This window comes from Geodermatophilus sp. SYSU D00814 (assembly GCF_054050055.1).
On sequence record NZ_JBJGYP010000018.1, the window covers coordinates 1 to 115,343 of the forward strand.

The 115,343-nt window shown below is 74.2% G+C and carries 103 protein-coding genes, 3 tRNA genes and 2 pseudogenes (1 of these 108 running past the window's edge); 63 read left to right on the forward strand and 45 right to left on the reverse strand.

What is annotated here, in order from left to right:
• Positions 1 to 176: 176 nt before the first annotated feature.
• Both ACI780_RS15100 and folP read right to left on the reverse strand, forming a co-directional pair.
• The gene (locus ACI780_RS15100; protein WP_457003872.1) at positions 177 to 1,115 is read right to left on the reverse strand and encodes an acetamidase/formamidase family protein; all 939 of its coding nucleotides are present in this window, start codon (positions 1,113 to 1,115) and stop codon (positions 177 to 179) included.
• Complete coding sequence (folP, locus tag ACI780_RS15105) at positions 1,112 to 1,972, reverse strand: dihydropteroate synthase (protein WP_456873143.1); 861 nt, start codon at positions 1,970 to 1,972, stop codon at positions 1,112 to 1,114. The genes ACI780_RS15100 and folP overlap by 4 nt, the downstream gene beginning before the upstream one ends.
• Before the next feature lie 87 nt (positions 1,973 to 2,059).
• Between folP and ACI780_RS15110 the strand changes: the two genes are divergently transcribed.
• Positions 2,060 to 2,521 carry a MaoC family dehydratase gene (locus ACI780_RS15110; RefSeq protein ID WP_456873144.1) on the forward strand — a complete coding sequence of 154 codons (462 nt, stop codon included), beginning with the start codon at positions 2,060 to 2,062 and terminating at the stop codon, positions 2,519 to 2,521.
• Between the two features lie 51 nt (positions 2,522 to 2,572).
• On the opposite strand, the gene ACI780_RS15115 is transcribed toward ACI780_RS15110, so the two are convergent.
• Complete coding sequence (locus ACI780_RS15115) at positions 2,573 to 3,829, reverse strand: serine hydrolase domain-containing protein (RefSeq protein WP_457003874.1); 1,257 nt, start codon at positions 3,827 to 3,829, stop codon at positions 2,573 to 2,575.
• A gap of 179 nt (positions 3,830 to 4,008) precedes the next feature.
• The gene (locus ACI780_RS15120; RefSeq protein WP_217897485.1) at positions 4,009 to 4,293 is read right to left on the reverse strand and encodes an HU family DNA-binding protein; all 285 of its coding nucleotides are present in this window, start codon (positions 4,291 to 4,293) and stop codon (positions 4,009 to 4,011) included.
• Between the two features lie 260 nt (positions 4,294 to 4,553).
• Between ACI780_RS15120 and ACI780_RS15125 the strand changes: the two genes are divergently transcribed.
• Positions 4,554 to 5,477: an aldo/keto reductase gene (locus ACI780_RS15125; RefSeq protein ID WP_457003876.1), complete on the forward strand. Its 924-nt coding sequence runs from the start codon at positions 4,554 to 4,556 to the stop codon at positions 5,475 to 5,477.
• 67 nt (positions 5,478 to 5,544) lie between these two features.
• Here the strand turns inward: ACI780_RS15125 and ACI780_RS15130 are convergent, their stop codons facing one another.
• The gene (locus ACI780_RS15130) at positions 5,545 to 6,639 is read right to left on the reverse strand and encodes an EAL domain-containing protein (protein ID WP_457003878.1); all 1,095 of its coding nucleotides are present in this window, start codon (positions 6,637 to 6,639) and stop codon (positions 5,545 to 5,547) included.
• Between the two features lie 173 nt (positions 6,640 to 6,812).
• On the opposite strand from ACI780_RS15130, the gene ACI780_RS15135 reads away from it, so the two are divergent.
• On the forward strand, positions 6,813 to 9,542 hold the full coding sequence (locus ACI780_RS15135; protein WP_457003880.1) for a SpoIIE family protein phosphatase: 2,730 nt from the start codon (positions 6,813 to 6,815) through the stop codon (positions 9,540 to 9,542).
• Between the two features lie 76 nt (positions 9,543 to 9,618).
• On the opposite strand, the gene ACI780_RS15140 is transcribed toward ACI780_RS15135, so the two are convergent.
• Positions 9,619 to 10,848, reverse strand: coding sequence for a saccharopine dehydrogenase family protein (locus ACI780_RS15140; protein ID WP_457003882.1), 1,230 nt, complete (start codon positions 10,846 to 10,848; stop codon positions 9,619 to 9,621).
• A gap of 37 nt (positions 10,849 to 10,885) precedes the next feature.
• Positions 10,886 to 11,593, reverse strand: coding sequence for a trimeric intracellular cation channel family protein (locus ACI780_RS15145; RefSeq protein ID WP_457003884.1), 708 nt, complete (start codon positions 11,591 to 11,593; stop codon positions 10,886 to 10,888).
• A 103-nt stretch (positions 11,594 to 11,696) separates the two neighbouring features.
• Here ACI780_RS15145 and ACI780_RS15150 point away from each other — a divergent pair, with 103 nt between their 5' ends.
• Both ACI780_RS15150 and ACI780_RS15155 read left to right on the forward strand, forming a co-directional pair.
• A complete protein-coding gene (locus ACI780_RS15150) occupies positions 11,697 to 13,694 on the forward strand; it encodes a putative bifunctional diguanylate cyclase/phosphodiesterase (RefSeq protein WP_457003886.1) in 1,998 nt (665 codons plus the stop codon).
• Entirely contained in the window at positions 13,691 to 14,602 is a 912-nt protein-coding gene (locus ACI780_RS15155; RefSeq protein WP_456873005.1) for an ABC transporter substrate-binding protein, read from the forward strand. The genes ACI780_RS15150 and ACI780_RS15155 overlap by 4 nt, the downstream gene beginning before the upstream one ends.
• Positions 14,603 to 14,617: 15 nt before the next feature.
• On the opposite strand, the gene nagA is transcribed toward ACI780_RS15155, so the two are convergent.
• The gene (nagA, locus tag ACI780_RS15160) at positions 14,618 to 15,748 is read right to left on the reverse strand and encodes an N-acetylglucosamine-6-phosphate deacetylase (RefSeq protein ID WP_457003889.1); all 1,131 of its coding nucleotides are present in this window, start codon (positions 15,746 to 15,748) and stop codon (positions 14,618 to 14,620) included.
• Positions 15,749 to 15,872: 124 nt separating this feature from the next.
• Between nagA and ACI780_RS15165 the strand changes: the two genes are divergently transcribed.
• The 6 genes from ACI780_RS15165 to ACI780_RS15190 all read left to right on the forward strand — a co-directional run bounded on the left by ACI780_RS15165 (position 15,873) and on the right by ACI780_RS15190 (position 22,196).
• The gene (locus ACI780_RS15165) at positions 15,873 to 17,393 is read left to right on the forward strand and encodes an ABC transporter substrate-binding protein (RefSeq protein ID WP_456873008.1); all 1,521 of its coding nucleotides are present in this window, start codon (positions 15,873 to 15,875) and stop codon (positions 17,391 to 17,393) included.
• 8 nt (positions 17,394 to 17,401) lie between these two features.
• Entirely contained in the window at positions 17,402 to 18,334 is a 933-nt protein-coding gene (locus ACI780_RS15170) for an ABC transporter permease (RefSeq protein WP_456873015.1), read from the forward strand.
• Positions 18,331 to 19,269, forward strand: coding sequence for an ABC transporter permease (locus ACI780_RS15175; protein ID WP_456873009.1), 939 nt, complete (start codon positions 18,331 to 18,333; stop codon positions 19,267 to 19,269). The genes ACI780_RS15170 and ACI780_RS15175 overlap by 4 nt, the downstream gene beginning before the upstream one ends.
• Positions 19,266 to 20,285 (forward strand): ABC transporter ATP-binding protein, encoded by a 1,020-nt coding sequence (locus ACI780_RS15180; protein WP_456873010.1) that lies wholly within the window; start codon positions 19,266 to 19,268, stop codon positions 20,283 to 20,285. Before ACI780_RS15175 ends, ACI780_RS15180 begins: the two co-directional genes overlap by 4 nt.
• Complete coding sequence (locus ACI780_RS15185) at positions 20,282 to 21,346, forward strand: ABC transporter ATP-binding protein (protein ID WP_456873011.1); 1,065 nt, start codon at positions 20,282 to 20,284, stop codon at positions 21,344 to 21,346. Before ACI780_RS15180 ends, ACI780_RS15185 begins: the two co-directional genes overlap by 4 nt.
• Positions 21,347 to 21,512: 166 nt before the next feature.
• Positions 21,513 to 22,196, forward strand: coding sequence for an MIP/aquaporin family protein (locus ACI780_RS15190; protein WP_456873012.1), 684 nt, complete (start codon positions 21,513 to 21,515; stop codon positions 22,194 to 22,196).
• Between the two features lie 39 nt (positions 22,197 to 22,235).
• Here ACI780_RS15190 and ACI780_RS15195 read toward each other — a convergent pair whose 3' ends face one another.
• The 6 genes from ACI780_RS15195 to ACI780_RS15220 form a co-directional block, all read right to left on the reverse strand.
• Entirely contained in the window at positions 22,236 to 24,134 is a 1,899-nt protein-coding gene (locus tag ACI780_RS15195) for a helicase-related protein (RefSeq protein ID WP_457003893.1), read from the reverse strand.
• Positions 24,135 to 24,186: 52 nt separating this feature from the next.
• Complete coding sequence (locus ACI780_RS15200) at positions 24,187 to 25,674, reverse strand: protein kinase domain-containing protein (RefSeq protein ID WP_457003895.1); 1,488 nt, start codon at positions 25,672 to 25,674, stop codon at positions 24,187 to 24,189.
• A gap of 209 nt (positions 25,675 to 25,883) precedes the next feature.
• Positions 25,884 to 26,723, reverse strand: coding sequence for a TSUP family transporter (locus tag ACI780_RS15205; RefSeq protein WP_456869154.1), 840 nt, complete (start codon positions 26,721 to 26,723; stop codon positions 25,884 to 25,886).
• A 56-nt stretch (positions 26,724 to 26,779) separates the two neighbouring features.
• Positions 26,780 to 27,190 carry an arsenate-mycothiol transferase ArsC gene (locus ACI780_RS15210; RefSeq protein ID WP_456869153.1) on the reverse strand — a complete coding sequence of 137 codons (411 nt, stop codon included), beginning with the start codon at positions 27,188 to 27,190 and terminating at the stop codon, positions 26,780 to 26,782.
• Positions 27,187 to 27,921, reverse strand: a complete 735-nt coding sequence (locus ACI780_RS15215; RefSeq protein WP_457003898.1) for an aquaporin — start codon at positions 27,919 to 27,921, stop codon at positions 27,187 to 27,189. The genes ACI780_RS15210 and ACI780_RS15215 overlap by 4 nt, the downstream gene beginning before the upstream one ends.
• A gap of 5 nt (positions 27,922 to 27,926) precedes the next feature.
• A complete protein-coding gene (locus tag ACI780_RS15220) occupies positions 27,927 to 28,280 on the reverse strand; it encodes a metalloregulator ArsR/SmtB family transcription factor (protein WP_457003900.1) in 354 nt (117 codons plus the stop codon).
• A gap of 131 nt (positions 28,281 to 28,411) precedes the next feature.
• On the opposite strand from ACI780_RS15220, the gene ACI780_RS15225 reads away from it, so the two are divergent.
• The 3 genes from ACI780_RS15225 to ACI780_RS15235 all read left to right on the forward strand — a co-directional run bounded on the left by ACI780_RS15225 (position 28,412) and on the right by ACI780_RS15235 (position 30,278).
• A complete protein-coding gene (locus ACI780_RS15225) occupies positions 28,412 to 28,903 on the forward strand; it encodes an ArsI/CadI family heavy metal resistance metalloenzyme (RefSeq protein WP_457003902.1) in 492 nt (163 codons plus the stop codon).
• Between the two features lie 137 nt (positions 28,904 to 29,040).
• Positions 29,041 to 29,127, forward strand: a tRNA-Ser gene (locus tag ACI780_RS15230).
• A gap of 176 nt (positions 29,128 to 29,303) precedes the next feature.
• Entirely contained in the window at positions 29,304 to 30,278 is a 975-nt protein-coding gene (locus ACI780_RS15235; RefSeq protein WP_456869149.1) for a GGDEF domain-containing protein, read from the forward strand.
• Positions 30,279 to 30,284: 6 nt separating this feature from the next.
• Here the strand turns inward: ACI780_RS15235 and ACI780_RS15240 are convergent, their stop codons facing one another.
• Complete coding sequence (locus tag ACI780_RS15240; protein ID WP_457003905.1) at positions 30,285 to 31,394, reverse strand: NAD(P)/FAD-dependent oxidoreductase; 1,110 nt, start codon at positions 31,392 to 31,394, stop codon at positions 30,285 to 30,287.
• A 117-nt stretch (positions 31,395 to 31,511) separates the two neighbouring features.
• On the opposite strand from ACI780_RS15240, the gene ACI780_RS15245 reads away from it, so the two are divergent.
• Both ACI780_RS15245 and ACI780_RS15250 read left to right on the forward strand, forming a co-directional pair.
• A complete protein-coding gene (locus ACI780_RS15245; RefSeq protein ID WP_457003907.1) occupies positions 31,512 to 32,060 on the forward strand; it encodes a mycothiol transferase in 549 nt (182 codons plus the stop codon).
• 39 nt (positions 32,061 to 32,099) lie between these two features.
• The gene (locus ACI780_RS15250) at positions 32,100 to 32,591 is read left to right on the forward strand and encodes an NUDIX domain-containing protein (RefSeq protein WP_456869146.1); all 492 of its coding nucleotides are present in this window, start codon (positions 32,100 to 32,102) and stop codon (positions 32,589 to 32,591) included.
• Here the strand turns inward: ACI780_RS15250 and ACI780_RS15255 are convergent.
• Positions 32,588 to 33,400 (reverse strand): endonuclease/exonuclease/phosphatase family protein, encoded by an 813-nt coding sequence (locus ACI780_RS15255; protein WP_456869145.1) that lies wholly within the window; start codon positions 33,398 to 33,400, stop codon positions 32,588 to 32,590. The two genes, ACI780_RS15250 and ACI780_RS15255, sit on opposite strands and share 4 nt — an antisense overlap.
• Positions 33,401 to 33,465: 65 nt before the next feature.
• Between ACI780_RS15255 and ACI780_RS15260 the strand changes: the two genes are divergently transcribed.
• The 3 genes from ACI780_RS15260 (at position 33,466) to ACI780_RS15270 (ending at position 35,485) form a co-directional block, all read left to right on the forward strand.
• Entirely contained in the window at positions 33,466 to 34,356 is an 891-nt protein-coding gene (locus tag ACI780_RS15260) for a 1,4-dihydroxy-2-naphthoyl-CoA synthase (protein WP_457003910.1), read from the forward strand.
• Between the two features lie 85 nt (positions 34,357 to 34,441).
• A complete protein-coding gene (locus ACI780_RS15265) occupies positions 34,442 to 34,774 on the forward strand; it encodes a hypothetical protein (RefSeq protein WP_456869143.1) in 333 nt (110 codons plus the stop codon).
• 114 nt (positions 34,775 to 34,888) lie between these two features.
• Entirely contained in the window at positions 34,889 to 35,485 is a 597-nt protein-coding gene (locus tag ACI780_RS15270; RefSeq protein WP_456869142.1) for a TetR-like C-terminal domain-containing protein, read from the forward strand.
• 12 nt (positions 35,486 to 35,497) lie between these two features.
• On the opposite strand, the gene ACI780_RS15275 is transcribed toward ACI780_RS15270, so the two are convergent.
• Positions 35,498 to 36,199, reverse strand: coding sequence for a TetR/AcrR family transcriptional regulator (locus tag ACI780_RS15275; RefSeq protein WP_457003913.1), 702 nt, complete (start codon positions 36,197 to 36,199; stop codon positions 35,498 to 35,500).
• Between the two features lie 241 nt (positions 36,200 to 36,440).
• Between ACI780_RS15275 and ACI780_RS15280 the strand changes: the two genes are divergently transcribed.
• A complete protein-coding gene (locus ACI780_RS15280) occupies positions 36,441 to 37,397 on the forward strand; it encodes a Gfo/Idh/MocA family protein (RefSeq protein ID WP_457003915.1) in 957 nt (318 codons plus the stop codon).
• Here ACI780_RS15280 and ACI780_RS15285 read toward each other — a convergent pair.
• From ACI780_RS15285 to ACI780_RS15310, 6 genes are all read right to left on the reverse strand, one after another.
• Entirely contained in the window at positions 37,310 to 38,524 is a 1,215-nt protein-coding gene (locus tag ACI780_RS15285; protein WP_457003917.1) for a glycosyltransferase, read from the reverse strand. The two genes, ACI780_RS15280 and ACI780_RS15285, sit on opposite strands and share 88 nt — an antisense overlap.
• Positions 38,525 to 38,532: 8 nt before the next feature.
• A complete protein-coding gene (locus tag ACI780_RS15290; RefSeq protein ID WP_457003919.1) occupies positions 38,533 to 39,489 on the reverse strand; it encodes a glucosyl-3-phosphoglycerate synthase in 957 nt (318 codons plus the stop codon).
• 170 nt (positions 39,490 to 39,659) lie between these two features.
• Positions 39,660 to 40,634 (reverse strand): glucosyl-3-phosphoglycerate synthase, encoded by a 975-nt coding sequence (locus ACI780_RS15295; protein ID WP_457003921.1) that lies wholly within the window; start codon positions 40,632 to 40,634, stop codon positions 39,660 to 39,662.
• An 81-nt stretch (positions 40,635 to 40,715) separates the two neighbouring features.
• Positions 40,716 to 42,875 carry a phage holin family protein gene (locus tag ACI780_RS15300; protein WP_457003923.1) on the reverse strand — a complete coding sequence of 720 codons (2,160 nt, stop codon included), beginning with the start codon at positions 42,873 to 42,875 and terminating at the stop codon, positions 40,716 to 40,718.
• Positions 42,872 to 43,537 (reverse strand): DedA family protein, encoded by a 666-nt coding sequence (locus tag ACI780_RS15305; protein WP_456869135.1) that lies wholly within the window; start codon positions 43,535 to 43,537, stop codon positions 42,872 to 42,874. Before ACI780_RS15305 ends, ACI780_RS15300 begins: the two co-directional genes overlap by 4 nt.
• On the reverse strand, positions 43,534 to 44,343 hold the full coding sequence (locus ACI780_RS15310) for an MBL fold metallo-hydrolase (protein WP_456869134.1): 810 nt from the start codon (positions 44,341 to 44,343) through the stop codon (positions 43,534 to 43,536). The genes ACI780_RS15305 and ACI780_RS15310 overlap by 4 nt, the downstream gene beginning before the upstream one ends.
• A gap of 118 nt (positions 44,344 to 44,461) precedes the next feature.
• Here ACI780_RS15310 and ACI780_RS15315 point away from each other — a divergent pair, with 118 nt between their 5' ends.
• The 5 genes and pseudogenes from ACI780_RS15315 (at position 44,462) to nrfD (ending at position 50,667) form a co-directional block, all read left to right on the forward strand.
• On the forward strand, positions 44,462 to 44,725 hold the full coding sequence (locus ACI780_RS15315) for a hypothetical protein (RefSeq protein ID WP_456869133.1): 264 nt from the start codon (positions 44,462 to 44,464) through the stop codon (positions 44,723 to 44,725).
• Positions 44,726 to 44,736: 11 nt separating this feature from the next.
• Positions 44,737 to 45,135: an MmcQ/YjbR family DNA-binding protein gene (locus tag ACI780_RS15320; protein ID WP_457003926.1), complete on the forward strand. Its 399-nt coding sequence runs from the start codon at positions 44,737 to 44,739 to the stop codon at positions 45,133 to 45,135.
• A 120-nt stretch (positions 45,136 to 45,255) separates the two neighbouring features.
• Positions 45,256 to 48,546: pseudogene (gene fdh, locus ACI780_RS15325) on the forward strand (formate dehydrogenase).
• A gap of 10 nt (positions 48,547 to 48,556) precedes the next feature.
• Positions 48,557 to 49,624, forward strand: coding sequence for a 4Fe-4S dicluster domain-containing protein (locus ACI780_RS15330; protein ID WP_457003928.1), 1,068 nt, complete (start codon positions 48,557 to 48,559; stop codon positions 49,622 to 49,624).
• Entirely contained in the window at positions 49,621 to 50,667 is a 1,047-nt protein-coding gene (nrfD, locus tag ACI780_RS15335; RefSeq protein ID WP_457003929.1) for an NrfD/PsrC family molybdoenzyme membrane anchor subunit, read from the forward strand. Before ACI780_RS15330 ends, nrfD begins: the two co-directional genes overlap by 4 nt.
• A gap of 37 nt (positions 50,668 to 50,704) precedes the next feature.
• On the opposite strand, the gene ACI780_RS15340 is transcribed toward nrfD, so the two are convergent.
• The gene (locus ACI780_RS15340) at positions 50,705 to 51,271 is read right to left on the reverse strand and encodes an IclR family transcriptional regulator domain-containing protein (protein WP_457003931.1); all 567 of its coding nucleotides are present in this window, start codon (positions 51,269 to 51,271) and stop codon (positions 50,705 to 50,707) included.
• A 479-nt stretch (positions 51,272 to 51,750) separates the two neighbouring features.
• Between ACI780_RS15340 and ACI780_RS15345 the strand changes: the two genes are divergently transcribed.
• The 4 genes and pseudogenes from ACI780_RS15345 to ACI780_RS15360 all read left to right on the forward strand — a co-directional run bounded on the left by ACI780_RS15345 (position 51,751) and on the right by ACI780_RS15360 (position 55,876).
• Positions 51,751 to 52,434, forward strand: a complete 684-nt coding sequence (locus tag ACI780_RS15345; protein WP_456869128.1) for a glycoside hydrolase family 16 protein — start codon at positions 51,751 to 51,753, stop codon at positions 52,432 to 52,434.
• A 153-nt stretch (positions 52,435 to 52,587) separates the two neighbouring features.
• Positions 52,588 to 54,333 (forward strand): glycosyltransferase, encoded by a 1,746-nt coding sequence (locus tag ACI780_RS15350; protein WP_457003934.1) that lies wholly within the window; start codon positions 52,588 to 52,590, stop codon positions 54,331 to 54,333.
• 485 nt (positions 54,334 to 54,818) lie between these two features.
• Positions 54,819 to 54,914 (forward strand): annotated as a pseudogene (locus tag ACI780_RS15355) (acetyltransferase); the annotation flags it as partial.
• Between the two features lie 17 nt (positions 54,915 to 54,931).
• Positions 54,932 to 55,876, forward strand: coding sequence for a glycosyltransferase family 2 protein (locus ACI780_RS15360; RefSeq protein ID WP_456869126.1), 945 nt, complete (start codon positions 54,932 to 54,934; stop codon positions 55,874 to 55,876).
• 18 nt (positions 55,877 to 55,894) lie between these two features.
• Here ACI780_RS15360 and ACI780_RS15365 read toward each other — a convergent pair whose 3' ends face one another.
• The gene (locus ACI780_RS15365) at positions 55,895 to 57,214 is read right to left on the reverse strand and encodes a glycosyltransferase (protein ID WP_456869125.1); all 1,320 of its coding nucleotides are present in this window, start codon (positions 57,212 to 57,214) and stop codon (positions 55,895 to 55,897) included.
• A 41-nt stretch (positions 57,215 to 57,255) separates the two neighbouring features.
• Positions 57,256 to 59,511, reverse strand: coding sequence for a hypothetical protein (locus ACI780_RS15370; RefSeq protein ID WP_457003936.1), 2,256 nt, complete (start codon positions 59,509 to 59,511; stop codon positions 57,256 to 57,258).
• Between the two features lie 312 nt (positions 59,512 to 59,823).
• Between ACI780_RS15370 and ACI780_RS15375 the strand changes: the two genes are divergently transcribed.
• Both ACI780_RS15375 and ACI780_RS15380 read left to right on the forward strand, forming a co-directional pair.
• Entirely contained in the window at positions 59,824 to 60,672 is an 849-nt protein-coding gene (locus tag ACI780_RS15375) for a beta-1,6-N-acetylglucosaminyltransferase (RefSeq protein ID WP_456869123.1), read from the forward strand.
• 98 nt (positions 60,673 to 60,770) lie between these two features.
• On the forward strand, positions 60,771 to 62,336 hold the full coding sequence (locus ACI780_RS15380; RefSeq protein ID WP_457003938.1) for a lipopolysaccharide biosynthesis protein: 1,566 nt from the start codon (positions 60,771 to 60,773) through the stop codon (positions 62,334 to 62,336).
• Between the two features lie 274 nt (positions 62,337 to 62,610).
• Here the strand turns inward: ACI780_RS15380 and ACI780_RS15385 are convergent, their stop codons facing one another.
• The 3 genes from ACI780_RS15385 to ACI780_RS15395 form a co-directional block, all read right to left on the reverse strand.
• The gene (locus ACI780_RS15385) at positions 62,611 to 63,567 is read right to left on the reverse strand and encodes a glycosyltransferase family 2 protein (protein ID WP_457003940.1); all 957 of its coding nucleotides are present in this window, start codon (positions 63,565 to 63,567) and stop codon (positions 62,611 to 62,613) included.
• Positions 63,568 to 63,677: 110 nt separating this feature from the next.
• The gene (locus tag ACI780_RS15390) at positions 63,678 to 64,238 is read right to left on the reverse strand and encodes a metal-dependent hydrolase (RefSeq protein ID WP_456869120.1); all 561 of its coding nucleotides are present in this window, start codon (positions 64,236 to 64,238) and stop codon (positions 63,678 to 63,680) included.
• Positions 64,239 to 64,262: 24 nt separating this feature from the next.
• Positions 64,263 to 65,120, reverse strand: a complete 858-nt coding sequence (locus ACI780_RS15395) for a glycosyltransferase family 2 protein (RefSeq protein WP_457003943.1) — start codon at positions 65,118 to 65,120, stop codon at positions 64,263 to 64,265.
• Positions 65,121 to 65,597: 477 nt separating this feature from the next.
• On the opposite strand from ACI780_RS15395, the gene ACI780_RS15400 reads away from it, so the two are divergent.
• The gene (locus ACI780_RS15400; RefSeq protein WP_457003945.1) at positions 65,598 to 66,431 is read left to right on the forward strand and encodes a glycosyltransferase family 2 protein; all 834 of its coding nucleotides are present in this window, start codon (positions 65,598 to 65,600) and stop codon (positions 66,429 to 66,431) included.
• An 11-nt stretch (positions 66,432 to 66,442) separates the two neighbouring features.
• Here ACI780_RS15400 and ACI780_RS15405 read toward each other — a convergent pair whose 3' ends face one another.
• On the reverse strand, positions 66,443 to 67,267 hold the full coding sequence (locus ACI780_RS15405; protein WP_457003947.1) for an SDR family oxidoreductase: 825 nt from the start codon (positions 67,265 to 67,267) through the stop codon (positions 66,443 to 66,445).
• 343 nt (positions 67,268 to 67,610) lie between these two features.
• Between ACI780_RS15405 and ACI780_RS15410 the strand changes: the two genes are divergently transcribed.
• The 3 genes from ACI780_RS15410 to ACI780_RS15420 all read left to right on the forward strand — a co-directional run bounded on the left by ACI780_RS15410 (position 67,611) and on the right by ACI780_RS15420 (position 69,462).
• Positions 67,611 to 67,859, forward strand: coding sequence for a hypothetical protein (locus ACI780_RS15410; protein ID WP_457003949.1), 249 nt, complete (start codon positions 67,611 to 67,613; stop codon positions 67,857 to 67,859).
• Positions 67,860 to 67,935: 76 nt separating this feature from the next.
• The gene (locus tag ACI780_RS15415) at positions 67,936 to 68,604 is read left to right on the forward strand and encodes a TVP38/TMEM64 family protein (RefSeq protein WP_457003951.1); all 669 of its coding nucleotides are present in this window, start codon (positions 67,936 to 67,938) and stop codon (positions 68,602 to 68,604) included.
• A 54-nt stretch (positions 68,605 to 68,658) separates the two neighbouring features.
• Entirely contained in the window at positions 68,659 to 69,462 is an 804-nt protein-coding gene (locus tag ACI780_RS15420) for an SGNH/GDSL hydrolase family protein (RefSeq protein ID WP_457003953.1), read from the forward strand.
• Positions 69,463 to 69,484: 22 nt separating this feature from the next.
• Here ACI780_RS15420 and ACI780_RS15425 read toward each other — a convergent pair whose 3' ends face one another.
• Positions 69,485 to 70,213: an arsenate reductase/protein-tyrosine-phosphatase family protein gene (locus tag ACI780_RS15425; protein WP_457003955.1), complete on the reverse strand. Its 729-nt coding sequence runs from the start codon at positions 70,211 to 70,213 to the stop codon at positions 69,485 to 69,487.
• Positions 70,214 to 70,445: 232 nt separating this feature from the next.
• Here ACI780_RS15425 and ACI780_RS15430 point away from each other — a divergent pair, with 232 nt between their 5' ends.
• From ACI780_RS15430 to ACI780_RS15485, 12 genes are all read left to right on the forward strand, one after another.
• Positions 70,446 to 71,921: a polysaccharide biosynthesis tyrosine autokinase gene (locus ACI780_RS15430; RefSeq protein ID WP_457003957.1), complete on the forward strand. Its 1,476-nt coding sequence runs from the start codon at positions 70,446 to 70,448 to the stop codon at positions 71,919 to 71,921.
• A 115-nt stretch (positions 71,922 to 72,036) separates the two neighbouring features.
• Complete coding sequence (locus ACI780_RS15435; protein WP_457003959.1) at positions 72,037 to 73,857, forward strand: polysaccharide biosynthesis protein; 1,821 nt, start codon at positions 72,037 to 72,039, stop codon at positions 73,855 to 73,857.
• The gene (locus tag ACI780_RS15440) at positions 73,854 to 75,011 is read left to right on the forward strand and encodes a DegT/DnrJ/EryC1/StrS family aminotransferase (protein WP_457003961.1); all 1,158 of its coding nucleotides are present in this window, start codon (positions 73,854 to 73,856) and stop codon (positions 75,009 to 75,011) included. The genes ACI780_RS15435 and ACI780_RS15440 overlap by 4 nt, the downstream gene beginning before the upstream one ends.
• 11 nt (positions 75,012 to 75,022) lie before the next feature.
• Positions 75,023 to 75,610 carry a sugar transferase gene (locus ACI780_RS15445; protein ID WP_457003963.1) on the forward strand — a complete coding sequence of 196 codons (588 nt, stop codon included), beginning with the start codon at positions 75,023 to 75,025 and terminating at the stop codon, positions 75,608 to 75,610.
• Entirely contained in the window at positions 75,607 to 76,254 is a 648-nt protein-coding gene (locus ACI780_RS15450; protein ID WP_457003965.1) for a PglD-related sugar-binding protein, read from the forward strand. Before ACI780_RS15445 ends, ACI780_RS15450 begins: the two co-directional genes overlap by 4 nt.
• Positions 76,251 to 77,480, forward strand: a complete 1,230-nt coding sequence (locus tag ACI780_RS15455; RefSeq protein ID WP_457003967.1) for a glycosyltransferase family 4 protein — start codon at positions 76,251 to 76,253, stop codon at positions 77,478 to 77,480. Before ACI780_RS15450 ends, ACI780_RS15455 begins: the two co-directional genes overlap by 4 nt.
• A gap of 85 nt (positions 77,481 to 77,565) precedes the next feature.
• A complete protein-coding gene (locus tag ACI780_RS15460; RefSeq protein WP_457003969.1) occupies positions 77,566 to 78,885 on the forward strand; it encodes a lipopolysaccharide biosynthesis protein in 1,320 nt (439 codons plus the stop codon).
• A gap of 260 nt (positions 78,886 to 79,145) precedes the next feature.
• On the forward strand, positions 79,146 to 80,288 hold the full coding sequence (locus tag ACI780_RS15465; RefSeq protein ID WP_457003971.1) for an O-antigen ligase family protein: 1,143 nt from the start codon (positions 79,146 to 79,148) through the stop codon (positions 80,286 to 80,288).
• A 217-nt stretch (positions 80,289 to 80,505) separates the two neighbouring features.
• Positions 80,506 to 81,306, forward strand: a complete 801-nt coding sequence (locus ACI780_RS15470) for a glycosyltransferase (RefSeq protein WP_457004033.1) — start codon at positions 80,506 to 80,508, stop codon at positions 81,304 to 81,306.
• A 506-nt stretch (positions 81,307 to 81,812) separates the two neighbouring features.
• The gene (locus ACI780_RS15475; RefSeq protein WP_457003973.1) at positions 81,813 to 82,475 is read left to right on the forward strand and encodes an acetyltransferase; all 663 of its coding nucleotides are present in this window, start codon (positions 81,813 to 81,815) and stop codon (positions 82,473 to 82,475) included.
• A 558-nt stretch (positions 82,476 to 83,033) separates the two neighbouring features.
• A complete protein-coding gene (locus ACI780_RS15480) occupies positions 83,034 to 83,396 on the forward strand; it encodes a UDP binding domain-containing protein (protein WP_457003975.1) in 363 nt (120 codons plus the stop codon).
• A gap of 205 nt (positions 83,397 to 83,601) precedes the next feature.
• Entirely contained in the window at positions 83,602 to 84,609 is a 1,008-nt protein-coding gene (locus ACI780_RS15485) for an LCP family protein (protein WP_457003977.1), read from the forward strand.
• Here ACI780_RS15485 and ACI780_RS15490 read toward each other — a convergent pair.
• Complete coding sequence (locus ACI780_RS15490; RefSeq protein WP_457003979.1) at positions 84,606 to 85,217, reverse strand: arsenate reductase/protein-tyrosine-phosphatase family protein; 612 nt, start codon at positions 85,215 to 85,217, stop codon at positions 84,606 to 84,608. The two genes, ACI780_RS15485 and ACI780_RS15490, sit on opposite strands and share 4 nt — an antisense overlap.
• 86 nt (positions 85,218 to 85,303) lie before the next feature.
• Here ACI780_RS15490 and ACI780_RS15495 point away from each other — a divergent pair, with 86 nt between their 5' ends.
• Complete coding sequence (locus ACI780_RS15495) at positions 85,304 to 85,927, forward strand: arsenate reductase/protein-tyrosine-phosphatase family protein (RefSeq protein ID WP_457003981.1); 624 nt, start codon at positions 85,304 to 85,306, stop codon at positions 85,925 to 85,927.
• A gap of 30 nt (positions 85,928 to 85,957) precedes the next feature.
• Here the strand turns inward: ACI780_RS15495 and ACI780_RS15500 are convergent, their stop codons facing one another.
• A complete protein-coding gene (locus tag ACI780_RS15500) occupies positions 85,958 to 87,058 on the reverse strand; it encodes an LCP family protein (protein ID WP_457003983.1) in 1,101 nt (366 codons plus the stop codon).
• A 126-nt stretch (positions 87,059 to 87,184) separates the two neighbouring features.
• Here ACI780_RS15500 and rfbB point away from each other — a divergent pair, with 126 nt between their 5' ends.
• From rfbB to galE, 6 genes are all read left to right on the forward strand, one after another.
• Complete coding sequence (gene rfbB, locus ACI780_RS15505; protein ID WP_457003985.1) at positions 87,185 to 88,192, forward strand: dTDP-glucose 4,6-dehydratase; 1,008 nt, start codon at positions 87,185 to 87,187, stop codon at positions 88,190 to 88,192.
• A complete protein-coding gene (locus ACI780_RS15510) occupies positions 88,189 to 89,034 on the forward strand; it encodes an SDR family oxidoreductase (protein WP_457003987.1) in 846 nt (281 codons plus the stop codon). Before rfbB ends, ACI780_RS15510 begins: the two co-directional genes overlap by 4 nt.
• Before the next feature lie 42 nt (positions 89,035 to 89,076).
• Positions 89,077 to 89,223, forward strand: a complete 147-nt coding sequence (locus ACI780_RS15515) for a hypothetical protein (protein ID WP_176450111.1) — start codon at positions 89,077 to 89,079, stop codon at positions 89,221 to 89,223.
• 89 nt (positions 89,224 to 89,312) lie between these two features.
• Positions 89,313 to 90,635, forward strand: coding sequence for a UDP-glucose dehydrogenase family protein (locus tag ACI780_RS15520; protein WP_457003990.1), 1,323 nt, complete (start codon positions 89,313 to 89,315; stop codon positions 90,633 to 90,635).
• A gap of 160 nt (positions 90,636 to 90,795) precedes the next feature.
• Complete coding sequence (locus tag ACI780_RS15525; protein ID WP_457003992.1) at positions 90,796 to 90,975, forward strand: hypothetical protein; 180 nt, start codon at positions 90,796 to 90,798, stop codon at positions 90,973 to 90,975.
• Positions 90,976 to 91,090: 115 nt separating this feature from the next.
• Complete coding sequence (galE, locus tag ACI780_RS15530) at positions 91,091 to 92,074, forward strand: UDP-glucose 4-epimerase GalE (protein WP_457003994.1); 984 nt, start codon at positions 91,091 to 91,093, stop codon at positions 92,072 to 92,074.
• 7 nt (positions 92,075 to 92,081) lie between these two features.
• Here the strand turns inward: galE and ACI780_RS15535 are convergent, their stop codons facing one another.
• The 5 genes from ACI780_RS15535 to ACI780_RS15555 all read right to left on the reverse strand — a co-directional run bounded on the left by ACI780_RS15535 (position 92,082) and on the right by ACI780_RS15555 (position 98,672).
• Positions 92,082 to 93,158 (reverse strand): putative glycoside hydrolase, encoded by a 1,077-nt coding sequence (locus tag ACI780_RS15535; RefSeq protein WP_457003996.1) that lies wholly within the window; start codon positions 93,156 to 93,158, stop codon positions 92,082 to 92,084.
• Between the two features lie 41 nt (positions 93,159 to 93,199).
• Complete coding sequence (locus ACI780_RS15540; RefSeq protein ID WP_457003998.1) at positions 93,200 to 94,924, reverse strand: DUF4832 domain-containing protein; 1,725 nt, start codon at positions 94,922 to 94,924, stop codon at positions 93,200 to 93,202.
• A 187-nt stretch (positions 94,925 to 95,111) separates the two neighbouring features.
• The gene (locus ACI780_RS15545; protein WP_457004000.1) at positions 95,112 to 95,345 is read right to left on the reverse strand and encodes a hypothetical protein; all 234 of its coding nucleotides are present in this window, start codon (positions 95,343 to 95,345) and stop codon (positions 95,112 to 95,114) included.
• A gap of 70 nt (positions 95,346 to 95,415) precedes the next feature.
• Positions 95,416 to 97,152, reverse strand: coding sequence for a GT4 family glycosyltransferase PelF (pelF, locus tag ACI780_RS15550; protein ID WP_457004002.1), 1,737 nt, complete (start codon positions 97,150 to 97,152; stop codon positions 95,416 to 95,418).
• Between the two features lie 77 nt (positions 97,153 to 97,229).
• Positions 97,230 to 98,672 carry a hypothetical protein gene (locus tag ACI780_RS15555; RefSeq protein WP_457004003.1) on the reverse strand — a complete coding sequence of 481 codons (1,443 nt, stop codon included), beginning with the start codon at positions 98,670 to 98,672 and terminating at the stop codon, positions 97,230 to 97,232.
• A 390-nt stretch (positions 98,673 to 99,062) separates the two neighbouring features.
• Here ACI780_RS15555 and ACI780_RS15560 point away from each other — a divergent pair, with 390 nt between their 5' ends.
• Both ACI780_RS15560 and ACI780_RS15565 read left to right on the forward strand, forming a co-directional pair.
• Positions 99,063 to 99,911, forward strand: a complete 849-nt coding sequence (locus ACI780_RS15560) for a hypothetical protein (protein ID WP_457004004.1) — start codon at positions 99,063 to 99,065, stop codon at positions 99,909 to 99,911.
• A 9-nt stretch (positions 99,912 to 99,920) separates the two neighbouring features.
• A complete protein-coding gene (locus ACI780_RS15565) occupies positions 99,921 to 100,967 on the forward strand; it encodes an alpha-hydroxy acid oxidase (protein ID WP_457004005.1) in 1,047 nt (348 codons plus the stop codon).
• Here the strand turns inward: ACI780_RS15565 and ACI780_RS15570 are convergent.
• The 4 genes from ACI780_RS15570 to ACI780_RS15585 form a co-directional block, all read right to left on the reverse strand.
• A complete protein-coding gene (locus ACI780_RS15570; protein ID WP_457004035.1) occupies positions 100,964 to 102,013 on the reverse strand; it encodes a PHP domain-containing protein in 1,050 nt (349 codons plus the stop codon). The genes ACI780_RS15565 and ACI780_RS15570 overlap by 4 nt on opposite strands.
• Positions 102,010 to 102,558 carry a DoxX family protein gene (locus ACI780_RS15575; protein WP_089405904.1) on the reverse strand — a complete coding sequence of 183 codons (549 nt, stop codon included), beginning with the start codon at positions 102,556 to 102,558 and terminating at the stop codon, positions 102,010 to 102,012. The genes ACI780_RS15570 and ACI780_RS15575 overlap by 4 nt, the downstream gene beginning before the upstream one ends.
• 127 nt (positions 102,559 to 102,685) lie before the next feature.
• Positions 102,686 to 104,128 (reverse strand): phosphatase PAP2 family protein, encoded by a 1,443-nt coding sequence (locus ACI780_RS15580; protein ID WP_457004007.1) that lies wholly within the window; start codon positions 104,126 to 104,128, stop codon positions 102,686 to 102,688.
• A gap of 36 nt (positions 104,129 to 104,164) precedes the next feature.
• Positions 104,165 to 104,698, reverse strand: a complete 534-nt coding sequence (locus tag ACI780_RS15585; RefSeq protein ID WP_089405906.1) for a CGNR zinc finger domain-containing protein — start codon at positions 104,696 to 104,698, stop codon at positions 104,165 to 104,167.
• Between the two features lie 118 nt (positions 104,699 to 104,816).
• Here ACI780_RS15585 and ACI780_RS15590 point away from each other — a divergent pair, with 118 nt between their 5' ends.
• The 6 genes from ACI780_RS15590 (at position 104,817) to ACI780_RS15615 (ending at position 110,279) form a co-directional block, all read left to right on the forward strand.
• Complete coding sequence (locus ACI780_RS15590; protein WP_457004009.1) at positions 104,817 to 106,019, forward strand: MFS transporter; 1,203 nt, start codon at positions 104,817 to 104,819, stop codon at positions 106,017 to 106,019.
• Between the two features lie 95 nt (positions 106,020 to 106,114).
• Positions 106,115 to 106,203: transfer RNA gene (locus ACI780_RS15595), tRNA-Ser, on the forward strand.
• Between the two features lie 21 nt (positions 106,204 to 106,224).
• A tRNA-Arg gene (locus ACI780_RS15600) sits at positions 106,225 to 106,297 on the forward strand.
• Positions 106,298 to 106,540: 243 nt separating this feature from the next.
• Positions 106,541 to 106,930 carry an SMR family transporter gene (locus tag ACI780_RS15605; protein ID WP_089405908.1) on the forward strand — a complete coding sequence of 130 codons (390 nt, stop codon included), beginning with the start codon at positions 106,541 to 106,543 and terminating at the stop codon, positions 106,928 to 106,930.
• Complete coding sequence (locus tag ACI780_RS15610) at positions 106,927 to 107,862, forward strand: NAD-dependent epimerase/dehydratase family protein (protein WP_456869080.1); 936 nt, start codon at positions 106,927 to 106,929, stop codon at positions 107,860 to 107,862. Before ACI780_RS15605 ends, ACI780_RS15610 begins: the two co-directional genes overlap by 4 nt.
• 185 nt (positions 107,863 to 108,047) lie before the next feature.
• Complete coding sequence (locus ACI780_RS15615) at positions 108,048 to 110,279, forward strand: MMPL family transporter (protein WP_457004012.1); 2,232 nt, start codon at positions 108,048 to 108,050, stop codon at positions 110,277 to 110,279.
• A 168-nt stretch (positions 110,280 to 110,447) separates the two neighbouring features.
• Here ACI780_RS15615 and ACI780_RS15620 read toward each other — a convergent pair whose 3' ends face one another.
• From ACI780_RS15620 to ACI780_RS15630, 3 genes are all read right to left on the reverse strand, one after another.
• The gene (locus tag ACI780_RS15620) at positions 110,448 to 111,320 is read right to left on the reverse strand and encodes a universal stress protein (protein WP_457004014.1); all 873 of its coding nucleotides are present in this window, start codon (positions 111,318 to 111,320) and stop codon (positions 110,448 to 110,450) included.
• Positions 111,317 to 112,741 (reverse strand): amino acid permease, encoded by a 1,425-nt coding sequence (locus tag ACI780_RS15625; RefSeq protein WP_456869077.1) that lies wholly within the window; start codon positions 112,739 to 112,741, stop codon positions 111,317 to 111,319. The genes ACI780_RS15620 and ACI780_RS15625 overlap by 4 nt, the downstream gene beginning before the upstream one ends.
• An 85-nt stretch (positions 112,742 to 112,826) precedes the next feature.
• A complete protein-coding gene (locus ACI780_RS15630; protein ID WP_457004016.1) occupies positions 112,827 to 114,143 on the reverse strand; it encodes an alpha-hydroxy-acid oxidizing protein in 1,317 nt (438 codons plus the stop codon).
• Positions 114,144 to 114,405: 262 nt separating this feature from the next.
• Here ACI780_RS15630 and ACI780_RS15635 point away from each other — a divergent pair, with 262 nt between their 5' ends.
• Positions 114,406 to 115,343, forward strand: the 5' portion of a protein-coding gene (locus tag ACI780_RS15635; protein ID WP_457004018.1) for a hypothetical protein. 73 nt of this gene lie beyond the right edge of the window; only the first 938 of its 1,011 coding nucleotides appear in the window; the start codon lies at positions 114,406 to 114,408; the stop codon falls past the right edge of the window.

Here is a 115,343-nt window from a genome sequence, read left to right on the forward strand (position 1 = left end):
CTGTGGTCCTAATGGGTTGTGTTTTTGAGTAGGTGGGCGGGCCCGGGGGGGGGGGGGCCCGGGGGGGGGGGGCCCGGGCCCGCCCCCCCCCCCCGGCGCCGCCCCGCCCCCCGTCGCGGTGAGCTGACCTGATCGTGCGCGGACCCGCCGGGACGCTCGAGCACCCCCGCCGGCGTTCAGCGGACGGCGCCGGACGGCAGGACCGCGTGGACGCCGAAGACCTGGTTGGCCACCTGGGTCACCCGCAGGTCGACCACCACGCCGGCCAGCGCCAGGGCGTCGGACCGGGAGGCCCCGTGCAGCGCGCCGATCAGGTCGAGCACCGCGTCCACCGCCTCCGCCGCGGCCTCGTCGAGGTCGTCGCCGATGCCCAGGCACACCCAGCCGGCCGGGGTGCGGGCCACCGGGGTCGCCAGCGGCCGGCCGAACAGGTCGTCGCGGACGTCGAGGGTGAGGTCGGCGCGCTCGGCCCCGCACTCGATCGCCGCGCCGCTCACCTCGCCGTCGCCCTGGGCCGCGTGCGCGTCGCCGACGCTGAGCAGCGCGCCGTCCACCGGGATCGGCAGGTACAGCGTGCTGCCGGCCACCAGCTCGCGGCAGTCGAGGTTCCCGCCGTGCCGGCGGGGCGGGATCGTCGAGTGTCGTCCCGGCTCGGCCGGCGGCATGCCGATGACGCCGAGGAAGGGCGAGACGGCGACGGCGTGGCCGTGCTGGTTGCGCGCGGTGCCGGCGGCGGCGTCGATGCGCCAGCGGTGCACGGTCGGCTCGAGGCGGCCGAGCCGGGCGTTCCACGCGGTGTCGGCCAGGCCCGCGAAGCCGGTGCCCCACGCCGCCGGGACGACGGCGCCGATGCCGACCTCGAGCACCTGGCCCGCGCGGGCGCCGCGCACCTCGACCGGGCCGGTCAGGGCGTGACCGTCGCCCGGGGTGTACCGCGGGTCCCGCCGGCGGTCGGCGACGTCGCCGCCGGTGTCGGGCTCGACGAACCAGCCGGAGTCGAGGGTCGCGAAGCGGACCGTCGTCCCCGGGTCGACGGTGAGCGCCGGCGGCAGGTCGCGGTCGAACCAGCCGTGCAGCGTGCCGGGGCCGGGCTCCAGGGGGACCACGCCGGTCATGCCAGCCCGCGGGTGGTGCGCGCCGGCGGGCGGTCGCCGCGGATGGCAGCGACCATGTCCACCGTCTGCCGGGTCGCGGCGACGTCGTGGGCGCGGAACACCCGGGCGCCCAGCCACGCGCTGACCGCCGTCGCCGCGAGCGTGCCGGTGAGCCGCTGCTCCAGCGGGACGTCGAGGGTCTCGCCGACGAAGTCCTTGTTCGACAGCGCCACCAGCACCGGCCATCCGGTGGCCACCAGCTCGCCGAGCCGGCGGGTGGCCTCCAGCGAGTGGCGGGTGTTCTTGCCGAAGTCGTGGCCCGGGTCGACCAGCACCCGCTCGGGGTCGACGCCCGCGGCCACCGCGGCGTCGGCGAGCGCCGTCGTCCGCGCGACGACGTCGGCCACGACGTCGTCGTACTGCACCCGGTGCGGCCGGGTGCGCGGCGGCAGCCCGCCGGCGTGCGTGCACACGATCCCGGCGCCCGCCCCGGCCGCCACCACCGCGAGCTCCGGGTCGACGCCGCCCCACGCGTCGTTGACGACGTCGGCCCCGGCGGCGAGCACCTCCCGCGCCACCTCCGCCCGCCAGGTGTCGATGGAGATCGGCAGGTCGGGGTGCGCGGCCCGGATCGCGGCGACCAGGTCGACGGTGCGGCGGATCTCCTCGGCGGCGTCGACCTCCTCGCCGGGCGCGGCCTTCACCCCGCCGACGTCGACCACGTCCGCACCCTCGGCGACCACCCGGTCCACCCGCTCGACGGCGGCGGCGAGCTCGTAGGTGGCGCCGCGGTCGTAGAACGAGTCGGGCGTGCGGTTCACGATGGCCATCACCACCAGAGCGCCGTCGGGCACGTCCAGCCGGCCCAGTCGCAGCACCCGTCGCCTCCGTCCCCGTCGCCGGTGTGGTGGAGTCAGCCAACCAGACCGCGAGCGACACCGATCGAGGACACAGGAGGACAGGCGATGGCGCAGACCACCGTGGAGGGCATCGACGGCGTGCTGGCGAAGGTCGGCCAGCACCTCGGGCACAGCGACTGGCTGGAGATCACCCAGGAGCAGGTCGACCAGTTCGCCGAGGCCACCCACGACCACCAGTGGATCCACGTCGACGTCGAGCGGGCGAAGCGGGAGAGCCCCTTCGGCGGCCCGATCGCGCACGGCTACCTGACGCTGTCGCTGGTGTCGGCCCTGACCGCGCAGATCATCGACGCCAAGGGCTTCGGGATGGGCGTCAACTACGGCGCCGACCGGATCCGGTTCATCTCGCCGGTGCCGGTCGGTGCCCGCATCCGCGCCTCGGCGACCCTCGACGACGCCAAGCAGTTCGACGGCGGCGTCCAGATGAACCTCGGCATCACCATGGAGATCGAGGGGGCGCCGAAGCCGGCGATGGTGGCCTCGATCCTCTTCCGCCGCTACGTCTGAGGCCGTACACTGCCGCGGATGTCCCCCGGGCACATCCGCGGAAGTGCACGGTCAGACGACGATCGCCTGGTTGACCAGGGCGCGCAGGTAGGCGCGGATCGGCAGCGTGCTCGAGGGCAGCAGCTGGGTGAAGAACGTGACGACGACGTCCTCGACCGGGTCGACGTAGAACGCCGTCGACGCCGCACCGCCCCAGCTGTAGTCGCCGGTGCTCGCGACCCCGCCGTAGCGCGCCGGGTCGATCACCATCGAGAAGCCCAGGCCGAAGCCGACCCCCCGCAGCGGCGTCTCGGCGAACAGCGGCCGGCCGAAGGTCTCCAGGTCGGCGTCGCCGGGCAGGTGGTTGCGCACCATGTGCGCCAGCGTGCGCGGGCCCAGCAGCCGCCCGCCGTCGTAGGAGCCGCCGCGGCGCAGCATCTCGCAGAAGCGCAGGTAGTCCGCCGCCGTCGAGACCAGCCCGCCGCCGCCGGAGAGGAACGTGGGCTGGGAGTGCGCCGCCTGGCCCATGGCGTCGATCGGCGCGAACCCGGTGGGCGCTCCGCCGGGCTGCCCGGGGACGGCCGCGTAGAGCCGGGCGAGGGAGTCGGCGTCGTCGCCCTCCCGCAGGCCGAAGGAGGTGTCGGTCATCCCGAGCGGGCCGAACACCCGCTCCTGGAAGAACACGTCGAGCGTCTGGCCGGAGACCACCTCCACCAGCCGGCCCAGCACGTCGGTGGAGACCCCGTAGTTCCACTCCGACCCGGGCTGGAAGACCAGCGGGACCGATGCCCACTGCCGGCAGACCTCGGCGGAGTCGGCGCCGGGCGGGGTGGCCCACTCGTGGCCCATCGCGCGGTACATGGCGTCGACCGGGTGGGCGTGGTGGAAGCCGTAGGTCAGCCCCGAGGTGTGGGTGAGCAGGTGCCGGATGCGGATCGGCTCGATCTGCGGCTGGGTGACCGGCTTCTGCGCCGACCCGGCCACGTAGACCCGCGTCTCGGCGAACTCCGGCAGCCACCGGGCGATCGGGTCGCCGAGCTCGAAGGCGCCCTCCTCGTACAGCATCATCGCCGCGACCGAGGTGACCGGCTTGGTCATCGAGAAGATGCGCCAGCGGGTGTCCTCCTCGACCGGCCGGCCGTTCTCGACGTCCCGCGAGCCGTAGCGGCCCACGTGCGCCAGCCGGCCGTGCCGGGACACCGTGACCAGGAAGCCGGGCAGCTGCCCGTCGTCGACCCAGCGGGCCAGCCGCCGGTCGAGGCGCTCCAGCCGGGTGCCGTCGAGGCCGACCTCGGCGGGGTCGGTGTCGTGGGTCAGTCCGCTCGTCACGCGTGCCTCCGTCCCGGAGCCGTCCCCCTCGGGCGGCGCCTGCCTGCGCATCCTGACCCATGGGTGTGCAGCGGGTCACAGGGAGGCAGGCGCCGCCCCGGCGGGGACCGGCGGATCACACCGGGACGTCGCAGGCGACGCCGCGGATCACACCGGGACGTCGCAGGGGACGCCGCGGATCACACCGGGACGTTGCTGGCGGCCTTCTTCAGGTTCGAGCCGGCGGTGACCTTGACGGTGTTGGCGGCGGGGATGTCGATCGACTCGCCGGTCTGCGGGTTGCGGCCGGTCCGGGCCGACCGCTGGGTCCGCTCGACGGTCAGCAGACCGGAGACGGCGACCTTCTCGCCGCGGGTGATCGCGTCGACGAGCTCCTCCTGCAGACCCGACAGGACGGCGTCCACGGTGGCGCTGGGCACGTCGGCGCGCTTGGCGATGGCGGTGACGAGTTCGGCCTTGTTCACGGGGATCCTCTCGTGGGGGTCGCGGCCCGCCCGGTGCTCGGTGGGCCGCCGGTGACGGTGCCGGCCGCGGCGGCGCGGCCGGTCGCTCCCGGGCGGTCGCCCGGGACGGACCGGTCCCCACGCGGGGGTCCGGCCCGGGGCACCGTGTCACGACGACGGGGGATCTGGCCAGTCCAGGGGCACGAACGCACCCAGCAGGACCGCCGGTACCACCCGTCCCAGCGGGGGCGGGCGCCCGGGGTCCGACATAGCGTGGGCGCATGCCGCAGCTGCCCGGGACCGACCTGATCGTCAGCGACCTGTGCCTGGGCGGCAACGTCTTCGGGTGGACCGCCGACGAGCCGACGTCGCAGGCCGTGCTGGACCGCTTCGTCGACGCCGTCCCCAGCACGCAGCGCCCGTTCGTCGACACCGCCGAGATGTACGGCGACGGCCGCTCCGAGCAGATCCTCGGCGGGTGGATGGCCGAGCGCGGCCTGCGCGACCGCGTGGTGGTGGCGACCAAGGCCTCCCCGCAGCAGAAGGCCCACCCGCTGGCCGCCGCGGAGGTGAAGGCCGCCGCCGAGCGGTCGCTGCGCAACCTGCGGACCGACCGGATCGACCTCTACTACGCGCACTACGACGACGAGACGACGCCGCTGGAGGAGACGCTCACCGCCTTCGACGAGCTGGTGCGCGAGGGCAAGGTGCTGCACGTCGCGGCGTCGAACTACTCCCCGGCCCGGCTGACCGAGGCGCTGGAGACCTCCGAGCGGCTGGGGATCGCGCGGTACGTCGCGCTGCAGCCGCACTACAACCTGGTGGAGCGCGCCGCCTACGAGGACGGCCTGCGCGACGTCGTCGCCGCGCACGGGCTGGGCTGCCTGCCCTACTTCGGCCTGGCCAAGGGGTTCCTGACCGGCAAGTACCGGGCCGGCGAGCGGGTCGACTCGCCGCGGGCCTCGCGCGCGCAGGCCTACGCGGGGGAGCGGGGTGACCGGGTGCTCGCCGCGCTGGCGGAGGTGGCGGCCGCGCACGGGGTCAGCCAGGCCGCGGTGGCACTGCGCTGGCTGGCCGACCGGCCCATGGTCACCGCGCCGATCGCCAGCGCCCGCGACGTCGACCAGGTCGCCGACCTGCTGCCGGTGCTGGACCTGGTCCTCGCCGACGACGAGCGCGCCGCCCTCACCGCCGCCAGCGACTGACGCGGGCGGCCCTCCTGCAGGGGCCCGCCGCGAGCGTGCGAGTGACGGGGGGCAGGAGGGTCCTCCGTCAGCGGGCTGCCGCTGCGGAGGCGAGGTCCTCCACCCGCAGCAGGCCCAGCACCGCGCCGGTCGCGTCGGTGCAGACCACCGGGTCGAAGCGGTGGGCCGGCGGGCGGGTCAGCGCCCGGTGCAGCGTGGCGGGGACGTCGTCGGTCGGCCGGGCGCACAGCGAGACCGGCGCGGTGTGCGCCAGCCCGGTGCGCGGGTCGGTCAGCCGCAGCGCGAGCGGCTCGCCCTGCGGCCCGACGAGCACCACCGGCGGGACGCCGGGGGAGGCCTCGGTGACCTCGCACTGGCGGACCGGCCGCAGCAGGCTCGCCACGGTCGACTCCGCCCGGGCGCGGGCGGCCTGGCCGCGGACCAGCGCGACGACCTCCGGGGTCAGCGGCGCGAACCCGGGCGAGGGCCGGCCGAGCAGCCAGCCCTGCGCCAGCGGCACGCCCAGCCGGGAGAAGGCGGCCAGCTCGCCACGGGTCTCGATCCCCTCGGCGACCAGCCAGGCGTCGATGCGGCCGGCGAACTCGGCGACCACCCCGGCCAGCGCCACCCGCACCGGGTCGGCGTCGGCACCGGCCACCAGCGACCGGTCGAGCTTGACCAGCTGGGGCCGCAGCGCCGCCAGCTGCCGCAGTCCCGACCAGCCCGAGCCGGTGTCGTCGAGGGCCACCAGGGCGCCCCGGGCCCGCAGCGCGGCGACCTCCACCCGCAGCGCGGCGAGGTCGGCCACCGGTGCGGAATCGGTCAGCTGGACGACGACGCGGCGCAGGTCCGGCCGGGTGGCCAGCGCCGCCCGCACCGGGCGGGTGCCGAGCAGGTGGGGGCTGACGTTGACCGAGAGGAAGGTGTCGGCGGGCAGGCCGGGCACCGCGGCGAGGGCCTTGTGCAGCGCCAGCGCCTCGAGCTCGGCGGCGACGCCGGCGTCGGCCGCCGCGGCGAACCACACGTCGGGGCCGGCGGTCCCGGGGAACCGGGCCAGGGCCTCGTAGCCGGCGACGCGGGCCCGCGCGAGGTCGACGACCGGCTGGAAGACCAGGGTCAGGTCGTCCGGGTCGGCGAGCAGGGGCCGGCAGTCCGGCAGTGCCCGCGCCAGCATCCCCGTCATGCGCCGTCCATCGGCCCGGACCGGCGGCCGCTCGACCTGCGGCTGCGCCGGGCTCACCCGGCCGGGTGACGACCCGTCCGGGGAGGGAGGGTGGACGGCCGGTCCCGTTCCGCTACACGCGTGGCAGCATGGTCGGCTGCGGCCGCCCGGGCCGCGCCGGGCCGAGGAGGGCCGTGTCCGTCCCCGCGCCGTCGCCTGCCGCCGACGTGCTGCACGACGCCCAGCGCGTCGCCGCCGCGCGCCGGCTGCTGTTCGAGGTGCCCGGCCCCGCCGCCTACGACCGGCTCTCCGGGCTGGCCGCCCGCCTGCTCGGCGCCGGGCACGCCAAGGTCACCGTGTTCACCGACCAGGACACCGTCGTCGGGGGACACGGCCTGCCGCCCGGGGTCGTCGGTGGCCGGGCCCAGCTCACCGGGGCGTTCTCCGCGTGCGTCGTGCGGGAGGGCCGGGCCCTGGTGGTCCCCGACGCCCGCGTCGACCCGCGGCTGTCCGACCTCCCCGCCGTCACCGCCGGTGAGGTCACCGCCTACCTGGGCATCCCGCTGATCTCCGCCTCCGGCCACGTCATCGGCGTCCTCGCCGTCTACGACGGGCAGGCGCGCACCTGGCAGGACGACGACGTCGCCCTGCTCGAGCACCTGGCCGACTCGGTGGTCGCCGAGCTCGAGCTCGCCGCCGCCCGGTCGGCGATCGGGGCCTCCCGGGTCCGCCTCGAGGTCGCCCTCGAGGCCGGCGCGATCGGCATCTGGGACCACGACCTGCGCACGCGGGTCCTGCACTGGGACGAGCGCTGCGCGGCGGTCCACGGGCTCGACGGCCCGCTGACGATCACCGACGTCGACGGGATGCTCGCCGACCGCATCCACCCCGACGACCACGCCGCCGTCCGCGACGCCATGACCGACGCGCTGCGGGGCACCGGGGAGTACGTCGTCGAGGCGCGGGCGCTGCACACCGACGGCACGGTGCGCTGGACGGTCTCCCGCGGCCGCGTCGTGCGCGACTCCCGCGGCGACGCGGTGCGGGTCCTCGGCACCGTCGTCGACGTCACCGACGCCCGCGAGCAGGCCGCCCGCCGGATGGCCGCCGTCCAGCGCGCCGCCGCCGTCGCCGAGGTCGCCGCCGAGCTGGCCAACGCCACCGCGCTGTCGCAGCTGGCCGACATCACGCTGCGCGGCGCCCGGCTGCTCGGGGCCTCGTCGAGCGCGCTGGCCGCCTTCGACACCGACGAGGTGCTGCGGCTCTACCTCGCCCGGCAGCTCGCCGACACGGTCGCGGCCGCCGCGGCGGAGGCCGAGGTGGAGGCCCCGCCGGAGGGGCTGGAGATCGAGCTCGACGACGAGCTGCCCACCCAGTACGCCGCCCGCCACGGCGAGCGGGTGCTGCTCACCGACCTCGACGACGCCGTCGCCCGGTTCCCGCGCATGGCCGAGGTCGGTCCGGCTCTCGGCCTGCGCGCCCTCGCCGCCCTGCCGCTGCGGGTGGAGGGCCGGCTGCTGGGCAGCTTCGTCGTCGTCTGGGACACCGAGCACGCCTTCGAGGACGTCGACGTCGAGCTGCTCGACGCGCTGACCGCGCAGATCGCCCTGAGCGTGTCCCGGCTGCGGGCCGACGCCGAGCGGGCGGCCGCCGTCGCCGCGATGGCCGAGGCGAACCAGCGGCTGCAGCTGCTGGCCGACGCCGGCCGGGTGCTGTCGGGGAGCCTGGACATCACCGAGCAGCTGGGCCGGCTGGCCGACCTGGTGGTGCCGGCGCTGGCCGACTGGTGCTGGATCGTCGTCACCGACGAGCAGGGCCGGCTGCACGAGATGGCCTGGTCCCACCGCGATCCCGCCCAGCGGGGGGCCGTGGCGGAGTACGTCGGGGCGATGGTCCACGGGATGACCGACGAGCACGCCGCCCGGGTCGTGACCCGCACCGGCCGCCCGCTGGTGGTGCCGGAGGTCGACGTCGAGCGGATCCGGCAGGCGCTGCACGACCCCGCGGCGCAGCAGGCGCTGCTGCGGCTGGCGCCGCACTCGGCGCTGATCGTGCCGCTGGTGGCCCGCGGGGAGGTCATCGGCGCGCTGGGCACCGCCAACGGCGCCGAGCGGGGGCCGCACACGCCGGGGGAGGTCGAGACCGCCGCCGAGGTGGGCCGGCGCGCCGGCCTGGCGCTGCAGACCGCGCGGCTGTACGAGCAGCAGCGCGGGCTGGCGCACGCCCTGCAGCGCAGCATGCTCACCGCGCCGCCGCGGCCCGAGGGCCTCGACATCGTCGTGCGCTACGTCCCGGCGTCGGAGGGCGCCGAGGTGGGCGGCGACTGGTACGACGCCTTCCCCGGGGTGCTCGGCGGCACCGTCCTCGTCATCGGCGACGTCGTCGGCCACGACCGCAACGCCGCCGCGCTGATGGGCCAGTTCCGGGGGCTGCTGCGCGGCATCAGCCACGCCAGCGGCGCCGATCCGGCCGAGGTCCTCGGCCAGCTCGACCGGGCCGCCGACCGCCTGGCGCTGGGCGCGATGGCCACCGCGCTGGTGGCGCGGCTGGACCGCACCGGCCCCGACGATGCCGTGCTGCACTGGTCGAGCGCCGGCCACCCGCCGCCGGTCGTCGTCGACCCCGACGGGAGCGTACGGGTCCTCGCCCCCGGGCCGGCCGACCTGCTGCTGGGCGTGGACCCGGGCCGCCCGCGCACCGACCACAGCGCCGTCCTGCCGGTGGGCAGCACGGTGCTGCTGCACACCGACGGGCTGATCGAGCGGCGCGACCGCGACCTGCAGGCCGGCACCGAGCAGCTCCTCGCCGTCCTGCGCGACGCCGCCGACCTGCCGCTTGAGCGGTTGTGCGACCGGGTGCTGGAGCGGCTGTTCCTCCCCGACGCCGAGGACGACGTCGCGCTGCTCGCCGTCCGCGTGCTCTGACACCTCCCGTGCACTTCCGCGGAAGTGCACGGTCCTACCCGTGCACTTCCGCGGAAGTGCACGGGTTCGGTTCGCGTCAGAGAGCGGTGACCTCGTAGGTGTGCCCGGCCGCGCGCAGCCGCTCGACCAGCACGCCGCCGAGCGCGGTCGAGGGAGTGAGCGACCCGGCCCGGTCGGGCAGCCGGTCGCCGTCGAGGGCCAGGCCGAGTGCGACCTGCCCGAGCATGACCGACGTCGCCGCGTAGCCCGGGTCGCCCTTCCCCGACACGGTGGCGCGGTAGTGCCGGCCGCCCTCGGTGTCGGCGTCGACGACCATGCGGAACCAGCCCTTCTCCCGCACCGACTCCGACGGGCCGGTGCCCGGGGCGGGCAGCAGCCGGTCGACCAGCAGGCGCGTGGGCGGGAAGGCGAGCGCCCCCACGGCGGCGGCCAGGCCGGTGGTGATCCCCGCGGCGGTGACCGCCCCGGTGAGGCCGCGGCCGGCGCTCATCGACTCCCCGTAGCGCAGGCCGCGCCCGTATGCCCACTCCTGCAGCGCGTTGCTGCGCCGCACGATCCGGGTGTTGAACGACGCCATGACGAACGGCGCGGTCCAGCGGCCGTCGGCGGCGAGCGCGGGCGGGGCCGCGTCCGGGGGCTGGCGGGTGGCGGGCTCGGCGGCGCGGTCGGGGGACAGCGAGTAGGGGTCGGCGAGCAGCCGGCGCACCGCCTTGTCGCGGGCGGCGTCCTCGATCATCCCGCGCACCGAGTCGACGGTGCCGCCGCTGAACCCGCCGCGCAGGCTGGCCACGAGACGGACGTCGGTGAGCCCGCCGGCGCCGTCCTCGCGGGCCCGCTCGGCCAGGAGGAACACCGCCAGGTCGGAGGGGATGGAGTCGTAGCCGGCCGCGTGCACCAGGCGGGCGCCGGTCTCCCGGGCGACGGCGTCGCAGCGGTCGATCGCGCGGCGGACGAACGCCACCTCGCCGGTCAGGTCGGCGTAGTGCGTGCCGGCCCGGGCGCAGGCCTCGACCACCGGCAGCCCGTGGCGCTGGTAGGGGCCGACCGTGGTGACCAGCACCCGGGTGCTCTCGGCCAGCCGGGTCATCGAGGCGGGGTCGGCGCTGTCGGCCTCCAGCAGCGGCCAGTCGCGGCCGGCGGCGGGCAGTTCGGCGGCGACCGCGGCCAGCCGCTCGCGGGACCGGCCGGCCAGCGCCACCCGCAGGTCGGGCGGCGCGTTCTCGGCCAGGTAGCCGGCGACCAGCCGGCCGACGTACCCGGTGGCACCGAAGAGGACGACGTCGTGCTCGCGCGAGGGTCCGGTCACCGCCCGATCCTGCCCCGGGAGGGGGCGACCCCGCCCGTCAGCCCCGCCCGCGCCGGCGGCGGGTGCGGCCGCTGCGGGCGAGCCGGGTGCGGGCGCGGCCGGGCAGGTCGACGGCGACCGGCGCCTCCCACCCGCGCCACACCGACAGCACCCGCAGCCCGGAGACCAGGGCGATGACCACCAGCGCGACGGGGATCGGGTCCAGCCCGAGCGGGCCGGCGAGCACGGTCAGCGCCGCGGCGCCGAGGAGCGCGGCGACGGCGTTGTAGGGGCCGGGCTGCACGATGTCGGCGCGCTGGGCGAGCAGCACGTCGCGGATCACCGCCCCGCCGACGGCGGTCAGCGTCCCGATGAAGACCACCGAGGCGCTGGGCAGCCCGGCGAGCTGGGCCTTCTGGGCGCCGATCACGGTGAACAGGCCGAGGGTGAGCGCGTCGAGCACCACCAGCAGCGCGGTGAGCCGGGACAGCCAGCCGGAGAAGTAGAAGGTGACCATCGCGGTGATCGCCACGGCGGGCAGGTAACTGCGGTTCGTCAGCGCCACCGGCGGGCCCTGGGCGAGCAGCACGTCGCGGATGAGGCCGCCGCCCAGGCCGCCGCTGACGGCCAGCAGCAGCACGCCGGAGACGGCGAACCCCTCGCGCGCGGCGAGCAGCCCGCCGGTCAGCGCGCCGACCACGATCGCCGCGAGGTCGACGGCGGCCGGCACGTGCAGGGTCTCGGTGGCCGCGGCGAGGGTGCTCACGACCGACCATCCTCCCGCCCGGGCGAGGCCCGGTCCGGACGCTCCCCACCCCGACGGGTGAGCGGGGGTGGACCCGCGGCGGGTTCCGGCCGATCAGGTCTCCGTGATCCGGTCCCGAGTCGCCCAGGCGGTCGGCACCCGGCTGTTCGCCGCCTACGCCGCGGCCAGCCTGGTGCCCGTCGTCCTGCTGGGTGCCGGGCTCGCGGCGGGCATCCGGCAGGACGCCGTCGACCGCGCGCTCGAGTACGGCCACGCCCAGGCCGCCGTCGTCGAGGAGATGGCCATCGCCCCGGCCCTGCGCGGGCGGGACCTCGCCGCCGGCGTGAGCGGCGCGGAGCTGCTGCGGCTGCAGACGGCCACCGACCTGGCCGTCTTCCGCGGCTCGATCCTGCGGCTGCGGCTGCGCGACTTCTCCGGCGCGGTGGTCTTCGCCGACGACGGCGCCACGGGCCCGGAGACCGCGCTGCCCGACTACCCCGCCGGCGAGGGCGTCGTCCCGGCCGGCAGCACCGCCTTCGCCACGGCCGCGACCGGCGGCACCGACGTCGCCCTGCTCGACGGCGAGGGCATGGCCGTCGGGCGGATGATCCGCGTGCTGCAGCCGATCGTGGCCGACTCCTCCGGCCGCTCGGTCGGCGTCCTGGAGCTGCTGCTGCCCTACGACACCGTCGCCGCGCAGGTCGAGGCGGCCACCACCCGCACCTACTGGCGCCTGGGCGCCGGCCTCGCCGCGCTCTACGTCGTGCTCGCCGGGATCTCCTGGTCGACCACGCGCCGGCTGCGCCGCCAGGCCGCGCAGGCCGAGCACGACGCCCTGCACGACCCACTGACCGGGCTGGCCAACCGCGAGCTGTTCGCCCGCCGGGTCGCCGCCGAGATCGGCCGCGGCACGCCCGGCGCCGTCGTCCTCGTCGACCTCGACCGGTTCAAGGAGGTCAACGACACCCTCGGCCACCACGCCGGGGACCAGCTGCTGGTCGAGGTCGGCCGCCGGCTGACCGCCACCGTGCGCTCGGGGGACACCGTGGCCCGCCTCGGCGGCGACGAGTTCGGCCTGTTGCTGCCCGGCATGGACTGCGCCGCCGACGCCCGCGAGCTGGTGCAGCGGGTGAGCGACGCGCTGTCGGTCGAGACCGTCGTCGAGGACGTGCCGCTCACCGTCGAGGCCAGCTGCGGCATCGCCATGCACCCGGCCGACGCCACCGACGTCGAGACGCTGCTGACCTGCGCCGACGCCGCCATGTACCAGGGCAAGCGCGGCGCGACCGGGGTCGTCGTCTTCGACCCCCGTGCCACCGCCCCCTCGCCGCACTCGCCGGCCCTGCAGCACGACGTCCGCCGCGCCCTGGCCGACGGCGACCTGCGGCTGCACTACCAGCCGCAGGTGGACCTGACCTCCGGGCGCACCGTCGGCGTCGAGGCGCTGCTGCGCTGGCAGCACCCGGTCCGCGGGCTGCTCGGTCCCGGTGACTTCCTGCCGGCCCTGGAGCAGTCCGGCGTCATGGGCGCGCTCACCGAGTGGGTGCTGCGGCAGGCGCTGGCCGACTGCGCCGCCTGGAGCGCCGTGGGCGAGGAGTGGACGGTGTCGGTCAACGTCTCGGTGCGCAACCTCGAGACGCCCGGGTTCGCCGCCACCGTCGCCCGGCTCGCCGCCGAGGCAGGGGTGCCGCCGGCGCGGCTGCACCTCGAGGTGACCGAGACCGCGCTGCCGGCCGACCTCGCCACCGCCTCGGCGTGCCTGGCCGAGCTGGCCGCGCACGGCTTCGGCGCCGCGCTCGACGACTTCGGCGTCGGCTTCGCCAGCCTGTCGCACCTGCGCTCGCTGGCGCTGACCGAGGTGAAGGTCGACCGCGTCTTCGTCACCGGCGTGGACGTCTCGGCCGAGGACGCCGCCGTCGTGCGGTCCCTCGTCGAGCTCGCGCACGGCCTGGGCCTGTCGGTCTGCGCGGAGGGCGTGGAGACGCCCGCCGTCGCGGCCTGGCTGCGGGCGGTCGGCTGCGACCGCGCCCAGGGCTGGTTGTTCTCCCGGCCGCGCCCGTGGCCGGAGCTCTCCCGCGCGGCCGCAGCGGTGTCCGCGCCCTCCGTGGAGGTCCTCGCGTGACCCGCACCCACCGTGCCCTCACCGGCACCGCCGTCCTCGCCGCCGTCCTGCTCGCCGCCGGCTGCGGCGCCGCGGCGGACCCGGCCGCACCCGACCCCGACGCCGCACCGGCGGTGAGCGTGGACCAGCGGCTGCACGCCGCGCTGCCCGAGGAGGTCCGCGACAGCGGCGTCCTCACCGTGGCCAACGACCCGTCCTACCCGCCGGCGTCGTCGTTCGGCCCCGACGGGCGCACGATCGTCGGCTTCGAGCCCGACCTCGGCGCCGCGCTCGGCGACCTGCTCGGCGTGGAGGTGCGGTTCGAGGCCTCCTCGTTCGACACCCTGCTCGACGACCTCGCCGAGGACCGGTTCGACCTGGTCATGAGCGCGGTCACCGACACCGCCGAGCGCGAGCAGCAGGCCGACTTCGTCAACTACTTCCGCGCCGGGTCCTCGATCGTCGTCACGCGGGGCAACCCGCACGGCATCCACGACCTGGCCGGGCTGTGCGGGCGCAGCGTCGCCGTCGAGGCCGGGACGGTGCAGGTCGGGCTGCTCGAGCGCGCGCAGTCCTCGTGCGCCGGGCGCATCGACGTCCACGAGCTGCCCACCAACGACGACGCCCTGCTCGAGCTGCGCACCGGCCGCGCCGACGCCGTCGTCGCCGACTACCCGCCGGCGGTGTTCGTGACCACCGACCCGCGGACGCAGAGCAGCTTCCAGCTGGTCTCCGACACGCAGTACGAGCCGGGGCTCTACGGCATCGCCGTCGCCACCGACCGGCCCGAGCTGCGCGACACGCTGACCCGGGCGCTGCAGCGGCTCGTCGACGACGGCGTCTACCAGCAGCTGCTCGACCGCTGGGAGGTCGGGCACGGCGCCGTCGACGCGGTGACGGTCAACGGCGGGCTGCCCCCGGCCGAGTGAGCCCGCCGGTCCCGCTCAGCGGAGCCGCCGGCCGGACGCCCAGACGGCGGTGACGGACCGGTCCGGTCCCAGCGCGACGACGTCGGCCGCGCACCCGGGGGCCAGCCGGCCGAGCCGGTGACCCAGGCCCAGCACACGGGCGGGCGTCGCGGTGAGCGCGGTGACCGCGGTGACCGGGTCGACGCCGGCGGCGAGGGCGGCGCGCAGCGCGGCGTCCTGGGTGAGCGTGGACCCGGCGAGCGTGCCGGTCCCGGTGAGCACCGCCCGGCCGGCGCGCACGGTGACCGCTCGCCCGCCGAGGCGGTACCCGCCGTCGGCGCCCCCGGCGGCGGCCGTCGCGTCGGTGACCAGCGCGACCCGCCCCGGCGCGCCGGCCACCAGCAACCGCGCGACGACGGGGTGCACGTGCACCCCGTCGAGCACCAGCTCGAGGGTGACCCGGGGGTCGGCCAGCGCCGCGCCGACCGGGCCGGGCTCGCGGTGGTGCAGGCCGGGCATGGCGTTGAGCGCGTGGGTGAGCAGCCGGGCACCGGCGTCGAACGCGGCCGCCGTCAGCGCGGCGTCGGCCTCGGTGTGCCCCACGGCGACGACGACGCCCGCGGCCGTGAACGCGCGCACCGCCTCCAGCGCCCCGGGCAGCTCCGGCGCGATGGTGACCTGCCGCAGCGTGCCCCGGGCGGCGGCCAGCAGCCGGGCGACGTCGCCGGCGGTGGGGACCCGCAGGTGGCGGGGGTCGTGGGCGCCGCAGCGGGCCGGTGCCAGGAAGGGCCCCTCCAGGTGGGCGCCGAGGACGGTCGGGTCCTCCTCGGCGAGGTCGGCGATGCCGGCCAGCGACGCCGCCAGCTCCCCGACCGGCGCGGCGACGAGGCTGACCACCGACCGGGTGGTGCCCGCGGCCCGGTGCGCGGCCAGGCCCCGCCGGATCGCGTCGGGGCCGTCGTCGAAGGAGGACCCGCCGCCCCCATGCGCGTGCAGGTCGACGAACCCCGGGGTCAGCTCCGCGCCGGACAGGTCGACGGTCTGCTCGGCCGGCGGGGGCGGCCCCGTGCCGGTGGCCGTGATCGTGTCGCCGTCGAGCAGCACCCACCCGTCCTCGGTGGCCCCGCCGGCGTCGAGCAGCCGGCCTCCGGCGAGCAGCGTGCGCACGGCACGGGGACTCCCCGCCCGGGAGGTCGACGGAACGTAACGATCGGGTTCTCGTTTGGCACGGCCGGAGCGACAGGGCCAGGGTCGGAGGCGGACGACACCGCCCCGACCCCCGGAGGTCCGCGTGCGTACGAACCGGTTCCTGCCCCTCGCCGCGGCCGCGGCCCTGGTCCTCTCCGCCTGCGGAGGAGGGGAGAGCGTCGACACCGGCGGGGGCGGCGGCGGGGAGAACGTGCTGGTCGCCGCGGTCAGTGCCCAGCCCGACCAGTTCGACCCGCACGCCACCAACGCCTACGCGAGCTTCCAGGTGCTGGAGAACGTCTACGACACCCTCGTCGTGCCGGACGCCGAGGACCTCACCATGCAGCCGAGCCTGGCCGAGTCGTGGACCACCAGCCCCGACGGGCTCAGCTGGACGTTCACCCTCCGCGACGGCGTCACGTTCCACGACGGCAGCGAGTTCGACTCCGCCGACGTCGTCTACAGCTACCGGCGGATCATCGACGAGGAGCTGGCCAACGCCTACCGCTTCGCCACCGTCGCCGACGTCACCGCGCCCGACCCGCGGACCGTCGTCCTCACGCTGACCCGGCCCACGCCCAACCTGCTCGAGCTCATCGGCTCGTTCAAGGGCATGGCGATCCTCCCGGAGAACGCCGCCGAGGACCTCGACCTGCAGACCGAGGCCAACGGCACCGGGCCCTTCGAGCTCGAGAGCTCCGACGCCAACGCCACCGTGCTCACCGCCTTCGCCGACCACTGGGGCGGCGCGCCCACCGTCGACGGCGTCGAGTTCCGCTACATCACCGAGCCGAGCGCGGCGCTCACCGCGCTCAGCAACGGCGAGGTGCAGTGGACCGACAACGTCCCGCCGCAGAACATCGAGTCCCTGCAGGACGACGACGCCGTCGAGATCGGCTCGGTGACCAGCGTCGAGTACTACTACCTGTCGATGAACTACCGGGTCCCGCCGTTCGACAACCGGGACGTGCGCCGGGCGATCGCCACTGCCGTCGACCGCGAGGAGGTCACCCAGGCCGCCCGCTTCGGCGCCGCGCAGCCCAACGAGACCGCCATCCCCCAGGGCAGCCCCTGGTACCTGGACTACGCGCCGTTCACCCCGGACCAGGAGGCCGCCCGGCAGCTGCTCGCGCAGGCCGGCGTGCAGACGCCGCTGACGATGGGCCTGATGGTCACCGACGAGATCCCCGAGACGGTGGCCGCCGCGCAGGTGATCGCCAGCCAGCTGCAGCCCATCGGCGTCGAGGTGGAGATCCAGGAGGAGGACCTGGCCACCTGGCTCGACCGCCAGTCGCAGGGGGACTTCGACGCCTTCCTGCTCAGCTGGATCGGCAACATCGACCCGGCGGACTTCTACGAGAACCAGCACCTGTCCACCGGCGGCAGCAACTACCAGGGCTACAACAACCCGCAGGTCGACACCCTGCTGACCCAGGCGGCCACCGAGCCCGACCAGGCCATCCGCAAGGACCTCTACGACCAGGCCGCGCGGATCATCGTCGACGACGTCAGCTACCTGTACCTCTACAACCCCGACGAGGTGCAGGCCTGGGCGGCCGGGCTGACCGGCTACCAGGTGCGGGCCGACGCGGCGATCAACTTCGAGACGGTGGAGCTGCCCTGACCGGGTACCTGCTCCGGCGCGCCGGCCAGGCCCTGGTGGTCCTGGCCGGCGTCAGCGTCCTGGTCTTCTCCCTCATCCACATGGTGCGCGGCGACCCCATCCGGCTGGCGCTGGGCACCCGGTACTCCCAGGAGACCTACGACGCCCTGCGGGAGCGCAGCGGCCTGGACCTCCCCCTGGTCGAGCAGTACCTCACCTGGGCCGGCCGGGCGGTGACCGGCGACCTGGGGGTGAGCTTCCGCAGCGGGGAGACGGTGACGGCGCTGATCGCCGAGCGGCTGCCCGCGACGCTGACGCTGGCCTTCGCCGCGCTGCTGGTGGCGCTGGTCATCGCGCTGCCGCTGGGGATGCTGTCGGCGCTGCACCCGCGCTCGCTCGTCGACCGGCTGGCCACCGTCGTCAGCCAGATCGGCATCTCGGTGCCGGACTTCTGGCTGTCGATCGTGCTCATCCTGGTCTTCGCCGGGACGCTGGGCTGGCTGCCCTCGGGCGGCTACGTCCCGCTCACCGAGGACCCGCTGGGCTGGCTGCAGCGCCTGGTCCTCCCCGCGATCGCCACCGGGGTGGTCTCCGGCTCGGTGCTCACCCGGTTCGTCCGGTCGAGCACGCTCGAGGCGCTGGGCGCCGACCACGTCCGCACCGCCCAGGCCAAGGGCGTGCCCACCCGCCAGGTGCTCACCTGGCACGTGCTGCGCAACGCGCTGCTGCCGCTGGTCACCGTCACCGGCGTGCAGCTGGCCTACCTGCTGTCCGGCGTCGTCGTGGTGGAGATCGTCTTCTCCTGGCCGGGGCTCGGGCAGCTGGCCTACCAGGCCGTGCGCGACCGCGACTTCCCGGTCCTGCAGGGCGCGGTGCTGCTGTTCGCCCTGGTGTTCCTGGTGATCAACCTGCTGGTGGACCTGCTCTACGGCCGGATCGACCCGAGGATCTCCCGCTCATGACCCAGCTCCCCACGCCGGGCGCCACCCCCGCCCAGCCCCCGCCGTCCGAGCCGATCCCCGCGGCGGCACCGCCGCGGCCGCGCTGGCGGGAGACCCTCGGCCTGCTCGCACGCAACCCGACCGCCGCCGTCTCCGCCGTCGTGCTGCTGCTGATCGTGCTGGTCGCGGTCTTCGACGAGACGCTGGCGCCCGACGGGCCCAACGACCAGGACCCGAGCCGGCAGCTGCAGCCGCCGAGCTGGGCGCACCCGTTCGGCACCGACGAGTTCGGCCGCGACGTGTTCAGCCGGGTGATCCTGGGCGCGGCGACGTCGCTGCGGGTGGGCTTCCTCTCCGTCGCCTTCGCCCTCGTCGTGGGCACCCTCATCGGCCTGCTGGCCGGCTTCTACGGCCGGTGGGTCGACGACACGCTCATGCGGCTGATGGACGTGCTGTTCGCCTTCCCCGCGGTGCTGCTGGCCATCGCCATCGTGGCCATCCGCGGTGCCGGGCCGGCCAACGCGATCCTGGCCATCGGCATCGTCTACGTGCCGATCTTCGCCCGCGTCACCCGCGCCAGCGTGCTCGGCGTGCGCGAGGAGGTCTACGTGCGGGCCTCGCGGTCGGTGGGTGCCTCGGACTGGCGGCTGGTCACCCGGCACGTGCTGCCCAACGCCGCCCCGCCGATCATCGTGCAGACCTCGATCAGCCTGGCCTTCGCCGTGCTGGCCGAGGCGGCGCTGTCCTTCCTCGGCCTGGGCCCGCGCCGGCCCGAGCCGTCGTGGGGGCTGATGCTCGCCGACGGCCGCGGCTTCATCGAGCAGGCCTGGTGGTACACCGTCTTCCCCGGCCTGGCGATCGTGGTCACGGTGCTGTGCTTCAACCTGCTCGGCGACGGCCTGCGCGACGTCCTCGACCCCCGCCAGCGCACGCTGATGGCCGGGGGCGGCCGGTGAGCGCCCTGCCCGAACCCACCGTCGACCCGGTCCTGGAGGTCGAGGACCTGCGGGTGCGGCTGCGCACCCCGCGGGGGACGGCGCACGTGGTCAACGGGCTGGGGTACTCGGTCGGCCCCGGCGAGACCGTCGCCGTCGTGGGGGAGTCCGGCAGCGGCAAGAGCGTCTCGGTGCTGGCGCTGCTGGGCCTGCTGCCCCCGCGGACGGCGACGGTGAGCGGTCGCGCGCTGCTGCACGGCGAGGACCTGCTGACCATGTCCCCCGAGCGGCTGCGGCAGGTCCGCGGCCCCGGCGTCGGCATGGTCTTCCAGGACCCGATGACCTCGCTCAACCCGGTGCTGACCGTGGGCCGCCAGCTCGGCGAGGGGCTGCGGGCGCACGGCCGGGTGTCCCGGGCCGCGGCGCGGGCGCGGGCGGTGGAGCTGCTCGGCGAGGTGGGCCTGCCCGACCCCGGCCGGGCGGTGGACCGGTTCCCCCACGAGCTCTCCGGCGGCATGCGGCAGCGGGTGGTCATCGCGATCGCGCTGGCCAACTCCCCGTCGCTGCTCATCGCAGACGAGGCCACCACCGCCCTCGACGTCACCGTGCAGGCGCAGATCCTCGACCTGGTCGAGCGGCTGCAGACCGAGCACGGCACCGGCGTCGTCTGGATCACCCACGACCTCGGCGTCGTCGCCGGCACCGCCGACCGGGTGCTGGTCATGTACGGCGGGCGCTGCGTCGAGGACGGCACGGTCGACGACGTCCTCGAGCGGCCGGCGCACCCCTACACCCGCGGCCTGCTCGGCGCGCTGCCCGACCTCGCCGCCGACGACGGCGGCGACCTGGCCACGATCGCCGGCACCCCGCCGCCGCCCACGGACCTGCCGGCCGGGTGCGTGTTCTGGCCGCGGTGCCCGGTGCGGGGCGACGCCCGCTGCGAGACCGAGCAGCCGCCGCTGGCCCTCGTCGGTCCCGGCGGCCGCGGGCTGCCGCACCGGGCGGCCACCTGGTGCGCGGAGGGGAGCGCGTCGTGACGTCGGCCGAGCGGCAGGTGCTGGTCTCCGCGCGCGGGCTGGAGGTGCACTTCCCGATCCGCTCCGGAGGGCTGCTGCGCCGCAGCACCGGCCTGCTGCGCGCCGTCGACGGCGTCGACCTCGACGTGTACCGCGGCGAGACGCTGGGGCTGGTGGGGGAGTCCGGCTGCGGCAAGTCCACGCTCGGCAACGCGTTGCTGCGGCTGGTCCGGCCCACCGGCGGCACGGTCACCTTCGACGGCGCCGAGGTCACCGCGATGTCGCGGGCGCAGCTGCGCGACCTGCGCCGCCGCGCCGGCATGGTGTTCCAGGACCCCTTCGCCTCCCTCGACCCGCGGCGCACCGTGGCGCAGACGGTGGGCGAGCCGCTGGAGGTCCACGGCCTGCACCCCGGGCGGCAGGCGCGCGCCGCGCGGGTGCGCGAGCTGCTTGAGCTCGTCGGCCTCGACCCGGGCGTCGCCGCCCGGTACCCGCACGAGTTCTCCGGCGGTCAGCGGCAGCGGGTCGGCATCGCCCGGGCGCTCGCGGGGGAACCGGACTTCCTGGTGTGCGACGAGGCGATCGCGTCCCTCGACGTCAGCGTGCAGGCCCAGGTGCTCAACCTGCTGCGCCGGCTGCAGCGGCAGCTGGGGCTCACGCTGCTGTTCATCTCCCACGACCTGTCGGCGGTGCGACACGTGTCCGACCGGATCGCGGTCATGTACCTGGGCCGGGTGGTCGAGGTCGGGCCCGCGGCCGCCGTCGCCGCCGAACCGCAGATGCCCTACACCCGGGCGCTCCTGTCGGCAGTGCCGCTGCCGCACCCGCAGCTCGAGCGCTCGCGGCGGCGGATCGTGCTGCGCGGCGACGTCCCCTCGCCGTCGCGGGTGCCCAGCGGCTGCCGCTTCCGCACCCGCTGCCCCGACGTCTTCGAGCCCTGCCCCGACATCGACCCCGCGCTGCAGCCGGTCGGGTCCGCGCCCGGGCACGCGGCCGCCTGCCACCTGCACGGCGTCGTCGGGACGCCGGTGCAGCGGGAGCGGCCCGGCGAGCCGGTCGACGCCGGTGACCCCGCGCGCTGACCTGCGAGACGCGGTCGTCCGTTTGCCCGCGTGATCGTCCGGCTACCGCGCGCCGGGAGGCGGCGCAGGGCGTGCCGCGGGGGACGGGGATCGCGCGATGGCATCGAGCAGGACCGACCGAGGTGCCGTGGCCACCGGTCTCTACGGCAGCAGGATCGGGCCGAGGGTGGGGCGCACGGCTCTCACCGAGTTCGTCGGGACGGCGATCCTGGTGTTCGTCGGCACCAGCGTGGTGGTGGCCGGGCCCGCCACCGGCAGCAGCCTCTACGAGCTGCTGGGCGTGGTGCTCGCCTTCGGCCTGACCCTCACCGCGCTCGCCGCGGCCCTCGGGCACGTCTCGGGGTGCCACCTCAACCCCGCCGTGACCCTCGGCCTGGCGGTGACGGGACGCTTCCCGTGGCGGGCGGCCGGCGCCTACGTCGCCGCGCAGCTCGCCGGTGGCCTCGCCGGTGCGGCGGCCACGTGGGCGGTCTACGGCGCAGCCGCCCGCAGCGAGGCGGTGCTCGGCGCCACGACGCCACAGGAGGGGGTCTCGTCGGGGCAGGCGTTCCTGGCCGAGGCGCTGGTGACCTTCGTGCTGGTGCTGGTCGTCGTCTCGGTCGCCACCGACGACCGCGCCGAGTCCTCGATCGCGCCGGTGGCCGTGGGCTTCGCGCTGGCCGCCGCGGTCTTCGCCGCCGGGCCGCTCACCGGCGGGGCGGTGAACCCCGCGCGCGCCTTCGGGCCGAACGTGCTGGCCGGGCAGCTGTCGTCGCTGTGGATCTACCTGCTGGCGCCCGTCGTCGGCGGCGTCCTCGCGGCCCTGGTCTACGACCGCCTGCTGTCCCCGGGCGAACCCCCGGAGGCCTGAGCGCGCCGGGCGCGCTCAGGCCTCGGGAGGGGGACCGGGTCAGCCCCGGCCGCTGCGGGTGGGACGGCGGCCCTGCCGGGAGCCCGGGCGAGGGCCTCGCCGTCCGTCGTGCCGGGTGTCCCGGCCGCCGGCGCGGGGGTGGCCGTCGCGGGCCCGTCCGCGGGGTGCGCTGCACGGCCTACAGGTGGAGAACCACGGCGCGATGGCGGTGCCGCACTCGACGCAGGCGCTGGACCGGCTGACCGCGATGGCGTCGGGCAGCAGCTCGCTGATCGCCTCGGCGCACTCCTCCTCGACCCACGCGGCGTCGTCGCTGTCCAGGCCGGCCACGCCGGGGAACTGCCGCAGCAGCGTCTGGGCGTCCCGGGCGGCCGCGGCGGCCTGCTCGAAGTCCTCGACCCCGCCGTCGACCGGGACGTCGGGCAGCACCAGCTCGGGGCGGACCGGCAGGCCGACCGCGTGCCGCAGCGCGGCGCGGGCCAGCACCAGCCAGCGGGTGCGCCGCGGTGGGCTGTAGTCGATGGGCAGGTTCACCAGCCGCCAGACGGTGTGCAGGTCACCGGCGGCGCCGAGCGGGCCGCGCAGCAGCGGCAGCAGCGCCTGCACCCGCAGGACGAGCGGGCCGACGTCGTCGGGGGTCATGGCCTGGTCGCGGGTGGCGGCGCGGGCCCAGGCCTGCCAGCGCACCAGCGCCTCGGGCAGGTCGACGGCCTCGATCGCACCGAGGTCCTCGAGCTCGGGGCGCAGCCGCGGCCGGCGCTCGGGCAGGTCGCTGGCCCGGTCGCCGCGGGCGACCTCCGCGCCGACGGCCACCAGCGCCGCCGAGGGTCGCAGCTTCGGCACGCCGGTCAGGACGCCGACGGTGCCGTGCCCGGTCAGGCCGTAGCGGCCGGCCCGCCCGGCGATCTGCGCGGTCTCCCAGGTGCGCAGCGGCCGCAGTTCGACGCCGTCGAACTTCGTCGTCTCGGCGAACAGCACGGTGGTGGCCGGGACGTTGATGCCGTGCCCGATGACGTCGGTGGTGACCAGGACGTCGAGCTCGCCGGTGACGAACCGGTCGATGACCTCCCGCCGGGTGGCCGGGGGCAGCGCGCCGTAGAGGACGCCGACCCGCCCCGGCCGGTGCCGGTCGAGCTCGGCGGCGACGGCGTAGACGGTCTTGCGGGAGAACGCCACGACGAGGGTCTGCGGGCGGACGCCGGTGGTGCGGATCGGCGCCCGCAGCACGTCGAGCCGGGACAGCCGCTGGTGGTGGACGACCTCGACGTCGCCGGCGTCGTCGACCAGCGGTGCCAGCAGCGGGTGGGCCTCGGCCGCCGCGATCAGGTGCATCTCGCGGTACTCGCCGGTCAGCAGCAGCCGCGCCCAGTGGTGCCCGCGGTCGGGGTCGGCGACCCAGTGCGACTCGTCGAGGACGAGCAGCTCGCCGCCCATGGGCGCCTTCTCCACCGTGCAGCAGACGATCGGCGCGGCGGGGTCGATCTCCTCCTCGCCGGTGGACAGGCCGACGGTGCCCTCGGGCAGCACCGCGGCGAGCTTGGCGTAGGCCTCGTGGGCGAGCTGGCGCAGCGGCGCGGCGTAGACGCCCGAGCCGGTGGCGGCCAGCGCCTGCAGCGACTCGTACGTCTTCCCGGAGTTGGTGGGGCCGAGGTGGAACACGACCCGCTGCGGCGGGGTGGTGCGGACGGGCAGTTCCGGCGCGGCGCCCTCCACCCACAGCTGCTGGGCGCGCCGCTCGGCGCGGGCGGCCTCGCGGTCGGCGTCCCGGGCGGCGGCGCGGTCGGCGCGGTCGACGGCCTGGTCCGCGGCGGGACGCTCGGCGACGGGGCGACGCGCGCGGCGGCGGACGGTGGACGGCGGGGGAGCGGTCTCGGGCAGGAGGGGTCCTCGGGTCGGTCGTGCGGAGGTCGGCGGCCGCCGCGGTCGGCCGCGGGGCAACTCCCGGTCAACACCGGGTGAGCCCGATCCATGCCCGGGCTTTCCCCGGCCCTCAGTCCTTGTCCTTGTCCTTGCCGTTCCCGTGGCCCCGGCCGTTGCCGTTCCCGTCGCCGGGGTCCTCGTCGCCGTCGTCCCCGGTCTCCTGCGGCGCCGGCGCCGGGGCCGGGGTGGGCGCGGCGGTGGGGGCGGGGGCCGGGGGCGGGGCGACGGCGTGGGTCAGCGTCACCGACTGCCCGGGCAGCAGTTCCCCGGCGGGGTCGACGGCGATGACCAGCCCGTCGGCGACGTCGGAGGTGGTGAGCGGACGCCGCTGCACCTGCAGGCCCAGGGCGGCGAGCTCGGCCTCCACGTCGGCCACCGGCCGGCCGACCAGCGCGGCGGGGTCGAGCCGGACCGTGCTCGGCGGAGCGGGGGCGCTGCTGGTCGTGGTCGCCGCCGTGGCGTCGGCCGGCGGGGAGGACGCGTCCTCGCCCGCGCTCCCGAGCAGGCCGGAGACACCGAGCGCGACCAGGGCCGCCGCGACGGCGGCGCCGGCGACGGCCGGCCACACCCGGCGGCGGCGCGGCGGGTCCTCCGGCGCGGTGCCCTCGTGCACCGCGGTGTCGCCGGCGGAGGGGCCGGGGGGCGCAGCGGTGGCGGATCCGGTCGCCGCGAGCGGGAACGGCAGCACCGCCGTGGCGTGCCGGTCCCCCTCGACCTCCGGCGGGGTCGCCGCGACCGGTGTCAGCGCGTCGACGGCGTCACGCAGGGCCGCCCCGTCGGGGAACCGGGCGGCGGGGTCCCGGGCCATGGCCCGCGCGACGAGGTCGCGCACGTCCCCGGGCACGTCCGGTGGCAGGGGCGGGGCCGGCTGCCGGATCTTCGCCAGCGCGATCTGCACCGGCCCCTCGCCGTCGAACGGCACGCGGCCGGCCAGGCACTGGTAGGCCACCACGCCCAGCGCGTAGACGTCGCTGGCCGGGCTGGCGGGGACGCCGTCGGCCTGCTCCGGGGAGAGGTAGTGCGCCGTGCCGAGGACCTGCCCGGTCCGGGTGAGGTGCAGGCTCGACGCCGACCAGGCGATCCCGAAGTCGGTGATCTTCACGTCGCCGTCGGCGGTGACCAGCACGTTGGCCGGCTTGACGTCGCGGTGCACGACGCCGGCCGCGTGCGCGGCCGCCAGCGCCGCCGCCGTCTGGCGCACGATCCGCAGCGTGAGCGCGACGTCGAGCCGCCCCCGCTGCACGAGCAGGTCCGACAGCGGGGTGCCGTGGACGAGCTCCATGACGAGGTAGGGGAGGGTCCCGGTGGGCCCCTCGGCCTCCCCGTAGTCGTGCACCGCGGCGATGTGCGGGTCGTTGAGCAGGGCGGCGTGCCGGGCCTCGGCGCGGAACCGCTGGAGGAAGGCCGGGTCGCCGGTGAACTCCCGGCGCAGCAGCTTCACCGCGACGGTGCGCTCCAGGAGCGTGTCCTGCGCGCGCCACACCTCGCCCATGCCGCCGCCGGCGATCATGGTGCCGAGCCGGTACCGGTGGCCCAGCAGGTCCCCGGTCGCTGTCATGGCCAGCCGCTCCGCTCTCGGTCGATCGCCGTCGGACGTCGCGCCGGCCGGCTGGCGGCCTCCCTCGGCACGGGTCAGCGGGCTGCGCCGGGGTGCGCCCCGCGGCGCGGCACGGTGCGGCCCGTCCGCGCGGGAGGGGGACGGGCCGGCGCCCGGGAATCTACCCGCCGGGCCGCCGCGGGACGGGCACCGCCGGGCGCGTCGGCCCGTCAGCCGTGCCGCCAGACCTTCACGGCCGAGAGGAGCAACAGCGCGACCACCACCGGCACCAGGACCACCGCCGGCACGGCGCCGAGCAGCAGGCCGCCGGCCACCGAACCGGCCACGGACCCGGCGGCCATCGCCAGGACGAAGCGGCCGTCGGCCCGCAGCACGCCGAACGCCTGGTCGCGGCTGTAGCGGGAGAACGCGACGAGCATCGTCGGGAGGCTGACCAGCAGCGACAGGCTGCCCGCCAGCTTCACGTCGACGGCGGACAGCACCGTGATCGTCGGGATGAGCAGTTCGCCGCCGGCGACGCCCATGACGGCGGCCACCACCCCGATGCCGAACCCGGCGACCACGCCCGCGACGGCCTGCACGGCGGTGGGCAGCTCCGGGTGGGGGACGACGTCGAGGTGGTGGGCGGCGAACACCGCCGCGATGCCGAGCAGCAGGGCCCCGAGGACCCGGTGGAGGGTCGCGGCGCGCACCCGGGTGGCCCAGGACGCGCCGACCCAGGCGCCGGGCAGGCTGCCGGCCAGCAGGCTGACGGCGACCGGCCAGTGCGCGGCGACGGCGTCGAGCGGGACCGCGGAGAGCCGCGACGGGACGGCGACCAGGACGACGACCAGGCTCATCGCCTTGTTGACGACGACCGCCTGCAGGGCGAGGAACCCGAACAGGCCGATCAGCAGCGGCAGCCGGAACTCCGCACCGCCCAGACCGACGAGTCCGCCGAGGAGGCCGACCGCGGCCCCGGCGGCGAACGCCGGGACCGGCCGACGGCGGGGAGGACGGCTGTCGGTGAGCGGAGCGCCGGCCGGCGTCTCGTCCCCGGCCGCCGCCACGGGCGCACGGTATCCGGGCGGCGTCCCCACCGGACAGCGTGCGCGGCTCCCCGGTCCTACGCGACCGGCGGCACCAGCTCGGCGAGCAGGGCGCGGACCCGGGTGTCGAGGTCGTCGACGATGCGCCGCACGGTGTCGAGGTCCTGGCCCTTCGGGTCGTCGACCGGCCAGTCCTCGTACCGCTTGCCGGGCACGTAGGGGCAGGTCTCCCCGCACGACATGGTGACGACGACGTCGGCGGCCTCGACCAGGTCGTACCGCAGCCTGGTCGGCGTGTGGTCGGTCACCGGCAGGCCGCGCTCGGCGAGCACCCGGGCGACGACCGGGTTCACCTCGGTGCCCGGCTGCGAGCCCGCGCTGCGGACCTCGACGCGGTCGCCGCCGTGGTGGCGCAGCAGGGCGGCCGCGGCGACCGACCGGCCGGCGTTGTGCACGCAGCTGAACAGGACGGACGGCCTGGAGGTCATGGAGTGCCTTCCGAGGAGGAGTGTCGGCGGTCGCCGCGGCCGGTGTCGGCGAGCTCCCCGGCGACCGCGGCGGCGTCCGGGTAGAGCAGGCGGACGGCGCCGACCGCGAGGGCGGCGCCGGCGAGCTGGGCGAGCACGAAGCCGGGCACCGACGACGGCGCGATGCCCGCGAACGTGTCCGACAGGGTGCGCGCGGCGGTGACCGCGGGGTTGGCGAAGGACGTGCTGCTCGTGGCCCAGTACATGGCGGTGATGACCCCCGCGACGGCGTAGGCGACGTGCGACGCCCGGCCGGAACGGGCCACGCCGAAGACGACCAGCAGCAGGGCGAACGTCGCGACCGCCTCGCCGAGCCACAGCCCGCCGCCGGACCGGTCGCGGGTGCTGAGCTCGATCGCAGGGAGGCCGAACATCAGGTCGGCCAGCACCGCGCCGGCCGCACCGCCGACGAACTGCGCGCCGATGAACACCACGGCCTCACGGCCGGTGATGGCTCCGAAGGCCCGCTCGGCGAGGGTGACCAGCGGGTTGAAGGCCGCCGACACCGGCCCGAGCGCCAGGATCAGCGCGACCAGCACCGCGCCGGTGACCAGCGCGTTCTCCAGCAGCTGCAGGCCGACGTCGTCCGGGGACAGCCGCTGGGCGGCGATGCCGGAGCCGACCACGGTGGTGACCAGCAGCAGCGTGCCGAGCCCCTCGGCGAGGGCCTTGCGCGCCAGCGCCGAGCCCACCCCGGTCAGCGGGTCGCCAGGGCCGCGCGCAGCCCCTCGAGCGCGGCCGGGACGACGGCGTACCAGACGTTGCGGCCGCGCTTCTCGCTGGTCGCCAGCCCGCTCTCCACCAGGATCCGCAGGTGGTGGCTCACCGTGCCCTGGCTGCGGCCGACCGGCTCGGTCAGGTCGCACACGCAGACCGCGCCGCCCTCGGCGGTGGCCAGCAGCGACACCAGCCGCAGCCGGACCGGGTCGGCCAGGGCGGCGAACTGCCGGGCGAGGGTCTCCGCGCCGGGCTCGGAGAGCACCTCGACCGACAGCGGCGCGCAGCAGGCCACGTCCGGTGGGTCGAGCACGGGCAGCTCGCGGGCGGTCATCGGGTCGGTCCCCTCCGTCCTCGCGGCCCGCTCCCGCGGACCCATTGACAGTCGTCGATACTAGCGGCACAGTCAGCCATCGACAACCGTCAATGCCTCGGCGTCCGCGCCGGCACCCCAGGAGGTCAACCGTGTCCCGTCTGCAGCTCGCCCTGAACGTCGACGACGTCGAGGCCGCGACCGCCTTCTACGCCGAGCTGTTCGGCGTCGCGCCGGCCAAGACCCGGCCGGGGTACGCCAACTTCGCCATCGCCGACCCGCCGCTGAAGCTGGTGCTGCTGGAGAACCCGGGGTCGGGCGGGACGCTGAACCACCTCGGCGTCGAGGTGGCCTCCGTCGAGGAGGTCGACGCCGAGCGGAACCGTCTCGCCGCGGTCGGCCTGGCGACCACCGAGGAGCGCGACTCGACCTGCTGCTACGCCACGCAGACCAAGTTCTGGGTGGAGAACACGCCGAGCGGCGAGCGGTGGGAGGTCTACACCGTGCTCGCCGACAGCCCCACCTTCTCCGGCGGCACCGCTGCCGCGGCCGCCGGTACCGACGGCGGGGCCTGCTACACGTCCACCGACCCCGGCGGCTCGGCCTCTCCCGCTGCCCCGGTCGCCGCGGCCGCCTGCTGCTGACCCTCGGCGGGGTGACCGCCGCCGTCCTGCGGTCCCACGGTCGCCCGCCGGTGCGCACGCCGGCCGGGTCCGGGGGCAGGTAGCGTCAGCATCCCCAGCTCCCGCCCTGCGGTGACCGCCGCAGGGCGGGGCTCGGAGGAGGGCTCGCCTAGCGGCCGATGGCGGCGGTCTTGAAAACCGCTATGGGGTCACACCCATCGTGGGTTCGAATCCCACGCCCTCCGCACCGACGCCGGCACCTGTGCCGGGGCCGCCCGGCACGCCGTCCGCGCCGACACCCGCCCCCTTCGGGTGGGTCGGCTCAGGGCAACGGCCCGTTGCGGCCGAAGGATCAGGTGTGGCCGCTCCCCGGGGACTGAGAGCGCGGCAGCCGAGGGCCGCCGCACGGTCCCTCGTGCTCATGCTGGGGGTCTCCGCCCTCGTCCTCGCCGTCGTCAGCACGTTCGGCACCAACGCGGCGAGCTGGCTGAGCACCGGGGCCTCCTGGGCCGGGGTCGTCCTCCTCGTGGCCCTCGCCGTCGCCGTCCGGTCGGCCGACCCCGAGCGCCTCGACCGCGCCGGCCTGTTCACGGCGGCCGGTGCGGCGGGCGCGCTGCTCGTCTGCGGGCTCAACCTGCTCACGCAGGACTCCTCGGCCGGCGCCCAGGCCTTCCTCGCCTTCCCCGTGCTCTGGGCGGCGTCGCACCTGCGCCGGGCCGCGGTCACCGGGGTGACGGCGACCGCGGTGCTGGCCAACGCCGTCGTCGTGCCGCTGCTGGTCCCCCTCGACGTCGGGATCAGCGACGTCCTCATCACCGGGGTCGTGCTCGCCGTGGTCGCGTCCATGCTCGAGCGCTCCTGCGCGGTGCAGGAGCGGCTGGTCGAGGCCCTCGAGCAGCAGGCCACCGTGGACACCCTCACCGGCCTGGTCAACCGCCGCGTCCTCGACGACGCCCTGACCGTCGCGCTGACCGGCTCCGGGGACGACGGCACGGCCCTGCTGCTGCTCGACGTCGACTCCTTCAAGCAGATCAACGACGAGCACGGCCACCCCGTCGGCGACGACGCGCTGGTGCACCTGGCCGGGATCGTCCGCGGGCAGATCCGCGCCGGCGACGCCGTCCTGTCCCGGCTGGGCGGCGACGAGCTGGCCGTGCTGCTGCCCGGCTGCAGCTCCGAGGTGGCCGTCGCCCGCGCCGAGTCGGTGCTGGAGACCGTGCTGTCCACCCCGCTCACGCTGCCCGACGGCAGCCTGCTGGCCATGTCGGTGAGCGTGGGGGTGGCGCACTGCCGCGCCGGCGTGCTGGGCCGCCGCGAGTTCTACGCCGCCGCGGACCGGGCCCTCTACCGCGCCAAGCGGGGCGGGCGCGGCCGCGTCGAGGTCGCCCCCGCCTAGCGCTCCTCAGCGGAGCTGGCGCACGGCGGCGGTGAGGGCGCGGGCGGTCAGCCGGCCGTCGGCGAGCCCGAGCGCCACCACGTCGTCGAACACCCGCTGGTCGGCCGCCGCCGCGCGGAACGCCGCGTCCATGACCACCGGCCACCGGCTGATCCACGACGCCGCCGACGCCGACCGGTGGTGCGCCCCCAGCCGGCGGCGCAGCGCCCGCCGGTGCACCGCGCCCGCGCCGGCCCCCGACGACGCCGCGGCGCCCGCCAGCGCCCCCGACAGGACGGCGTAGAAGATCCCCTCACCGGTCATCGGGTTGACCAGCGACGCCGCGTCGCCGGCCAGCAGCACCCGTCCGTCGGGCTGGCGCGGCCGGCCGGTCGACAGCGGCAGCCGGTGCGCCCGCAGGCCCTCCGGCTCGACGCCGGGCAGCAGCCGGTGCAGACCCTCGACCAGCGCCGCCCGGTTCGCCCCGGCGGAGACCAGCTCGCCGTACCCGACGTTGACCCGTCCGTCGCCCAGCGGGAACGACCACGCGTACGCCGGCCAGCGCTGCTCTGTGGTCACCAGCACCTGCGTGCCGGCCTGCCCGGGCGGCTCCGGCGCGTAGCCGCGCAGCGCCACGGCCAGCCGGTCGTCGCGGTTGCGCCGCAGCCCCAGCGCCCGCCGGACCACCGACTCCGCCCCGTCGGCGCCGACCAGCACCCCGGCGGCGAGCACACCGTCGACGACGACGCCGTCGGGTCCCGGCGCGACCGCGCGGACGGTGTGCCGGCGCAGCACCGCGCCCCGGTCGAGGGCGGCGGCCAGCAGGCGGGCGTCGAACACCTCCCGCGGCACCACCGACGACGGCCGGTGCGTGGTCCGCTCGACGGCGGCGCCGCCCGGGGAGCGCAGCGAGAGCCGCGGCGCCGGCGCGTACCCGGCGGTGAGGGCGGCGACGTCGACCCCCAGCCCGGCCAGCACGTCGAGCGCCTCCGGGGCGATGCCGTCGCCGCAGACCTTGTCGCGCGGGAAGTCCGCCCGGTCGAGCACCAGCACCGACGCGCCCGTGCGCAGGGCGGACAGCGCGGCGGCCGCGCCCGCCGGGCCGCCCCCGACCACGACGACGTCCCAGCGCTCCACGACGGCGACGCTAGGCAGCCCGGCGGCCGGGGGCCACCGGGGCGACGCGGTTACGGCTCTGGTCCGTCCCGCTCGGGCGGCGCAGGATGGCGGCACCGGCGTCCGCGAGGAGGAACCGTGCCCGCACCCGACGAGCGCGACCTGCTGCTGGGCCTGCTGGCCGGCCAGCGCAGCGCCCTCCGCAACGCCCTCCACGGCCTGACCGAGGAGCAGGCCCGGGCCACGCCCAGCGCGAGCGCGCTGTCGCTGTCGGCGCTGGTCAAGCACGTCGCGCAGGGGGAGCGGGCGCACGTCGCCGGGCTGGTCGGGCGCCGTCCGCACGCGCTGGAGGCCGACCCGCAGTCCGGCTGGATGGCCGGCTTCACCCTGACCCCGGAGGAGACCGTCCCGGTGCTGCTCGACCGCTGGGCGGAGGTGGCGCGCGAGACCGAGGAGGTGGTGCGCGCCGAGCGCGACCTCGACCGGGTGGTCGACGTCCCCGACGGCGTCGCGCGGTGGCTGCCGTGGGGCACGGAGACCACCGTCCGCCTCCTGCTGCTGCACCAGGTCGAGGAGCAGGCCCGCCACGCCGGGCACGCCGACGTCATCCGCGAGTCGATCGACGGCAAGGGCGCCTGGCAGCTGGAGGCCGAGGCGCAGGGCATCGCCGCTCCCAGCTGGGACTGACCCGGGGCGGAGGCGCTGCCGGTGCGGTGGAATGGGGACGTGGCGACCAGCGGGCTGACCCCCACCGACGGCTGGACCACCTGCTCGCTCGGCCACCGCCACTGGGGCCGCGCCGGCGCCGCCGGGTTGCTGGTGCACCGCGACGGCGCCGCCGGCCCGGAGCTGCTGCTGCAGCACCGCGCCCTGTGGTCGCACCACGGCGGCACCTGGGGGACGCCGGGCGGCGCGCTGCACCTGGGCGAGACGGCCGAGCAGGGGGCGCTGCGGGAGGTCGAGGAGGAGCTCGGCCTGGCCGCGCGCGAGCTGGTGCTCGGCGCCCGGTCGGTCGACGACCACGGCGGCTGGGCCTACACGACCGTGCTCGCCCGTCCGGTCGGCGACCTGGACCCCTCGCGGCTGCGGCTCGACGGCGAGAGCACCGGCGTGGCCTGGGTGGCGCTCGCGTCGCTGCACCAGGTGACGCTGCACCCTGGCCTGGCCGCGTCGATGGACCGGCTGCGGCCGCTGCTCTCCGACGGGACGGCGGCCTAGACCCTCTCGACGGTCACCGTCAGCGCCCGGTGGTCGCCCACCGGCAGCGCCCGGACGGCGGGGTCGCGGCCGGTCGCCGCCCGGCCGAGGGCCAGCACGTGGTCCAGCTGCAGTCGCGGCGCGTGCGCGGGGAAGCTCGCCTCCTGCACCAGCCGCGCCGCGCCGGTCAGCCGGGCGGGCACGCCGCCGGGCAGGTTGAGGTCACCGGCCAGCACCACCGGGCCGGGCAGCGTCGCCGCCCACCGGCGCACCCGGCGCAGCTGGCGGACCGCCGTGGGCGGCGAGAACGACAGGTGGGTGGCCACCACGGTCAGCCCGTCGAGGCACGCGGCGACGGCGACGCGCGGCTCGTCGGGCACCCACCACGTCCGCAGCCGGCCGGTGCCGGGGTCGGGGGCCCGCAGCGGCAGCCGCGCCCGCCCCGTGCCCAGCCCCAGCACCGCCCAGCGGCGCACCGGGCGGCGGGACACCAGCGCGACGCCGTACGCCGGCTCGGACACCGGGTCCCCGGGACCGCGCAGCCCCGCCGGGTCGGCCGCGGTCCAGGTGCCGCGGAACGGGCTCGGCGTCCCGTCGAGCGTGGCGGCCATCCGCCAGTCGGCCGCGGCCAGCGCCCCGGCGACGACGGCGGCCTGGTCGGCGCCGCCGGAGCGGGGCTGGCAGGCGTCGACCTCCTGCACGGCCAGGACGTCGGCGTCGAGCCCGGCGACGGCGGCGGCCAGCCGCGGCGCCGTCAGCACGCGACCGTCGGGACCGCGCCCGGAGGCCAGGTTGAGGGTGCCCACGCGCAGGGCTCCGCCGTCGGGCACGCCCGCGACGCTAGCCGCGCGACGGCCACCGCGCCCGGTCGGGCGGGACTCGCTACGTTCTCCGGGTGAGCGCCCGCGACGACGTCTCGGAGATCTTCGACGCCGCGGCGTGGCGGCCGGTCGAGGGGTTCGACCTCACCGACCTCACCTACCACCGCGCCGTCGACGCCGGCGTCGTCCGGGTCGCGTTCGACCGGCCCGAGGTGCGCAACGCCTTCCGGCCGCAGACGGTCGACGAGCTGATCGCCGTGCTCGAGCACGCCCGGCTGTCCACCGACGTCGGCTGCGTGCTGCTCACCGGCAACGGGCCGAGCCCGAAGGACGGCGGCTGGGCGTTCTGCTCCGGCGGGGACCAGCGGGTGCGCGGGCGGCACGGCTACGAGCACCAGGTCGGACGCAGCAGCGGCCGGCTGCACGTCCTCGAGGCGCAGCGGCTGATCCGGTTCATGCCGAAGGTCGTCGTCTGCGTCGTCCCCGGCTGGGCCGCCGGCGGCGGGCACAGCCTGCACGTCGTGTCCGACCTGACCCTGGCCAGCGCCGAGCACGGCCGGTTCAAGCAGACCGACGCCGACGTCGGCAGCTTCGACGGCGGCTTCGGCTCGGCCTACCTCGCCCGCCAGGTCGGGCAGAAGTTCGCCCGCGAGGTCTTCTTCCTCGGCGAGGAGTACTCCGCCGAGGAGGCGCACCGGATGGGGATGGTCAACCGGGTCGTCCCGCACGCCGAGCTGGAGGCGACCGCGCTGGACTGGGGCCGGCGGATCGTCGCCAAGAGCCCGACCGCCCAGCGGATGCTGAAGTACTCGTTCAACCTGGTCGACGACGGGCTGGTCGGCCAGCAGCTGTTCGCCGGGGAGACCACCCGGCTGGCCTACGCGGCGGAGGAGGCCGTGGAGGGGCGCGACGCCTTCCTGGAGAAGCGCGACCCCGACTTCTCCCGCTTCCCGTGGCACGTGTGAAGGACCCCGTCCTCCCCACCCCTCGCAGGCTCGGGGCGGGACCCGGGACGGGGCCGCACCTGAGAGTCACCTGGAGAGGACGCACATGATCGTCGAGGTGGTGGGCGGCGCCGACGAGCGCCCCGAGGTGCGGGTCGTCGACACCGACGACCTGACCAGGCTCCACCTGGCCCTCGGCCAGGTGACCGACGAGGAGGCCGACGAGGCCCTGCGCGCGGCGGGGCTCGGCCGTCTGGAGGACGCCGACACCGGCCGGCTCGACGCCGCGGCGCTGCGGGCCGCGGCCGAACCGGACGCCGACGTCGCCGACTGGGCCCAGCGCTGGGACCGGATGGTCGAGCAGGCCCGCGAGCGGGGCTGGCTCAGCGACGACGGTGCCACCCTGCAGGTCCACGTGGAGAGCGCCGCGGGCGCCTGACGTGCCCTTTCGCCACTGCGGTCACGGTCGTCGGAATTCGGTCGTTGTGGTCACTCCATCCACGCGCCAGTATGAGGCAGTGCACAACCTGATGACGTGCGAACGGATCCGCTCGTGAGCGGCACCCCCGGGCGCCCGCTGAGCGCCGAGCTGTCCGAGCAGCTGGTCGCGGTCGCCGTCGACATCCTCGCCGAGGAGGGCTGGGGCCGGCTCAACAGCGACCGGGTCGCGGCCCGGGCCCGCGCTGGCAAGGCCGGCATCTACCGGCGCTGGCCGTCGATGTCCGCGCTGGCGCGCTCGGCGGTCAGCCGCTTCCGGCTGGTGCGCGCACCCGACGACGAGGGCTCGCCCCGCGCCGACCTGGTCGCGCTGGTCGCCTCCTGGCGCCGGCCCCTTTCCCGCGAGGAGCGGGCCGTGGCCAGCCTCGTCGGTGCCGCCCGGCACGACGAGGACCTGCGGGCCGGCCTGGACGCGGCCCTGGTCGACCCGCTGACGGCGGTCGTCGACACGCTCGGGGCGCGGTGGGCCGAGCACGGTGAGGACGTGCCGGCCGAGCGCCTGGCGCTGCTGCGCTCGGTGCTCGAGGCCTTCTGGTGGCAGCGGCTGACGGTGGCCGGCGACGGCGCCATGGTGGCCGAGCACGTCGAGCAGGTCGTCGACGAGGTGCTCATGCCGATCGTCGCACCGGCCGCGGAGCCCGCCCGCCGCTGACGCGGACCGCCCTCAGACGGCGCGCAGCACGCCGGCGCCCGCGTCGTCCCGAGCCGTGCCGGCCCGCAGGTCGGCGTCGAGGTCGTCCTCCAGCCGGGCGAGCAGCCGGTCGGTGAGCGCGCGGGTGCGCGCGGCGACCCCCGGGACCTCCTCGGGAGCGGGCGGCCGGTCGCGCAGCTCCGTGACCAGCGTCCGCGTCGTCGCCAGCCACGTGGCGGCCACCAGCCCGGCGGTCAGCCGGGGGTCGACGGGCGCGGGCCGGTCGGCGTCCGGGCCGGTCCACGCCTCCTCGAGGGCTGCCCGCAGCAGCTGCTCGGCCCCGTGGTGCAGCTCCCGCTCGGCCGCCTGCAGCGCGGCCGACCGGTCGAGGTCACCGGCGGTGCAGCGTCCCTCCGGCGCGGCCAGGCGCTCGACGAAGCTCCCCATCGCCTCGGTGAGGTGCGCGCGCAGCGCGGTCAGCGCGGGTACGCCGGGCGCCCGGTCCCGCACGGCCTCAGTGGGGCCGGTGACCCACGGCGACCGGCCGGACCAGTAGAGCTCCTCCTTGGTCGCGAAGTGGTTGAACACCGTCTGCACGGCCACCCCGGCCGCGGCGGCGACGTCGGCGATGGTCACCGTGTCGAAGCCACGCTCGCAGAAGAGGCGCTGGGCAGTCTCGCGCACCTGGGCGCGGGTCCGGGCCTTCTTCAGTGCGCGGCGGGGCTGCTCACTCACGGTTCGGACGCTATCAACGGGGAGTGCTCACTTCGCGCGATACGGAACAGGATCTGCCGGAGTCGACGGTACGCGGCCGCTCCGGGCCGGCGGGCACCCGAACGATCCTGCCGCACGGGCGGCGGGCCCTCGGCACGGGGCCGGGGTTCCGCGGGCGCGGGCCGGGGCAGTCCCCGTCCATGAGCACGCTCCCGCACGGCACCGCTCCCGCCTCCCGGTCCGCGTCCGAGGGCCGGTCCGCGTGACGCTGCGGGCCGGTCTGGTCGGCGCCGGCGGGGTGGGTGCCCGGCACGGGCGGACGCTGCGCGGCCTCGACGGCGTGGAGCTGGTGGGCGTCGCCGACGCGGTCCCGTCCGCGGGGGCCGCGCTCGCGGCGAAGCTCGGCGTGCCCGCCCTGGGGGTCGAGGAGCTGCTGCGCGCCGGGGTAGACGCGGTGTGGCTGTGCGTGCCGCCCTTCGCGCACGGGGAGCTCGAGCTCGCGGTGGTCCGCGCCGGGCTACCGCTGTTCGTCGAGAAGCCGCTGGGCGCCGGTCTCGCCGTCGCCGAGGAGGTGGCCGCTGCCGTCGCCGCGGCCGGCCTGCCGACGGCGACCGGTTACCACTGGCGCCACCTGGACACCGTCGCCGCGGCGCGCGCGGTCTGCGCGGCGCACCCCCCGCGGCTGGTGTCGCTGAGCTGGTACGACAAGGTGCCGCCGCCGGCCTGGTGGGCGCGGGCCGAGCGGTCCGGCGGGCAGGTGGTCGAGCAGGCGACGCACGTGCTGGACCTGGCCCGCGTGCTCGCCGGCGAGGTGGCCGAGGTCGAGGCGGTGGCCGCGCCGTCGTCGGACCCGTCGTCCCGGGACGTCGACGACGCCACTGCGGCGCTGCTGCGCTTCGCCTCCGGCGCGGTGGGCACGCTGACCGCCGCGTGCGTGCAGCCGGCGAAGACGCGCGCCGGCCTCGAGCTCTCCTGCCCGGGCGCGGCGGTGGAGCTCACCGAGACGTCGCTGACCGTGACGACGGCCGAGGGCGTCGAGCACCGCGAGCCCGCGGTGGACGCCCGCACCGCGGTCGACCGGGCCTTCGTCGACCTGGTGGTCTCCGGCGTCCGCGCCGAGGGCCTGGTCGACTACGCCGAGGCGCTGCGCACCCACCGCCTCGCCGTCGCCGTCGCCGAGTCGGCGAGGACCGGGTCGCGGGTGCGGCTGGAGGCCTGAGCGGCGCGCCGCAGCACCTCGCCGTAGAGCCGCTCGTAGGCCGCGGCCATGACGGCGGGGGCGAAGCGGCGGCGGCCCTCCTCCGCGCAGACCTCCGGGTCGAGGGTCCCGACCCGGCGCAGGGCCGCGGCCAGGCCCGCCTCGTCGTCGGCGAGGAAGCCGGTGCGGCCGTCGTCGACGAGCGTGGGCAGGCAGCCGCGGGCCGTGGCGACCACCGGCGTGCCGGCGACCAGCGCCTCGCACACCGCCGTCGCCCCCGGCTCGTCCCACCGCACCGGCGACAGCAGCGCGCGGGCGCGGCGCAGCAGGTCGGCCTTCTCCTCCCCGGCCACGCTGCCCACCCAGCGGGCGCGGTCGCCGTCGAGCAGCGGGTCGACGTGCTCGCGGAACCAGACGACGTCGGGGTGGCCGAGCGCCGGGTGCCCGGGGACGTCGAGCGCGGCGTCGAGGGCGGCGCGGTCGGGGAAGGGCCCGACCGGCCCGGCCAGCACCACCGGGACGCCCGCGGCGGCCGCGGCCCGCACCGCGGTGTCGGTTCCCTTGAGCTCGCAGAGGCGGGCCAGGACGAGGACGGCGTCGTCGCGCTCCTCGCGGGACACCGGCGGGCCCGCGTCCACCGGCACCGACAGCGGCACCGCGCCCAGCGTCTGCCGGCGCATCCGCTCCGGCCCGCGGGCCACCTGGCTGTCGGACACGCCGGCGAAAAAGACCCGCCCCCGGCCGTCGAAGCGCTCGTAGAAATCGGCGTTGCGGCGCACGTCCCAGTGCAGCGTGTGCAGCACCGGCGGGACGGCCGCTCCGAGCGCGCCGAGCAGCGCCGGGCCGACGACCTCCAGGTGGGTGTGCACCAGGTCGAAGGGCTCGGGAGCGCCGGTCGCGGCCTCGGCCACGACGAGGGCGTGGGCGTGTGCCGTGCCCACCACCTGCGCGTAGGGCGCGCCCAGCCGGTCGAACCGGCCGGTGGGGAAGGCGCTGACCAGCCCGTCGACGGGCAGCGGGGAGTCGCCCGGCGCGGCGAGGACGACGGTGTGCCCGCGGGCGCGCAGCTCCGTGGTGAGCGTGGCGACGACGTTCTCCAGCCCGCCGTAGCCGGCCGGCGGCACGGGCAGCCACGGGCCGCTGTCCATGAGGATCCTCACGAGCGGCCCCACCCGGCGGCCGGCCGCACGGTGCGCATCGGTGGCCGCTCGGTCACCGCGACGTCCCAGCTGACCGCCTCCACGCCGTCGGCGGTGCGCAGGAACTGCAGCAGCTCCGAGGAGGGGCTGCCGGTGCCGGGCCGGCGGGCGATCGCGGTCTGCAGGATCTGCCCGGCCATGCGGCCCAGGGCAGCGTCGGACTGGTGGCCGTGCTGCCGGGTGCCGAGGTCGACCTGGGCGAGCGCGTCGACCCCGGCCAGCCCGGCCAGGTCGACCAGCAGACCGAACTCGACGCCGTAGCCGGAGACGAACGGCACCCGCTCCAGCAGCTCGCGGCGGCCGGCGTACTCCCCGCCCAGCGGCTGCACGAAGCCCGACAGCTCGGGCCACCAGGCGTTGAGCAGCGGCCGGGCGAGCAGCTCGGTCACCCGCCCGCCGCCGGAGGGGACGATGCCCTCGGTCGTGGCCAGCGGGCGGTCGTAGAGCGCCTTGACGTAGCCGATCCCCGGGTCGGTGAGCAGCGGGCCGAGCAGGCCGACGACGAACTGCGGGTCGAACCCGACCAGGTCGGCGTCGACGAAGACGACCAGGTCACCGCTGGTGGCGTGCAGCCCCTTCCACAGTGCCTCGCCCTTACCCGGCACCCGGCCGTGGGCGGGCAGCACGGTGGCGGTGTCGACGACCCGCGCCCCGGCGGCCGCGGCGACGGCGGCGGTGCGGTCGGCCGACCCGCTGTCGACGACGACCACCTCGTCGACCAGCGGCGCGTCCCGCACCAGCGCCTCGCGGATGGCGGCCACGATCGCGCCGACGGTCGGCTCCTCGTCCAGCGCGGGCAGGACGACGCTGACGGTGCTGCCCTGGGACCGCTTGGCCTCGGCCAGGTCGGCCGCGCGCCAGGACGCCGCGGTGTAGGTGCGCCGGCTCAGCCACCGGCGGACGTCAGGCCGCATGGGTCGTCTCCCCACGGTCGGGTGCCGGCACCCCCGCCGGCACGGGACCCCCGTCGCGACAGGATGCCGTACGCCGCGCCCGGCGGCACCCCTCCGCGGCCGACGGCGGTCCGGGGACGTCCTCGCAGGTGGCGACGCCCGCGGGCCCCGGGTGGTCCGGGGCGCGGGTCTCAGACGGCCCCGGCGCGGCCGGCCCGGTACTCGGGGACGGTCGTCATCGGCGGCCGCTCGTCGACGCCCACGGGGGTGCTCACCGGCGTGAACCCGGTGCCGTCGCCGCGGAACTGGGTGAGCAGCGCGCCGGCCCCCGCGGATGCGGCCGGGCTGCGGGAGAGCACCGCCGAGACCACCTGCCCGGCCATCCGGCCGAGGGCCTCCTGGTCCTGGGAGGTGTGCCGGCGCACGCCGAGGTCGACCTGCGCCAGCCCGCCCAGGCCCAGCAGTCCGAGCAGGTCGACCAGCAGGCCCACCTCCACCCCGTAGCCGGAGAGGAACGGCACCTGCTCGAGGGCGGCGCGGCGGCCGGCGTACTCCCCGCCCAGCGGCTGGACGAAGCCGGCGAGCTCCGGCCACAGCGCGTTGAGCAGCGGCCGCGCGGTGAGCTCGGTGACCCGGCCCCCGCCGGCCGGCGTCGAGCGGCCGTCGACCTCCAGCGGGCGGGTGTAGCAGCCCTTGACGTAGCCGACCTGCGGATCGGTCAGCAGCGGCGCGAGCAGCCCGGGCACGTAGTGCGCCACGTCGCCGAGCAGGTCGGCGTCGAGGAACACCAGCAGGTCACCGTCGGTGGCCGCCAGCGCCTTCCACAGCGCCTCGCCCTTGCCCGGCCGCGACCCGTGCGCCGGCAGCACGTCGGCGGCGGCCACCACCTCGGCGCCGGCGGCGCGGGCGACCTCCGCGGTGCGGTCGGTGGAGTCGGAGTCGACGACGAGCACCTCGTCGACCAGCGGCACCGCCCGCACCCACCGCGCGACCAGGTCGGCGACCAGCCCGCCGACGGTCGCCTCCTCGTCCCGCGCGGGCAGCACCACGCTGACCCGGTGCCCGCCGCGGCGCCTGGCGAGGAGCAGTGCGTCGAGGTCGACGTCGGCGAGGGATCGGACGGTGGAGGTGCGGCCGGAGAACCAGGCGCGGGCGTCGGGTCGCATCGGCCCACTGTCGTGGAGACCCCGCCGGCGTCGCCACGGGCGGGGCACCTGTTCACGCAGCCGTAGCCGGGAGGTCACCGGTCAGACGCGGCTGCGGTCGGCCGCGCGCAGGCCGGTGACGCTGAGCGGGCCCACGGCCGCGCCGGCGCCGTCGGGCTCGGGGTGGCCGAGCTCGGTGAGCCAGCCGCGCAGCACGCGGTGCAGGTGCTCGGCGCCGACGATCTCGCCGGGCGGGGTCAGCTGCCGCGGGTGGGCGAGGAAGCCGCGCTGCTGCGGGCCGCCGAGCCCCCCGTGGGAGCCCACGTGCGGCTCGAAGGGGGAGGCCTCGTCGGTGTCGGGGTCGTAGCGGCTGTTGACCACCACGTCGGGGCAGTGCGGGAAGGCCGACACCCGCGCCACCAGCGCCGGCGCGTGCTCGCCGTAGGGGACCAGGGGGTCCTCGCCGATCACCACCCCGGTGTCGAGCCGGTGCAGGCCGTCGCGGCCGAGCACGACCGGCCCGTGCTCGTCGGAGTGCACCAGCGCGAACCCGACGCCGTCGTGGTCGACGAGGGCGGGCAGCAGGTCGGGCCAGTGCCGCTCGATCTCCTCCAGCGGCACCCGGCCGGGCAGGTCGGCGAAGGAGACGCCCGCGGTGTGACCGGAGACGACGACCACCACGCCGGGCGCCACCCGCGCCACCTGGCCGGGGCGCCCCGACGGCGTCCGGTGCCGGTGCTCGGTGGCCCCGGCGCTCTCCACCCGCTCGCGCAGCCGCCGGGCGATCGGGCCCGGCCCCGACGCGGCCTCGGCCAGGGCCGAGGCGACCTGCCAGCCCTCCGCGGCGCGGCGGCTGTCGCGCGGCTCGGGCCCGCGGTGGTCGGGCGCGGGAGACCCGCCGCAGTGCCGGCCCACGAACGCCTCGATCGTCTCGCCGAACCGCTGCGCGAAGGCCTCGCCCTGGGTCTGGCCGTGGTCGGACAGCAGCACCAGGTGGTAGTCCCGCGGGGCCAGCTGGCCGGCGCGGGCCAGCCGCCCGATCTGCTGGTCGATGCTGCGCAGCACCTCGAGGGTGTCGAAGCGCTCCACGCCGCTGTGGTGGGCGACCTCGTCGTAGCCGAGGAAGTCGGCGTAGACGACCGGCCGCCCGGCCAGCATGTCCTCGAGGATCGCGGCGACGACGACGTCGCGGGCGATGACCGTCGTCCCCGGCCGGGCCAGGGGGTAGATCCCGCCGCGGCTGACCCGGGGGCGGACGTCGGCGCGCCGCTGCCGGGCCGCGGCGGCCAGCTCCCGGTAGACGTCGACCAGCGAGACGCCGAGCGTGCGGACGGCGTTGACCGGGTTGGCGAAGTAGGCGTAGTAGCCCGCACCCACCCGCTCGCGGCGCCGTCCGGCCCGGCGCGTGGTGACCAGCGGCAGGGAGCTCATCGTCAGGCTGACGTGCGGCGCGTCGCCGCTGAACAGGTTCCCGCGGCTGGCGCCCCCGCCGGCCAGCAGCCCCCGCCCGTCGGAGTGGCGGCGCTCCACCTCGGCGGCGTCGGCCGGGTGCGAGACCTGCACGACGTGGTCGCGGTCCTTCTCGTAGTAGCGGAACCCGACGACGTCGTGGTTGGAGCCGTGCAGGATGCCGCAGACCGAGGCGCCGGTCTGCGAGCTCCAGTCGGTGTGCCAACTGGTCAGCGCGTGGCTGCCCGAGCGCAGCCAGGCGGCGAGGGTGGGCATCGACCCGTCGCGGACGGCGCGGCGGGCGGTGTCGGCGCCCAGGCCGTCGATCTGCAGGAACAGCACGCCCGGCGGGAGGGGAGCGGCCGCCCCGGCGGCGGTGGCGCGGCGGCGGACGCGGCGGAAGAACAGCTCGTCCTCGTCGATGGCCAGCGCGCTGTTGACCACCGCGGTCACCGCGGCCATCGCGACGACGACCAGCACGCCGGTGCGCAGGTCGGCCACCCGCACCCCGGGGATCGCGAAGGAGACGGCCAGCACCGCCGCGCCCAGCAGCAGGAAGCTGCCCAGGCCCAGGGTGAACAGCGCCAGCGGCAGCGCGACGCGCATGACCAGCGGCCAGACCACCCCGGCGAGCACGCCGAGCAGCAGCGCGGCCAGCGGCGGCTGCCACCAGCTGCCCATCTCGAAGCCCTCGAGCCAGCGGTCGAGGGCGACGAGGGCGAGGGTGGTGAGCAGCCAGGTGAGCAGCACGCGGGCCGGCCCCCGGCCACGGCCCAGCACCCGGCCGCCGTCGCGTCCGGAGGAGCGGGTCACGAGGCGGGGCCGCACGGGGTGGCCGACGCGGGGGTGCCGTCGTCGGCGTCGTCCTCCGGGTCGCCGGCCGCGTGCCGGCGCCGCCGGGACTGCACGAGGTTGAGGACCGCGCCGACCAGCAGCACCAGCAGGGTGGCCACCAGCGTGGCGAGCAGCGGGTTGTCGAAGACGCCGCCGCTGGCCACGCCGATGAGCGCGTAGGCGACCGCCCACAGCGTGGCGGCGAGCAGCGAGGCCGGCAGCAGCCGCCGCCAGGGGTAGGTCAGTGCCCCGGCGGCGAGCAGCACCGGGATGCGCCCGGCCGGGAGCAGCCGCCCGGCGACGATGATCTGCCAGCCGTGCCGGCGGAACTGCTCGCGCACCTCCTCGATCCGGTCGGCGTGCTGGCCGCGGGCCACCCAGCGCACCGCGGCCGGCCCGCCGGAGCGGCAGACGGCGAAGGTGGCGACGTCGCCGATCCAGGCGCCCAGCGTGGCCAGCACGAGCACCAGCACGATGTCGAGCTGCCCGTCGCTGGTGGCGAGGGCCGCGGCGGCGCCGACGACGGCCCCGGTGGGGACGACCGGCACCAGCGAGCCGAGCAGGACGCCGCCGAAGACGACGGGGTAGCCGAGGGAGGAGCCGTCGGTCCAGCCGGACGCGACGGTGGTGGCGGCGCTCACGGCGTCCCCGCGGCGGTGGGCAGGACGACCGGGTCCCCCGGCTCGGTGACCGCGACGGTGGTGGGCAGCCCGCGGGCGGCCACCGCGGCGGCGAAGTGCCGGGGCGGCTCGACGAGCAGCCGGCGGTAGCGGCGGCCCAGCCCCGGCAGCGCCGTCGCGCCGGCCACGGCGAGGGTGCCCCAGTGCACCGGGACGGCGACCCGCGGGCGCACCCGGGCCACGGCCTCGGCGGCCCGGCGCGGATCGAGGTGCCCGGGTCCGAGGGTGGGACCCCACCCCCACACCGGCACCAGGGCGACGTCGACGCCGCGGTCGCCGACGTCGCCCATCCCGGGGAACAGGTCGGTGTCACCGAGGGCGTAGACCGTGCTGCCCGCGCCCTCGACCAGGTGGCCGACCGCCTGCGTGTCGGGGCCGGCGGTCAGCCGCGGACCCCAGCGGTGGCCGCTGTGCCGCGCGGGGACGGCGGTGACCCGCAGGTCGTCGTGGGTCAGCGACTCCCCGGGCGCGAGCTCGTCGACCCAGCGCAGGCCCCGCGACCGCAGCCAGGCGCCGGCGCCCCGCGGCACGACCACGCGGACACCGTCGCCCAGCAGCCGCAGCGAGGGCAGGTGCAGGTGGTCGGCGTGCAGGTGGCTGACCAGCACGAGGTCGACCCCGGCCCACGCCGACGCCGGCGGGGTGGCCGCGACCCGGCGCAGCGGCCCGGCGCCGCGGGTGAGCAGCGGGTCGGTGAGGACCGTGCTGCCGGCCAGCTCCACGCGGACCGTCGAGTGGCCGAGGTAGTGCAGCACCGGGTCACCCACGCGGCCAGTATCGACCCAGCCGGCGACGGAACCGGAGCGTTTCCGCACGACGTCCCGGCGCGGGCCCGGCGTGCCGTTCCGGGTGCGGCCGGGACGGATGCGTTCCACCATGATCGCCATGACCTCAGCGGGGCACGTCCCGGGGTTGCCACGGACCGCGGACACGTCCGCTGAGCTGCGGCGCATGGCGCTGCACCTGGAGACCGCCGCGGTGCTGGAGCTGCGCGCCCAGCGCACCGCCGACCCGCGGCAGGTGGCCGTGCTGCGCCGTCGCGCCGAGCAGCGCCGCCAGGAGGCCGCCCGGCTGCGCGAGCGGCTGGCGGCGTGCGGCAGGGCGCTCCCGCCGCGTGACGCCCGGCCGCCGGCACCCACCGCACCCTGAGGTCGGCGCCCGTGGCCACCTGGGCGGACGTGCGGCGGCTGGCCCTCGCGCTGCCCGCCACCACCGAGGGCACCGCGTGGGGGTCGCCCGCGTGGCGGGTGCGCGACCGGCTGTTCGTCTGGGAGCGGTCGCTGCGCCGGGCCGACCTCGAGCACCTCGGCGACGCCGCACCCGCGGGCCCGGTGCTCGGTGCCGCGGTCGCCGACGAGGGCGTCAAAAGGGCGCTGGTCGCCGACGACCCCGCCGTCTACCTGACCACGCCGCACTTCGACGGGTACGCCGCCGTCCTCGTCCGGCTCGACGCGATCGACGTCGGCGAGCTCGCCGAGCTGGTCACCGAGGCCTGGCTGGTGAAGGCGCCGCGCCGGCTGGCGCGCGAGCACCTGGCCGGCGGGCACCCCGACCCCTGAGCCCCGACCTCTCCCTGCGCACTCCCGCGCAAGTGCACGGCACCGACCGGACGGTGCCGTCCGGCACCGGCCGGTCCGTAGAACAGGCCGGATCGGGCCCACGGTGGCACAGTGCACACCGTGAAGACCTGGCTCGACGCCTGGCCGGTGTTCCGGCAGCTGACCGGCCCCGATCCCCTCGGGCGGGGCGTGTCCGCGCGCAGCAGGGCGACGGAGAACGTGGTGAGCCGCACGGCCACCGCCGACCGCGTCGTGCAGAGCGTCTGCCCGTACTGCGCCGTGGGATGCGGGCAGCGGATCTTCGTGAAGGACGAGCGGATCGTCCAGATCGAGGGTGACCCGGACTCGCCGATCAGCCGCGGCCGGCTCTGCCCCAAGGGCAGCGCCAGCAAGTCGCTGGTCACGAGCCCGACCCGGGTCACCAAGGTCCGTTACCGCCGTCCGTACGGCACCGAGTGGGAGGACCTCGACCTCGACACGGCGATGCACATGATCGCCGACCGCGTCCTGGAGGCCCGGCGCAGGGGCTGGCAGGACGAGAAGGACGGCAGGCGCGTCAACCGCACCATGGGGATAGCGAGCCTCGGAGGGGCGACCCTCGACAACGAGGAGAACTACCTCATGAAGAAGCTGTACAGCGCCCTGGGCGCGATCCAGATCGAGAACCAGGCGCGCATATAGCACTCCGCCACGGTGCCCGGTCTGGGTGCCTCGTTCGGTCGTGGCGGTGCCACGAACTCCCAGGAAGACCTCGCGAACTCCGACTGCATCGTCATCGAGGGTTCCAACATGGCCGAGTGCCACCCGGTGGGCTTCCAGTGGGTGGCGGAGGCCAAGGCGCGCGGCGCCAAGGTGATCCACGTCGACCCGCGGTTCACCCGGACCAGCGCGATCGCCGACCTGCACGTCCCGCTGCGCATCGGCACCGACATCGCCTTCCTCGGCGGCCTGGTCAACCACGTCCTGCAGAACGACCTCTACTTCAGGGAGTACGTGGTCGCCTACACCAACGCCGCGGCGCTGGTGAGCGAGGACTTCCTCGACACCGAGGACCTCGGTGGCCTGTTCTCCGGCTTCGACCCGGAGAACAACACCTACGACGAGTCCAGCTGGGCCTACGAGCCGGAGGAGCCCCCGCACTCCGGCTCCGACGACCCGGCCGCGGCCGCCGCGCAGGACGAGCTCGAGGACCACCCGCAGATCAGGAAGACCGACAAGGCCCAGGCGGCCGGCAGCGGCGGCCCGCCGATCGCGGCCAAGCCGCGGCGCGACGAGACGCTGCAGCACCCGCGCACGGTCTTCCAGGTCCTCAAGCGGCACTTCGCCCGCTACACCCCGGAGGTCGTGGCCGACGTCTGCGGCATCGAGCCGGAGGTGTTCCTGCAGGTCGCCCGGTGGGTGACCGAGAACAGCAACCGCGAGCGGACGACGGCGTGGGTCTACTCGGTGGGCTGGACGCAGCACAGCGTCGGCGCGCAGTACATCCGCACCTGCTCGATCCTGCAGACGCTGCTGGGCAACATCGGCCGTCCCGGCGGCGGCATCCTGGCGCTGCGCGGGCACGCCAGCATCCAGGGGTCCACCGACGTCCCGACGCTGTACAACCTGCTGCCGGGCTACCTGCCGATGCCGCACGCGATGCAGCACGGGTCGCTCGACGACTACTGCGCCGACGCGGCCGGCAAGGGCGGGTTCTGGGGCAACAAGCGGGCCTACACCGTCAGCCTGCTCAAGGCGTGGTGGGGTGACGCCGCGACGCCGGAGAACGACTTCTGCTTCGACCACATCCCCAAGATCGACGCCGACCACAGCTCCTACCGGACGATCAAGGACATGATCGAGGGGAAGGTCTCCGGCTACTTCCTGGTCGGCGAGAACCCAACGGTCGGGCACCCCAACGGCCGGATGAACCGGTTCGGCCTGGCCAACCTCGACTGGCTGGTCGTGCGCGACCTGCAGCTGATCGAGTCGGCGACCTTCTGGCACGAGTCCCCGGAGATCGAGACGGGGGAGCTGGCACCCGAGACGATCGCCACCGAGGTCTTCTTCATCCCCGCGGCGTCGCACGCGGAGAAGGAGGGCACCTTCACCCAGACCCAGCGGCTGCTGCAGTGGCGGCACAAGGCGGTCGACCCGCCGGGCGACGCCACCAGCGACCTGTGGTTCTACTTCCACCTCGGCCGGATCCTGCGGGAGCGGCTGGCGGACTCCACCGACCCGCGCGACCGCCCGCTGCTCGACCTCACCTGGGACTACCCGACGCACGGCCCCGACGCCGAGCCCAGCGCCGAGGCGGTGCTGCGGGAGATCAACGGCGTCGGCCCCGACGGGCGTGCCGTGTCCGGGTACCTGGACCTGAAGGACGACGGCTCGACGACGTGCGGCTGCTGGATCTACTCCGGCGTCTACGCCGACGAGGTCAACCAGTCCGCCCGCCGCAGGCCCGGGCGCGAGCAGGGGCAGGTCGCCTCCGAGTGGGGCTGGGCCTGGCCGTACAACCGTCGGGTCCTCTACAACCGCGCGTCGGCCGATCCCGACGGCAAGCCGTGGAGCGAGCGCAAGAAGTACGTCTGGTGGGACGAGGAGGCCGGCCGCTGGACCGGCGTCGACACCCCGGACTTCGAGGCCACCAAGCGGCCGGACTACGTGCCCCCCGAGGGGGCCCGGGCGCAGGACGCGATCGGCGGCGCCGACCCGTTCATCATGCAGGGGGACGGCAAGGCCTGGCTGTACGCGCCCGCGGGTGTGGTCGACGGGCCGCTGCCGACGCACTACGAGCCGGCGGAGTCCGTCGTCGAGAACGTCCTGTACAAGCAGCAGGCGAACCCGACGATCGAGCACATCGAGGGGCCGTGGAACCGGGAGAACCCCTCCCTCAGTCCGGTCTTCCCCTTCCAGGTGACCACCTACCGGCTCACCGAGCACCACACCGCCGGCGGGATGAGCCGCACGCTGCCCTACCTGTCCGAGCTCCAGCCGGAGTTCTTCGTCGAGGTGAGCCCGGAGCTCGCCGCGCTGCGCGGGCTGGTCAACGGGGAGTACGCCACGCTGGTCAGCACCCGGACGGCGATCGAGGCCAAGGTGCTGGTCACCGAGCGGATGCGGCCGATCCGGCTGGCCACCGGCCAGGTCGTGCACCAGATCGGGATGCCCTACCACTGGTCCTACAGCGGCATCTCGACCGGCGACTCGGCCAACGACCTGCTCGGCATCGTGCTCGACCCGAACACCCACATCCAGGAGGACAAGGTCAGCACCGCCGACATCGTCCCGGGGCGGCGCCCGCGCGGCCCCGAGCTGATCGAGTTCGTGGAGGGCTACCGGCGCCGCGCGGGCGTGGCGTCCGGGCGGGTCGGGGTCAACGGCCGCGACCCGGTCGCCGCCGAGGCCGGCGAGGGATCCCAGCTGTGAGGAGGCCGGCATGACCACGATCAGCTCGGCGAGTGCGGCCTTCACCGGGCGCGACCCGGAGAACCGCCTCTACGGGCCGGTGCCGGACGTGACCGGCCAGGCCGGCTACGACGGCGACCACCCGGCGCGGGTGGGCTTCTTCACCGACACCTCGGTGTGCATCGGCTGCAAGGCCTGCGAGGTGGCGTGCAAGGAGTGGAACACCCTGCCGATGGACGACTCGCACGGGGTGCGCGACGTCATCGGGCTGTCCGGGATGTCCTACGACAACACCGGGCAGCTCGGGGCCAACTCCTGGCGGCACGTGGCGTTCGTCGAGCAGTCCCGCACCGTCGACCTGCCGATGCCCACGTTCGGCCGCCCGGGGGACGACCGGCGGGGCAGCGGTCCCTCGGTCGCCGAGGGGCAGAACGACGAGAGCCTGGCGCGGGCGCAGCAGTCGAGCGTGCTCAACGCCGAGGCGCTCTCGGAGTTCGACCCGCAGACCGGGCAGAGCGGCACCGACAGGCAGATCCGGTGGCTGATGAGCTCCGACGTCTGCAAGCACTGCACGCACGCCGGCTGCCTGGACGTCTGCCCGACCGGGGCGCTGTTCCGCACCGAGTTCGGCACCGTCGTCGTGCAGGGCGACATCTGCAACGGCTGCGGCTACTGCGTCATCGGGTGCCCGTACGGGGTCATCCAGACCCGCGAGGGCGACGGCCGGGCCTTCAAGTGCACGATGTGCTACGACCGGCTCACCGACGGGCTGCAGCCGGCCTGTGCGACCGCGTGCCCGACCCAGTCGATCCAGTTCGGCAACCTCGACGAGCTGCAGGCCCGCGCCGACGCCCGGCTGGAGACGCTGAAGGCGCAGGGCGTCGAGACCGCCCGGCTCTACGGCAGGGACGAGGACGACGGTGTCGGCGGCAACGGCGCGTTCTTCCTGCTGCTCGACGAGCCGGAGGTCTACGGCCTGCCGCCGGACCCGGTGGTCACGACCCGCGACCTGCCGGCGATGTGGCGCGCGGCGGCGGCCGGCGCGGCGATGATCGCCGGCGTCGTGCTCTCGTCCTTCGTCGGACGGCGTCCCCGGTGACGGAGGGGCTGGCGACACCCGGTGCGGGCTGGCGGCGGGCCGACGGCCCGACGGCGGAGGCCCGCGGCAAGCGGCGGCGCAGGGGCGGGCGGCGCGGCGGCGGCGGCGAGGTCCCGATGGTGGAGGACGCCACCTTCACCTCCTACTACGGCCGCCCGATCATCAAGCAGCCGGTGTGGAAGTCACCCGACGTCCCGCTGTACCTGTTCCTCGGCGGGATGGCGGGGTCGTCGTCGATCCTGGCGGCGGTGGCCGACGTGACCGGCCGGCCGGTGCTGACCCGGGTGGGCCGGTACACCGCCGGCGGCGGGGCGCTGGCCTCGGTGGTCTTCCTCATCCACGACCTGGGGCGGCCCGAGCGGTTCCTGCACATGCTGCGGGTGCTCAAGCCGACGTCGCCGCTGTCGGTGGGCTCCTACATCCTCGCGCCGTTCAGCGGTGCGGCGGCCGCGACGGCGGCGGTGGAGCTGCTGGGCTGGTTCCCGCGGCTCAAGCGCTTCGGCGGCGTGGTGTCGGCACTGTTCGGCGGCCCGCTGGCCACCTACACCGGTGTGCTGCTGGCCAACACCGCGGTGCCCGCGTGGCACGCTCCGCACCGGCAGCTGCCGTTCGTCTTCGGCGGCTCGGCGATGGCGGCCGGCGGCGGCGTGACGATGGTCTTCACGCCGGTGGCCGAGGCAGCGCCGTCCCGGCGGACCGCGGTGGCCGGCGCGGCGATCGAGCTCGCCGTGATGCACCGGGTGGAGAGCGACCACGGGATCGAGAGCAAGCCGTACCACGTCGGGCGGGCCGGGACGCTGCTGCGGGCGGCGAAGGCGTGCACGGCGGCGGGGGCGGGGCTCACCGTGCTCGCCGGGCGCTCGCGGCCCGGCGCGGTGGTGTCGGGGCTGCTGCTGGCCGCCGGCTCGCTGCTCACCCGCTTCGGCGTCTTCGAGGCCGGCCTGGCCAGCGCGAGGGACCCGAAGTACACCGTCGTCCCGCAGCGCGAGCGGATGGCGGCCCGGGCGGCTCAGAACGGGCACGCCTCCACCGTCTCCCGCTGACGAGGTGCCCGTGTAGCGCTGTCGGCACCTCTGGGCCTCACACGGGGGAGGGCAGGGCGTCCGCGTCGGCCGGGACGTGGGCCGCGATGCGGCCCAGGTCGGTGGCGATCGAGGCGAGGTCGAGGTCCTCGAGGTAGACCGATGGGGCGATCAGCGACAGGGCGGCGGTGACCTCGCCGTGCCGGTCGCGGACGGGCACGGCGATCGAGGTGACCTCGCCCCGGACGCCGCCGGCGACGACGTCGCGACCGGCCTCGCGGACCCGTGCCAGCCGGAGGGCGAGCAGGGCCCGGTTGCGCACCGCGTGCGGGGCTCGCTGCAGACCGGTCAGCCGGCGTTCGAGCACGCCGGGCTCCAGCCAGGCGAGGAGGACGTGCAGCGGCGCCTCGGTCCCCGGCAGGAGGAGCGTGCAGTCGAACTGCGGGACGACGAGCGGCTGCGGGGGCGGATCGTGTCGCAGCCGGCACTGCAGCGTGTCGCCGGACCACGCGAACAGGATCACCGTCCCGCCGGTGGCCGCGGCGAGCAGCCGCAGCTCCTCGCCGACGTCGTCGGCCGGCGGTTCGGCCACGCGGTTGTCCTCGAACTGCACGCTGCCGCTCACGTCGGCCCCCGTTCCCCGTGTACGCGTGAGCAGCGACGCTATGCACGTCGCCACCAGGCCGCAACGGGTGCCCGACCGGTGACGACGGGTCGGCTGAGCGTCGCTACCCGTCCGCATCCACAGGACCGCAGGTCGTGTGCCCGCTGTGAGAGAGCAGCGTCCCCCGTTCGGGCGTAATGCCTCGCGAGACGCTCAGGCACTCCCTGCGAGCCGCCGACAGCCAGGACGTGCCATCGCTGGTTGGTGAACGGGTGAACGCGGTGAGAAGGTCCTCGGGTGGTCCTCGTCGACCCGTTCGGGGCTTGTTCGTGCTCGGCCTCGCGTCCCTCCTGTTGGGTCAGTGTCTTACGGTGACGTCCTCCGCTGCAGCGCCCTCCTCCTCGGGAACGGGGATCGGCCCCTTCCTGGCGCGGCCCCTGCCAGGTGCGCGATGGGCGCTCACCTTTGACGAAGAGTTTCAGTCAGGGGATGCGGCCGGGGTGCTCGCTGAGAAGCGCTGGCACTTCGGCTGGTACGGCGACGGGTACCTCACGCACCCGGTGAACAGCAGCGAGACCGCGCTGTACGACCGGAGCCTCCTAGCGGTCCATGACGGCGTCGCACGATTCTCCGTCCGTCCCAACACCGAGGGCCGGACCGACAGCGGTCGGACTGAACCGCAGCTGGGTGCCGTCATCAACACCGACCCGGGGCAGGCCCACGTCGGCTTCAGCATCGGCTACGGCTTCGTTGAGGCGCGGCTGCAGCAACCCGCCGGCAGTGCGGCTGAGGCGCTTTGGCCCGGCTTCTGGCTCAACGGATACGACTGGCCCGCCAACATGGAGATCGACGTCGTAGAAGGTGACGGCACTGACAGTGGATGCTCCTTCAACATCCACTACGGACCCGTCGGGACGGACGTCACCAACCTCAACGGCATCGATCGCACACGAACCGTCCCGGGCGCCACGAGCGGGATGCACGTCTATGGCGCGGACATCCGGCCCCACGGCGTCACCTTCTACTACGACGGCAGGCCCGTGTACACCTACTCCGGGCCGGTTCCGGATGCCGAGCGCTACCTCGTCATCGGTCTCAGCACCGGCGGGACCGTGACCCAGGAACGCACGATGCTGGTGGACTGGGTGCGCGCCTGGCGCCGTTCCGCGGATGGCTCCCGCTGACTCGACAGAGGGGATGCGGCCATCCCCTGGGGTGAACTCCCTGGTCAGTGCTGCATGCTTGTCGACACTGACCCAAGATGACGGAGTGCCACCCGCACCGGCCCTGATCCGTCTCGCACTGTCGGCTCCTGACGCGCCTCGTTGCGTGGATCCATGAACGACCTCCGCTTCACCATCGTCATCCCGACGCATGACCGTCGTGACGTGCTGCTGGAGAGCATGAAGGCGCTGTCGGCCACGCGGCGGCCGTGGCCCTGCGAGTTGGTCGTCGTCGACGACGGCTCGAGCGACGGCAGTCATCAGGCCGCCCGGAGCCTGTCGATGAGTCTCCCGACGACGGTCGTCCGGCAAGAGAATCGGGGGGCCGGTGCGGCGCGAAACCGCGGCGCAACCGTGGCGCGGGGTCGCTGGCTGCTGTTCCTCGACGATGACATGTCCGCCGCCGAGGACCTGCTCATCGCGCTCGATGCGGCACTCGGCGCCGGCGCCGACGCCGTCGTGGGACACATCCCCGTCCACGGTGACGTTTGTCGGACCCTCCTCGTGCGAGGACTCGAGCGCTGGGTCGAGAAGAGACATGCACGACTGGTGCGCTCCGGTGGTCGGTTGGGGCTGTCGGACATGCTCACCGGGCAACTGGCGGTCCGCAAGGACGTCTTCGACGCGTCCGGTGGCTTCGACGAGTCCTTCAACGAGGGCGGCACCTTCGGTGCGGAGGACACTGACTTCCTGTATCGACTCCTCGAGTCGGGAGCAGACGTTCGATACGCACCCGATGCCGTGTCCCATCAGCGCTACACCGTCTCCCCGGCCCAGTACCTCAGGCAGTGGCGGCAGGGCGGCCGGGCCGATGCGGCGTTGGTCCGCAAGCACCCAGATGTCCTTGCGCACATCGTCGCAGCTCATCGAGGTCACAGCCTCAGCGGACGGGCGCTGCGAGCGCTCGCCCGCCGGCAGTCCGGGCCCGCGGAGCACGCTGTGGCTCGGCGGCTCCTGAGACGGGTCGAGGCCGGTGCCGTCGACTGGCCGACACAGTGGGCCTTCACGAGGCTCCGGGACGCTCACTACTGGCGAGGTGCCGAGGAGGCCGGTGGCCTCCTGGACCCCGTGGGCCCGACGGTGCTGACCTACCACGCGGTCACCGATCTCCACGACGAGGTCATCGGGCGCTGGTGCGTGACGCCCGAGCGGTTCGAGCAACACGTGCGCGCCCTGGACGCCGCCGGCGTCCACTGGATCGGCGTCGATGACCTGCTTGCTCACCTCGACGGCCGGCCTGTGTTGCCCCGCTCCGTCCTGCTCACCTTCGACGACGCCTACGCCGGCCTCTGGGACACCGTCGTCCCGGTTCTCCGAGACGCCGGCATCCCGGCCTTGGTCCTCCCGGTGACCGGCTACGTCGGCGGGACGAACGAGTGGGACGTGGCTCGAGGCGCCTCCGCGCTTCCCCTGCTCTCCACCGACCAACTCCGGTCGATGGCTCGAACGGGCTGGGATGTCGGGGTGCACACCCGCACCCACCCGCACCTCGTCCGCGTGGGCCGCGCCAGCCTCGCGGACGAACTCGCCGGAGCGCTCGAGGACCTCCGGGCGACCGGCCTCTCCGTGGTCCCGGTGGTGGCCTACCCCTATGGCGAGCACGACGTCCGCGTGCGGGCGGCGGCCCGCCGTGCCGGCTACGTGATGGGGCTCGGGCTCGACGGCGCCTACGTGAGGCGCAGTAGGCGGCGGCTCGCCGTGCCCAGGTTGGAGGTGACCCGGGAGACGACCGCCGAGGAGCTCGTCAGGTGGGTACGCGGACCTCGGGGTCGGTCGTGGCAGTGGATCGAGCGGGAGGCGCGCTGGGCGGTGCGCACCGGCCTCGCCGCCTTCGGACGGGGACCCGGGGGGCGCTCGTGAGCGCCGGACCACCGTCTCGAGTTGCGGGACACGCCGCTGATCCCGTGAATCGGACGGATGACGTGCAGGTCGAACGGAACGGCGTCGGGACGATGACCTTCTGGCGGTGGGTCTTCCAGGACTGGCGGGTCAACCACAGGTACCCCGACTCCCAGATCATCCTCGTGTGCTTTCGCTTCGCTCAGTGGTCGTACCGGCACTGGGGCCGACCGGGGCTGGCGCTGAGCCTGGCTTACCGGCTCCTCACCTCGCTCTTCTTCGGGGTGGAGCTGCCCTACCAAGCCGAGGTCGGCCCACGGCTGCGCATCTTCCACCCGCACAGCATCGTGCTGAACCCCGGCGTCCGGCTCGGGGCCGACTGCCTCCTGAGGCAGAGCGTGACCATCGGGAACGCGGTGCGCCGGGACGGTAGCGAGAAGGGCGTCGCCAGTGCCGGTGACGGTGTCGAGTTCGGAGCCGGCTGTGTCGTCGTGGGGGACGTCCACGTCGGGGATGGGGCCCGCATCGGAGCCCTCACGGTCGTGCTGGAGGACGTCCCGCCCCGCGGCGTGGTGGTCGGGAACCCGGGACGACTCGTCCGCGTCGACGCCGCGGTGTCATGAGTTCACCGGTGAACGGAGCGGACGTCGGAGGCGGGGTCACCCGGGCACGCGGTGGTCGACCGGCCGTCAGTGTCCTGCTGCCGGTCCGAAACGGCGCTGACACCATCGCCCGGGCGGTGACCTCGACCCTGCGTGCACTCCCGGCGGAAGGCGTGGTGCTCGTCCACGACGACGGCAGCACGGACGCCACGCCGGCCGTCCTCGCCGGGATCGGGGACCCGCGCCTCCAGGTCGTGCGTAGCAACCCGGCTCGCGGGGTCGCTCGCGGCCTGAACCTATTGCTGGAGCGGGTGGCGACCCCCCTGGTCGCACGGATGGACGCCGACGACGTCTGCCTGCCCTGGCGCTTCCGAGCTCAGCTCGCCACGCTGCGCCGCGGTGCGGACGTGGTCTGGTCCACCGTCGTCGGCATCGGAGACGTGCCCGGCGGAGTGCGGCCCGCACCCCCGCTGCCGATCTCCGCAGCAGCGATGCCACTGCACATGCTGCTGTCCAACCCCGTGGCGCACTCGACGATGGTGGCGCGCACCTCGGTGCTCACCGCAGCCGGCGGCTACCGAGCGGTCGCGGCCGAGGACTACGAGCTGTGGCTCCGACTGTGCAGTCAGGGTGCCCGGTGTGTGCGGGTCGGACTCCCGACCCTGCTGTACCGCTTCCACGCCGGGCAGGTCACGGCCTCATCCGCCTGGACTGTCCGGGCGTGGTCGGACCCCGTGCTGCGGGACTCCTACTCGGCCTTGGCTCGATCGGTCCTCGGGCTCGAACCGACCTGGTTCGCCGACCTCCCTGCTGCGGCGGAGCGGGGGGCCGGTGCGCTCGACCGACTCCGCGTCCTCGCCGACGCGGTCGAGTGCCGGGCTGCCGTGCTTCCCCCGCTGCAACGCGTAGCCGTGCAGCGCAAGGTCGCCGTGCTCCGCAGGTCGGTTGCAGCCGGGGCCTGAGGCCCGACTCCCTGCTGTTTACCCGAGGACGGGTCCAGTCGTCTCCTGGGACCGTCTCCGGCGGGCGCGCAGGTACAACGCCGGACCGGAGGCCAGGCCGGTCAGCTCCCGGCGGAGGACCCCGTTCGGCCGACTGCTCCGGGCGCCCAGGCGCTCGTCGGTCCTTGACTTGATCGCCACCATGTGCACCAAGCTGTGGGGGATGCGCTGGAGGACGTCCCACCGCGTCTCTGGATCGACGATGCACTTGGTGGCGAAGGCCGACAGCCCCGTGCCGTAGCCGTACAGCTGGTCGAGCAGCGCTCGGGGGTCGGACCGGTGGTGGTGCCAGACGATGGCGGCGGGCTCGTAGGCGATGGCCCGTCCGGCCCGGAGCACCCGGACGAACGCGTCGAGGTCCTCACCGCCACGGGTCGGGCTCCCGGCACCCAGAGCTGGGTCGAAGCCGCCGAGTGCGATGAGGAACTCCCGATCGAAGGCGAAGTTGGCGCCCGTGCCGAACATGCCGGCCGCGTAGGGGTACAGCGCGTCGCCAGGGCGCGATCGGAGGTCGAACACCTCGCTGTCGCAGCGGGTGGACCACGTCGCTGCCCGGGCGTCGAAGTACTCCTCGGCCGGTCCGGTGATGCTCGCGGTGCAGACGAGACCGGTCACGCAGCCGACGTCGGGCCGTCGCTGGAAGCCCTTGACCAGTCCCTGCACCCAGTCGGCGTCGACTGCGACGTCGTCGTCGGTGTAGGCGATGCGTGCACCGCGTGCTGCAGCGAGGCCGGCGTTGCGAGCCCGGGAGAGGCCCGGCGCGGGTTCTCGAACGTAACGGAAGCGGTCGTCCTCCGCAGCGAGCGCCTCCACGAGGTCCCTCGTGCTCTCGTCCGACGGCGCGTTGTCGACGACGAGGATCTCGAGACGCGGATAGGTGAGCGCTGCCAATCGCTCGAGGCATGCGGCGAGGATGCTGCTGCGGTTGCGCGTGCACACGACCACGGAGACGAGCTCGTCGGCCACCACGCGGTCGGGACACGCCTCGGATGCCGGATCGGGCCGCTGCCCGTCGGGCCCGGAGGGCATCCCCTCTTCCGCGAGGTGCTGGTCGATCCGGTCGCCGTATCGCCTCCTGGCCGTCTCGACGAGGGAGGCGTCGTCGAGGACCCCCGAGGCCAGTGGCAGGGTCACGTACCCGAGGGGCACGCCGTGGAGCCGGACGAGGACCCGGGTCACCTGCTGCCCCGCTGGCTCGAGGACCGACCGCAGCCCGCCACCGTTGGAGAGCTCGAACTCACAGCACCACGTGCCGGCGCCGACGGCCTCGTCGGTCACCTCCTCGTCAGCGGAGTGCACCGACGTCCTCCTCTCGAGAGCAGCCTCGCGTCAGCACCTGTTCAGGACTCCCCGGACGGTGCTCGGTACTGGAAGACCCACACATCACCGGTCTGACGGACCAGGCGCCAGTCGGAACTTGCTGCCATGTCGGTGAGGAGACGCTCGTAGGCCCCGTCGGCAAAGGTCCGGTAGTAGGCGTCGTAGGCGCGCATGGCCGCGGTGAAGACGACATAGACCTCGTCGGGACGTCGGCTCCCGGCCACCGCGGCGACGTCGTCCTCGGTCACCGGAGTGGGCCGCTCGGTGAGGAACGGGTCCGACGGCAGTTCGTCCTGGAGGATCCTTTCCAGCGACGTCTCGTTCTCCTCGTCCTCACCGGTGTAGCGGGCGTAGTCGACCCAGGACCGACCTGGCCAGTCGAGGTTGACCGGGATGACCACGGAGTCCGGCTGCTCCTCCGCCAACCATCGTGAGGTGGCGACGTCCTCGGGCTTGATGAGATTGACCCACCACTGCCCGTAGGTGGACTGGCCCGTGACGGCCACGGTGACGGCGAGCCACAGCGTGCCGCCCACCAGTCCACCGGCCCGTGTCGTCACCGCGCGGGCCAGGGACGGACCCAGGACCGCCGCACTCGCGAGGGTGGAGTAGAGCGTCACCCGGAGAATGGCCTCGCCACCGTAGCTCTGACCTCCGAGCAACAGGAAGGGTGAGAACGCCATGATCGCGGGCACGGCGACGGTTCGCGTCCGCAGGGTCCTCCGCCACCCGAGTCGCCGGGCTCTCGCCAGGAGGACGACGAACGTCGATGACCACAGGAGCACGGCGCTGACCTTCGAGAACAGGCCACCGACGTCTCGTCCGAGGGCCTCGACGGGAGCGACATTGATGCTGGCGTTCCCGACCGGGTCGAACCCGCTGAAGAGCCCGTACTGTGCGATGGCGGCGTAGTGCGAGAGGACGTACGTCAGCACCAGTGCCGCCATGCCCGCCGGCACCCACCACGGGATGCGGCGGAAGACCGCCAGGGCGATGGCGAGAGCGAGCAACCAGACCGGGGTGAGTTGGTGCGTCACCACGACGCCGGCGTAGATCACCAGGGCCATCAGACTCATCGTGCGGTCGCGTCGGGCCTGTGCCAGGGCGACGAGCAGGCCACCGGAGAGGACGATCGCGACGGCCTGCGGTGAGAAGTAGTCCTGACCGACCCAGTTGAAGACGACCACCAGGGCCCCTGCCGCTGCGCAGCCGACCGTCCGCGCGCCAAAGGCGCGGGCGAGCGCGGCGGTGGAGAGTGCCAGGAGAACGTGGACGAGTGGTGTGGTCCAGCGCGCGATCGCGATGGTGGAGACCCCGCTGGCCTCGCCCAGGTAGGCCGTGGCGGCGAACATGCCAGGCCAGTTCATGTAGATGTCGCTGCCTTCCAGGACCTGCTGGTACTCCTGCAGCGCGCTGACCACGCCGATGTGCTTGTAGCTCCAGGCGGCGATCGGCACGGTGTTCACGACGGATGCTGTCGACCGGAAGACCAGAATCAGGACCCCGACCGTCGCCACGACCAGGCCGGAGCGACGTAGGCGCAGGGCGAGGACGAGGGCCACCCCTGCCAGCACGAGGGCCACGGCCAGAGTTCGGGGTCCCGCGACGAGGAGGCCGAGCACGGACGGCTCGGCGTCGTCGACGCGGACGAGGGCGATGATCCAGGCACCTAGGGATCCGCAGAGCGCCAGGACGACCACCACGGCGCCCCGGTCGCTGCGTGGTCGTGGCCTGCGTGCCGACGAGCGGGTGGGGCTGTCGGACCGTAGGGCGAGGAAGCCGGCCAGGCCGGTGACGACAGCGACGACGGCGGTGGCGGTCCGGGGGAACCAGAGGCCGGTCCAGGCCCCGAGCGAGCCCACGGCGATGAGGGCGCAGAGCCCGAGGACGGGGACCAAGGCGACCTTGGTGAGTGGCACGGCGCGGACCCGTCGGAGGACAACCGCTCCCGGCGCCATCAGCCAGAAGGCCGTCAGGACCGTTGCCCTGACGGCTGCGGCCGTGTTGCTGCCGAGCGGAGGCAGGCCGATCAGGACGACGAGGGCCGCCAGTGAGGTCGCCGCGGCCCAACCGGCCAGACGCCGGTCGATGACGCGCTCCTGCTGAGGGACCGGAGGATGGTGGCGTCCGGCCGTCCCGACACGGTTGCGGGGGGTGTCGACAAGCAGCGCCACGTCGAGCCCGGTCGCGGTTCCGTCGACTCGTCCGTGGCGGGACGTACCGGTCCTGCGGGGACGCCACTGCGAGGACAACCGCATGACCAGGCATTCCACCACGGCGTCAGGCGATCGGCTCGCGTTCGGCCGGACCTCACCCGGGCGAGGGTCCGACCGAACGCTCGCCCGACGCCTACGGGTGACCTCCCGTTTGAGGTGGTCGTGACGACACAGCAGACTGCGGGGATTGCGGGGATTGCGGGGACTGCGGTCGGTGGAGGACGGGTCTCGGAGCTCACGGAGACGACTCGCTCGAGAGGAGGGCACCGGAGGACGGGGCACGGCTCCCTGGTCGCTCCGAGCGGCATGGACAGAGATGCGTTGACCTGTGTCGTCCTGGCGTACCGCGACCCCGCTCACGTCCAGCGACTCGTGGCCGCGCTCGACCCGTTCCCCGTCCTGCTCCACTGTGATGCCCGCACACCCTCGACGGTCTTCCGGGAGATGACCGCCGATCTGCCAGGCCGGGTCACGGTCATGCCGCGCCACGAGACACCCTGGGGGCTCTGGGGGGCGGTGGAGGCCGAACTCGAGGGTTACCGGCTCGCCCTGCACGCCACGGACGCAGGCCACGTGGCGCTGCTCTCGGGGGCGGACTACCCCCTGGTGTCCAGCGGGGTCATCGCCGACGTCCTTAGGTCCATGGAGGGGCGCTCACTGACGTACGCGCGGCCGATGCCCGTACCCGAGTGGGGACGTGACGGCGGCCGTTGGAGGCTGCGGTTCCGGTTCACTGCCTGGAATCGGCACATGGTGTGGGTCCCCGTGCCGCGCCGCATGCCGCAGGGGGTCGTGCCGGCGGGCGGATCCTCGCTCAAGCTGCTGGCCCGGTCACACGTCGCAGCGCTGCTGCGAGCCGTCGAGGAGCGTCCCGACCTCGTGCGACGGTGGCGTCACACGTGGACGCCCGACGAGACGTTCATCCCCTCTCTCCTGCACACGCCGGCCTTCGTCCCGCGCTGGACCGAGGAGCGCGTGCGAGGCAGTGCCTGGGTCATTCGCTGGGTCGGTAGACGACCGCAGAGCCCGCCATGGCTGACCATGGACGACCTCGACGAACTCCGCCAGGAGCTCAGCCGTCCGTCCGACGGCGTCGTCAAGCTCTTCGCCCGCAAGTTCTCGACGGACCGCAGCACTCCGGTCCTGGAGGTAATCGACAGGGAGTTCCGCTCCTCCGGGTTGGTCCCGGCGGGATGGCCGATGACCTCGTCCCCCCAGTGACGGGCGGGGGCTCCATGTACGAGGTCCCGATGGGGGAGGTGGGTGAGGCTCCTCCCGGGAGCACCTCCCGTTCCAACGGTCACCACCCGAGGGTTCCCGTGTCTCCGCTCGCCGAGGAGGCACTCGGTCTCGAGCGGGTGACCGCGGCCGGCGCGCCGGTGCCCACCGGCGAGGTGCCGGCCGTGGGCGCAGGGGATGACGCGGACGATCCCATGGCCGGCCTGTTCGGTCGTGGCCTCCTGTACGTCGTCATCGCGGCGCTGCCCTTCGTCAGCGCCACGGTCGTCTCGCCGATCCTGGCCTACCAGCTCGGCCCCGCGAGCTTCGGGCTCATGGCCTCGGCGATCGCTCTGCACCAGCTGCTGACGGTCCTCGCGATGGTCGGGCTCGACCAGGCCGTGGTCCTGCAACGGGCAGAGGACGAGAACGACAGGGCTGCGCGTGGGCTGCTGGCGTGCGGCATCGTGCTCGCGGTCCTCGTGACGGCGCTCGTGGGCGTCACCAGCCCGTTCTGGAGCAGCGCTCTGGGCTTCCAGGGCGCCGACGGGCTCGTCGCCGCCACGGTCCTGTGGACGGCGCCGGCCGTGACCGTCCAGCTGGTGGTCGCGCTCCTCATGGGGGGAGACCGCCTCAGGGCGTTTGCTGTCGTCTCCTCGTTGTCGACCGTGGGGAGTCAGCTCGTCGGGCTCCTCCTGCTCTTCACGTTGAGCAACGACGTCCAGACCTACGCCTGGGGCGGCGTCCTGGGGCAGGCGGCTGCCATGGTCGTCGGCCTCGTCCTGGTCTGGCCGAGCTGGCGGGGACTGTTCGACCTCCAGGTCTTCCGCCGTGCCCTGGCGCTGGGGTTCCCGCTCATGCTGAGCGGGATCTCCTCGTTCGTCCTCAACGCAGGTGACCGCCTGGTGGTGCAACGCGTGCTCGGGCCCGCGGAAGCCGGCCGGTACCAGATCGCCTACACCGTGGGGTTCATCGCCGTGACGGTCCTGCTGATCACCGGGCAGGCGTGGGCTGCGCGGATCGCGTCGATCAGGGACGACCGCGAGCGCTGGGCCGTCATCGGCCGGTCCCGTGACGAGCTGTACGGGGCCTTCGCGCCGATGGTCCTGGGCGTCATGCTGGCCGCGCCCCTCCTGCTCCGGCTCCTGGCCCCTCCCAGCTTCCAACCAGCCTCGCTCCTCGGTGTGGTGCTGCTGGTGCTGCTGTCGGGGATCCCCGTCATCGCTGCCATGGCGAGCAGCCGGGCTCTCATCACTGCCCGCCGCACACGACCCGTCGCCCTCGCCGCCGGTGTCGCCGCAGTGGTCAACGTCGTCCTGAACCTCGTTCTCGTCCCGCCTCTGGGACTGACCGGGGCAGCGGTGGCGACACTGATCGCCTTCTCCCTGCAGGCGCTCGTCCAGTGGTTCATGCTGCCGAGTGGACTCACCTGGCCCCGCCCTGAATCCCGCCGGGTCCGCCTGCTACTCGTCGTCGTCACGGTGGCCTGGCTGTCCACCTTGGTCCCTCAGGACGTCGTCTGGATCACGGCCCGCACCCTGCTCGCGGCCGCCTGTCTTCCTTGGCTGGTTGCCACGCTGCGGCGCGCCCGCTCCGGGACCGCGGCATCGGAGCCGGCCCGCAGAGGCCGTCACGGGCGTCGTCGCGGCGGCCGTCACCGCGCGTGACTCGTCGGCGCCCTAACTTCTCGGCTACCTTTGATCACACGGGGTGACGTGGAGGCGCCGGCGACGTCCGGCAGGCAGCGAGCGGTGGGGACGGCCATGGACCTCGGGGTGGTGCGCAGGCTGCTCGACGTCTGCACCTGCGGACACCGGAGGGAGCTGCACCAGCACTACCGCCGCGGTACCGACTGTGCAGCGCCCGCCTGCGCCTGCCGGCGCTACCGGCGGGCGGTCCTGCACAGGCAGGTCCCGCACCCCCGGCCGTCCGGCGACGAACTCAGGTGACCGGGCCGCGCCGGGACAGCCGCCGGCGGGCGAGCAGGTAGCTCACCGCCGTCAGTGCGGTCCCCTCGACGATCGACCACGCGCGAGCGAGGCCGGACGGGTCCCCGGTCACTGCGTCCCGCAGACCACGGCCGACCCCGGCGGGCAGCGTGCGTCGCACGTAGGTGCGCTCGCTGGCGAGAGCGGCGTCGGCGCCGGCCAGCGTGCTCACCAGCGCCTTCGACCGCCCCTCGGCGGCGCAGCGGCGGCGGAAGTAGCGCCGGGTCACCCGGTCCGGCGTGACGACGTGGTCGACCACGGCCCCGGGCTCGAGCAGGATGTGCCCACCCGGGTGACGCTCCGTGGCCCGGATGGAGAGCTCGGTCTCCTCGCAGCCCGCGGCGTCGGCGCCCAGCCGGCCGATGTCGGTCTCGAACCCGCCGATCCCGGCCAGCACCTCGCGCCGGAAGCTCATGTTCGCCCCGATGGGGTTGCGCACGGGCGCCGTGGTCCGGGGAAGGCCCCGGTAGCTGCACCCGACCACCCAGAGGAACTCCTCCGGGAACCAGTTCGGCCGCGGGGCACGCCAGGCCGGACGGACCCAGCCCCCGACGCCGAGCACGTTCCCCGCCTCGTAGGCGCGCAGCATGGCCTCCACCCACCGTGGGTCGGCGGCGGCGTCGTCGTCCAGGAAACCGACGATGTCACCGGTCGCCACGCGCACGCCGGTGTTCCGGGCGTCCGACAGGCCCTGCCTGCCCTCGTTGGGGACCACCCGCACGTCCAGGAAGGCGGCCGTCGCCTTCTCGAGCAGCTCGGGGTTGTGGTCGACGACCAGCACGATCTCGTCCGGCGGCCGGGTCTGGTCGCGCAGGCTCGCCACCGCGGCATCGATCTCGGCCCACCGGTCGAGCGTGTAGGCGCACACGAGCGCGGTGAAGGTGCGCGCCGGCAGGCTTGCCTGGTCCACGTCGGGGGTGGCTGGACTCATCGCACGGGTCTCCGGAGGTGTACGCGCGGACGGGAGGGGCTCGAGCCGGTCCAGCGTGGCCCACGCCGGGCGATGCCGCAGGTCCGGGCTCAGGCCGGGGGCACCGCGGGGATCGGTGCTGGGCGCCTGCGCGCAGTCGCGAGCAGGCCCAGCCCGAGGAGGGCGGTGGCGTAGGCCGGGTAGGGGAGCCGCACCGCCGCCTCGCTCGCCGGCCACAGCAGCGCTGCACCAGGACCGGTGGCCACGTCGCGCAGCAGGTGCAGCACCAGGCCGGCCGCCACGCCGAGCAGCCACCACGCTCGCAGCGCCCCGGCGAGGACGGTGCTGACGGCCACGACGAGCAGGGAGTGCGTCGGCGGCCGACCCCCGTCCACCGCGAAGGCGCCGTCGGTCAGGTAGAGCGGGACGTGGTCGAGGTCGATGGCCACCGCCGCGACCAGCGCCGCCCACCACGCGGCGCGCGGCGTGTGCCGGGGGGCGAGTGCGGCCAGTCCGAGCCAGGCGGTGGCGAGGTGCGCGGGCTCGTCGAGCAGCCCGACCACGGGGACCGGCCACGGCCGGGCGAACTGCACCGCGTCGAGGAGCAGCACCCCGAGCAGGAGGGTGGCCGGCGCCCACCGGGACCACCGGTCCCGCTGCGCGCCGCCCACCCTTCGACCGTAGGCCGCCTGGGGTCAGGCGGTGCGGGCGAGGACCGGCTCCTGCGACGCCCGGGGCGCCGGGACGATCGTGACGACGTCGATCGGAGCCGCGGCCGGCGCGACGCGGGGCATGGCCACCCGACGGCCCTTGCCGTTGACCCGCTCGACCGCGAGCGCCCGCAGCACGCGGAGCCCGTCACGCCAGGTGTTGAGGTTGCTCTCGCCGTGGATGCGCTCGTGCTCGAAGCTCGGCACCTCGGTGATGCGCAGCCCGGCCTTGGCGATCCGCGTGTTGATCAGGGTCTCGATCTCGAAGCCGTCGCCCCACAGCTTGGTGTCCGCGCCGGGGCCGCTGGCGTCGAGTTCGAGTGCCGGCAGGCAGTGCGCCCAGAAGGCGTTGTAGCCGTAGCAGAGGTCGCTGTAGCGCGTGCCGAAGAGCGTGTTGGCGATCCGGTTGAGCCAGCCGTTGCCCCAGGCCCGCGTGCGGGTAATGTCGCTGCTGCCACCACCGGCGGCGAACCGGGTGCCCTTGGCGAAGTCGGCGCCGTCGACCAGCGCGGCGACGTAGGCCGGGATCTCCCCCGGGTCCGCGGAGCCGTCGGCGTCCAGCATGACGACGACGTCACCGGTCACGGCGGCGAAACCGCAGGCCATGGCGTTGCCCTTGCCCTTACGGTTCTGCCGCACGATGCGGACGTCGGGACGCAGCGACCGGGCGACCTCAATGGTGCCGTCGGAGCTGCGGCCGTCGACCACGATGACCTCGTGCAGGTCCTCGGGCAGCAGACCGAAGACGTGCGGGAGGTTCTTCGCCTCGTTGTAGGTGGGGATGACGACGCTCACGCGGGGAGCAGCGCTGCGGAGCAGGGCCTTGCTGTGTGCACGCGACATGGGGCAGTCCTCTGCGGTGTGCCGGGTCGGTTTCGCCACTGCTCGCCACCGGGCTTCAGGCGACCAGTGCGCCCGGTGGGTCAACGCTCCCGAGATTGACGGTGATCGACGAGGCCGCCACGCGACGGCTCCCTTGCCGTCCGGGGCTTGTTCGGGCCTGTGTCACCGGCCCCCCGTCACCGCGCGTCGTCGTCCCGCGGTGTGGTCATCAGGATGGGGGACGGACTCGTCCGTGTCCATAGGTTGAGCGCAACATATTGAGCCTTGAAGAGTGGCTTACCTCACGCGAGAAACAGTGACGCTGTGTAGTCGCCTAGACGGGGCACGCACCGGGTTCGTGCGTTTCACCACCCGACAGTGGGTACGGGCCGACCACGCAGTTGATCAGCCGGACGGGGGCGGTGCTCTGTGTTCAGTCGACGTGTGCGGTATGGGACCCCACCGCGGGGGTCGCGACCTCAGTCACCGAGAGTAACGGTGGTGGTACCGACGTACAACGAAGCGGCGAACCTCCCGGAGGTGTTCGCCGCTCTTCCCGACGACATCTGGGAGCTGATGATCGTCGACGGGTGGTCCACGGACGGGACGGTCGAGACGGCGCGTGAACTGCGCCCCGATGCGCGCGTCATCACTCAGACGCGCAAGGGCAAGGGCAACGCGCTGGCGTGCGGCTTCAACAACGCGCGCGGCGACGTCGTCGTCATGATCGACGCCGACGGCTCCACCGACCCGCGGGAGATCCCCTCCTACGTGCAGGTCCTGCTCGACGGAGCGGACTACGCCAAGGGGAGCCGCTTCGCCCAAGGTGGGACCAGCCACGACATCACGCCGGTCCGCAAACTCGGCAACGTCTTCCTCAACACGGTAGTCAACGTCCTCTACCGCACCCGCTACAGCGACCTCTGCTACGGCTACAACGCCTTCTGGCGCGACGTGCTGCCGGTGCTGGGCCTCGATTGTGGTGAGGAGGCGCTGGACATGCGGTGGGGTGACGGCTTCGAGATCGAGACGATCCTCAACGTGCGCGCCGCCAAGGCGGGGCTGCGGATCGTCGAGGTCCCCAGCGTGGAGCAGCCCCGCATGCACGGCGAGAGCAAGCTCAACGCCGTCCGGGACGGGCTGCGCATCCTCCGCGTGATCCTGACGGAGCTGCGCCACCGGCCGCCCTTCGCGGCCAGCCCGGCCGACGCTCCCGGCGAGCCGACGGACCGGTGGCGGCCGAGTGCCGTCGAGGACGCCCACACCACCGAGGTCCCGGTCGGCCAGGCGCCGCCCCAGCGGGACGACACGGAGGAGGAGGGCGCCGCCTGAGCGGCGTGGGGTCAGCCTGCCGCGAGGTGCTCGGCGACGGTGCGCAGCGGGCGGCCGAGCAGTGCGGTGAGCACTCGCGGGCTGCCGGTGAACCCGTGGGCGCGGTACTCGGCGAACATCGCCCGCAGGCAGCGCCGGGCGTAGCTGCCGTCGTCGTCCGGGAGGCCGGCGTCGACGGCGGTCACGTCGCGCCCGAGGTGGGTGGTGAGCAGCGCGGCGACGTCGGGGGCGGTGAGTTCCCGCGGGCCGGCCGCCTCGAACGTGCCGCTGTCGAGGCCGTCCTCGGTGAGCAGCACGGCGGCGGCCTCGGCGACGTCGCGCAGGTCGACGAAGGACTGCGCCGCCTGCAGGCCCCACGGGCTGGGCAGCTGTCCGGTGTCCGCGGCGGCGGGGACGGCGGCGTCGAGGTTGTCGGCGTAGGCGCACGGCTGCAGCACCCGCCAGCGGGCACCGGTGCCGGCAACGACGGCGTCGAGCGCCTCCTCGACGCGGTCCTTGGCGGCGTGGTGCGGCATCGAGCGCGCCTGCGGGCGCAGCACGGAGTGGTAGACCAGCCGGCCGACCCCGGCGCGGGCCGCGGCGCGCAGCACGGCCGGCGCGCCGGTCGCCTCCCGCGGGTCGAAGTTCGGCCAGACGAGGTACAGCGCATCGGCACCGGCCAGCGCGGGGGAGAGGTCGCCGGTGAGGTCGGCGACGACGACCTCCGCGCCCAGCGCGTCGAGCTTCGGGCGGGGACGCGCGGTGGCGACGACGGCGCGCACCCGCTCGCCACGCGCCCGCAGCGCGCCCACGACCGCGGTGCCGGTGGGGCCACCTGCAGCGGTCACGACGATCACCGGCTCGACTCTAAGTCGGACGTCCTCGTCCGGGGACGGTGCGTGACTAGAACCCGCGTCCTGGGTACCGGTCGATCACCACGGGGGCCGGGCCGGCGGCTGGGGGAGATGTGCCGTGGTGGGGATGGGCGCTCCTGGCGTGGGTCTCCCTCGCCCTGGTGCTCGGCGTGGTCCTCGGCCGGATGATCCGGACAGCGGAGCGCATGGAGTCTCGCGACCGGTGGCGCCAGCAGGACTCACCCCACGACCGCCAGGCCTCGTGAAGAGGTTGGCACCGATGCGGGTCACCTGGTGGGGGTGGTCGTGTGGGGCGTCCGGCGATGACGCGGCTACCGTCCTGCGGGTGATCCGCTGGACCTGTGCCCTGGTCGTGAGCTCGGTGCTGTCCGGCTTCGCCTTCCTGCTCCTGACCGGCGAGTACGTGAACGAGGGCCCCGTCCTGGTGCCGGTCGTGCCGGATCACGGGCTGCACGTGGGGGACGTGTTCATCCTCGCCGGGTGGGCGGTGGCCCTGGCGTTGCTGCTCGTCCTGACGCGGACGCACCGGCGACCGGAGCGCGACGCGAGCCTGCAGCGCGGTGGGGCCTGCTGAGTCCGTCGTCCACAGCCCGGGGGGGCTCGGCGGTGTGCCCTGCGGCCTCGTGGTGACGGTGGGCGACCATGGTCGGGTGCGGGGGACGTGGGTGCGGGCCGGCGCGCTGGCCGCCGTCCTGATCGTCGGGACGGTCGTGGCGCTGACCTCCGACCTGCCGGAGGTGGCCACGGTGCGGGACTGGACCGACCGCGCCGGCGTTCCCGGGCTGGTCCTGCTCGCGGTGGGGGTGGGCCTGGCGCTGGTCGGGCCGGTGCCGCGGACGGCGCTGTCGGTGCTGCTCGGCGTCGTCCTGGGGTTCTGGGTCGGCCTCACGGTCGCCCTGGCCGGGGGGATGGTCGGTGCGCTGGCCGCCTTCGCGCTGTCCCGGGCGCTCGGTCGCCAGGCCGTGACCCGACTGGTCGGCCCTCGGCTGGCCACCGTCGACCGGGTGCTGGCCGACCGGGGGTTCGCGGCGGTCCTGGCCGGCCGGCTGCTGCCGGTGGTGCCGTTCAGCGTGCTGAGTCACGCGGCGGGGTTGAGCGCGGTGCCGCTCGCGCCCTACGTCGCCGCAACGGCGCTGGGCCTGCTGCCGAGCACGGTGCTGCAGGTGGGGGTGGGGGCTTCGGTGCCCCAACTGACGCAGTGGGCCGCGCGGGCCCGGTCACCCGAGGTCGCAGCCGCGTCGGTGGTCGTGGTGGCCGTCCTCGGGGTCGTGGTCGTGTCGCGGCGCCGAGGACGGCGCCAGGCGACAACGAAACAGTAGCGATACGTCCTGGCGTCATCACGCAACGCACACGGGTTGTCTACCCTCGTGCGCATGCGGGGACTGGACCTGGAACGCCCACCGCGGTGGGGGATCGTCGCTCTCCTCGCACTCGTGCTGGTCAACGCGGCCGTCTTCGCCGGGATGGCGCTGCGCCCCGCGGCCGAGGACCCCTACGGGCCCACGCGTCTGGCCGCCGCATCCGCCCCGACCCCGGCTCCGGCGGCCGGTGCCCCTGCTCCGGTGGACGCGGCGACCTCGCCGGAGCCCGCGTCGACACCCGTCCTCGCCGTCTACGGCGACGGGTACGCCGCCGGGAACCCGTCGGGCGGCCTCGGGCCGGCGGGCTGGCCGGCCCAGGTGGCCGCGTCCGTCGGGGCCGAGCTGTCGCTGCACGCAGTCGCGCGGGCCGGGTACGCCGCACTGGGGGTGACCGGTGAGGACCTGCCGGCGGTGGTGCGCGCGAACCCGGTTCGGGACGCGGCGGTGACCGTCCTCTTCGGCAGCCGCAACGACGGCGACGAGTCCGCCCCCGCGGTGGAGGCCAACGCCTCGGCTGCCATCGCGGCGGTGCGCCAGCAGGCACCCGACACGGTGCTGCTCGTGGTGGGGCCGGTCTGGAGCGACGGGGACGTCCCGGCCGGGGTGGTGGCCGCGCGCGACGCCGTCCGGTCCGCCGCCGAGGCCGCCGGCGCGGAGTTCGTCGACCCCGTCGCGGAGGGTTGGTTCGCCGACGTCGCCGGGCTGATCGCGACGGACGGCGTCTCGCCCACCGACCAGGGGCACGCCTACCTCGCGGAGCGGATCGCTCCCGCGGTGGAGGCGGCACTCGCCGGGACCTCCGGCCCGACCGCCTGACGCCGGCGGCCGGCTACCGGTGTCAGCGCCGGCGGCTCAGCGGCGGGCGGCGGCGTGCCGCGGGCGGGGCGCCGACGGCGAGGTCGATCCTCGCCGTCGCCGGGCCGGCGGTCGGCAGCGGGGCGTCGGCCCGGGGCGCGGGCACGGGCGCCGGGGTGTCCGCCCGGACGCCGGCGCGCGTGTCGCACAGGGCCTGCAGCAGCGGGATCAGCGAGGCGAAGACCTGTTCGCCGACCTCCTGGTGGACCGAGGACCGCTGGCCGATCGGGTCGCGGACGTCGTCGGCGTCCCGGTCCGCGCGACGGCGGGTGGCTCGCTGCGCACCGAGGGCGGCCGCCAGCGCCCGGGCCCGCTCGTCGAGGCGGGACACCGGCGGCAGGGCCGAGACGTCGACGCGCTCGAGCAGGTCGCCGGCCTCCCGCAGCGTGTAGGCGCGGAACATCGCGCGCGGCGCCAGCTTGAGGACCTCGCGGCGGTGCCGCCGGGTCATGGTCAGGACCAGGTCGGCCGACTCGATCATCTCGCCGGTGAGCTGCTGGGCCGTGAAGCCGGAGGGATCCCCGCCGAGTCCGGCCAGCACCAGGGCGGAGGACGGCTCCATGCCCTTGCCGACGACGGCGTGCGTCCCGGCGCTGCTCGTGCCCACGGCCGCCGCGGACGCCCCCAGTGCGTCGTCGAGGAACGCCCGCGTCAGCCGCTCGCCCATGGGAGAGCGGCAGATGTTGCCCGTGCACACGAAGAGGATCCGCACGGGGGCAGTGAACAACCGGCAGGGCGCCGCGTCCGGGAGGTGCCCGGGAGCGCCGTCTCTGCATCCGGTCTGCTGAACCTCCCACCTCGTCCGTCACAGGGAGTGCGAGCGCAAACACAGAGGGGTTACACGAAACCGGACTGACCGGTATCGTCCGAACCGCTCCCTCACTCGTCTGGGGGACGGGACGCGGACCCGCCGGTCGGTGTCCGGCTCACGAGCGGGGAGACGCGTGGACCTGAAGGACGTGCTGCAGGCGGTCCGGTCGGGGTGGTGGCTGCTGGTCGCGGCCGTGCTCCTCGCCGTGGCCGCGGCCGGTGCCCTCACCTGGATGGCCACGCCGCTGTACGCCTCGTCCACCCAGCTGTTCGTGTCGACCTCGTCGTCCACCGACACCTCCACCGCCTACCAGGGCAACCTCTTCTCGCAGCAGCGGGTCACCTCGTACGCCCAGCTCCTGACCGGCGAGCAGCTCGCCGCCCGGGTCGTCGAGGAGCTCGGGCTGGACCTCACCCCGGCCGAGGTCGCGGCCAAGGTGAGCGCCACGGCCGTCCCGGAGACGGTCATCCTGGACGTCACGGTCACGGACGCCTCCCCGCAGCGGGCGCAGGACATCGCCACGTCGCTGGGCCGCCAGTTCACCCAGCAGGTCCTCGAGCTCGAGACGCCGGAGGGTGGGACGGCCTCCACCGTCAAGGTGACGATCGTCGAGGCCGCCGACCTGAACGAGGCGCCCGTCAGCCCCGACGCCGTCCGCAACCTGGCGCTGGGAGGGGTCCTCGGCCTCCTGCTCGGGCTGGGTCTCGCGCTCCTCCGGTCGCGCCTGGACAACACGGTCAAGTCGGCGGAGGAGGTCCGGGAGCTGGCCGGTGTCGGCGTCATCGGCACGGTGCTGGAGGACCCGCGCCTCGCGGAGGAGCACCTGGTCGCCGACCTCGACGAGCACTCGGTCAGCGCCGAGGCCTACCGGGCCGTCCGGACCAACCTGCAGTTCCTCAACGTCGACCACCCGCCGCGCGTCATCGTCATCTCCAGCTCCATCCCCGGTGAGGGCAAGTCGACGCTCGCGGTGAACCTGTCCACCGTGCTCGCGCAGCAGGGCAGCCGGGTCATGCTCATCGAGGCCGACCTGCGCCGTCCCCGCGTCACGCGGTACATGGGTCTCATCAGCGGGGCCGGTCTGACCAACATGCTGGCGGGCACCGCGGCCCTGCACGAGGTGGCGCAGCCCTGGGGGGACGGCAAGCTCACCGTGCTCGGCGCCGGGCCGATGCCGCCGAACCCGAGCGAGATGCTCGGGTCGGCGCAGATGCGCGTGCTCCTCGACGAGCTCCGGGACACCCACGACTTCGTCGTCATCGACGCCCCGCCGCTCCTCCCGGTCACCGACGCCGCCGTGCTGTCGGTGCTCTCCGACGGCTGCGTCATCTCGACCCGCCACGGGGTTACCCGGCGGGAGGAGCTCACCGAGTCCGCGGCCGTCCTGCAGCGCATCGACGCGAAGCTCCTCGGCGTGGTGCTCAACCGGGTGCCGCAGTCGACCGGCACGGCGCGCGGCTACGGCTACGGCTACAGCTACGAGGCCGACCCCGGCCGGGAGCTGACCGCCGACACCGGCAACATGGCCATCCCCCGGCCGCTTCGGGGGCGCTCCCGCCGGCGGTTCGAGGTGACCGGCCCGCTCCCCCCGGTGCCGACCAGGCGCTGACCAGGCCGACCGGCGCCCCGCGCGGTCGCACGGGGGGGAGGCCTGCCCCCGAACTGATACGGAACGGTACTTCACGAATTGCGCTGCTCCGGCGCGCTCACGGACGGGGGTCGGGATGACGAACAGGCGCGCGGCCTGGCGCTGGCGCATGCGGCGCTGGGGCCTGCTGGGCATGGACACGGTGCTGCTCATCGGCGCGCTGTGGCTCGCCTGCGCCGCCCGGTACGAGGGCGCCGTCGAGCACATCGACGGCCGAGGACTCCTCCTCGTCGGTGCCACCGGTGCGGTCACCTACGTGCTGCTGTCGTCGCTGCTCCGGCTGCACCACGGCCGCTACCCGGTGGGGAGCGCGGACGAGCTCTCCGCCATAGCGGTCGCCGTGGCCTTCGTGACCATGGTGGAGATGGGCGTGGACGTCGCCGGTGGGGCGCCGCGGCTGGTCCCCCTCTCGGTCGTTCCGGTGGCCGCCGCCGTCGCCCTGGTCTGCACGGCGGCGGTGCGCCTGGCCGTGCGCCGGCAGCGGGAGGGCGCCGCCCGCCCGACGGCCGGGGAGCGCACGCTCGTCTTCGGTGCCGGCGACGCCGGTCACCAGCTCGTGCGCTCCATGCTGACCAACCCGGCGAGCACCTACCTCCCCGTCGGTCTGCTCGACGACGACCCGCGGAAGCGGCACACCCGCATCCGCGACGTCGAGCTGCTGGGCGGACGGGACGACGTCGCCGAGGCGGCCGCCGCCACGGCCGCGACGACGCTGGTGATCGCGCTGCCGCTGGCCGACAGCTCGACGATCCGCGACCTCTCCGGCCGCGCGGTGGCCGCCGGCCTGACGGTCAAGGTCGTCCCGCCCCTCGCCCAGCTCCTGGACCGGGGCGACGTCGGCATCCGCGACGTCCGGGACATCGACATCGCCGACCTGCTCGGCCGGCGACAGATCGACACCGACGTCGAGGAGATCGCCGACTACCTCCGGGGCAGGCGCGTGCTCGTCACCGGCGCCGGCGGCTCCATCGGGGCGGAGCTGTGCCGGCAGATCTCCCGCTTCGCTCCCGCGGAGCTGATCATGCTGGACCGCGACGAGTCGGCGCTGCACGCCGTGCAGCTGAGCATCCACGGCGAGGCGCGCCTGGACCTGCCCGAGGTCGTGCTGGCCGACATCCGCGACTCGGAGACGGTCTACGACCTGTTCCTCGCGCGGCGGCCGCACGTGGTCTTCCACGCGGCGGCGCTCAAGCACGTGAACATGCTCGAGCAGTACCCGGACGAGGCCTGGAAGACGAACGTCCTCGGGACGCGCAACGTGCTGGCGGCGGCCACGGCCATCGGGGTCGGCCACTTCATCAACGTCTCCACGGACAAGGCCGCGGACCCGGTCAACGTGCTGGGCCGCACCAAGCGGCTCGCCGAGCAGCTTACCGCGGCCTACGCGGCCCTCAACGAGGGCAGGTTCCTCTCGGTGCGCTTCGGCAACGTGCTGGGCAGCCGCGGCTCGGTGCTCACCACGTTCGCCGCGCAGATCGCCCGGGGTGGTCCCATCACCGTGACCGACCCCGAGGCCACGCGCTACTTCATGACCATCCCCGAGGCCGTCCAACTGGTCATCCAGGCCGGCGTCATCGGTCGCGGCGGCGAGGCGCTGGTGCTGGACATGGGCGAGCCCGTGCGGATCGCGGACGTCGCCCGCCAGCTCGTCGAGATGTCGGGGCGCGACCTGGAGATCGTCTACACGGGCCTGCGGCCGGGGGAGAAGCTCCACGAGGAGCTCTTCGGTGCTGCCGAGGCCGCGTCCAGGGACGCGCACCCGCTGATCAGCCACGTGCCCGTCCCGCCGCTCGAGGACTGGCAGCTCAGCCGCATGGGCCGCCGTGCGTCCGACGTCTGGGCCACGACGGACGCGTCGGCCGCGGTCCTGTGGGCCGACGAGGAGGTGACCCGGTGACCATCACGCCGACCCGTGCTCCCTCACGGATCCTCCTGTCCTCACCGGACGTGGGACCGCGGGAGGAGGAGCTGGTGCTCGAGGCCGTGCGGTCGGGCTGGATCGCGCCCCTCGGGCCCATGGTGGACGCCTTCGAGGAGCGGATCGCCGAGCGCTGCGGCCGTGCGCACGCCGTTGCGCTCTCCTCCGGTACCGCCGCACTCCACCTGGGGCTGCTCGAGCTCGGCGCCCGGCCCGGCACCGTGGTCGTCGTCCCGACGATGACGTTCGCGGCCACGGCGAACGCGGTCGTCTACACCGGGGCCACGCCTGTCTTCGTCGACTGCGACGAGAACGGCAACCTGCACCCCGGTCTGCTCGTGACGGCGCTCGAGGAGCTGGCCGAGCAGGGCGAGACGGTGGCCGCCGTGATCGCGGTGGACCTGCTCGGGAAGTGTGCGGACTACGCCGAGATCGTGCCGGTCTGCGAGCGCTTCGGCGTCCCGGTGCTCTCGGATGCCGCTGAGTCACTCGGCGCCTCTCACGCCGGCTGGCCGGCCGGGTCCTTCGGGTACGTCGCCGCCGTGTCCTTCAACGGCAACAAGATCATGACCACTAGTGGCGGTGGCATGCTCCTGACCGACGACGCCGGCCTGGCTGCCCGCGTCCGCTACCTGAGTACCCAGGCCCGCCAGCCGGCCGTGCACTACGAGCACACGGAGGTCGGCTACAACTACCGGCTGAGCAACGTCCTCGCCGCGCTGGGGCTCGCCCAGCTCGAGCGGCTGGACGAGATGATCGCGCGGCGCCGCCGGCTCCGGGAGCTGTACGCCCTCCTCTTCGCCGGCCGTCCAGGGGCGCGGGTCTTTCAGCGATCGGGGGACGAGGCGGACAACTGCTGGCTCACCGCGGTCGTCGTCGATCCGGCACAGGCGGGCTGGTCAGCGGAAGACCTACGCTGCGCCCTCGATGCGTCGGGCGTCGAGTCGCGCCCGCTGTGGAAGCCGATGCATCGCCAGCCGGTCTTCTCCGCTGCTCGATCGGTGGTGAACGGCACGGCGGATCGACTCTTCGCGACCGGCTTGACGCTGCCCAGCGGTTCGGCGCTGCGGGCGGAGCAGGTCGGGCGTGTCGAGTCAGCCATCACCAGCTTCTTGGAGTTGCAGATCCCATGAGGATGTATGACGTGGGCAAGCGCGTGATCGACGTCGTGATCGCGCTTGTCGTACTTTTGCTCTCTCTGCCGGTTCAAGTAGTCGTTGCCCTCTTGGTGAGGCTGTCCCTCGGCCGTCCGGTGTTCTTCCGACAGGAGCGTCCTGGGCTCTTGGGTGAGTCGTTCTGGCTGATCAAGTTCCGAACGATGCGTGACGGCGCGGAATCAGACGAGGACCGACTCACGCGTTTGGGGCGCACCCTACGAAGCACCAGTCTCGACGAGCTCCCGACCTTGTGGAACGTGCTGCGCGGTGACATGAGCTTGGTCGGACCACGGCCCCTGCGGACCTACTATCTTGATCTCTACACCCCTCACCAGGCTCGCCGCCATGAGGTCCGGCCGGGGGTCACGGGCCTTGCGCAGGTGCGGGGCCGCAACCACCTGACGTGGGAACAGAAGTTCGACGCCGATGTCGAGTATGTAGACGCGCGCAGCTTCTTCCTCGACCTACGAATCCTCGTCGCGACTGTCCGTACCGTCCTCCGCCGAGACGGGATCGCCGCTGCGGGATCGGCAACGATGCCGCGGTTCATCGGAAGCGCGGAGCGTAAGGCTTGAGCGCCGAACCGATCGTGATCGTGGGGGCTGGCGGCTTCGGCCGAAACGTTCTGGACGCCATCGTTTCCGTCAACCGAGCCGCTGCACAACCGATCTATGAGGTCCTCGGCGTCCTGGACGACTCTCCGAGCCACGAAAATCTGAGCCGACTTCGTCGTCGCGGGGTCCCGTTCCTTGGCCCCATTGGTGTCTGGCTGGCGGATGCTCCCGACGTTAGATACGTGTCTGGCCTCGGCATCCCCAGCGTGCGAATGCAGATCGCCGAGCGCTTTGCCCCGCTTGATATTCCTAGTGTTGCCGTCGTGCATCCCAACGCGAACCTCTCTCCCCATGCTGAAGTGGGCGCGGGAGCTGTAATTCTAGGAGGCGTACAGGTTTTGGCCGACGTGGTAATCGGGCCGCACGTGCATCTCAATGCGAACGCCAACGTAGGTCACGACAGTGTCCTGGCCGAGTACGTCTCCGTCAACCCGGGAGGAACCGTTTCGGGAAACTGCCACGTCGAGCGTGGTGTAACGATCGGTGCCGGGGCAGTAATCCTCCAAGGTCTCACCGTTGGCGCCCAATCCATTGTCGGCGCTGCAGCCTGCGTTGTCGTTGATGTCGCCCCCGGCGTGACGGTTAAGGGAGTGCCGGCGCAGTGACGTCCCGTTCCTTCTACAACCTGGTTCAAGTAGATGTACCAAATCCCCGAGGCTTGCCCATTCTACCTCGTCCGCGCCTCCTCTTTGTTCTTTCATCCGCGGAGTCTGCAGAGCGCTTGTACGCCGGTCAATTTAGCTACCTCAGGGACGTTGGCTTCGACGTAGCTGTCGTCTGTCCCGGCGGGAGAATCGCTGACATGGTCAGCGCCCGAGAAGGCGTCCGTGTGGTAGGGGCAGACCTAGAACGCGGCATGTCCGTCTTGAGGGACGTGCGTGCATTGCTTCAAGTCTTGAACATTGTGCGCCGGGAGAGGCCTGCCGCACTTATATACGGAACCCCCAAAGCCTCCCTGTTAGCCTCGGTCGCGGGGGCTCTATGGAGGGTGCCCGTCCGCGTATACGTGTTGCACGGCCTTCGGTTGGAGACCCTGACGGGAGCGGCGCGCCGCATCTTGCGGTCCTTCGAAAGGATGATTGGGCGGCTTTCCACGGAGATTTGGTCCGTCAGTCCGAGCCTGCACGACCTCGTGTTGCAGGAAGGCATCTTTCCGCCCGACCGGACAATAGTGGTCGGCGAGGGGTCGTGTAATGGTGTCGATCTGGAAAGATTTAACAGCGCCGACACGTCGGCCGCAAGGAATGCTCTGTCACTGGATGAGGGAACCTTTGTCTTCATCTTCATAGGGCGCCGCACGAGAGACAAGGGTGTGCACGAGCTGATCGATGCCTTCCAGTCGCTGAAGAACGAAGGTAGTGCGGTAAAACTGCTATTGCTCGGGTCCGACGATCACACCAATCCGGTCGATCATAAGGTTCGTGTCGCAATCGCGAAGGATCCCGACATCGTCGACTGTGGCGACGTCCCGAACCCTGAGGTCTATCTGGCCGCCGCGGACGCGTTGGTGCTCCCGACATACCGGGAAGGCATGCCCGGTGTCCTACTTGAGGCGGCCGCTGCGGGCTGCCCAATCATTACAACGTCGGCGACTGGGGCGCGAGACGTCGCCGCCGACGGTAGGGGCTTCATGGTTCCTGTAGGAGATGCCGGCGCCCTGACGGTAGCCATGCGCGATGTCATGGCGTTCCCCGAAGCGACAAAGAGTCGTCGGGACCGGGCGCAGGCTTGGGTTCGAAGGCATTTCGCTCGATCAGACGTCTGGCAACGGCAGGAAGAGCGGTTGAGGCACCTGCTGCATCATCGAGGGCGCCGAGAGGTGCGCCGATGACTCCGGCATCGGTACGACGTCGCCTACCCTCGCCCCTACCCGTCAATCAACGAAAGCGCCCCCTCGACGTCACACGAGGCGAAATATGAGCTGGCCAAGGGCGTCGATGGCTCAGTCTAGGCAAGCTCACCGCGTTCCGGCGTGGCAGCTGTCGATCCTCGGCCATGCGATCGGCCAGGCTGCGGTGATGGGGTCCACGGTCATCATTGCGCGCTTGGCCGACCCGCGCGTCGTGGGCAGCTATCACCTTGCGCTTTCCGTCGCTTTTGTCCTGGTGCCCATCGTGACCCTGCGTCTGGAGACGGTGGCGCCTAGTATGGAACAGCGGCACTCGTGGACGACTCTACGCTTCGCTGCCAGGGTGGCTGGAGCCGCCTCCATTCTCATTATGAGCGGCGGCTTAGCTGCGATCGTCGTCGAATACCCTGGCGGCCAGACGGCATTCGCCGCGGGCTTACTGGTTGCCTCTCAAGCGTTCGGACTTCTTGATAATGCGGCATTGCTGCAGCGCGGTTGCTATGCGGCACTGGCCATGAGGAACCTTCTCGCAGGGATCTTCACTGCTCTCGCGCAGACCGTGGCCGTCATCCTCTGGCCGACCCCGGTAGCTCTGGCGCTTGGCTTCGCCCTGGCTCGCGTCATGGCAGTGACGTTCACCAGACAATTTGGGGGCAACCAGCGCCGCGTAATGCATGCCGCCAGCGAAGGTGAAGACGCGACGCCGCGGATGCCCGAAGGCAGCGTGTCTTGGCGGAATATCCTATCAGGGGTGGTGGGAAGCGCCGGCGGGCAGCTTCCGGTGACGGCTCTCGGCGTCTTGTGGGGGCCGATTGCCGCTGGCCATGCGGGAGTTGCCCTGAGGCTGGCCGGGGCCCCCGCCAGCTTCATAGGGATGGGTCTTCAGCAGTCGATGCTAGGGCGCTTGTCCATGTTGCGCCGGGAAGCCCGGCCGCTGAAGCCTGAATTGGTGCGCCATATCTGGTGGCTGTCGCCCGTATCGGCATTGATGGTTTTAGTGCTGACGCCGTTCGGGGAGTTCCTGGCAGTTGCTCTGCTCGGTGAGGAGTGGGCGTCTGGCGGACGCATGGTCTCCGTGATAGCGGTCCCGCTAGCCGTTCAGCTGATCGTCAATCCCATGCAGGCTGTCTTTCCCGTACTCCGTGCGCACAACATTTTGTTTGTCATCGAAACGACCCGACTGGGCCTCTTGGTCTGTGCTCTAGCTATCACTTGCCTGGTGGGTGCTCCCCCGTTGGCGGCAATCATAGTCTGGAGCGTCGGCCTCACTGCGGGTCACTTGGTGACTTTGCGGGCAGCGTTCCGCGTCGTGTCCGTTCATGATGCGGCATTGAGGAAGTGTCATCGGGCGGATGGCACACAAGGTCTCGACGTGAGGACGCTGTGAGGCGTGTCCCCAAGCCATACTCCCTGTTCGGTCCAAACACGGAGTATGCCCAAAGCGCCAGCTCTGAACGGCGGTGCATCAGGGCCGTTGACATCGTCGTTCTTGGCCTACCTATCGCCACCGTGATTGGCGGGGACCACGGTGCGAATGTATCGGCTGCCGACCTCTTCCTTCCTCTCGCGTTCGCAGCAATCCTGTGGCAGCTGCGGCAACGCGGTGACCGGGTTTCAAGCATCAAAGGAGGGCGGCTTCAATCTTGGTTGCTCTACTTCTCGGCAGTATCCGTAGCCCTACTGCTGGGCCTGTTCATTCGAAGTGTAAGGGGTGTAAACGTTGACTTCCCCTACGGCGTCGGCGCCGTCCTCAAATTCTGGGTCGCGCTGGCCTACTTCAGCGTATTTGCGTTCTACAGCGTCAGGCTCTTCCGTGAGGGTGGCCGACTTCTGAGACTGTGGGTAAGAACTTGCTCGGCCGCCGCGCTTACTGGCACGGCGGGGTCAATCCTGCACTCTCAAGGTGTAGTCACGCCGTTCGCCCTCGAGTTTCGGGCCACCGGCGGATTCGATGATCCGAACCTCTTCGCCTCCTATCTGTTGATCGGCATCGCACTTACCTTCGTCTCCCACTCAAGGCGCGAGCTGCGTCGTCCTTACGCCCATCTTGTCGTCCAAGCGACTGCGCTCCTCTTGACAGGATCCCGAGCAGCCATCCCGGCCCTCGTGCTTGGCCTGGCGGTAGCCCTAATTCTCGGACAGGCGCGTCGCGTGGTCAACGCCGCGATTCCCTGGCTTGCAAGCCTCGCGGCGGCGTCAGGTGCCATCTGGTTGTATTGGCCAGGACTACAGCTCGACTCGGTAGACCGGCTCGCTGGTGCCCAAGCGACGGTTGAGTCCGATGTCCGCCTGAGCCTGTGGTCCTTGGCTTGGCGCATGTGGCTGGACAATCCCCTAATCGGGGTGGGCATCGGGCAGTTCAGAGCAGCCGCCAGCGAGTACGCGAACTGGCCGGTGCAGAACATCCCGCATAGCACCCACCTAAGTTTGCTGGCTGAAACCGGACTACCCGGGTATGCCCTTGTGATGGGCATTCCGTGCGTTATTCTGATCCAGCTTTCCAGGCTCGCCAGAACCGGCGCCGTTGATTCCTCATCAACCTGGCTGATGGTAGGAGTCGCATGCTCACTCGCCGTGGCGTTCACCCTCAATATCGAGAACTCGCGCAGCCTGTGGGCCTACTTGGGTGTCTGCCTCGGCTACATAATTGCGGTTCGACGTGGATCGGGGAGCCGCCTGGGCGATCTTGTCGGCGGCGGGAAGGCACAAGTGTCGTCACCTCGCCCTGGACGGCTAAGAGGTGACGTCCCGCTCCGGGTGCTAGGGAAGGGGCGGCCCCGAGAGGAGTAGGACCCGCTGCGGAGCGAGCGGCGGTACCCCGTGGTGCCTTGAATCGCGGAGCGTATCGCGTTGGAGCCTATGGAGGTACCCTTTCCCGTGGAGCTCGCAGGGGGCCAGATGAAGGCTGAAGGAGATGTGGCGGAGATCGTTTCCTACGCGACGGTAATGATTGGTCCTGTGTCCGCGCTCGAAACTAAGCCTGGAGCTTTCCGTGCCTGAGATCTCGGTGCTCATGTCTACGCTCACCGTAGATGCGTGGCTCACGGAAGCCGTCGACTCGGTACTGCTTCAGCAAGACGTTGACCTAGAATTGATCCTCGTGCTCGATGGCGCCCGCGCTGAAGGCCGGGCGACATGGATGCAAGACCGGCGCGTACGAATCATCTCGCTTCCCCATAGGCGCGGTTTGGCGAATGCGCTGAGTATCGCCGCCAGCGGAGCACATGGCAGGTTCCTGGCGCGCATGGACTCAGATGATGTTTCCGCTCCTGATCGACTATCGAGGACGCAGGAGTATCTTGATTCAGGCGCCGATGCTGCAGTTGTCGGCACCGGAGCATACCTGATTGACTCCGACGGGCGGCGCATAGGAGAGTTGAGATCGTCGGCCGGCGATGATGTTCGTCGTGCCCTCGTCTCCAGGAACCGCCTTGTGCATTCGTCCGTAATGATGCGTCGATCGGCGTACGAACAGGTCGGGGGCTACAATCGTCGGCTGGTGCAAATGGAAGACTACGACCTTTGGCTCCGCCTGGGCTTAGTGGGCCGTGTCGCCGTCCTGCGGGACAGATTGTTGTCCTACCGTGTGCACGCGAGCCAGATGAGCAGGGGAGCTGGCCCGAGGGGGGAGCATGTGTCTCAAGTCTCGCGCGGGCAATACCGGCTCGGACGGAAACTAAGCCTGCCGACTATCAGTGTCGCGTCGTCCGTTCTTACTTGGAGGGCGGCGCAGTATGCCCGCTATCTCGGTGTCGTCAGGGCTGGATATGACAGGGCGGACGTTGCAGGGGAGCGGGCGCGGGTCTGAGTAGGTATTTGTACGTCAACAACGGGTGGAGTGTGCCTCACGGCTTGCATGTTGTTACGATCTCAGGGGACATGTCCCAAGGCGTCGTGCTGAGCTGCAAAAGGAGTGCGGCGCACACAAGGACTATCCGGGTGGTCACCCCAGCGGCCTATGGGTGCATACTTGTCGGGTGCTCGGCGTAGTGCCGGGGCTCGGCTGGGGGTGGAGCCTGCCCCTAGATTGATCCGAGTCCTTCTGCCAGGGTGCGCCGATGATCATGGCTGACCGTGTGGGCAAGTCGTCGGTTCAAGTCTCAGGTCGCCGCCTCCTGGCTCCGGCGAGTAGCCCATACGGTGCGTTTTGTTTCGCCTGAGTCGGTCAGGATCTCTCTGATGTGTGGGGAGTTGCCAGTCCAGTGAGCTGCGCTCGGTTGAGCGGCCAAGAGGGACGGTCCGGGGGCCGCGACCAGTAGTCAGGCGAGAAGCCACGCGGTCGCGCTTGTATCGCGCACTAGACAGGATGGTCAAGTGAAAGCCGCACCGTTGATAATCGTCGGCGCCGGCGGTTTTGGTCGCGAGGTGCACGATGTCGTTGAAGCGATCGAGGACCAGCGGCTTAGGCAAGGAGCCCAGCCGTATGAAGTGCTCGGGTTCGTTGACGATGGCAGTCCGGACGAGGAACTCATCGACGACCGGGGTGTTCCGTTCCTGGGGGGTGTCAGTGCGCTGGCTTCGCTGCCTGATGACGTCCAGTACGTAATCGGGATTGGCGACGGCGCGACGCGCAGGCGCATCGATGAGTGGGCCACGGGGCTCGGTCGTACCCCCGCGACATTGGTGCATCCGAGTGCCGTGATCGGCCGTCACAGGGTAACCATTGGGCCTGGGTCAATCATTTGTGCTCAGGTAGTCATCACAACGAACGTGGTGCTTGGGCGACACGTGCACCTGAACCTGGGAGTGACTGTGGGCCACGAGGCCATTCTGGGCGACTATGTTACGGCTAATCCTAACGCTTCCGTCTCAGGTGAGGTCCGGCTGGGGAGCGAGGTGAATTTGGGAACCGGCTCGTCGGTGATTCAGGGGCGATGCATTGGCGCACGGACCGTAGTTGGTGCAGGAGCCGCTGTGGTTCGTGATTTGCCCAATGATGTGACCGCAGTAGGCGTGCCAGCCCGGCCGATGGCTTGAGCGCTAACACAATCGGCGTTGCGGGCGTCGAGTCAATTTGCACTTGACACTATCGCCTCTGGCAATGAAATGACCTGGCGCCGGGATATGAGGCGGGGCAGTGTGCGGCCATAACGTGCACTTGCTTGAGGGCAGCCGAGAGTTGCAGAAGAGGCGCACGCAGTTGCTCCGGGCTGACTCTCGCGCCCGCTGCGCTCACCGTCGTCTTGGCGCCTCGTGCTTGGCTTGTGTGCCGCCTGAGTCATCCCTCGTGCGGTTGAATCTGTATTCACTTGGGGAGCGACGTCGGTCGGGTTGCACCGGCCGACAGGCGGCCTTCTGGGTAGGGGTGCGCGCAATGTCGAATGTTGCCATGATGAACGGTAGAAGTGACGCTTGCGGGACGCCCGGGTTGAGTGGGTGAGCCGTGACTGGGTCTTCGCCGACTCTGCTGGGACCGACCCTCTGGGTGCAAGCGCAACGCCATAGCCTCATGCCCAAAAGGAATGTGTCCAATGATCTGGCGGAGCCCTCGTGTCAGGTTCAGCCGAACGCGGACGGCAGTGCTCTTCCGGCTGCATGATTGAACCTGGCGGGCGGACAATTGGGTCCGACGACATCCGCGACTTTCCGGCGCTCAACGTCGCCGCGCAGCTGCAGCTGCAGGGTGCGGTGGTGTGCGTGACCGACCTCGCCGCCGTCGACAACAGCCGCCGGGAGTGGCCGCACCTGGACTTCGCCGCGACGCCGGAGGAGGCCGCCGAGCGGGCCGACGCCGTGCTGGTGCTCACCGAGTGGCGGGCCTACCGCGAGCTCGACCCCGTCGCCTTCGGCGCGGTGGTGCGCCAGAGGCGGGTGCTCGACGGCCGCAACGCCCTGGACCGGGAGGCCTGGACCGCCGCCGGCTGGACCTACCGCGCCCTGGGCCGCCGCGCGAGCTGAGGAGGCAGGGCACCTCTGTGGCGGCTGAGGTCCTGGCGCCGTCGCGTCGGACATTTCAGTCCTGAATCGGACCGTATCCGGCCTACCGTCTGTGGTGCTCATGCACAGGACAGTGGGGACGCGCGTGACCGACTACCGGACTCAGCAGGACGTGGATCCATATGAGAGGTCGTGTGATGGCGAGGACCCGGGTCGAGATGCGGAGGTGCCCCGACGGCGGGTGCGGCTGCGCCGCGCGCTCGTCGCCTTGGGCGCCTCCGTCGTCGTCCTCCTCCTGCTCGTGGCCGGCGGTGCTTGGTACCTGACGAACCGCTACGCGGGGAACCTCAACCGGGTCGACGCGTTCCAGGGGCTCGACGAGTCGCAGCGGCCGGCGCCGGCCACCAGCGCCGCCGGTGGTGCGCCGCTCACGTTCCTCGTCGTCGGGTCCGACACCCGTGCCGACGTCCCCGAGGGCGAGGACCCCGACGGGCGGTCCGACGTGATGATGCTCGTCCGGGTCGCCGCCGACCGGCAGCGCGCGCAGGTGGTCTCCCTGCCGCGGGACACGTGGGTCGACATCCCCGGTCACGGGCCGACCAAGCTCAACGCCGCCTACGCCTACGGGGGACCCAGCCTCCTGGTGCAGACGGTCGAGCAGCTCACGGGCGTGCGCATCGACCACTACTCGGCCATCGACTTCCAGGGCTTCGTGCAGATGACCGACGCGCTCGGCGGCGTCGACGTCCAGGTCGCCGAGGCCGTGACCAACGGTCCCTACACCTACGCGGCCGGCACCAACCACCTCGACGGCGAGGCGGCGCTCGCCTACGTCCGCCAGCGCTACGGCCTCCCCGGCGGCGACTTCGACCGGGTCAAGCGCCAGCAGCAGTACCTGCGGTCGGTCTTCGCCCAGCTCTCCGAGCAGGACGTCCTCGCCGACGCCGGCGCCCTCGACGAGTTCCTGGTGGCGCTCACCGGCGCCATGACCGTGGACGCCGGGCTGTCGAACACCGGGCTGTTGGGCATGGCGTACGACCTGCGGTCGCTGCGCCCCGACGGGCTCACCTTCCTGACCGCCCCGGTGGCCGGGACCGGCCGCGAGGGCAGCCAGAGCGTCGTCTATCTCGACCAGAACCGCGCCGACCGGCTGTGGGAGTACCTGCGCACCGACTCCCTCGGCGCGCACGTCGACGAGTTCCGCCTCGACACCCTGCCGGCCGCGCCGAACTAGGCGGGCACGGGCGGCAGCCGGTGGATGCGCACCGTGTCGTACGCCGTGGCCCGGCTCTCCAAGACCCGGAGCAGGGGCGCCAGCGCCTCGGCGACCTCGTCGACCGCCACGGCGTGCGCACGGGCCGGCCCGTCGATCGGGTCGGCGACGTCGGCGTCCCGGCCGGCCGACCGGTGGACCGCCCGCGACTCGGCGAGCGCGTCGGCCAGGCGGGCGAGCCGGTCGGCCGGCGGTGCGGCGTCGAGGACGCCGGGCGGCAGCAGCCCGGCCAGCCGCGACGCCTCGCGGAGCGTGAAGGTGCGCCGCAGCGCCCCCGGGCGGACGGCGAGCAGCTCGTCGCGGTGGTGCGCCGCCATCGTCAGCACGAGGTCGGCGCCGTCGACGTCGTCCCCGGTCAGCCGGGACGACGAGAACCCGGCGGTCGGCACGCCCCGCCGCTCGAGCACGGCCGCCGTCCACGGGTGCACCGGCCGCCCGGCCACCGCCCGGGTACCTGCGCTGCGGACCAGCAGCGCGGTGCCAGGGGAGCCGGCCGCCCAGGACGAGACCAGCAGCTCGGCGGCCGCTGACCGGCAGATGTTGCCCGTGCACACCAGCAGCAGCCTCATGACTGGCTGATCGGCGGTCTGCGGCCCCGGCTTGAGCCGGGCGGTCCCGGACGTGCGTCCGGAACCGCCCGCGCAGACTGGGGGACGTGCCCGCGTCCCCGAGCCCGCCGTTCACCGTGCTCGTGGTCTGCACCGGCAACATCTGCCGCTCGGCCCTCGCCGAGCGCCTGGCGCGCGCCTACCTCGACGAGGTGCTGGGGACGGACGCGCCCGCGATCCGGGTGGCCAGCGCGGGCACGCGCGCCGTCGTGGGATCGGCGATGCACCCCGACAGCGCGCTGGTCCTCCGCGGCCTGGGCGGGGACCCGGACGGCTTCCGGGCCCGGCAGCTGCGGCCGGAGCTGGTCCAGCAGGCCGACCTCGTGCTCGCCATGACCGCGCGCCACCGCGAGGCGGTCCTGGCGCAGGCGCCGGCCGCCCTGCGCCGCACGTTCCTGCTCCGCGAGGCCGGAGACCTCGTGACCACCCTCCCCGCGGACGTCCCCGGCAACGAGCCCGACCCGGCCGCGCGGGCCCGCCGGCTGGTCGGCGCCATGGCCGGTGCCCGCGGGCGCCGGCCCGCCGACCCGGGCGACGACGTGCCGGACCCCATCGGCGGGCCGCTCGAGGTGCACGACCGGGTGGGCACGCTCATCGCCGAGGCGCTGCTGCCGCTGCTCGACCGGCTGGTCGTGCTCGACCCGTCAGCAGTCCCCTCCGCGCGGTCCTGACGCGGCGGAGCGGTCCCGGGAGGACGCGCCTCAGCGGGGCACGTCGGGCAGGGCCTGACCGCCGAACTCGTCGGCGTTCTGCGACAGGGAGTCGTTGCGCAGGTAGGACCACATCCGCTCCCCGGTCACCTCGTCGAGGTAGACGACGCTGGCCGAGCCCTCGGTGCCGGTGCCCAGCACCGGCGCGGTGAAGGAGTCGACGTCCTCCGGCCGCAGGTCGCGCAGGGAGTACGCCAGGCCCAGCAGGTCGGCGTTGCCCAGGGTGTCGTCGACGGCGACCGCGCGGGTGACCGCGAGCAGCGCGGCGTCGAGGCGGCCGGGGTCGCTGAGCGCGCCGGAGGCGGACAGCTGGCCGAAGACCGCCTCGAGGTACTGCTGCTGGCGGCGGACGCGGTCGAAGTCGCCGCCCTGCAGGCCGTAGCGCTGCCCCAAGTACCAGCGCGCCTGGTCGCCGTCGAGGTGGTTGACGCCGGCCTCGAAGGTGTACGGACCCCACGTGGTGGTCTCGGCGACGACGACGTCGACCCCGCCGAGGGCGTCGGTGACCTCGACGACGCCCTCGAAGTCGATCGCGACGTAGTGGTCGATGCGGACCCCGGTCACCTGCTCGACGGTCTGGACCAGCAGCGACGGGCCGCCGTAGGCGTAGGCGGCGTTGATCTTGTCCCGGCCGTGTCCGGGGATCTCGACCCACGAGTCGCGCGGGATGGACACCAGCTGCGCGTGCCGCCGGTCGCCGGAGACCCGCGCGATCATGATCGCGTCCGAGCGGCCGCCCTCGGCGATGCCCTCGTCCGCGGTGCCGCGGCTGTCGGTGCCCACCAGCAGGAAGGTGACCGGTGCCTCGCCGGCGTCCTCGGCGGGCGTGGCGGGCGCCGGCCGCGCCTCCTCGTCGAGCCCGGCGAACACGTCGGTGACGCGGTCGATGTTCCCGGCGTAGCGGTCGGTGAGGTACCACAGGCCCCCGCCGACCACGGCCACCCCGACGACGAGCAGCACGGCCAGCGCGGTGAGGAACCGGCGCAGCCCCCGGCGCCGGCCCGAGCGGGGGCGGTCCCGGCCGTCCGGTGTCCCCGCCGGCGCGTCCGAGTCGGCCGGCGGGCCCTCGAGCCCGGCGTCGTCCCTGGTCATCGCGCCCCCGTCCCCCCGCGTCGTCGGACCAGGATGTCCAGGTGGCGCGGCCGCCCGCCACTGACCTCATCCCTCGGGGTGAGCGGGTCCCCGGCTCTGGTCCGGAGGTCTGACACCCTGGCGTCCGTGAGCGAGATCCGTCGTCTGCTGGTGACCGGTGGGGCCGGCTTCATCGGTGCCAACTTCGTCCACCAGACCGTCGAGCGCTTCCCGCAGTACGAGGTGACCGTCCTCGACGCGCTCACCTACGCGGGCAACGAGGCCTCGCTGGCCGGCGTCCGGGAGGCGATCACCTTCGTCCACGGCTCGGTCACCGACGCCGCGCTCGTCGACGACCTGGTCCGCGGCAGCGACGCCGTCGTCCACTTCGCCGCCGAGAGCCACAACGACAACTCCCTCGCCGACCCCGCGCCGTTCCTGCAGACCAACGTCGTCGGCACCTACACGCTGCTGGAGGCGGTGCGCCGGCACGACGTCCGCTACCACCACGTCTCCACCGACGAGGTCTACGGCGACCTCGAGCTCGACGACCCGCACCGGTTCACCCCCGAGACTCCGTACAACCCCTCGAGCCCCTACTCCTCGACCAAGGCCGCCTCGGACCTGCTGGTGCGCGCGTGGGTGCGGTCCTACGGCGTGCGGGCCACCATCTCCAACTGCTCGAACAACTACGGGCCCTACCAGCACGTGGAGAAGTTCATCCCGCGGCAGGTCACCAACGTGCTCGACGGCCGGCGGCCCCGGCTCTACGGCGCCGGTCACAACGTGCGCGACTGGATCCACGTCGACGACCACAACACCGCGGTGCACGACGTCCTCGCCCGCGGCCGCACCGGGCACACGTACCTCATCGGTGCCGACGGCGAGGTCGACAACCGCACGGTGCTCGCCACGATCCTCGAGCTCTTGGGGCAGCCGGCCGACGCCTTCGACTCCGTCACCGACCGCGCCGGGCACGACCTGCGCTACGCCATCGACGCGACCAAGCTGCGCGAGGAGCTGGGCTGGCGGCCCCGCTACACCGACTTCCGCGAGGGGCTGGCCGCCACCATCGCCTGGTACCGCGACAACGAGGACTGGTGGCGGCCGCTGAAGGACCGGGTCGAGGCGGCCTACGCCGCGCGCGGCCAGTGACGGCCGTCGTCCTCGGTGCCCGGGGGCAGGTCGGCCGGGCGCTGGCGCGCCGCTTCCCCGACGCGCGCGCCCTCGACCGGACGGCGCTGGACCTCACCGACCCGGCCGCGGTCGCCGGCCACGACTGGACCGGGGTCGACCTGCTGCTCAACGCCGCGGCGTACACGCAGGTCGACGCCGCGGAGGACCCCGCCAACCGGCACCTGGTGCAGGCGGTGAACGTCGACGCCGTGGGCGCGCTCGCCGGCGTCGCCCGCGACCGCGGGGCCACGCTCGTGCACTTCTCCAGCGAGTACGTCTTCGACGGGCGCGCCCGTGGCCCGATCCCCGAGGACGCTCCGGTCCGGCCGCTGAGCGTCTACGGACAGAGCAAGGCCGACGGCGACCGGTTCGTCACCGCGCTCGACCGGCACCTGCTGCTGCGCACCACGTGGGTCGTGGGGGAGGGGCGCAACTTCGTGCGCACGATGGCCGACCTCGCCGACCGCGGCGTCAGCCCGGCCGTCGTCGACGACCAGGTCGGCCGGCTCACCTTCGCCGAGGACCTCGCCGCCGCCGTCGGGCACCTCCTGGAGCGCGGGGAGACGGGCACCTACAACTGCACCTGCGGCGGGGAGCCGGCGTCCTGGGCCGACGTCGCCGAGGTGGTCTTCGCCGCCCGCGGGCGCGACCCCCGCGACGTCCGCCGGGTCAGCACCGCCGAGTACACCGCCGGCAAGGTCGGCCTCGCGCCGCGGCCCCGCAACAGCGTCCTCGACCTCGCCCGGCTCGAGGCCACCGGCTTCCGGCCCCGCGACTGGCGGACCGCCCTCGACGCACACCTGTCCTCGCTGCCCCGCTGAGAGGCGTTCCGCCCGGCCCTCCGGTCGGGCACCATGCACCGCGTGTCCCTGGTCCCGCCGGCCGAGCCTCCGGGCCCGGGCGCGCGGCGGCGCTGGCACCGGCACCGGTTCCGCTGGGTCGGGGAGGACGCCTTCAGCGGCGCCAGCCTCTACGCCTGCCGGTGCGGTGTGGTGCGGCCGGCTCCCTGAGCCGGTCACCCGACCCGGCCTTCCCCGGGCGCTCCGTCCGGCGTCGTGGTGCACTTCGGTGTCGAAGTGTCCGGCACGGAGGAGCGGGGATGCGCATCTCGGTCATCGGCTGCGGCTACCTCGGCGCCGTCCACGCGGCGTCGATGGTCGAGCTCGGGCACGAGGTGGTCGGCGTCGACGTCGACCAGCGCAAGGTGGCCGCGCTGTGTGCCGGCCGGTCACCGTTCTACGAGCCCGGCTTCGACGAGCTGCTCCAGCACTCGCTGGGCTCGGGACGGTTGTCGTTCTCCACCGACGTCGCCGACGCCGCCGGGGCACGGGTGCACTTCCTGTGCGTCGGCACCCCGCAGAAGCACGGGGAGTACGCCGCGGACATGCGGTTCGTGGAGGCGGCGGTGGAGTCGCTGCTCGAGGTGCTGCAGCCCGGCGAGCTGGTGGCCGGCAAGTCGACGGTCCCGGTGGGGACGGCCGCACAGCTGGCCGAGGTGGTCGGCGGCAAGGTCCCCGGCGCGCTGGTGGCCTGGAACCCGGAGTTCCTCCGCGAGGGGTTCGCCGTCCGCGACACGCTGCACCCCGACCGGCTGGTCTACGGCCTGCCCGCCGACCCCGCCGACGCGGCCACCGCCGAGGCTCTCCTCGACGAGGTCTACGCGCCGATCGTGGCCCGCGGGACGCCGAAGGTGACCACCGACCACGCGACCGCCGAGATGGTGAAGACCGCCGCCAACTCCTTCCTGGCCACCAAGATCTCCTTCATCAACGCGATGGCGGAGTTGTGTGAGGCCACCGGCGCCGACGTCAAGCAGCTGGCCGACGCGATCGGCTACGACGAGCGGATCGGGCGGCGGTTCCTCAACGCGGGGCTGGGTTTCGGCGGCGGCTGCCTGCCCAAGGACATCCGCGCGTTCATGGCCCGCGCCGGCGAGCTGGGCGCCGACCAGGCGCTGACGTTCCTGCGCGAGGTCGACAACATCAACATGCGCCGCCGCATCCGCATGGTCGAGCTCGCCCGCGAGGTGCTCGACGGCTCGCTGCTGGGCAAGCGGGTGGCCGTGCTGGGGGCGGCGTTCAAGCCCGACTCCGACGACATCCGCGACTCCCCGGCGCTCAACGTCGCCGCCCAGCTGCAGCTGCAGGGCGCGGTGGTGTGCGTGACCGACCCCGCGGCGATCGACAACAGCCGCCGGGAGTGGCCGCACCTGGACTTCGCCGCGACGCCGGAGGAGGCCGCCGAGCGGGCCGATGCCGTGCTGGTGCTCACCGAGTGGCGGCAGTACCGCGAGCTCGACCCCGTCGCCTTCGGCGCGGTGGTGCGCCAGAGGCGGGTGCTCGACGGCCGCAACGCCCTGGACCGGGAGGCCTGGACCGCCGCCGGCTGGACCTACCGCGCCCTGGGCCGCCGCGCGAGCTGAGGGGCCGCGGGGCCGCCGCAGCGTGGTGGAGCCGCGGCCCGAGGGGCTCCCGGGACGGTCGTGGTCGTCTCACTCGCCCCGTTCGACCCGACGTCTCCGCGCGCCCCAGGCACACCCGTGCTGTGACGGCCTGGTCCCGTTCGTGCGGTGGACTACCGGTGTGGATGCGTTGCTGTGGATCGTCGTCGGGCTCCTGACCTGGGTGGTCGTCGCCGTCGCCTTCGGCGTGCTGCTCGGCAGGAGCATCCGTGTCGCGGACCGGGTCGGGACCGAGCGTCCGTACGACGAGCTCACACCGACCACGCCGGACGTGACGAGGGTCGCGGTGGTCCTCGCGTAGTGCCGGTGCGCGCTCCCGGCCCGACGGTGGCGGCGGGCACCTCACCAACCCACCGCGGCCGGCGTGTGACGGGATCGACCCCGGACGCGGGCGTCGCGGCACCTAGGCTCGGTCGGTGACCTGGCTCGTGACCGGCGGTGCCGGCTACATCGGTTCCCACGTCGTCGCGGCCATGCGGACGGCGGGGCAGTCCGTCGTCGTCCTCGACGACCTCTCCACCGGCGACGCCGCCCGTGTGCCCGGCACCCCGCTCGTCGTCGGCAGCGTGCTCGACGGCGACCTGGTGGCGCGGACCCTGCGCGAGCACGGCGTCACCGGGGTGGTGCACGTGGCGGCCAAGAAGCAGGTCGAGGAGTCGGTGCGCCTGCCGCTGCTGTACTACCGGGAGAACGTCGAGGGCCTGCGGGTGCTCCTCGAGCAGGCCGTGGCGGCCGGCGTGGCCGACCTCGTGTTCTCCTCGAGCGCGGCGGTCTACGGGATGCCCGACGCGGACCTGGTCGGCGAGGACACCGAGTGCCGGCCGCTGAACCCCTACGGCACCACCAAGCTCGTCGGCGAGCGGATGATCGCCGAGGTCGCCGCGGCCACGGGGCTGCGCTACGCCAACCTGCGCTACTTCAACGTCGCCGGCACCGCCGACCCCGCGCTCACCGACCGCGGCGTGTCCAACCTGGTGCCGATGGTCTTCCAGCGGCTGGCCGGCCGGCAGGCCCCGCTCGTGTTCGGTGACTCCTACCCGACGCCGGACGGCACCTGCATCCGCGACTTCGTGCACGTCGCCGACATCGCCACCGCGCACGTCGCCGCCGCCCGGGCGCTCGCCGGGGGGAGTGTGCGCGCGCTGACGGCGAACATCGGCCGCGGGGAGGGCGTCTCGGTGCGGCAGGTGGTCGACACCGTCCGCGCGGTCACCGGGACGGCGGAGGAGGCGTGGGCCGAGCCCGTCGTCGTCCCCCCGCGCGCCGGCGACCCCGCGCGGGTGGTCGCCTCGGCCGACACCATCCGCGACGTCCTCGGGTGGGAGGCCCGCCACGACCTGCACGACATGGTCGCCTCGGCGTGGGCCGGCTGGACGTCGACCCGGGCCGCCGCGGTCTGAGCCGCGCTCAGCGCCGGTAGACCACGCCCTCGTGCGGCTGCAGGGTCACCTTCGCCGGCGCGGGCTCCCCGTCGGCGCCCCGCAGCCCCGGCGGCACGGACAGGGTGACCTTGCGCCGCTTGCTCTCGTTGAGGTTCACACCGGCCCAGCCGTCGGTGAACTCCCGTGACCAGGCGTTGCCCTTCTGCTGCGGGCCCTCGACGGGGGTGCCGAGGTCCCACTCCAGCTCCGGGCGGAACGGCGTCCCGCTGTACCCGTCGTGGTCGGTGGCCGAGAAGCAGACCTGCTCGCCGGCGCCGAAGACGACCACCGCGGCCAGCCCGTAGAGGAAGTTCGGGTGGTCGTCGCGGCCGTCGGTCGCCGTCCGCAGGATGCTGATCCCCGGGCCGCTGAGCTCCTCCATCTGGGCCAGCGCGCTGGCGGGGTCGAGGTACCGGTCGGGGCCCCAGGCGAGGAAGACCTCCTCGAAGCCGCCGCCGTAGGCGGCGTGCCGGGCCCAGCGGCCCGGGTCGCGCCGTGACTCGGCGATGTTGGGCACCAGGACCTTGCCCATCCCGTTGAGGCGCTTGCCCGCCTCGGGCACGAACTGGTCCATCGTGCGGCGCAGGTCGGCCATCGTCCGGCCGCCCTCCAGCGGCGGCCGCAGCCCGTAGTAGTCGTCGAAGACGTCGTTGTCGGCCATGACGCCGTCCCACGGGGTGTCCTCGAGGAAGTCGGCGACGTTGTCGCACCACCGCTCGCGGTAGTCCGGCTCCCACACCGCCATCTGCCAGTGCCCCGGGTAGGTGGCCCACTGGATGCGGCTGCCGTCCTCGCGGTGGGCGAACCACTCCTCGCCGGCCTCCTCGGCCTCCTCGAGGCTGACCCCGGAGGTGAAGACCGGTCCCTGCTCGAAGTCGCGGACCGAGGACAGGCACTTGTAGGCCAGCACCGTCATGTCCGGTCGCTGCTCCTTGAGCCGGCCGGCGGCCTCGGCCTCCCAGGGCTGCAGGATCGCGGCCTGGTAGTGCGCGACGGCGAAGTCGAGCTGCTCGTCCGACAGGGGGTCCTGGTAGCGGATCCAGGCGCCACGGCGGGTGACCATGGCCCCCAGCCTGTCACGGGCCCGCGACGCCTCGGCCGGGGTCAGCCGACGGTGACGGTGTGCCGCAGGTCGTTGCGGCCGGTGGCCGGGTCCCACAGCCCCTGGTTGGCCAGCCGGACGGCGTAGGCCGGGTCCCCGGCCAGCGACGGCGCGTCGTCGGGCAGGACCAGCGCGAGCGGCCAGGCGCCCGCCGCGGCGGGCACGGGCACGTCGACGCGGAAGGTCCGCGTCGTCCCCGGCGCCAACGACCGGACGTCGACGCCGAGGGGGACGCCCACCGCCGCCGGGCCCGTGCCGAACACTAGGCGCACCGGCCGGCCGGACAGCGGGGCGGCGTAGCCGTCGTTGGTGAGCGTGAGCTCGACCCGCACGGTCTGGCCCGGCCGTGCCGTGGCGGGGAAGGCGCCCGACACCAGGCGCAGCCGGTAACCCAGCGACCGCGCGGCCGTGTCCAGGCCGGCCTGGCCCCACGAGTCGAGGACGGCGCGGTGGAAGTCGGCGTTGAGGAAGCTCCAGTGGTAGCGGGCCAGCTCGGTCGCGGCGGTGCTCCACTGCGACCGGGTGCCGTTGGTGCCGCAGGTCTCCCCGCCCACCGGGACCGTGGCCGACGCGGTCGCCAGCCAGGTGCGCTCCTCCGCCGTGGCGAAGGTGCCCATGTCGGTGTCGCTGGCCAGGAAGCAGTCGTTGTGGACGCCGACCCGGCGGGCGTCGGCGCCGTCCACCAGCCGCGCGACGATCGAGGGGTAGCGCACCTGCACCCAGATGTCGGGCGACGTGGCGTCGAGGAGCGCGTCGAGGACCTGCCCGCGGCGGGCCCAGTCGGCGTCGGTGAGCGCCCACGGCCGGGCGGGGTCGGAGGCGTAGGAGTCGGAGTAGTACCACTCGCCCCAGCGGCCCACGAAGCCGGCCTGCAGCACCAGGACGACGTCGGAGGCGGCGTTGAGCACCGGCGCGAGCTGGCGGACGTGGCCCACCGCCCGGGCCGGCGGGGCGTCGCGGCCGTCGTCGGGGGAGTAGGCGAACCGGACGACGAGCTTGACGCCGGCCGCGCGGGCGGTGGCGAGGTCGGCGGCGACCTGGTCGAGGAACCGTTGGTCGATCGCGTCCCGGTCGACCAGCCCGCCCAGGTAGTAGACGCGGTAGACGACGGTGACGGCCTCGGCGGTCCGCCACGTCCGCAGCGTGGTGACGTCCAGCGGGGTGTGCGCGCCGCCGTCGGGGGACCAGCGGGACTCGGTGTAGTGCGTGAAGCCGCGCTCGGGGTTGGCGACGATCTCGTCGCTGGCCGCGTACGAGACGGCGGTCAGCGGGACCGACGGGGTCGCGGTCGCGGTGCCGGTCGTCGTGCCTCCGGCGGTCGTGCTGCTCGTCGTGGACGGTGCCGGTGCCGTCGTCGGCGTGCTGCTCACCGGCGCGGTGGTCCTCGGCGGGCTGGTGGTCGGTGCGGTGGTCGGTGCGCTGGTGGTCGGTGCGCTGGTGGTCGGCGTCGCGGGGCGGACGCGCCCGGCGGTCAGGACGACGCCGGCGGTGCGGGCCGCGGTGCGGGCGCAGCTCGACCAGTCGGTGCAGCGGGCGGCGGCCGCGCGGGCGGCCGCCGGCGTCGTCGCGCCGTCGGCCGGGGTGCCGGAGGGAACCACGGTCACCAGCCCGGCCAGGAGGAGGGCGCCGAGCACCAGCGCGGGCCAGCGGAGGTGCCGGCCGCGCTCCCGCGGGGGCCGCGGGGTGCGGGTCGGTGCCGAGGAGTCCGGGGACGTGTGCCTGCCCACGCTGGGCCTCTCCCGCCGCGGGGACCGCGGCTCGCCAGGGGACGACCGGCCACCCTCCCTGGGGAGCGGAACGGGTCCGGGCACGTCCGTGTGCGAGGAGTAGTCAAGCAACCACGAAGCGCTGCGTCCATCGATCGGGCGCAGCTGTCACACCCGTCACACGGGGACGGGGACCGCGGCGTGGTTCTCAGACCTCGAGCGGGGCGGCGGCCCGGTGCGGCACCGGTCGCGGGGCGCGGGAGGGCAGCGCCGAGGCCTCGCGCCACCAGTCGTCGAGGTCGGTCCACGGCCGCACCGGCTGCCGGGGGGCGGGCGGCGTCCAGGCCGGCACCCGGCTCGAGGGCGGCGCGGCGGGGCGGCGGCGGGCGATCAGCAGCCAGGGGAGGACCAGCAGGGCGGCGAGCAGGGACAGGGAGGCCACGGCGACTCCATCGGCACGTCCTGCGCGGTCCTTGACCACGCACCCGTCGACGCTGACGGGTGCGCGGATCCTAGGTCGCCGGGCGCAGCCGTGGGAACCCGGTGCGCGGCCGGCGGGCGCGCGGGACGATGTCGGCGTGCACCGGCGCCTCGGCCACGGCGGGCTCGAGGACCGCCTCGAGGACCGGCGCGACGCCGGCACCGGGACCGCGGACCGCGGCGTCCTCGCGCGCGGGGAGGCCGCCGAGCTCGCGGTAGAGGTCGTTGTAGGCCCGCATCGCGTCGCTCAGCTGGAAGAAGTCCTCGACCCGGCCCCGGGCGTTGCGGGCGTACTCCGCGTACAGGGCGGGGTCCCGCATGACCCGGGTGAGGCCCTCGGCCAGCTGCTCGGCCATGTTGGGCGACTTGTGCAGCGGGTCGACGAGGATGCCGGCCGGCCCCCAGGTGTGCCCGGCCTCCGTGGTGAGCGGGTCGTCGATGAGCTGGGCCATGCCACCGACCTCGGTGCCGACGGTCGGGATGCCGGCGGTCATCGCCTCGAGCACCACGATCGGCTGGCCCTCGTTGTAACTGGGCAGGACGAGCAGGTCGTAGCTGCCGATCTCCTCGCGCACGTTCACCACGCCTCGGAAGGTCACGTGCTCCGACAGGCCCAGCCGCTCCACCTTCTCCAGGCACTGGGCGTAGTACTCCGGGAAGTGGTCGGTGGGCCCGAGGGCGTCGAGGTGGAAGTCCGTGATCCCGCGCTGCAGCAGCATGTGCACGGTGTCGAGCAGGTCGAGCATGCCCTTGATGGGGACCAGGCGGGCGATGTAGGCCAGCCGCCAGGTGCGCTCGGCCGGGCCGGCGACGATCTCCTCGAGCGCCCGCAGCCGCTGCTGGTAGGCCGGCTCGACCGCCGCCGGCACCATCCCGTTGGGGATGACCACGCTCTTCTCCACCGGCGCGCCGAGGTCGGCGGCCTCGGTGATCGCCTTGGGGTAGAGGTAGGTGATGACCTCCGCGCTGGGGTAGCAGAACCGCCCCATCTCGATCCACCACGTCATCCACGCCCGCTCCCGGGCCGGGACGTCGAAGGTGCGCCAGTCGGTGGCGGTGACCGGCAGCGCCATGTCCCGGTCGAGCATCAGGTTGACCGTGTCGCGGACGTAGAGGTTGTGCTCGGTCAGCAGGAAGCGGCCGCCGTTCTGCCGGGCCGCCGCCGCGCCCATGAGCGAGGCGTACCCGGTGGTGTGGGCGTGGTAGACCCGGGCGCGCGGCAGGTCGTTGCCGAGCACGGCGCAGGCGAGGGAGAAGAACTCCCGCAGGAGCCAGAAGGTGTCCACCAGTGACAGCCCCAGGCCGGTGCAGCGCTGCTGGAGCACCTGCATGAACTCCTGGGTGCCGAGCAGGGCCCAGAGCGGGTACCGCCGCGTGCGGGGGTTCATCCCCTCGTCGTAGAGCGACCACACCGGCTCGGTCTCACCGGCGACGATGCCCTCCAGCGCGTCGAACACCCGGTGGGCGAGCGCGGTCCTGGCCCGGCTGCGCATCCGCAGGTCGCCCGGCTTGAGGTCGCGGAAGTCCTCCTTGTGCTCGTCCATGCTCAGGTAGAGCGGGTGCACCCAGCGCACGTTGGACGGGACGCCGTAGAGGTCCTCGGTGGGGCTGCTGGAGTCCCAGGTGATGTGGATGATCCCGAAGGTCAGGTCCGGGTTCTCCACCACGATGTCGTGCACGACCGCGGAGACCCCGCCCTTGAGGTACGGGTAGGTCGACTCCATGACGATCGCGACGTCGACGTCTTCGTGGGCCTGCTGGGTGTCCATCCGGACGGGTCTCCTCGTGCTCGGGCTCGGTGCGCGGAGGGGCGGGGGGAGGGAGCGGGCGCGCGGGGCGCCCCGGCTCACCAGGAGGTGGCGTGCCGCCAGAAGAGGCTGTACTCGGGCCGGCCCCAGTGCCGGGTGCAGTCGCGCACCGCGAGGGCCAGCAGCAGCAGCTCGACGCCGGCCAGGGCCAGGTAGACCGTCGTGCCGGACGGCAGCAGCGCGAACGCCGCGACGACGGCGGTCAGGTGCGCGGCGCCGATGACCTGGGCGACCCGCTGCTGGCCGACGTAGTCGAGCTTGTAGGAGACGACCGTCGTCATCATGAAGGCCCAGGAGGCCACGGCGACCGCGGCCGCGAGCGGGGCCGACCCGCGGTCCCACAGCACGACGCCGCCGGTGACCACCAGGGCGAGCGCGGCGCCGACGACGCCGGTCTTCACCACCCCGGACAGGATCGTGAGGGTCAGCCGGGACGAGTGGCGGTGCAGCCGCTCCAGCGGCTCGTCCTCCATCGCCGACCGCATGGTGGCGACCTCCCGGTCGAAGCGCGGCGCGAAGAGGACGAAGTAGGCGTTGTAGGCCAGGATCGCCGGCAGCAGGGCGAGGAAGACGACGTCGACGGCGAAGTCGCGGCCCGCGGCGAGCAGGAAGACGAACTTGTCCGCCCACAGGACCGCACCCAGCAGCAGGCCGCGCACCAGGTCGGCGGCGACGTCGCGGCGGTCGAGGACCAGCGGGTCGGCCAGCTGCCGCACGTGGCGGCGCAGCGGGACGAGCAGCACGAGGATGCCGGCCAGGGGCGGCAGTGCCCAGACCGTGGGCGCGAGGAACAGGGCGACGGCGTAGGCGGTCCAGGCCGCGGCCCACAGCCCCCGGTGGTCGGGCCGGTTGGTGATCACCAGCAGCTGCACGAACAGCAGGTGCAGGACGGTGAGCACGAGGTAGGCGCCGAGGACCTGCAGCGGCCAGTCCAGCACCAGCTGCACGGGGACGGCGAACAGCGCGACCACCGACAGCGAGCGCAGCGCGATCAGCGGCCACGCCCGGCAGAAGCTGGCCAGCAGGGCGTCGCTGTCCTCGCGGTGCAGCGTGTCGCCGATGCCCCGGTAGAGCGGCATGCACACCGACTGGCTCAGCCACGGCACGGTCATCGACGACGCCAGCACCACGCTGGTCAGGCCGACGCCGCCGATGCGGGCGCTGCTGATCTCGGTGTCGACCAGCGGGAAGACCGTGGTCAGCAGGAGCACCGGCGTCAGGTGGAGGACCAGCTGGCCGGCCGTGTACAGCGGTCCCCGGCGGCTGGTGCTCGGCCAGACGAGCGCCACGGCTCCCAGCAGCAGGACGGCGACGACGGTGGAGATGCCCGCGACGGCACCGCGGTCGGACAGGGAGGGCAGCAGCAGGGTGGTGCCCAGCAGCGCCGCGACGACGAGGACCCCGCCGGCCGGGGTCATCCACCGGCGCTCGGGGAGTCGGTCGTGCCGGGTGTGCGGGCGCGCGGGTGTGGTGTCGAGCACGGTAGTTCCCCCATGGGTGTAGCTGTCGCCGGTCCTCGCCTCTCGGCGCTGAGGGGCGGCGGAGGGGAGTCTGCCAAGGCGGTCGGTGCCGGAGAGTGACCGCGACACGACCTGTAGACGCTCAGCCACCGCCTCCCTGCGGAGGGTGTCCGGCGCGCTCACTCATGACGGACCTCGTGGTCAAGCTCACACGGCGGGACGGGACGGACGGCTCTGGACCGTCCGCGATCGCGGGCGACGCACGTCACGTCCGGTGACGTTGAGTGACCGGCTGCTGACGGGGCTCGCCGTCGGGCCACCGTCCGACACCAGCCGGCACAGCCGTCCCACCTGACCCGGTGGTGTGACCGGACGGTCACGTCCGGGCCGCTCCGTGCCGATGATGCCCGCGTGTGGACGTGGATCGTCGGCGGGTTCGCCGCGTGGGTGGTCGTCGCCGTCGTCTTCGGCGTCGTCCTGGGACGGGGGATCCGGCTGGCCGACGAGCGGTCGCCGGGCACCGGGGTCGAGCGGCCGCTGACCGCGGGGGTCGCCCGAGCGGGGCGCCGCCGGGTGCCGCTGCCCCCGGTCGGGATCGCGCTCGCCTTCCTCGCCGTCGCCCTCGAGGCGGTCGGCTACGTGCTGCGCCTGCGCCGCACCGGCGGCGAGCTCGCGAACGCGCTGTCCATGGACGCCCCGTGGTCGCTGCCGCGCGTCTACGTCGCCGCGCTGTTCGCCGCCGCGGCGCTGGCCGCCGTCGCGGGTGCGGCGCGCAACCCCGGTCGGCGCACCTGGTGGCTGGCCGTCGGGGTGGTGACCGCAGGCATCGCGGCCGTCAAGGCCGGCAGCACCGTGCACATGACCGTCATGGCGGAGCTGACCGCGCGCACGTCGACCGCGGGGGCGGTCGCCCTCAGCGCGCTCCTCGCCGTCGCGGTGCTGGCCGTGCTGGCCGTGCTCAGCCGCGCCGACCGTCGTGACCGGCGCCGGGTGCTGACCGGCCTCGGCCTCTACGCCGTCGCCGCGGTCGGGCTGTCGGCGGTGTCGGGGCTGGTCGGCCAGCAGTGGGCGGCGATGGCCACGTTCGTGGAGGAGAGCGGTGAGGCGCTGGCCGGCGTCGCCGTGCTCGTCGCGGTCCTCGTCGGTGTCGCCCCGCGCCTGGTGCTGCCCGCCGCGTGGCTGCGCCGCCGGGACGACGAGCTGTCGCTCGAGGCGCCGGTCGTGCGGCTGCCGGCCCCGCAGGACCGGGGCCGGCCCTAGGCTCGCCCGGTGCTCGCGCTGCTCGCCGACCTCCGGGAGCGGGCGCGCACCGCACTGCGGCCCGACGCCTGGGAGTACTACGAGGCCGGCGCCGGCGACGAGGTCACCGTCGGGGAGGCCGAGGCCGCTTGGCGCGACTTCCGGCTGCGCCCCCGCGTGCTGCGCGACGTCTCCCGCGTCGACCTCCGGACCCGCGTCCTCGGCGCCGACCTGGCCTCGCCGTTCGCCGTCGCGCCGATGGCGTTCCACGCCCTCGCCTCCCCCGACGGCGAGTGCGCCACCGTCCGGGGCGCCGGTGACGCCGGCTGTCTGACCGTCGTCTCCACTCGCGCCTCCCGCCCGCTGGAGGACGTCGCCGCGGCGGCACCCGGGCCCTGGTGGTTCCAGGCCTACGTCATGCGCGACCGCGGCCTCACCGAGGCGCTGGTCCAGCGGGCCGCGGCGGCCGGCGCCGGCGCCGTGGTGCTCACCGTCGACACCCCGCACGTCGGCCGCAAGCAGCGCGTCGGCGGCGTGCGGATCGGCATCCCCGACGACGAGTACCTGGTCAACCTGGCCCGCCACCTGGTCCCCGGCACGGTCGGGCGCGAGGCGGCCGAGCAGGACCCCTCCCTGACGCCGGACGTCGTCGGCCGGCTGGCCGAGGTCGGCGGCCTGCCGGTCGTGGTCAAGGGCGTGCTGCGCGGCGACGAGGCGCTGCGCTGCGTGGAGGCCGGCGCCGCGGGGGTCGTGGTCTCCACCCACGGCGGGCGCCAGCTCGACCGGGCGCTGCCCAGCGCGCACGCCCTGGCCGACGTCGTCGCCGCGGTCGGGGGCCGGGTGCCGGTGCTGGTCGACGGCGGTGTCCGCAGCGGCACCGACGCGCTGGTCGCCCTCGCGTTGGGCGCGACCGCGGTGCTGGTCGGCCGGCCGGTGCTGTGGGCGCTGGCCGCCGGGGGAGCCGCCGCCGTCACCGCGGTGCTCGAGGAGCTGGCCGCCGACCTGCGGCACGTGCTGGCGTTGGCCGGGGCGACGTCACCGGCCGACCTCGACCCCGCCGTGGTGGTCCCGCGCTAGCCCGTCCACTCGAGCAGCTCGTCGGCGGTCCAGGTGTTGACCACCCGGTCGACGTCGACGCCCGTCTCGACGGCGCGCTCGCAGCCGTTGCCCTGCCAGTCGAGCTGGCCGGGGGCGTGCGCGTCGGTGTCGATGGCGAACTCACACCCCAGCTCGACGGCGAGCGCGAGCAGCCGCAGCGGCGGGTCCAGGCGCTCCGGCCGGGAGTTGATCTCGACGGCGGTGCCGTGCTCGACGCAGGCGGTGAACACGGCCTCGGCGTCGAAGGCGCTCTCCGGCCGCGGCCGCTGCCGCCGTCCCTCCCGCTGCTCGCGCGGGATGAGCAGCCGCCCCGTGCAGTGGCCGAGCACGTCGGTGTGCGGGTTGGCGACGGCGGCGAGCATCCGCTCGGTCATCGCGGCGGACTCCGCGCGCAGGTCGGAGTGCACGCTCGCGACCACGACGTCGAGGCGGCCGAGCAGCTCGTCGGTCTGGTCGAGGCTGCCGTCGAGGTGGATGTCGCACTCGATGCCGGTGAGGATCCGGAACGGGGCGAGCTCCTCGTTGAGCGCGGCGACGACGTCGAGCTGGCGCTCGAGCCGCTCGGCGGTCAGCCCGTTGGCCACCGTCAGCCGGGGCGAGTGGTCGGTCAGCGCCACGTACTCGTGGCCGAGCGCGATCGCGGCCTCGGCCATCTCGCGGATCGGGCTGCCGCCGTCGGACCAGTCCGAGTGGGTGTGCAGGTCCCCGCGCAGCGCGCGGCAGAACTCGGCGACGTCGTCGGCCAGGGGTACCAGCTCGGCGGAGGCCTCCTCGAGGCGGGCCAGGTACTCGGGGACCTCACCGGCGTGCGCCTGCACGATCGCGGCGCCGGTCTTCGGGCCGATGCCCCGCAGGTCGGTCAGCGTCCGCGTGCGGATCCGCCGGTCGAGCTCGCCCTCGGGCAGCGCGTCGACGACGGCGGCCGCGGTGCGGAACGCCGCGACCCGGTGCGTGGGCTCGCGGGCGCGCTCCAGGAGGAAGGCGATCCTCCGGAGCGCGGCCGCGGGCGGGAGGGGAGTGCTCAGCTGGTCGCCTTCCTCGCCTTCTTCTCGGCCTTCCGCTGCGCCTTGGCGGCGCGCCGGGCGGCCTTCTCGTACCCGCGCTCGGTGCTGTCGGCGGCCCGCTTGGCCGCGCGGCGGGCGCGGTAGCCCACCGACGGGCGGCCCTCGGTGTCGACGGCGGCGATCAGCAGCCCACCGAGCAGCCCGAGGTTCTTGAGGAAGTTGGAGATCTGGCCGAAGCGCTCCTCGGGGTCCTCGTGCTCCCAGAAGCGGTGCCCGGCCAGCGTCGTCGGCACGATGCTGCCGGCCAGTGCGAGGGCGCTCAGCCGGGGGAGCTTGCCGAGGGCCAGCAGCGAGCCGGCGCCCACCTTGACGCCGGCGTCGATCCGCACCCACTGCTCGACGTCGCGCGGCACCTGCACCGGCAGCTGCTCGTCGGCGGTCCTGGTGATCGTCTCGACCACCGGCGCCGCACCCGGGACGCGGGTCTGCGGGTTGCGCAGCGTGTCGATGCCGCCGTAGACGAACGACGCGGCGAGCAGGGGCCGGGCGATCCGGCGGACCAACATGGAGGACCTCTTCCGTCGACGGGACTGGCTGCGTGCCCCCTGCCCGCCAGCGAGCGAGGACACCCTGCTCCGGAACCTAGTGACCACGTCCACCGCGCGCTCGGTGGCCGCCCGCCGTCGGCGCCGGTCAGGACGTGCGGTGGCAGTACACCGTCAGCGGCGCCCGCTTGCGGAAGACGAACGTCGACGACGCCGCGCCGGTCTCCCCGTCGTAGGCCACCGGCTGCGCGCCCGACCACAGGTGCACGGTGATCTCGCGGGTGGCGGAGGAGGCGTAGCCGGAGCTGTGGTCGCTGACGCCCAGCAGCGCGCCGAGCACCGCGCGGGTGCGGCTGAACGGGACGTCGGCGCGCAGGTACTGGACGTCGAGCACGCCGTCCTCCAGGCGCGGGCGCCACGCCGGCGCCAGTCCGCGCGGGGTGTACCGGCAGTTGCCGACGAAGAGGATCCAGACGTCGACCGGGCGGCCGGCGAGCACCATCGACACCGGCGTCCCGGCCCGCAGCACCTGCGCGGCCGCGACCGCCGTGGCCAGCCACCGGCCCAGCCGGCCGGACAGCGCGTCGCGCCGCCGCACCACGTCGGGGTAGAGGCCGATGCTCGCGGTGTTGAGGAACGGGGTGCCGTTGACCTCGGCGACGTCGACGGACACCGCCCGCCCGTCCTCCACCGCCCGGGCCGCCTCGCGCGGCGTCTCGACGCCGAGGTCGCGGGCGAAGTGGTTGAGCGTCCCGGACGGGACGACGGCCAGCGGCAGGCCGTGCTCGAGCGCCACCGCCGCGGCGGCCGCCACGCTGCCGTCGCCGCCGGCCACGCCCAGGGCGCGCGCCCGCCCGGAGCGGGCCGCCTCCCGGAGCACCGCGGCGAGGTCGCCGCCCGGTGTCGCGCTGTGCACCTCGGCGGCCGGCAGCAGCCGGCGGACCTCAGCCACGGGGTCGTGGCCCTCGGGTCCCGACCGCCGGTTGACCACCACGACCAGCCCCTCGCCGCCCGGCAGCGCGGGGGCCGACCGCGCGGGCCGCACCCGCGCCGGCTCGGTCGGCCGCACCGGCCACCACCGGCGACCGGCCAGCGCCACCCCGGCCCCGATGGCCAGCCCCGAGACGACGTCGCCGGGGTAGTGCACGCCGACGTGCACCCGCGAGTAGCCGACCGCCAGGGCCAGGGGCCCGAGGGCCGCCCCGGCCAGCGGGCTCTCCAGGGCCACGCCGGTGGCGAAGGCGCCCGCGGAGGCGGAGTGGCCGCTGGGGAAGGAGAAGGTGTGCGGCGCCCGCCGCAGCCGGCGGTGGCTGGCCATGTTGGCGAGGTCGGGCCGCACCCGCCCGAACAGCCGCTTGAGGACGGCGTTGACCACGGTGCTGGCGATCGACAGCGAACCGACCCCGCGGACGGCGCCGCGCCGCAGCGGCCCGCGCCGCATGCCGAGCAGCAGCGCCAGGACGAACCACAGCCGCCCGTGGTCGGCGGCCGTGCTCAGCCGCCGCAGCCACCGGTCGGCCGGGGACTCCGGCAGCGCGCCGATCGCCGCGTGGAGCCGGGCGTCCCAGTACCGCAGCCGCAGCGGGGTCACCCGCCGGACGTTACGGTCCCGCCGCGGCGCGCGGGCCTAGGCCCTGCGGCGGGCCCGGTACGCCGCGACCGACGACCGGCTTGCGCAGGTGTTGGAGCAGTACCGCCGGCTGGCGTTGCGCGAGGTGTCGACGTAGACGTCGTCGCAGCCCTCGGCCGAGCACACGCCCAGCCGCTGCCAGCCGTGCTGCACCACGACCTGCGAGAGGCCCATCGCCACCGTCGTGGTCAGCTGCTCGAGCGCCGGGGCGTCGGGACGGGCGTAGTGCAGGTGCAGCTCGCCGTCGTGGTCGGTGGCGTAGGGACGCGGGCGGGCCAGCGCGAGGAGCTCGTTGAGCCCGGCGAGGACCGCCTCCTGCGACTCGGCGACGGCGACGGCGCGGACCAGGTCGGCCGTGGCCGCGGCCCGGCGGGACTCCGCGGGGGAGAGGTCCAGGCCGGTCTCGGGCGTGAACCACTCCCCGTGGGCGCGCAGGAAGGCGCCGGCCCAGTCCGGGTCGCCGTCGCGGTCGGTGTTGGCGAGGTCGATCGCCAGCTCCACCGCGTTCGACCCGTAGGTGTCGTAGTTCATATGACTCCCTACCGCCCGGTCGGTGACCGGTTGCTAACCTCGGGACTTCGTAGGGGGTCAACGGCGTTTGACTCCCTACTGTTCCGCTCTCAGCCTGCAAGTCGAAACGAGTTCTGTCGTGCGTGCGTACCTGTCCGTCTGGCGTCTGCCCTCCGCCCCCGTCCTGCTGCTCGCCGGCTTCGCCGGCCGGCTGCCGTCGGCGATGGTCCCGCTGGCGCTGCTGCTCATGGTGCAGCAGCAGACGGGTTCCTACGCCGTCGCCGGTCTCGCCTCGGCCACCTACGGCCTGGCGATGGCCGCCATGGCCCCCGTCCTCGGCCGGCTGGCCGACCGCCGCACCCCCCGTCCGGTCCTGCTGGCGCAGGCCGCGGCCTACCCGCTGCTGCTGGCGCTGCTGGTGCTCACCGTCCTCGGCGGCGCGTCCACGCCGGCCGTCCTCGCCGCGTCCGCGGCCGCCGGCGCGGGGACGCCGCTGGTCTCCGGCACCGTCCGCGCGCTGTGGTCGCGGGTCGACCCGCGGGTGCGCACCACCGCGTTCGCCCTCGACGCCACCGCCACCGAGCTGGTGTTCGTGGCCGGGCCGACCGTCGTCGCCACCCTGGCCGTGCTGGCCGCCCCCGCGTGGGCGCTGGCCGTCGCCGGGACGCTGGCGACCACCGGCGCGCTGGCCATCGCCACGTCGACGGCGATGCGCGGCTGGGTGCCGGTCCCGGCGGCGGAGCGCACCAGCGCATTCGCCACCGTGCTCACGCCCGGGATGCCGCGGGTCCTGGTGAGCGGCTCGGCCCTGATGCTCGGCTTCGGTGCGCTGGAGGTGGCCATCCCCGCCTTCGCCGACGAGGCCGGCTCGCCGGGCATGTCGGGCCTGCTGCTGGCGCTGTGGTCGCTCGGCTCGGTGGCCGGCGGCCTGTGGTTCGGCGCCCGCGTGGTCAGCGCCTCGCTGCCGCGCCAGTACCGGTGGTTGCTGCTCGGCGTCACCATCGGCCTGGCGCCGCTCGCCGCGGCGTCGAGCCCGTGGGTGCTCGGGGCGCTGCTGTTCCTCGGCGGGACGGCGATCGCCCCGACGCTGACGGTGCAGAGCTCGCTGGTCGGCGCGCTGGCGCCGGCCTCGGCCACCACCGAGGCGTTCACCTGGCTGTCGACCATGGCCACCGGCGCCTCGGCGCTGGGTGCGGCCCTCGGTGGCGCGCTCATCGACGGCCCGTCCGGCGTGACCGGCAGCCTCCTGCTCGCCGTGGCCGGCGCCGCCGCGGCCGTGCTGGTCACCCTGGTGCCTGGCCGTCCCGTGCCGGTGCGCCTGGCCGAGCGGGTGGCGGTCTGACCTGCGCTCCCGGCCCGGGGGACCCCCGGGCTGGGAGCCCCGCCGCGGCCGCTGGTAGTCTCTCCGTCGGTGGTACCGGGGGAACTCGGACCCCGGGAGGCTTCGCCTAGTCCGGTCTATGGCGCCGCACTGCTAATGCGGTTTGGGTTCACCCCCATCCCGGGTTCAAATCCCGGAGCCTCCGCGCACGACAACTGCACAGTCCGCACCCGTAGCTCAACGGATAGAGCATCTGACTACGGATCAGAAGGTTAGGGGTTCGAATCCCTTCGGGTGCACGTCTGGTTGAGACAGCACCGCGGCCCCGCTCTCCCCGTGAGAGCGGGGCCGCGGTGTGTCCGGACCCGGGTGCGCCGCAGGCCCCGGGGCGAGCAGCGCCCCGCCACACCCGCCCCCGGGGGCGGAGGGGTGCGTGTGGCCACGTGTGACCGGTGGGGACCGCGGCCCGGCGTGCCGACGCGGGGGTCCGGACCCGTCCGTCCCACCTGCCTATCGTGGGCGCGTTCAACGGAAGGTGTGACATGACTCCAGCGAGCTTCGGTCTCGTGCTGATCGGCGTCCTGCTCAACGCGGGAGCGCAACTCCTCATCAAGGCCGGCACCAACGCCCTGGGGACCCTGGTGTCCCCCGACGGTCCGGTGCAGACGGTCTTCCGGATCGTCTTCCAGCCCTACATCCTCGGCGGGCTGCTCTCCTACGTGGTCAGCGTCGCGGTGTGGATCGTGGTCCTCTCCCGCGTGCCGGTCAGCGTCGCCTACCCGATGCTCTCCATCGGCTACGTCGTCAACGCCGTCCTCGGCTACCTGCTCTTCCGGGAGGAACTGGGCGTGCTCAAGATCGTGGGGATCCTCGTCATCATCCTCGGCGTCATCCTCGTCGCCCGTCCCACCAGCGCCGCGGTCGTGCAGTGAGGGTCCTGGTCACCGGCGCCGCCGGCTTCCTCGCCCGTCCGCTGCTCGGCCGGCTGCGCGACGACGGCCACACCGTGGTCACCACCGACCGGGTCGGCGCCGTCGACCACGTCGGTGACCTGGCCGACCCCGCGTTCACCGCCGGGCTGCCCGACGTCGACGCCGTCGTGCACGCCGCCGCCGTGCAGTACGTGTCGGCCGACCTCCCCCGCTTCGCGCAGCGGGAGTACTTCCGCCGCAACAACGTCGTCGCCACCGAGAACCTCGTCGGCCGCTACTCCGGCCGGGTCGGGCACTTCCTCAACGTCGGCACCAGCATGATGTACGACCAGACCGGGCTGCCCGTGTACGAGACCACCTCGCCGATGCGGGGCACGGGCGTCTACAGCCGGTCCAAGCTGGAGGCGTACCGCCTGGTCGAGGCCATGGACAACCCGACCGCGACGATGGTGCCGTGCATCATCGGCGGCGTCGGCCGCGAGGGCCTGTTCCGCGGCTTCGTCCAGTCGATGACCCAGCGGCGCCTGGCGATCGTCCCCGGCACCGGCGGCCACGCGACCAACATGGTCCACGTCGAGGACGCCGCCGGCCTGCTCGCGCTCATCGTGAAGGAGCAGGCGACCGGGCTGTACAACGCCGCGAGCCCCGGCCCGCTGACCATCGACCAGTGGGTCGACGTCATCGAGGAGACCCTCGAGCTGCCGCGGGTGCGCCGGGTGCACGTCCCCTACCCGCTGATCAAGGCCGGCGCGGTGGCCACCCGGTACCGGGTCATCGCGGCCGAGCAGCTGCTCATGCTGGGGCAGGCCCACGTGCTGTCGATCGACACCTCGCTGGCGCTGGGCTGGAAGCCCGAGTACGACAACCGGCGCGCCGTGGCGGCGATCGCCCGCTACATCGCCGGCCGCCCGGAGGCCCCCGCCGCCGGCTGAGCCCGCTCCACCGCACACCGGGTCCGCCCTCTCCCGCGAGAGGGCGGACCCGGTGTGCGTCTGCCCGCCCGCCGCCGTCCGGTGTCGGGCCAGCCCGACACCGGACCGACCGGCTGGCGGGATCGGCCGGCCGGTCCCGGGCCAGCAGAGTCGGCCCCGTCCGAGCGAGCAGACGGGAGACCGACGTGGACGTGTCCGGCAACCTGGCGGGCAGGGTGGGGCGGTGGAGCGCCCGGCACCGCAGGACGGCGGTGCTCGGCTGGCTGGCCTTCGTGGCCCTGGCCCTGCTGGTCGGCCAGCTGGTGCCGCAGGGGGAGCTGACCCCGGCCGAGCAGAGCGTCGGGGCGCCCGCCGAGGCCCGGCAGATCCTCGACGCCTCCGGCTGGGAGGAGCCGGCCGCGGAGATGGTCCTCGTGCAGCGGGAGCCCGGCGTCGACGAGGCCGCCGCCACCGCCGCGCTCACCGACGTCGTCGAGACGCTGCGGCGCACCCCGGAGGCCACCGACGTCCTCAGCCCGCTCGACGGCGCGCCGCTGCGGTCGGCCGACGGGCGCTCGGCGCTGGTCACCTTCGACGTCACCGGGGACCGCCAGGACGCCGGCGAGCGGATCCCGGCGATCGCCGCGGCCCTCGCTGGCGTCGCCGACCGGCACGACGGCGTCCGCGTCGAGCAGTTCGGCGACACCAGCGCCGACCTCGCGCTCGACGAGACCCTCGACGCCGACTTCCGGCGGGCCGAGCTGCTGTCGATCCCGATCACCCTCGTGGTGCTGCTGGTGACCTTCGGCGCCGTGGTCGCCGCGCTCGTGCCGCTCGTGTTCGCGCTCACCGCGTTCCTGGCGGCGCTGGGCCTGCTGAGCCTGACCAGTCAGGTGTGGCACGTCGACCAGACCGCGCAGATCGTCATGCTGCTCATCGGGCTGGCCGTCGGCGTGGACTACTCGCTCTTCTACCTCAAACGCGAGCGCGAGGAGCGGGCGCGGGGCGCCGGCCCGGTCGACGCCCTCGACGTCGCCGCCGCCACCTCGGGCCGCTCGGTGCTGATCTCGGGCATCACCGTGGTGGTCGCGATGGCAGGCATGTTCCTGACCGGGTTCTCCGTCTTCACCGGCGTCGCCTCGGCCACCATCCTCGTCGTCGCCGTCTCGGTGCTCGGCTCGCTGACCGTGCTGCCGGCGACGATGGCCTGGCTCGGCGACCGGGTGGAGCGGGGGCGGATCCCGTTCCTGCGCCGCCGTGACGCCGGCCCGGGCCGGTTCTGGCCGGCCGTCCTCGGCGCCGTGCTGCGCCGCCCGCTGGTCGCCGCGCTCACCGCCGGCGCCGCGCTGGTCGCCCTCGCCGTCCCGGCGCTGGCGATGGACCTGCGCAGCGAGGGCGTCGAGGACCTGCCCCAGGACCTCGCCGTCATCGCGACGTACGACCGCATCACCGAGGCCTTCCCCGGCGGCCCGGCGCCCGCGCAGGTGGTGGTCGAGGCGCCCGACGTCACCGCCCCCGAGGTGCAGGCCGCGATCGCCGAGCTGCGCGAGCGGGCACTGGCCACCGGGCAGGCCAACGAGCCGATCGGGGTGGAGACCGACGAGGCCGGCACGGTCGCCGTCATCTCCGTGCCGCTGGTGGGCGACGGCGAGGAGCAGGCCTCACGCGACGCGCTGGCGACCCTCGCCGACGACGTCGTCCCCGCGACGGTGGGCGGGCTCGACGGCGTGCGCGCCGTCGTCTCGGGCAGCACCGCCTCCTCGGTGGCCTTCGACGAACTCGTGGCCGAGCGCACGCCGTGGGTGTTCGGCTTCGTGCTGGTGCTCGCCTTCGGACTGCTGCTGGTCTCGTTCCGCTCGGTCACCGTGGCGGTGACCGCGATCGTGCTCAACCTGCTCAGCGTCGCCGCCGCCTACGGCGCGATGGTGCTGGTCTTCCAGGAGGGCGTCGGCGGCAGGCTCATCGGCCTGGACTCCACCGGGGCGATCGTGAACTGGATCCCGCTGTTCCTGTTCGTGGTCCTGTTCGGCCTGTCGATGGACTACCACGTGTTCATCCTCAGCCGGATCCGCGAGGGCCACGACCGTGGCCTGCCCACCCGGACGGCGGTCGCGCGGGGCATCACCTCGTCGGCCGGCGTGGTCACCAGCGCCGCGGTGATCATGGTCTTCGTCTTCCTGACCTTCGTCACCCTGTCGATGACGAGCATGAAGCAGATCGGGCTGGGCCTGGCCGTCGCCGTGCTGCTCGACGCGACGGTGGTCCGGGCGGTGCTGCTGCCGGCGGTGATGCGGCTGCTGGGCGACGCCAACTGGTACCTGCCCCGGTGGCTGCGCCGGCTGCCGCAGCTGCAGCACGAACCGGTGCCCGGCGCCGTGCCGGCCGCCCCGCGCGCGACCGGGGAGGAGTCGCCGGCCCTGGCGGGCACCCGCGACTGAACGACGACGACGCCGGCTCCGGGGGTCCCGGAGCCGGCGTCGAGTCGTGGGGCGGGGGGCCGGTGCTGGCGGTCTGGCCGCGTGGGTCGATCCCCCCAGCAGTGGGGGGCCAATCGTCTACCGGTTGCCCCCGCCCGACCTCCACTGTGAGCGCCGTCACAGGCGTCGTCAACCCCGGTCCGGCGTGTCGGGCGTGTCCTCCGTCCCCCTCGGGACGACGACCACCGGCACCGGCGCGGCCCGCAGGATGCGCGTCGCCGTCGACCCCAGGAACACCCGGGCGAGCGGGCCCAGCCGTGACGAGCCCACCACCAGCAGGTCGCCGTCGGACCACCCCGCCGCCGGCACCGCACCCGGCCACCCCCGACCCCGCGCCACCGTCGCCTCCGGCCGTTCCGGCAGGCCCGCGGCGACCGCGTCGAGCTCGCGCTGCGCCTGCCGGGCCCAGGCGACGGCGACCTCCCGCTCGGCGTACAGGCCCGTCTCCGACGGCAGCAGCGGGTCCCGCTCGGGCGCGAAGGTCACCAGCCGCAGGGGCACCCGCCAGGCCGCCGCCGTGCGCCGGGCCCAGGCCAGCGCGGCGCGGGACCGGTCGGTGCCGGCCCACGCGCAGGTCACCCGTGTGACCCGCTCCCCCGGGGAGCCCGCGCGGGCCGACAGCGCCACCGGCACCGGGGAGGAGCGGAGCAGGTGCTCGGGCACCGGCCCCTCCCGCCCGAGCACCAGCAGCGACCCGCCGACCTGGCCGGTCACGGTGACCAGCCCGGCCGGCACCGACGGCGCCTCGACGGCGACCGGGCGCACCTCGCCGACCCCCGCCGCGTGCAGCGCGTGCACCGCCCGGTCCAGCCGCGCGCGCACCTGGTCGGCCACCCAGCCCCGGTACTCCCGGTCGGCGCGGGGGTCGGGGAAGCCGCGCGGGGTCACGGTGGTGACGACGACGTCCTCGCCGGTCGTGCGCGCGAGCGTCGCGGTGAGGCGCAGGTGCCCGTCGGCGCCGCGCTCCTCGGCGTCGGCGGGGTGGCCGACGACGACGGTCACCGCGGGTCCCGCAGTCGGGAGTGGGTGCGGGCGTAGGTCACGTAGAGGACGGCCGCCAGCGTCAGCCAGAGGGCGAACAGCCCCCAGGTGACCGGCGGCAGCCCGTAGAGCAGGTAGAGGCAGAACAGCACCGACAGCACCGGCACCACGGGGTAGCCGGGCACCCGGAAGCCACGGGGCAGGTCCGGTCGGGTGGACCGCAGCACCATCACCCCCACCGACACGACGAGGAACGCCACGAGCGTGCCCATGCTGGTCAGGTCGACGAGGAAGTCCAGCGGCACGAAGCCGGCCAGCGCCCCCACGAACAGCGCGACGGCGACCGTGCCGCGCACCGGGGTCAGCGTGCGCGGGTCGACCCGGCTGAACAGCGACGGCACCATGCCGTCCCGGCTCATCGCGAACAGGATCCGGGTCTGGCCGTACATCGTCACCAGCGTCACGGAGAAGATGGAGATGACGGCGCCGGCGGCGAGCACGATGGCCGGCCACCGCGACCCGGTGACGTCCTCGAGGATCACCGCGAGGCCGGCCTCCTGGCCCTCGAACAGGCCGGCCGCCTGGGCGCCCACCGCGGCCACGGCCACCAGCAGGTACACCGTCGTCACCACGACCAGCGAGCCGATGATGGCGCGGGGCAGCGTGCGACGCGGGTCACGCACCTCCTCGCCGGCGGTGGAGACGGCGTCGAGGCCGATGAAGCTGAAGAAGATCGACGACGCCGCGGCGCCGATGCCCGCGGCGCCCAGCGGCGCGAACGGTGTCAGGTTGCCCGCGTCGAAGGCGGTGAACGCGACGGCGGCGAAGAAGAGCAGCACGAGGATCTTGAGGACCACCATCACCGCGTTCGCCCGGGCCGACTCGCTGGCCCCGCGCACCAGCAGCAGGGCGCACAGCGTCACCAGGACGATCGCCGGGAGGTTGACCGCCCCGCCGGCGCCGGGGGCGAACGACAGGGCGTCGGGGATGCGCAGGCCGATGGTGTCGTCGAGCAGCTCGTTGAGGTACTCGCTCCAGCCCACCGACACCGCCGCGGAGCTGACCGCGTACTCCAGCACCAGGCACCAGCCGACGACGTAGGCGACGACCTCGCCCAGCGTGGCGTAGGCGTAGGAGTAGGAGGACCCGGCCACCGGGATCGTCGAGGCCAGCTCGGCGTAGCAGAGCGCGGTGAACCCGGCGGTGATCGCGGCGAGGACGAAGGAGACGATCACGGCCGGGCCGGCCTCGGGCACCGCCGAGGTGAGCACGAAGAAGATCCCGGTGCCGATCGTCGCGCCGATGCCCAGGCCCATGAGCTGGCCGACGCCCATGCGGCGGGCCAGCGTCCCGCCCTCGGGCCGGCCGGCGCCGGTCTCCTCGACCATCTCGGTGACCGGCTTGCGCCGGAACAGCTGGCTGCGCACGGACGGGGCGCTCACCCGGGCCTCCTCGGCGTCGTCGTGCTCGGCGTGGGTCGCGCCCACCGTGCCCGCTGACGGCCGGATCGGCCATTCCGGGGCCGGCTCAGCCGACCCGGCGGAGGACCTCCGGGGAGAGCTCGGTGACCGAGGTGTGCCCGGTCAGCCCGAGGGTGAGGTCGAACTCGCCGAGGACGTCGGAGACCACCTGCCGCACCCCGGCCTCGCCGGCCAGGCCCAGACCCCACGCGTAGGGGCGGCCCAGCAGCACCGCCCGCGCGCCCAGGGCGACCGCGACCAGCACGTCGGCGCCGCTGCGGACGCCGCTGTCGAGCAGCACCGGCACCCGGTCCCCGACCGCGGCGACGACGTCGGGCAGCGCGTCGAGGGCGGAGATCGAGCGGTCCACCTGCCGTCCCCCGTGGGTGCTCACCACGATGCCGTCGACGCCCTCGTCCAGCGCCCGCCGGGCGTCGTCGGGGTGCAGGACGCCCTTGAGCAGGACCGGCAGCCGGGTGCGGGAGCGCAGCCAGGCCAGGTCGGCCCAGGTGATCGAGGGCCGCGAGTAGATGGCCTGGAAGGTCTCGACGGCGGCGCGCGGCAGCGGTGAGCGCAGGTTCTCCCGCAGCGGCCCGGGCCAGGCGCGGGCCATGCCGACCATGGCGAGCACCGCCGCGAGGGTGGGCCGCGGCTGGCGGTCGCGCCCGGCGGCGTCGGCGGGCTGCGCGGGCGCGGCGTCCCCGGCCTCGGCGACGCGGGCCTGCACCAGCCGCCGGAACACCGGGTCGGAGGTGTACTGCGCGATCCCCTTCCCGAGGGCGAAGGGCAGGTGGCCGAGGTCGAGGTCGCGCGGGCGCCAGCCGAGCATCGTGGTGTCGAGGGTGACCACCAGGGCCTCGCAGCCGGCCGCCTCGGCGCGGCCGACGAGGCTCTCCACCAGCTCGTCGGAGGTGGACCAGTACAGCTGGGACCAGCGCGGCGCGCCCCCCATCGCCGCGGCGCACTCCTCCATCGGCACCGACGCCTGGTTGGAGAAGACGAACGGCACGCCCAGCGACGCCGCGGCGCGGGCCACGGCGAGGTCGGCCTCCCGGTGCACCAGCTCCAGGGCGCCGACCGGGCCGAGCAGCAGCGGCGCGGGGATGCGCCGGCCGAACAGCTCCACGGAGGTGTCCCGGGCGCTCACGTCGCGCAGCACCCGCGGGACGACGGCCCAGCGGTCGAACGCGGCGCGGTTGGCCCGCTGGGTGTGCTCCTCGCCCGCGCCTCCCGCGACGTAGGCGTAGGCGCGCGCGGTCAGCCGCCGGCGGGCGCGGCGCTGCAGCGGCCGGGCCGTCGTCGGCACCAGCGGCGTCCGCCCGTACACCCCGGCGCGGTAGACCTCGTTCTGTCGGCGGCGGCCGGTCCCGGCGGCGGAATCCACCCGGCCACCGTAGTGACCCGGGCCACTCCACCGGCCGCGGCCTCCCGACACGCCCGGGCGACGACACGCCGCACGAACCTGACGACGCGCAGTCCGCGCGTCGTCGACACGGGGTCACCGACGGCACAATGGGGAGGCGTCATCCCCGGAACCACCGGACCGGCGTGCACGACCGCTCGAGGGGGACACCGTGCCGGTCGGGACCCTGCCCAGGCCCAGGCCGCGGCGCGCTCCCCGCCCCGTCCTGAGGACGGGGCTCTCCGTGCTGACCGCCGTCGCCGGGCTGCTCGCCGGCGCCGTCGTGCTGGCCGCCCCCGCGCTCGCCGCCGACGACCCCGCGCGCCCGGACTCCCGCGTCACCCACGGACCGAGCTGCCGCCCCGGCGGCGTCGTGGTCGAGGTGACCGCCGGGACGGTCCCCTACGCCGTCACGCTCGCGACGACCCGCACGCCCGCCGGGGAGGACTCCGCCGAGCTGCAGCCGGGGCAGGTCGCCGTGCTGCGCACCGCGGAGGTCGCCTGGGGCGAGACCGTCGACAGCCGCCTGGAGTACACCGCCCTCGACGGCTCGGGCACCGCCTACGTCGACGAGCTCGACGGCTTCGTCTTCACCCGTCCCGCCGAGGAGGACTGCGCCGCGATCGCCCCGCCGACCGGCGCCGCCGAGGTCCCGCCGGTCGGCGCCGTCCCGCCGCCGGCGTCCCCACCGTCCCCGGCGCCCCCCGGGACCCCGCTGCCCGAGGCGGCCCCGCCGGCCGACGGGGCGTCCGCCCCCGAGGTCGCCCCCCTGCCGGTCCCCGACCCGCTCCCGCCCGCGCCGCCGGCCGAGGGCGGGGACTCGCCCGGCAGCGCCGTCGTGGCCTCGGCCTCCCGGGTCGCGGCCGGCGACCCGGTGACGCTGACCGGCTCGGGCTTCGCGCCCGGCGAGGTGGTCACCGTGCAGGTGGCCGACGGCGGGGTGCTGGCCTCCGTGGCGGCCGGGCCCGACGGGGAGGTCGAGGCCACGGTGGTCGTCCCGGGCGCCGCCGCCGGGACGACGACGCTCGAGCTGGTCGGCAGCGACTCGGCGGTCACCGCGGCGGTGCAGCTGCGCGTGGCCTCCGCCGCGACCCCGGTCGACCCCGACCCGCTGCCCGTCCCGCTGGTCGCGGCCGGGCTGGCGCTGGTCGTCACCGCCACCGCCCTGGTGCTGAGCGCCGG

Excerpts from the sequence above, each read along its gene's own strand:
- ACI780_RS15100 (WP_457003872.1), bottom strand. The coding sequence starts at position 1,115 with ATGACCGGCGTGGTCCCCCTGGAGCCCGGCCCCGGCACGCTGCACGGC.
- ACI780_RS15110 (WP_456873144.1), top strand. The coding sequence starts at position 2,060 with ATGGCGCAGACCACCGTGGAGGGCATCGACGGCGTGCTGGCGAAGGTC.
- ACI780_RS15125 (WP_457003876.1), top strand. The coding sequence starts at position 4,554 with ATGCCGCAGCTGCCCGGGACCGACCTGATCGTCAGCGACCTGTGCCTG.
- ACI780_RS15130 (WP_457003878.1), bottom strand. The coding sequence starts at position 6,639 with ATGACGGGGATGCTGGCGCGGGCACTGCCGGACTGCCGGCCCCTGCTC.
- ACI780_RS15175 (WP_456873009.1), top strand. The coding sequence starts at position 18,331 with ATGACCCAGCTCCCCACGCCGGGCGCCACCCCCGCCCAGCCCCCGCCG.
- ACI780_RS15200 (WP_457003895.1), bottom strand. The coding sequence starts at position 25,674 with ATGACAGCGACCGGGGACCTGCTGGGCCACCGGTACCGGCTCGGCACC.
- ACI780_RS15210 (WP_456869153.1), bottom strand. The coding sequence starts at position 27,190 with ATGACCTCCAGGCCGTCCGTCCTGTTCAGCTGCGTGCACAACGCCGGC.
- ACI780_RS15220 (WP_457003900.1), bottom strand. The coding sequence starts at position 28,280 with ATGACCGCCCGCGAGCTGCCCGTGCTCGACCCACCGGACGTGGCCTGC.
- ACI780_RS15235 (WP_456869149.1), top strand. The coding sequence starts at position 29,304 with ATGCTGGGGGTCTCCGCCCTCGTCCTCGCCGTCGTCAGCACGTTCGGC.
- ACI780_RS15265 (WP_456869143.1), top strand. The coding sequence starts at position 34,442 with ATGATCGTCGAGGTGGTGGGCGGCGCCGACGAGCGCCCCGAGGTGCGG.
- ACI780_RS15285 (WP_457003917.1), bottom strand. The coding sequence starts at position 38,524 with ATGGACAGCGGCCCGTGGCTGCCCGTGCCGCCGGCCGGCTACGGCGGG.
- ACI780_RS15290 (WP_457003919.1), bottom strand. The coding sequence starts at position 39,489 with ATGCGGCCTGACGTCCGCCGGTGGCTGAGCCGGCGCACCTACACCGCG.
- ACI780_RS15295 (WP_457003921.1), bottom strand. The coding sequence starts at position 40,634 with ATGCGACCCGACGCCCGCGCCTGGTTCTCCGGCCGCACCTCCACCGTC.
- ACI780_RS15315 (WP_456869133.1), top strand. The coding sequence starts at position 44,462 with ATGACCTCAGCGGGGCACGTCCCGGGGTTGCCACGGACCGCGGACACG.
- ACI780_RS15330 (WP_457003928.1), top strand. The coding sequence starts at position 48,557 with ATGACCACGATCAGCTCGGCGAGTGCGGCCTTCACCGGGCGCGACCCG.
- ACI780_RS15350 (WP_457003934.1), top strand. The coding sequence starts at position 52,588 with ATGAACGACCTCCGCTTCACCATCGTCATCCCGACGCATGACCGTCGT.
- ACI780_RS15360 (WP_456869126.1), top strand. The coding sequence starts at position 54,932 with ATGAGTTCACCGGTGAACGGAGCGGACGTCGGAGGCGGGGTCACCCGG.
- ACI780_RS15395 (WP_457003943.1), bottom strand. The coding sequence starts at position 65,120 with ATGTCGCGTGCACACAGCAAGGCCCTGCTCCGCAGCGCTGCTCCCCGC.
- ACI780_RS15420 (WP_457003953.1), top strand. The coding sequence starts at position 68,659 with ATGCGGGGACTGGACCTGGAACGCCCACCGCGGTGGGGGATCGTCGCT.
- ACI780_RS15435 (WP_457003959.1), top strand. The coding sequence starts at position 72,037 with ATGACGAACAGGCGCGCGGCCTGGCGCTGGCGCATGCGGCGCTGGGGC.
- ACI780_RS15460 (WP_457003969.1), top strand. The coding sequence starts at position 77,566 with ATGAGCTGGCCAAGGGCGTCGATGGCTCAGTCTAGGCAAGCTCACCGC.
- ACI780_RS15480 (WP_457003975.1), top strand. The coding sequence starts at position 83,034 with ATGATTGAACCTGGCGGGCGGACAATTGGGTCCGACGACATCCGCGAC.
- ACI780_RS15490 (WP_457003979.1), bottom strand. The coding sequence starts at position 85,217 with ATGAGGCTGCTGCTGGTGTGCACGGGCAACATCTGCCGGTCAGCGGCC.
- ACI780_RS15500 (WP_457003983.1), bottom strand. The coding sequence starts at position 87,058 with ATGACCAGGGACGACGCCGGGCTCGAGGGCCCGCCGGCCGACTCGGAC.
- ACI780_RS15520 (WP_457003990.1), top strand. The coding sequence starts at position 89,313 with ATGCGCATCTCGGTCATCGGCTGCGGCTACCTCGGCGCCGTCCACGCG.
- ACI780_RS15535 (WP_457003996.1), bottom strand. The coding sequence starts at position 93,158 with ATGGTCACCCGCCGTGGCGCCTGGATCCGCTACCAGGACCCCCTGTCG.
- pelF (WP_457004002.1), bottom strand. The coding sequence starts at position 97,152 with ATGGACACCCAGCAGGCCCACGAAGACGTCGACGTCGCGATCGTCATG.
- ACI780_RS15575 (WP_089405904.1), bottom strand. The coding sequence starts at position 102,558 with ATGTTGGTCCGCCGGATCGCCCGGCCCCTGCTCGCCGCGTCGTTCGTC.
- ACI780_RS15585 (WP_089405906.1), bottom strand. The coding sequence starts at position 104,698 with ATGAACTACGACACCTACGGGTCGAACGCGGTGGAGCTGGCGATCGAC.
- ACI780_RS15605 (WP_089405908.1), top strand. The coding sequence starts at position 106,541 with ATGACTCCAGCGAGCTTCGGTCTCGTGCTGATCGGCGTCCTGCTCAAC.